Origin of the sequence: Stenotrophomonas sp. (assembly GCF_050737575.1) — a bacterium.
Lineage (GTDB): Bacteria > Pseudomonadota > Gammaproteobacteria > Xanthomonadales > Xanthomonadaceae > Stenotrophomonas.
On sequence record NZ_JBOHXW010000006.1, the window covers coordinates 56,422 to 171,764 of the forward strand.

The window sequence follows — 115,343 nt, forward strand, 5'->3', positions numbered from 1 at the left end:
CTCCTACGAGAAGCGCATGCTCCCACCATGCCTAACGGCCCGTGCCGTCGATGCCGCAGCGGCGCATCATGGGCCTCTCTGAAAACTACGAGGTTGGTGATGCATGTACTCCGTCCTGCAGTGCTGGGCTTTGCACTGATGAGCGCCATGGGCATGGCGAACGCGGCGCCGGATGTGCCGACCGTGGACGCGCGCGGCGTCAGCATCAGTGAAGCGGCGTATCCGGGCACCATCGTGCTGGATGTGGACGCCACCGATCTGGGCCAGCGCGTGTTCAAGGTGCGACAGACCGTGCCGGTGCGCGGCGGCGTGCAGCGTTTCCATTACCCGGCGTGGTTGCCGGGCAGCCATTCGCCCACCGGTCAAATCGAAAAACTGGCCGGCTTGGTCATCACCGCCAACGGCCAGCGACTGGAGTGGATGCGCGACCCGCTCGACGTTTACACCTTCAACGTGCAAGTGCCCGAAGGCGCAACCGAACTGCGCATGGAGTACCAGTTCCTCAGTCCCACCGATCCGGCGCAGGGCCGCACGGTGATGACGCCAAACATGCTCAACCTGCAGTGGAACGCGATGGTGCTGTATCCGGCCGGACATGCCGCGCACGCCATCACCTACCAGGCCAGTGCGCGCTACCCGCAGGGCTGGGAAGCGGCCAGTGCGTTGACCGTGACGCGTCGCGACGGCGACACCGTGCATTACGCGCCCACCAATCTGGAAATCCTGGTGGACTCCCCGGTATTCGCCGGGCGTTATCACCGCACGATTGATCTTGCCGCTGCCGGCACGCGCCCGGTGCGCCTGAATGTATTCGCCGACCGTGCAAAAGACTTGGAGGCCAAGCCCGAGCACCTCGAACAACATCGCGCGCTGGTGACGCAGGCGCGCAAGCTGTTCGGTGCCGAGCATTACGATCACTACGACTTCCTGTTCGCGGTGACCAACCAACTCGGTGGCATCGGTCTGGAGCATCAGCGTTCCAGCGAAAACAGCGAAGACCGTGATTACTTCAGCGGCTGGGATGCCAAGGTCGGCAGCAGCGATCTGCTCGGCCATGAGTACACGCATTCGTGGGATGGCAAGTACCGTCGCCCGGCGGATCTGGCCACGCGCAATTACAACGTACCGATGCAGGGCAGCCTGCTGTGGGTGTACGAAGGGCAGACCCAGTATTGGGGCAACGTGCTGACCGCGCGTTCGGGCATTCGCCCGCTGGATGCCTCGCGTGATGCGTTGGCGCTGGTGGCCGCGACGTACGCCGATAACCGTCCGGGTCTGGAATGGCGTTCGCTCGGTGACACCACCAACGACCCGGTGATCGCACGTCGCAAACCCAAGCCGTACCGCGGCTACCAGATGAGCGAGGACTACTACCAGGGCGGGCAGATGCTGTGGCTGGAAGCAGACGTACGCATCCGCAAACTCAGCGGTGGCAAGCGCAGCCTGGATGATTTCGCCAAGGCGTTCTTCGGCCAGAACGACGGCCAATGGGAGCGCCCGGACACCTACACGTTCGAGGATGTCGCCGCGACGTTGGAGCAGGTGCAGCCCAGCGGTGACTGGGCGCAGTTCCTGGGGGATCGCGTGGAGCGCCGGCAGGGCCTGACCGGCGGCATCGAAGCGGCGGGCTGGAAGCTGGTCTACAACGACAAACCCAGCGCCTATTACAAGGCGATGATGAAAGGCCGTGGCGCCAGCTTCATCTACTCGATGGGCATGGCGTTGGACAGCAGCGGCCGGGTAAGCGAAGTGCGTTGGGATAGCGCGGCGTTCAATGCAGGCATCGGCAGTGGCATGCAGGTACTGGCGGTCAACGACTTGCAGTACAGCGCCGAGGAACTGGAAGAAGCGGTGCGCGCAGCCAAAACCGGCACGCAGCCGATCCGCCTGCTGGTGAAGCAGATGGACGTGTACCGCACGCTCAGCATCGACTACCACGACGGTCTGCGTTACCCGGCGCTGGAGCGCATCGAAGGCAGCACGGATTACCTGACGCCGATTCTTAGTGCGAAGAAATGATGCCGTGTAGTGCCGAGCCATGCTCGGCATTGGGGTTGCATTGGTAATGCCGCAGCGGAGCGTGGCTCCGCTCTACAGGGATCTACGGGCCCGCACTCTCTTCCCCCGCGCGCGGGGGACAGTTCGGCAGGAGCCGAACTGCACGGCGAAGCCGCCCGAAGGGTGAGGCACAGGGATGTGCCGAATGCAGGTGCCCGTAGGGCGGAAGGGGGGGCTTTTGAATTTGGCTCGGCCACTTTCACTAAATGGCGCAGATCAAAACCAACAGCACCCCCTCCCCAACCCTCCCCTTGGCCTTCGGCCAAAGGGAGGGGATGGATCGTGATCGCTTCACTTCATCGATCGCGACACTCCATCCATCAGTTCTTTATCTGCACATCATCGATGTAGACGTTGAGGTCGTAGGCGGTGTTGGCGTGATACAGCCAGATCGCATCGAGCTTGACGCTGGTGGCGGTGATGCTGCCATTGCCGTTCACCCAGGCATTCCATTGCGCGGCATCTGCCAACGACCACGACACGTATGTCCAGGTGTTGGCGGCAATCGCCTTGTTGACCGAGCGCTCGGTGCCGTCGCTGTCGTCGATGCCAACGCCCACGCTGGTGCCGCTGCCGCCGCTCCATACCCAGAAACCGAGCACACCGTTGCTGCGGGTCAGCGCGGTGTTGCTGGCCGGCGTTCCGCCGCTGGACAGCAGCCGCACGTTCCAGTCGCCACTGCTGGCGGTGTTGTCCTTCAGCAGCACCCGCAGCGAACAGCTGCCGTTCTTGCGCGTGGTGCAGTCGCGCGTCGCCGTTGAGGCAGTGCTGATGCCGGTGGTGCTGCCCGAATAGCTCGGGCTGGTGTCGAAATGCCCGACGCTGGTCTCGAAGCGATCCAGATAGCTGATCGTGCCGGTGCCACCGCCACTGCCGGGGTTGATCAGGGCGTAATACTTGGCCCAGTTCCAGTTGATGCCGGGATCGGTGTGGGTCTGCCCACTGTAGTGCTGGTGGCCCTTGATCTTGACGCTGGTGGACAGCACGTTGATCCCGCTGCTGGCGGCACCGCTGTACGCGCTGGCGCAGCTGATGGCGCTGTACTTGGTGCAGAAGTTGCGCACCAGCGCCGCCGACGCTTCGTACATCGCGTTGGTGTACCACGAGCTGTTATCAACGAAGCCTTCGTGCTCGATGCCCAGTGTGTAGCCGTTCTGGCTGCCCACATGCCAAGCGGTATGCGCGTCACGCACCATCTGCGTCACCTGGCCATCGGAAGAGCGGATCACGTAGTGCGCACTCACCTGCGCGCTGGCGTTCCTGAACCAGGAAATGGTGCCGGCGTAACTGCCCTGTGTGGTGTGGATGGTCACCGCGCTGATCGCTGCCGAACGTGAGGTCGAGTAGTTGGAGCTGGACGCTGCGCTCCATATCGCTGGGCCGTAGTCGGTGCTCTGGATCGTGGCATCGAGCAGCGGACTGACCTGCGTGCCTGCGCGCGTCTGCAAGGTTTCACTGAGCGGGTCGATACGGAACGCATCGGTCTCGACGCGATCATTGGCCACATCCAGCCGCACCATCGGTGCGCGCAGCATGACCAGGCGCGGCGCATCGAAGGCGTCTTCCCAGGCGATGGCGCGCTCGGGCACCACGATGCCGCGATCATTCACGCCACGGTCCTGGGAGAGCAGCACGTCGTAGGCAAAGCTGGTGCGCGCGTAGTCGTCGATGCTGCCGGCCTTGAGCGTGGCCAGAGTCGAAACCGGCGCAAAGCCGGCATAGCGCATCAACGCGGGGCGGATGCTTTCAGCCGATGGCGTGGTGCTGCGTGCGGCAGCGGGAAAGTCCTGGCGGATCTGCGCATCCAGCAAGGCCGCCGCCGCGAGGATGTTGGTCGCCGGTTGCCTGCGCACCGCCTCCGCGCTCACCCCGAGCAGGCGCGCGCCGTCTTCCACCTGGTTGGCGAAACCGCCACCGGCATACAGGCCCATCACGCCCCAGCTGGGCGGCATGCGCAGATGGGCGGTGTCCTGTGTTGCAGCCGGTTGCAGATTCGACCAACGGCTCTGCACATGGGCGATGGCTTCCAGCGTGCCGGCCGGAATGGACGGATATTGTCGGTACGCCTGTTGGAAATAGCGCAGGTACAACGCACGTTGTGGAGCGAGCCGTGCTTCCTCGGCATTCAATTGCGCTTCAAGCGTGGTGCCCGGGTTGAAACTGGACTGGGCGAAGGCGGGTGCGGTCAAAAGACTGCTGATGACGGCAGACAGCAGCACTGCGGCATGGCGATGCATCATCGTGTGGACCCCTAGGTTGTGATGTCCCCTGTGGCCGCCGTTCTACTGGAGCCGCAACCTCCGGAAGTGAAGGTTTCCACCTGCAATGCCGACAGTGCAGAGCGGTGTGCATATCCCGGGTGATGCCGGTCACAACCTGCACCGGAAATCAGGTGAAAGCCGCGTGGTAATGCGGCAGGTGCAAAAAAGCACCTGGGCCCTGCGTGTCACAGCACTCGTTACAAGGGATTCACTGCTGACGCGGGCCGGCGCCGTTCCAGCCACCACAGCAGGGCGGCGACCAGCACGAAGGCGAGTAGCCACGGCCAGCGTGGGCCGGGGGTGGGAATGCGGTTGGCGTGCTGCGGATTGGAGTTGCCACGCAACGCCAGCGTTGCATCGCGCATCTGTTGCGAATGCAGCGCACGCGCATCGGCGGGGTTCAGTACCAGCAGCGTTGCCTGCGCATCGGCGGTGCTGATCGTGTGCCAGCCCGGTTGCGTCGGCCACCAGCCGCTGCAGTTGTTGGCTTGGGGATCGGGTAGCAATGCGTTGCGGGTTCCATCGGGTGCCTGCGCCTGCGCACCGGCAAGCAGGCCGCACAAGGCCGTGCGTTCGCCCGCCCAGGCCCATGCGGGCAGCTGCGACAGCGGCGATTCGGGGAGCGGCCGAGCCAAGGTTGCCAACACGCGATTCCACAGCTCGGCGTGATGCGGTGCGTGGCCAGCGAGCACCAGCGTGTAGCTGTCGCTGACCGGCAGCACGCCCAACCGGCCCTGGCCGATGGCACGCCAGCTGCCAACCGCGCTGCCGTCGGCGGCGTGCAGCAGCGGCACGTCATCGTTGCCGGGCGTGCTCAGGTTGAAGCGTTCGAGGGCGGGAACGGCGGTGTTGGGTTCGCTGGGCTGGCCCGCATCGGCAACCAGTTTCAACGGCGCGGTCTGTTCGCCGCCGCGCGCCTCCATGCCCCAGTCGCGCAGGGCGCGGCGGGCATTGCCGTCCAGCGGCCCGGTCATGCGTACCAGCACGCCGAGTCCCGCGCGCATCGCGTTGCCGATGCTGCTGCGTTGTGCCGAGGACAAGGCCGCAAGCCGACGTTCGTCGAGCAGCAGCAGATCGAGCTTGGCCAGGCTGGAGGTGTCCAGTGCTGCCGGCGCATCGCCCAACTGCACGCCGCCGCCGACCTGGATGCCGGTCTGCAAGGTCGCGCCGCTATCGGCGGCCCAACGTTGCAGGTATTTCAACTCCGGCCCTGGCGCGGCGGCCAACAAGCGCAACGCCGGTGCAGCGACGGCACGCACGCGCACCGGCACCGGCAATTGGTCGAGCACTTTTCCATCGGCATCAAGCACGCGCAGGGCGAACTGCACATCGCCGGCATCGCGCGCGCTGGCGGCAAGGCGCACGCGGCCGTTCTTGTCCGGTGCGGCGATATCGACGCGGTGCGCGGACGGATCAAGCAGTTCCACGCGTACGTTCTGCAAACCCTGCACGCGCGTGCTCACCTCAAAGCGTGCGCCCGGAACGAGCAGTGGCGGCGCATGCAGCTCCACCAGACCGGTGGGCGCCGGGCCTGCGATATAGCGCAGCGCACCTGGCAATGCGGTGTCGCGATCACGCGCCGGCAGACCTTCACCGACGATGACCAGCTCGCGCGTGCCCGGATGCTGACGCAAGGCCGTGGCCAGATCCGGAACCAAGGCAACGCCGCTAATTTCGGCAGCTTCCGGCAACCGCAGCCGCGTTGCTGCAGGCAGCTTTGCGACATCGGCAGCGGTGGCGCCGCGCGTGGCGATGACCAGCGAGCCGGCTTGTGTTGGTTGTGATGGCGGATACAACGTCAGGTACAGCAACACCGCGGCGGCGGCCTGCAGCAGCAACAACAGCAGCAGACGCATACGCGGCGGGCGCGGAGCAAGACAGCGCCGCACGCTGGCGACAAGCACGGCGACGGCGAGGATGACGAGGGGAAGCCAGCTCATCATGTGCGCTCCTGCGGTGCGGCCAATGCATCCAGATAGCGGCGGCCGGCGGCATCCGGTGCGCTGCGTCGCGCCGGTGGCCCGAGCGGACGTTGCAATGCCGGCCACAGTTGTTCGCGCAGCCGCAAACGGCACGGCTGGCAATCCGGTTGCTGGCGCACCTCATCGATGGCGGCGATCACATCCAGCGGGTCGGGCCACGCATTCGGGTGCGCGTCGAGCCAACGCGAAAGCGCGTCCAGATCCACCTTGCCGTCGGCCTGCGCCAGCGCCTGCCAAGCATCGGCGACGATGCGGTCGCTTGCCGGCCGTGTGGCCAATTGCAGACCACGACTGCCCAATCCATCGCGCTTGCCGGTCATGCGTCGGGCCATGTCGATCGGCGGCAAGGCACTGCCGACACGCGCCAGATAGATGCGCTCGGCCTGCTGCACCTGCTTGATGAACCCCAGCGCTTTGTACGCATACGGCAACGCGAGATCGGGATGTCCCTGGCGCAGATGGCCTTCGGATTGCCACATCTGATCGAGCGCGGCCTTGAGGATGGCGCGCGTCTGCGGATCAAGCAGCGTGGCCGCTTCGGCGTGGTCGTGGGTGTGGCCGTACTCGGACAGCACATCGGTGGCGCTGCCGAACACCGGCGCGCTTTCCGTCGAGGTGCTGCCGCCGTGATCGTGGCCGTCATCCTGCGCGTGCGTGTCGCCATGATCGTCGTCGTGCGCATCGGCAGTGGGTGCATCGCTGGTCGGCAGGTCGCCGGTGGGCGGTGCCTTCGCGCCGCCTTCGGCTTCCTCACCGAGGAACTGGCCGTAGCGCAGGCGCAGGATGCGTTGATCCACACCGATGGCGTCAGCACGCTTGATGAAGGTGTCGCTGTCCAGCGTGCCACGCTGCTTCTGCAGCGCCTCGGCGTCGATGATGATCTGCCGTTGGCTGCGGAAGTAGGCCGGCAATACTTTCTTGATCGCACCTTCCAGCTCGCTGGTCTGCACTTCCTGCGCGCTGGGCAGGCGCAGGATCAGGCTGGCACTGCGCGCTTCCTGCGGCTGCGGATTGCGGTTGTCGCGCACGCTCAGTCGAGCGACCACTTCATCACCGGGGCCGACGCCGAGCGCGCTGAGGTCTGCGCGGTAGGCAAAGCGTCGCGCGGTAGCCGGGCCGCTGCCTCCCAGGGTGACTTGTCGTTGCTGGAATTCGATGTTCTCGCCGCTGCCCTTGGCGGTGGTGATGTCCAGCGTCGCGTTGGGATTGATGCCGAAATCATCGGTCGCCTCGAAACGCAGCTGCCAGTGGCGCTGATTGGGCGCGGCCTGGTTGAGTGTCTGCGCAGGCTCCAGCACCTTCACCTGCGGTGGCCGATCCGCGATGACGTCGAGACGATAGGCGCGTCCCGCTTCAGCAAGTGCGGGCTCGCTGACGATGCGATACAGGCCCGGGCGCTGCAGCGACTCCGCCGCACGCCAATGCGCGCCATCGCGCTGCAGCGGCAGGCGGCGGCCGTCGTGGAATTGCAGCCACGCGCGCTGCGGCTGCGGCGTGAATTGCAGCTGCCATTGCAGGCGACTGCCTTGCACCGCGCGCACGTCGAGCTTCTCACCCGCGCTGGCGGCCTGCCCGGTATACGCCGGCGGCGTCACCTGCAGACGTGCGGCGCGCAAGGCGGGTGCATCGGGACTGTCGGGCGCCGCGCTGCGTGCAGCGTCATTGCGGACGGAAGTGTCGGTCGCCTTGCGCGGCCAGCCCAACGCGCCTGCCGCGATCATTGCGGCGATGGTGAAACACAACAACAGCTGCTTCCACGGCCACGGTTGACGCAATTCCGGCGGGGCGTCGCGCAGCCGCTGTTCGACATGCCGGCGCTGACGTTGCTGCAGTGGATTCAGTGTGTCGTTGGCGCTGAACAACAAGTCCGCGCTGTCTTCAAAGCGACGGTGCTCGTTGATCCGGGCGATCAGCCACGGCGTGTCCAGTCGCCGCGCGCGCCACATCGCCACGCCGGCAACGATCAACAGCGTAATGGTGAGCGTCAGCGTCGCGACGTCAAACGTGCTGATGCGAAAAGCCAGCAGCGCAAACGCGATTGCGATGGGAATTCCGGCAATCAACGTGATTGCCAACACGCGCCGACGCGCACGCTGCAACAGCGGATGCGCGCTCATGCGACGCCCCGGCGGCGACGTGCCGTCGCCATCCAGCGTTCAAGCAGGAACAGCAAGGCGATGGCGGCGATCAACCACGGCGCAAGTTCACGCGCGGGTTGTGGATAGGTTGCTGCCACTTGAAGCGGCGCCATTGTTGTCGCGGTGGCGCGACCTGGCGACGGCGCTGTCTGCAGCTGTGCCAGCAACTGCTGCGGGAAGCGGGCATCCAGCAGCGCCGGCATCGACGCGGCATCCAGTGCGCTGCTCCAACGCAGCCAGCGCGTAGTGGCGACGCTGATCTGTTCCAGCAACACGTTGCCGGCGTCGTCCTGCCACAGCGGCGTGCGCTGCGCGTCGGCCGGAACCGGCGTGCGCGCATCCACCAGCAGCGTGCCGCCGGTGCTGGCCCACGCCAATGTCGTCGCTGGAATTTCGCTTGCCGAGAGCCACACACGCACGGCGGCACCGTCGTTGAAGGCGCGGCTGTGTTCGGCGCTGTCCAACGTCGCGTCCGGGTGCCAGGTCTGGTTCACCGCGCGTAGATAGCGCAGCGCGCTTTTGCCTGCTTCATCGTGGCGAACCTGCAGTTGCGGTGCCGTGATCCTTGCATTGGATGCGGCGGATACAGGCGTTTCAATAATCTGCCATTGCACCGCACGCGAAAGCTGCGGGCGCTGCGCATCCAGACCGTTCAATACCGAAGGAACGATCACCGTCAGCGGTGCTTCCGGCGGCAGCGTGGCATCCAGTTCGCGCAGCAGGCTGGCGATGGGCTGATCTGTTGCAGGTGTGGACGTGCGGTCGTCGATGCGCGGAAAATCCGTGGCCAGCCAAAGCCAGTTGGCATCGGCCACATCGACCACACCGCGCGCTTTGCTGATCTCCACGCCGGGCGCTACGGCGACACGCGGGGTTGCATCGAGCACGCCATTCAACGCCGGCCGCGCCAACAGCACTGCCAACAGCGCGAGCAGCAACAAGCGCAGCAGCAACAGCGGCCATTCGTCGAAGCGGATGTGACGACGCGGGCGTGGCTTGGCCGACAACCAACGCAAGGCCGCAAAGTCGATCAACTGCTGCTGGTCGCGCCGCGCAAGGTGAATCAACAGCGGCAGCAGCAATGCGGCCAGCGCGAACAGTCCAGCCGGGAACAACCACAGCAGGCTCATGCGCCGCTCCCGCGCCGGCCGAACAGGCGTTGCAGCGGTGCGTCGATGGGTTCGTCGAGAAAGGCGGTGTCATGGCGGATGCCGGCCGACTGCAGGCGGGCATCCAGAATGCGACGTGCCTCGCTGAAGCGGGTTAGATAATCAGCGCGGACGCTGGCGCCATCGCTCAGGAGTTCTTCACCGGTTTCCGGATCGCGGAAGCGGTGGCCGTCGCGGAAGGGGAAATCGCGTTCCTCAACGGTGAGCAGCTGCAGATGCACGACATCGCGGCCAGCCTTGGCCAGTCGCTCGGCCAGCGCGATGGCCGCTTCATCAAAGCCATCGCCGATCATCACCACCAGGTCGTGCGCGCCGATGCGTTCCCATACCGGCGCCAGACGTTCCTGCACCGGCCATTGCCCTTGTGCGCGGAGGCCGTGCAACTGCAGATGCAGCCGGTCGCGTTGACGCAGACCGTTGCCAGCGGGCACCAATTGCAGGCCGTCGCCGCTGATGTGCATCAGGCCGAAGGCATCGCCTTGCTGCAGGGCCAGTTCGACCACGCAGCCCGCCAAGGCCTTGGCTGCGTGCAGCCGCGTCCACTCACGCCGCGCTTGATCGGCCTGCTGCATCGACGCGGTGGCGTCGAGGATCAGCCACACCGTGAGCGGGCTTTCGCGTTCGGATTCGCGTACGAAGAAACGGTCCGAGCGCGCGTACAACTTCCAGTCGATCTGGCGCAGCTCATCGCCGGGTTCATAGGCGCGGTATTGCGCGAACTCCAGCCCGGCGCCGCGACTGCGGCTGGCGTGCATGCCGATGCCACGGCTGCCGCTGGCCCGCTGCGGCACCAGTCGCAGCGCACGCAGGCGGCTGCGCACGTCGGCGGGAATCAGCGGTGGCGTGGAAGGCGACATCGTGCGTGCCCGAATCAGGCCGGGAACGGCACCGCGCGCAACAAGGCGGCGATCACGTCGTCGGCACTCTTCTGCTCGGCCTCGGCGGAGAACGACAGCAGCAGGCGATGACGCATCACCGGTGCGGCCAGTGCAAGCACATCCTCGCGGGTGGCGGCGAAACGGCCATGCAGCAACGCACGCGCCTTGGATGCCAGCACCAGCGATTGCCCGGCGCGCGGGCCAGCGCCCCACTTGATCCAGCTGTTCACTTCATGCGGCGCGCCTTCGCCCGGACGGCTGGCGCGCACCAGGCGGGTGATCCAACTCAGCAGGTCGGGGCTGACATGTACGTCGCGCACGGCGGCCTGCAAGGCCTGCACCGAATCGGCGTCCATCACCTTCGGCACCACGCCGCTGTGGCTGCCGGTGGTCTGCGCAAGGATGTCGCGCTCTTCGGCTTCGCTGGGATAGTCCACGCGCACATGCAGCAGGAAGCGGTCCAGCTGCGCTTCGGGCAGCGGATAGGTGCCGGCCTGTTCGATCGGGTTCTGTGTGGCCAGCACGAAGAACGGCGAGGGCAGGGTGTAGGTGGTGCCGGCGTAACTGACGGTGCGTTCCTGCATCGCCTCAAGCAATGCGGCCTGCGTTTTCGGCGGCGTGCGGTTGAGCTCGTCGGCCAGCAGCAGGTTGGTGAAGATCGGGCCCTGCTGAAAGCGGAATGCCCGCTTGCCGGTGCCGTGGTCTTCTTCCAGCAACTCGGTGCCGAGGATGTCGCTGGGCATCAGGTCCGGGGTGAACTGCACGCGCCGGAACTGCAGCTCCAGCGCTTGGCCGAGCGAACGCACCAGCAAGGTCTTGCCGAGACCGGGCGCACCTTCCAGCAGGCAGTGGCCGCCGGCCAGCAGGCCGATCAGCAGTTGTTCGACAACGTCGTGCTGGCCCACCACGGCCTGCGCGAGCGCGCTGCGCAGCTCGGTCAGGCGCGGCAGCAGGGAATCGACATCGTGGCTGGGATCGGGGGCGGTCATGCGGTCACCTGTGGGGTCAATGCGTCAGTGCGTACATCACGATGTTCACGCCGAACTTGGTGTTGTCTTCGGCCAGGAAGCGTTTGTTGCGCCAGTCGTAGTCCCATTCGCAGCCGTAATCCTTGTTGCTGTAGAGCACGCCCAGGCGGCCATCGATGTCGATGCCCTTGAGGTAGTCGTGCACCAGGTCATCGCCCCAGCCATTGAGCTCGAAGCCGGTGGCGGGCGGGCCTTCGGGGAATTTGAAGAAGCTGTTGTACAGCGCGTGGTTGTTGGGCAGCTTCTTCAGGCCATTGGCGCCGAAGATGCTGCGCATCTGCGCCTCGAACGAGGTAGCGAACAGGCCGTCGATGTCGTGGTTGCAGTCATCGACGAAGACGAAGCCGCCGTTGCGCACGTAGCGCTCGAAGTTGCGGCGTTCATCGGGATTGAACTCGACCAGCTTGTGCCCGGCCAGATAGCAGAACGGCGCGCGCAGCATTTTGGGATCGGACAAGGCGATGACGTGTTCGTTCGGGTCCACGCGCAGGGTGGTGTAATCCACCAGCGAGGTGATCAGGTTGGACGGCATGCGCGCGTCCACATCCCAATCACCGGAGTCGTACTTCAGCCGGGTGAACCAGAAGTCGTAACGGCTGGCCTGTGCCCGCGCCACGCCCGGCAACGCGGCCGTCACCGCGCCGCCCAGCAGCAGGTGAAGGAATTGCGCTCGCGTTAGAGGGGACTGGAACAAAGGTGGGAAATCTCAGGAGAACCAAAAGCCCCTCTCCCGCGTGCGGGAGAGGGGTTGGGGTGAGGGCGCTTTTAGAGCACGTAGAGCAGAAGCTCTCCCCTCATCCGCCCTTCGGGCACCTTCTCCCGCAAGCGGGAGAAGGGATAAAGCAACAGCTAAAAGCAACAGCTAGAAGCCAAAGCCAAAAGCCAAAGCCAAAAGCCAAAGCCAAAAACCAAAGCCAAAAACCAAAGCCAAAAACCAAAGCCAAAAACCAAAGCCAAAAACCAAAGCCAAAAACCCTTACACCGCATCCGACAACGACGTAAACGTGAAGTCACGCAGCTTCATCGGCGGGATCATCATCACGAAGCTGGATTCGTCACCGGCCACGCGCACCGGCTTGCCCAGCTCGTCGATGTTGTTGAGCATGATCACCGGCGATTCGTTGAAGCGGAAATTCTTCACCGGGTGCTTGATCTGCCCGTTCTCGATGTAGAACGTGCCGTCGCGGGTCAGGCCGGTCAGCAGCACGGTCTGCGGGTCCACCATGCGGATGTACCAGGTGCGGGTGACCAGGATGCCCTTCTCGGTGCCGCGCACCAGCTCGGCGATGGACTTGGTGCCGCCGCTCATCAGCAGGTTGCCCGGCTGCGCGTTGGCGGTCTTGCCCTGCTTCTGCGCCCAATAGCGCGAGTAGTTGAGGTTGGCGACCTTGCCGTTTTCGATGATGGCCATGCGCTCGCGCGGCATGCCTTCGCCGTCCCACGGCAGCACGGCGGCGTCCGGGTGCCACGGGTCGGCGAACAGGTTCACCTGCGGGTCGTACACCTGCTCGCCCTGCTTGTTGCCGCCGCCCTTCTTGGACAGGAAGCTGCGGCCTTCATCGGCGGTGCGGGCGCTGAAGAAATTCATCATGAAGCTGACCAGGCCCGCCGCTGCGGCCGGCTCCAGGATCACCGTGTACTTGCCCGGCTCCAGTGCCTTGGCTTCGGCCGATTCGGTGGCCTTGCGCTTGGCGATCTCGATGTCCTGGTCGGCCCGGAAGTCCGCCGCGTTCGCCAGGTTGCGGCCCACCCAGCCCGAGCCGCGACCGTCTTCGGTGCGCACGGTGCAGGTGTAATTGAAGTTGGTGCTCTTCTGGTAGCCGAAGTTGCCGTTGCTGTTGGCGATGGCGACAAAGCCGTTGCCGTCTTCCAGGAAGCCGGCGGCGATCAGCCCGTGGCCACGGCAGGGCGTGATCGAATCGGCCGCGACCTTGGCGCGGAAATCCGGATCGATCGCGGCGGTCGATTCGCTGAAGGTCGGGCTGGAACGGTAGGCCTGCTTGGCGATGGCCGGCATGAACTCCGGATTCTCCGGCGCCAGCTTGGCCAGGTCTTCGGCGCGACGCACCACGCGTTCCAGCGAGGCGTCGTCGAACTCGTTGATCGAGGCGGTGCCCACGCGCTTGCCGTAGGCGACCTGCACGGCCAGCTCGGCATTGCTGACGATGCCGCTGGTGGAGACGTTGTTCAACGCGAAACGGATGTTGCCGTCGACCGAGCCGGCCAGCGTGGCGGTGCATTCATCGGCCTTGGACAGCGCGATGACCTTGTCCAGGATGGCCTTGGCTTCCTGTTCGGTGAAGATGCTCATGGTTCAAAAGCTCCTTGACGATCAGCCGAGGCTGCGCGCGGTATTGATGACGTTGATGCCGTCGAAACGGGCGGTGGACGAGCCGTGCGACACGGCCGAGACCTGGCCCGGCTGGCCCTTGCCGTCGAAGAACGAACCGCCCAGGCGGTAGTCGCGCTCGTCGGCCACGGCGCTGCAGGCGTTCCAGAATTCCGGCGTGCGGATCTGGTAGGCCACGTCTTCGAGCATGTGGGTGATCTGGCCATTCTTGATTTCGTAGAACAGCTGCCCACCGAACTGCGCGTTGTAGCGCTGCTGGTCGATGGAGAACGAACCGTCGCCGATGATGTAGATGCCGTTCTCCACGTCCTTGACCAGGTCGGCCACCGACAACGGCGCCTTGCCCGGCGCCATCGACACGTTGGCCATGCGCTGGAACTGCACGCTGGACCACGAGTCGGCATAGCAGCAGCCGTCGGACTCTGTTTTGCCGAGGATGTGTGCCTGATCGCGGATGGTCTGGTAGTCCACCAGCTTGCCGTCGGTGATCAGATCCCAACGCTTGGTCTTGACGCCTTCGTCGTCGTAGGCGACCGCACCGAGCGAGCCGGGCTGGGTCTTGTCGGCAAACATGGTGACCTTGTCACTGCCGTACTGGAAGCGCTGCTCGCGCTTGTCCAGCGTGGCGAAGCTGGTGCCGGCGTAGTTGGCTTCGTAGCCGAGCACGCGGTCCAGTTCCAGCGGGTGACCGACCGCTTCGTGGATGGTCAGCCAGGTGTGCGAGGGATCCAGCACCAGGTCGTACTTGCCCGGCTTGACCGATGGCGCTTTCAACTTTTCCTGCGCGTGCTTGGCCGCAGCGATGGCGTCTTCGCGCATGTCGTAGGACTGGCCGTAGACGGTTACGCCGTTGGGCAGCACGGTCTTGGCGGAGGCATCGCCGTCCAGGTATTCAAAGCCCAGGCCCATCGGCGAGGACAACCCGCCACGGGTGCGGAACTTGCCGCTGGTCTTGTCGATGGCGGTGACCGTCATCGGCGCCCAGATGCGGTGCACGTCCTGGTCGATGTAGGAGCCATCGGTGGAGGCGAAATACTTCTGCTCGTTGACCAGGAACAACATGGAATTGACGAAGCTGGCACCGGCGCCCATGGCCGCGGCGTTCACGCCCAGCAGCAGGTCGGCCTTGTCCTTGATCGGTACTTCCATCGCGTTCTTCTTGATCGGGGTGCGCCAGCTCACCTCGCCGTAGCCCGGCGCCTTGGCGAACTGCACCGGCGCGGTCTGCACCTTGGCGTTGGCCTTGGCGATGGCGGCGGCCTGCTGCGCGGCCTTGACCACGCCGGCCGGGCTGAGGTCGTTGGTGGCGGCAAAGCCCCAGGCACCGTTGACGATCACGCGGATGCCGGTGCCGGTGGACTCGGTGTTCACCACGTTCTGCACCTTGTCCTCGCGGGTGATGACGAACTGGCGCAGGTAGCGGCCAATGCGCACGTCGCAGTAGGTGGCACCAGCGGCGCGGGCCGCATTCAGCGCGTCATCGGCCAAACGCTTTTTCAGCGCCGGGTCGAGCACGGTGAGTAGTTGTTCGGCGGCGATGGCCTTGCCGAAGAATGCGGGCACCATCAGCCCGCCAGCGGTGAGCCCGGTCAGGGCGAGGAAGTCACGTCTTTGCAAGGCTGCTCTCCAAGGGACACGGCCCGCGCGGCGGGCGATACGGCAACGAACGACGATGGCTTCGCGATGCATTGCGAACCGGACGATTCTTGCGGGCGCGTGATTGCAGCGGTAGTGACTTTAGGCACAGAGATGCGAACAATTTGTAGATCAAAGGCTGCCCTCATCCGCCCTTCGGGCACCTTCTCCCGCCCGCGGGAGAAGGGATTAAAGCAGCAGCGCGAGCAGACCCTCCCTTCTCCCGTTTACGGGAGAAGGTGCCCGAAGGGCGGATGAGGGGAAGCTCTTAAAGCCCTCAACCCAAAGACCGCGCCGTATTGATGATGCTCACCCCATCAAAGCGCGTCGTCGCCGAACCATGCGACACCGCCGACACCTGACCCGGCTGGCCTTTGCCGTCAAAGAACGAACCACCCAGACGGAAATCGCGCTCGTCGCAGATCGCGCTGCAGGCATTCCAGAACTCCGGCGTGCGGATCTGGTACGCCGCGTCTTCGACCATGCCGGTGATCTCACCGTTCTTGATCTGATAGCAAAGCTGCCCACCAAACTGCGCGTTGTAACGCTGCTGATCAATCGAGTACGAACCACGGCCGTGGATGTAGATGCCGTTCTCCACGTTCTTGACCATCTGCGCCGGGGTCAGCGGTGTCTTGCCCGGCGCCAGCGACACATTGGCCATGCGCTGGAACTGCACGCTCTTCCACGAGTCGGCATAACTGCAACCGTGCGACGCGTTCTCACCGAGGATATGCACTTCATCGCGGGTGGCCTGGTAGTTGACAAGGATGCCGTCCTTGACCAGATCCCAGCGCTTGCACTTCACGCCTTCGTCGTCATACCCCACCGCGCCCAGGCTGTAAGGCTCGGTCTTGTCGGCGGTGAAATTGACGATGTCACTGCCCCAGCGATAGCCCGCCTCGCGCTTGTCCAGCGTGGCGAAACTGGTGCCGGCGTAGTTGGCTTCGTAGCCGAGCACGCGGTCCAGTTCCAGCGGATGACCGACGTTCTCGTGGATGGTGAGGAACAGATTGGACGGGTCCAATACCAGGTCGTACTTGCCCGGCTTCACCGACGGTGCGGTGAGCTTCTCGCGCGCGTGCTTGGCCGCAGCGATGGCGTCTTCCACCGGGTCATAGGAATGGCCGTAGGCGACCACGCCGCCCGGCAGCTGATGCTTGTCGGCCGCGTTGCCGTCGAGGAATTCCCAGCCCATGCCGGCCGGCGCGGACAGCCCGGCGCGGGTGCGGAACTTGCCGCTGGCCTTGTCGATGGCGGTGGCGGTGAACGGCAGCCAGATGCGGTGCACGTCCTGGTCGATCCACGAGCCATCGCTGGAGGCAAAGTACTTCTGCTCGTTGACCAGGAACAGCTGCGAGTTGATGAAGTTGGCGCCGGCATTCATCGCCGCGGCGTTGATCGACAACAGCAACTCCACCTTGTCCTTGACCGGCACCGCCATCGCGTTCTGGCGGAGCGGCGTTTTCCACTGCACCTCGCCGACGCCGGGCGTTGGCGCCAGCTGCACGGCCTTGGTCTGGATCTTGGCGTTGGCCCGGGCAATGGCGATGGCCTGCGCCACGGCGGTCGCCACGCCCTGCGGATTGGTCTGGTTGCTGGCGGCAAAACCCCAGGCGCCATCCACGATCACGCGGATGCCAACACCGGCCGACTCGCTGTTGGTGACGTTCTGCACCTTGTCTTCGCGGGTGACGATGGCCTGGTTGAGATAGCGGCCGATGCGCACGTCGCAGTAACTGGCGCCGCCGCGCTTGGCCAGCGCCAGCACGGTGTCGGCCAACACCTTCTTCTTGCCGACGTCCGACGGCGCCAGCAGCTCCTCGGCGGCGATCAAACGGGCATTGGGCAGCATCATCCCGGCGAAACCGAGGCTGGAAAGCGTGAGGAACTGACGGCGTTGCATGGTGGGCGAGGCTCCAGAGCAGCGATGCCACGCATCGCACAAGACCCCCGAATCTCGGCGGCGACACGCCCTCGGCACAAGTGACCATGGTCATGCGTGGGGCAAAACCCCCGTTGCGGCACAATCAGCGCTGGTTTCCGTTGCCACCGTGATGACCCAAAAACCCTATTCCGAATCCTGCGAACGCAACCGCGCGCCGATCCTGTCGGTGCTGCAGCGCTATCTGGGTGACGCCCGCCATGTATTGGAGATTGGCAGCGGCACCGGCCAACACGCGGTGCATTTCGCCGCGGCCCTGCCGTGGCTGCGCTGGCAGGCCAGTGACCACGTCGACCATCTGCCAGGCATCCGCCAATGGCTGGAAGAGGCGGCATTGCCGAACACTCCAGCGCCCATCGAACTGCAGGCCGTGGCCGGTGCAACGCCAGGATTGCAGCCGACACCGGAAGCCGACGTGCGCTTCGATGCCATCTTCGCCGCCAACACGCTGCACATCATGGGCTGGGACAACGTGCAGGCATTGTTCGCGGGCCTGCCTGCGCTGATGGCGCCGCAGGCGTTGTTCATCGCGTACGGGCCGTTCAACTACAACGGTGCATTCACCAGCGACAGCAACCGCACCTTCGATGACTGGCTCAAGGCGCGCGATCCCCGCTCGGGCATCCGCGATTTCGAGGCCATCGATGCATTGGCCGCTGCGCAGGGACTTGCGTTGCGCGAGGACGTGGCGATGCCGGCCAATAATCGCCTGCTGGTCTGGCAGCGCCTGTGCGGCTGACGCCGGGCTAGGATGCACACACTTCTCGGGAGGGCGGCACGTGGTAAAGCACGGACGTAACTGGTTGTTGGCGATGGCGCTGGGCATGACCCCGTGGCTGGTACAAGCGCAGCAAGGCGACGCACGACAGGCCGCGATGCAGGTGCAGGCCAGCTATCCGGGTGTGATCGAACTGGAGGTGGACGCCAGCGACGTCACGCGCCGCATCCAGCGCGTACGCGAACGCATTCCGGTGACGCCCGGGCCGCTGACGCTGTGGTATCCGCAGTGGATTCCCGGCAATCACGCACCCACCGGGCCGATCAACCAGATGGCCGGCCTGGTCATTCGTGGCAATGGTCAAACGCTGCAATGGACGCGCGATTCCGGCGACATGTATGCGTTCACGCTGCAGGTGCCCGAAGGCGTGAGCACGCTGGATATCGAGTTCCAGTACCTGTCGCCGACCGCGTCCGATCAGGGCCGCGTAGCGATGACGCCGAACCTGCTCGACCTGCAATGGCACCGCGTGGTGTTGTACCCGGCCGATGTTGATGCGCGTGGCATCCAGGTCAAGCCGTCATTGCGGCTGCCCGACGGCTGGCAGAGCGGCAGCGCGCTGGACGTGGCGCGCCGTGAGGGTGGCACCGAGCACTATGCAGCCGTGCCACTGATGACCTTGATTGATTCGCCGGTATTTGCCGGTCGCCACTTCAAACGTTTTGCCTTGGATGAAGCCGCCAGACAGCCGGTGTGGCTGGACGTGGTCGCCGAAAATCCGCAGGCGTTGCAGGCCGATGCAAAGGTGCTCGACGCACACCGCGCGCTGGTGCGCGAAGCCGATGCGGTCTTCGGCTCGCGGCCGTACACGCGCTACAACTTCCTGCTGGCGGTGTCGGATGTGTTCAGCGGTATCGGGCTTGAGCATGCGCAGAGCAGCGAAAACGGCATGCACGACGGCTATCTGCGCGGAGAACGTCCGTTCCTCGACAACGACCTGCTGCCGCACGAATACGCGCATGCGTGGATAGGCAAGGCGTGGCGCCCGCGCCCGACCTGGGTGCCGCATTACAACGCGCCGATGCACAACGATGAGCTGTGGATGTACGAAGGCCAGACCCAGTATTGGGCGGTCGTGCTGGCTGCGCGTTCGGGTCTGTGGAAGCCGGACTACGCGATGGCGATGCTGGCGCAGCTGCAGGCCAATTACGCCAGTCAACCCGGCCGTCAATGGCGCGACCTGCACGACACCGTTCACCAGGGCATTCTCGATTTCAACGACAAGCCGCAGGCGTGGGCCGACTGGCAGCGTGCGTTTGATTTCTACAACGAAAGCACCTTGCTATGGCTGAGCGTGGACGCGCGCCTGCGCGCATTGTCCAAAGGCAAAGTGACGCTGGATGATTTCACCAAGCGCTTTCATCAAGGTGGCAAGCAGGGCGAGATCCGCCTGTACGACCGCGCCGATGTGATGCAGGGATTGGAAGCCGTGCAGCCTGGCGATTGGGACGCCTTTATCGGCAAGCGACTGGACGCGCGCGATGGCAGTGCGCCGGACGGTTTGAAAGCGGCAGGCTGGGAGCTGCACTTCAACGATCAACCCAACTTAGTGATCGTTGACGGTGAAGCCGATGGCGCGACCGACCTGCAGTATTCGTTGGGAATGAAGGTCGGCAGCGACGGCGTGCTGCAGGCCGTCGGTTGGGACAGCCCCGCGTTCAAGGCGGGGCTGGCAAAGGATGTGACGGTGTTGGCGGTGAATGGACTGGCTTACAGCGGTGCGCGTTTGAAGCAGGCCGTCATCGACGGAAAGCAGAACGTGACGCCGATTGAGTTGATCGTGCGACAGGCGGACAACTTCCGGACGGTGCGCATCGATTACCGCGAGGGATTGCGTTATCCGCATCTGCGACGGATTGAAGGAACGCCGGATCTGTTGACGAAGATTCTGGCGGCGCGGCGCTGACGAATCGCGCCCTTCTCCCTTCGGGAGAAGGTGCCCGAAGGGGCGGATGAGGGTACGGGCGAAGCCGCTTGAACCGTGTCTTGCGGGCTTCGCGCCAACCCTCACCCCAATCCCTCTCCCGGAGGAGAGGGGCTTAAAGCAACAGCCTTGGTAATACCCAAGCCCAAACGTCCGGCCCTCCGCGGACTCACGAAGCAGGCTTTCATACTCCTGGAACGCAAGGATGCCTTCAATGTCGATGCCCCCGCACTCACGTCTGATCAACGCTGCGGCAAAAGCAGCCCTTCGTCCTCTGGGCTGCGTGCAGAAGGGGCGCTCCAGAACCTGGCTGGACGACCATGGCTGGTGGGTCGGGGTAGTCGAGTTCCAGCCATCTTCATGGAGCAAAGGAAGCTATCTGAACGTTGGAGTGTGCTGGCTCTGGTACGAGAAGGACCACCTGTCATTCGATGACGGCTACCGGATCGAGACTTTCCAGGAGTTCCATAGTGAGGAACAGTACTTGCCGAAGGCGGAGTTCCTTGCCAAGCGTGCAGCCGAAGAAGTGATGGTGTTACGTCAGCGCTTTTCAACCACTTCGCATGTGCAGGCATGGCTTGCTCACAATCGCAGTACTTCGGTATGGAGCCTCTATCACAGAGCCGTTTCGGCGGGACTCTCTGGAGCACTCAACCAGAGCCGGCAGCTGTTTGGGCAGGTGATTGACGATCCACATGACGTGCCTTGGGCAATCACGCTCAAACAACGGTGCAAGGAGCTGCTGTGTCGCCTGGAAGAGGGCGCTGCATTTCAGGGGGAGGTTACGGATACCGTCAAGCGCACGAGATTGCGGTTGGGGCTCCCAGCGCTCGACGTTGGGATGGCGGAGCCTTTCAAGCTTGCATAGGCGCTTATCAGGTGCAGTGCGTGCTGCGTGACTATTGAGGAAACGGGGGCAGAGTGGAGTTTCAACCCTGAAGCAGCCAGTGCAGTCGTGCATCCTGCTCAGTGCCAAGCTTCCTCGTTTGTACTGGCAAGCCAATGCAAATGCCCATTGAAAAACAGAGGCCAATCTAGAGGCCGATTCTTATGAACCCCGACTCTGACCCCTGCTTTCTGCCCTGACGAACTGCACTGCACCAGCACAATCCTCGCCACGGCAATCTCGGAAAGAGGAGGGATTTCTGGGCAATAAAAAGTAAGCGTTCGTAGACATTTGATAGATGTCGCCGAACGCTTACTTTGAGCGCTGTCTCTTGGCGCAACGCAGGCACTTCTTTGCCGAGACGGACTCAGGCAACCGCTGATGCAACGCAGACATTGCTTTCCCGCAATGCACTGCATGCGTTGCTTTCAGCAGGCTCACGCCATCTGCACGATATGCAGTGCCTTCGGGTTGCGCCACGTTGCCAGCAGCGCCGCTTCGCGGGCCTTGGCTTCGTGCAGGTGCGCTTCCTTGACGTGGCCGTAGCCGCGGATGTGTTCGGGGATGCTGGCGATATCCACTGCCAGCGCCAAGCGACGTGCATCCAGCGAGTCGATCAGTTCCTGCAGGGTCTTCTCGTAATCCGTAATCAGCTGGCGCTCGCCACGGCGCTCTTCGGTGTAGCCGAAGAGGTCGAAGCGGCCGCCGCGCAGGCCCTTGAACTTGGCCAGCAGGCCGAAGGCCTTGAACATCCACGGGCCGTACTCCTTCTTCTGCAGCTGGCCCTGTTCGTCGCGCTTGGCGAACAGCGGCGGCGCGAGATGGAAACGTACCTGGTAGTTGCCTTCAAACTTCTCTGCCACGCGCTTGGCGAAGTCGCCGCTGGTGTACAGGCGGGCCACTTCGTACTCATCCTTGTACGCCATCAGCTTGAAGAAGTAGCGCGCCACCGATTCGGCCAATGCGGTGCTGCCCGGAATCGCCCGCTGCTCGGCGCTGCGCACCGCATCGACCAGCGTGCGGTAACGGTTGGCGTAGGCGGCGTCCTGGTAATCGGTGAGGAAGCTGCTGCGGCGGGCGATCAGTTCGTCCAGCGAGCGTGACAGGTGCGCGTCGTCCAGCGGTGCGAACGCGGCTTCGCCGTTGAGCACACTCGCTGCGGGCAGACCACGCACGTCCGGTTCGTTGTCCGGGTTGCGCGGTGCCGACGGCGCGCCGGCTTCGCTGCCTTCCCATTCGCCCGGCGGCAATTCCTGCAGCTTGCCCGGCGCACGCGCGGCGTCGGTGCTGGCATTGCGCACCAGACCGGCGGCCTGCTGCACCGCCTGCGGATCAATTGCAGCCAACCGGCCCCAGGCGAATGCGGTCTGGTTCATTGCCACGGCGGCGCCATTGAGTTCCACCGCACGCATCAGCGATTCCAGCGACAGCGGCACCAGCCCCTGCTGCCAGGCGAAGCCGAGGATGAAGAGGTTGGAGGCAATCGCATCGCCGAGCAGCGCGGTGGCCAGCTGGGTGGCGTCGAGCAGGATCGGGTCGCGGCCGCCGAGTGCCACTTTGACGCCGGCAATGATGTCGGCGGCCGGGAACTGCATGTCCGGGTGCGTGGTGAAGGTGCCGGGCATCGCTTCGTAGGTGTTGAGCACCACCTGCGTGCGCTCGCCGCGCACCTTGGACAGCGCCCAGTAGTCGTTGACCACCACCATGTCGCAGCCCAGCACCAGGTCGGCTTCACCGGCGGCGATACGCACCGCGTGGATGTCGGCCGGCGTGTTGGCGATGCGGATGTGCGTGGTGACTGCGCCACCCTTCTGCGCCAGACCGGTCTGGTCGAGCACGCTCGCGCCCTTGCCTTCCAGATGACCGGCCATGCCAAGCAACGCGCCGATGGTGACCACGCCGGTGCCACCGACGCCGGTGATCAGGATGTTCCAGGGCTGCGAGAAATCAGTGCGGAAGGTCGGCGCCGGCAGGTTATCGAGCAGGCTGGCGGCGTTGCTCTTCTGGCCCTTGCGCAGCTGGCCGCCGTGCACGGTGACGAAGCTCGGGCAGAAGCCCGTGGTGCAGGAGAAATCCTTGTTGCAGTTGGACTGGTCGATGTCGCGCTTGCGGCCGAACTCGGTTTCCTTCGGCAGCACCGACACGCAGAAACTCTTCTCGCCGCAATCGCCACAACCTTCACAGACCAGCGAGTTGATCATCGTGCGCTTGGGCGGATCGATCAGCTTGCCGCGCTTGCGGCGACGGCGTTTTTCGGTGGCGCAGGTTTGTTCGTAGATCAGGATGCTGGTGCCCTTCACCGTGCGCAGCTGCTTCTGCACGGCGTCCAGCTCGGCGCGGTCGTGGAACTCCACATCGCTGGGGAATTCATGGCGACGCGCCTTCCACTTGGCGATCTCGTCGGACAACACGACGATGGTGTACACGCCTTCCGAACGCATCTGGTGCGCGATCTGCGGCACCGTCAAGGTGCCGTCCACCGGCTGGCCGCCGGTCATCGCGACCGCATCGTTGTAAAGAATCTTGTAGGTGATGTTGACCCCGGCAGCGATGGCCTGGCGGATCGCCAAGGAGCCGCTGTGGAAGTAGGTGCCATCACCGAGGTTCTGGAACACATGCGCGGTGTCGGTGAACGACGCCTGGCCTGCCCAGGTGACACCTTCGCCGCCCATGTGGGTGAAGGTGTCGGTGTCGCGGTCCATCCACGTCACCATGTAATGGCAGCCGATGCCGGCCAGCGCACGCGAGCCTTCCGGCACATTGGTGGAGGTGTTGTGCGGGCAGCCGGAGCAGTAATGCGGCACGCGCGGGAACTGCGCGCGCGGCAAGGCCATTTCGGCTTCTTTTTCGTCCATCCAGCGCAGGCGCTGTTCGATGGATTCGGTATTGAAGAAGCGTTGGATGCGACGGCCAATCACGCCGGCAATGGTGGCGGGCGTGAGTTCGCCGGTGGACGGCAGAATCCATTCGCCCTGTTCGTCGTACTTGCCGACGATGGACGGACGCGCGCCCCAGTGGGTCGGCCAGTTGTAGAAGTATTCCTTCATCTGTCGCTCGATGAAGGCCTTCTTTTCCTCCACCACGACAATGTCTTCCAGGCCGCGCGCGAACGCGCCAATGCCCTGCGGCTCCAGAGGCCAGGTCATGCCGACCTTGTACACGCGGATGCCGATCTCGGCGCAGGCCTTTTCGTCCAGGCCCAGGTATTCCAGCGCCTGCAATACGTCCAGGTAACTCTTGCCGGTGGTGACGATGCCCAGCCGCGCGCGTGGCGAATCCATCACGACTTTGTCGATGCCGTTGGCGCGGGCAAACGCCTGCGCCGCCTTCACCGCGTAACGGTGCAGGCGCATTTCCTGCTCCATCGGCGGGTCCGGCCAACGGATGTTGAGACCGGCGGCCGGCATCTCGAAATCTTCCGGCAGGATGATCTGACGGGCGAATGGATTCACGTCCACCGACGCGGACGACTCCACTGTCTCGGCAATCGTCTTGAAGCCGATCCAGCGGCCGGTGTAGCGGCTCATCGCCCAGCCGACCAGACCCATGTCGAGGATGTCCTGCACGCCGGCCGGGTTCAGCACCGGCATCATCGCGCTGACGAATTCTTCTTCGCTGCCATGCGGCAGGGTCGAGCTGCGGCACGCGTGGTCATCGGCGGCCAGCGCCAATACGCCACCGTACTTCGAGGTGCCGGCGGCGTTGGCGTGTTTGAACACGTCGCCACAGCGGTCCACGCCCGGGCCCTTGCCGTACCACATGCCGAACACGCCATCGACGTTCGCGCCGGGGAACAGCGTGGTCTGCTGCGTGCCCCAGACCATGGTCGCGCCCAGGTCCTCGTTGAGGCCGGGCACGAACTTCACCTTGGCCGCTTCCAGATGCTTGCGCGCGCGCCACAGTTCCAGGTCAAAGCCACCCAGCGGTGAGCCGCGATAGCCGCTGACGAAGCCACCGGTGTTCAAGCCCGCTGCGATGTCGCGCTGCTGCTGCATCAACGGCAGCCGCACCAGCGCCTGCACGCCACTCAAATAAATGCGGCCATCGGTCCGCGTGTATTTGTGCTCCAGCGTGTAGTCGTGGTCGCGCACGCCGATCAGAGGCGTGTTGGCGGAAGCGGGCGAGGTGAGTTCGGCGGTACTGGTCATGGCTGGCCCATTACTGAAACGGCTGGCGGCAGGCACCGCACTGCGGCGCAGGCGGCGGTCGCGGATTGTACCAGCGCCGCTTTCATCACCCTGTAACGCAGTCGCGTCATGGGCTGGGAGCGGTTAGGATCAGCCACTTGGCTTGTCAACTGTTTCACGGGGATTGCAGTCATGGGGGTTATGAGGCGTGTGGCTGCCGGCACAGCGTTGCTGGTCGGTCTGGCTGTTTCGAATGTGCAGGCGCAAAGCCTGCCCAAGCTTGTCGAGTTCTACTTTGATGAAGACGCGGCTGCCAAGCCGATCCAAGCGGTGCCGCCGGAACAGGCGGACGCGGTGGATCAGCTGATGAAGCTGCGTGAGCGTGGCCGCAAGGGGGTTGAAGCCACGGCGCAGCTGGCGAGCATCGCCTACGGCGAAGGTCGCGATGAGCTGGGTGCCAAGCTGTACCAGGAGGCATTGGCGTCTGTGGTTGATACCTCGGCACAGGCGCGTGGCATCCGCTGGAACCAAGGCTGGGATCTGTATCGCCGGGGTGACGCCGAAGGCGCACTGGGCATGTGGCTGAAGGCGACCGAGAGCGTGCGTGGTAATCCGTCATGGATGCCGCAGACGCTGGCGCTGGCGTTGTGGAAGTTGGGCCGCAAGGACGAGGCCGTGAGCTGGTTCGCCGCTGCCGTGCGCACCGAGCCGGACCTGTGGCGCGATACGAGCCGCTTCGCGCAGTTGCTGCCGACATGGAAGGACGACGAGCGTGCCCAACTGGCCGAAGTACAGCAGGCATGGCTGGCCAATCCGCCAGCGTGGCCCTGAGTTGAAGGCCTGACGTCGCAGGGGTGCGGGTCAGGCCGGATGTTCTGCTTGGAACGGAATGAACGGAGAAGGGGTGTTGGTTCCTGCTCTTGCGTTGCTGTTGCTGCTTGGCTCGTCATTCCCGCCTGCGCGGGAATGATGAACGAAACTTCCAACGCCGCATCAGTACCGTCGTTCGACCGGACGGTCCCGCGTCCTCTCCCGAACCACATCGTCAGCACGCACCAGCATCCTTATCAGACTTAGGTCTGATGCCGATTCCATCGGCCCTTTCGGCAGTGCATGCTGGGGCCATGGCCTTCGACGCATTCGCATTGATATTAGCCATGCTCGCACTGGGCATGGTCTTCGCACGTTTCCGCACCTTCCCGGACAACGCCGCCGACACCCTCAACAAAGTGGTGCTCTACGTGTGCCTGCCGGCGGCGGTGCTCACCTACGTGCCCCGGCTGCAGTTGGACGTGTCGCTGGTCGGCATCATCGCCACGCCGTGGTTGTTGATGCTGCTCACGCTGGTACTGGTCAGCCTGGCCACCCGCATCTTTGGATTCGAGCGGCAGGTGCATGCGGTGCTGTTGCTGTGCGTGGCGCTCACCAATTCCAGCTTCATCGGCTACCCGATGGTGCGCGCGTTGCTCGGCGACCACGCCTTGCCCTACGCCGTGGTCTACGACCAGTTCGGCACTTTCGTGATGCTATCGACCTTTGGTTTGTACGTGCTGGCGCGTTACAGCGGCGACACGCCGCCGACCACCGCGCAGATCCTGCTGCGCATTCTCAAATTCCCACCGCTGTGGGCGCTGGTATTTGCGGTGACGTTGATGCCGGCCGCGCCGCCGTCGTGGATGGCATCGGCATTGAAAAACCTGGCCGATGCGATGTTGCCGCTGGTGATGCTGGCAGTCGGTTTGACCATCCAGCTGCGTTTGTCACGCGCGGAGTTGGCACCGCTGTCGGTTGGCCTGCTGCTCAAGCTGGTGCTGCTGCCGGCGGCGGCGATTCCGTTGTCGCTGGCCTTTGGGCTGCAGGGCGAAATGCTGCGGGTCAACGTGCTGGAAACCGCCATGCCGACCATGATCACCGCCGCCGCGCTGGCCATTTCGCACCGGCTGGCACCCCGTTTGGCTGCTGCGATGGTCGGCTACGGCATCGTGCTGTCGCTGGTCACCTTGCCGGCCTGGGTGTGGGTGCTGGGAACGCTGTCGTGATGGCATCCACGGCCTGACCGTGGCAGGGTCATTGCCCAGTCCAGGGAGGCGACGGCGATGAAGAACAGGCAGTGGATTGTCGGTTGCGTGGCCGCGATGGCGGCCGTGGGTTCCTTCAATGCGATTGCGGCAAGCGCGCCTGCGCCGGCCACGCAATCGGCAGTCGCCGGGGATGTTGATCTTTACGCGACGCTGTTGGAGCGGGCGCGAGCTGTGGCAGCCAGCGGCCAGCCACTGGATTTGCTGGTTGCATCGCGGTTGGCGCTTCCTTCAGAGCTGCCCGCGCAACCCGCCGCGTCAACTTCACCGGGCCAAAGCGATGCATGGCTGGACGAAGCAATACGCCTCGGCAGCGACCAGCCGACGATTGCCCGCGCCGCCGTGACCCGTTGCCTGGGTGGAGGCAGCTGCGATATTCCCGCTGCGATCCAGACCCTGCAGACGCGGGAGTCGGATGAAGTCGTTGCGCAGCTGTTGTTGTGGCGGCTGCATGTAGCCAAGGGCGATACCGAGGCCGCAGACAAGGCTTGGATACGCGCCACGCAGGCGACGCGCTATGTGGATGATTACGCGGAAGGCGTGGCGTTGATGGATCGCGCTACCCGTGGCGGGCAGTGGTCGGCACCTCCCGCCGGTTCCTTTCAAGGCAAGCCCGTCGACGGCGAGACGTCACGCAGCATCGCGGTGTTCGCATTGGCAGCAGCGACCTGGATGCCCGGGCTTGTGGATGCCCATCGGCAGTGCCCGGCCAACGCTGTGGCCGAACAGCGCCAGCAATGCCGTCAGCTGTTCACGACGATGGCCAACAGCAGCTCGACAGTTGCCGTCAGCCTCGGCATCGCGAGGATGATTGACCTCAGCGATGGGCCGGCAGAACGCCAGAACTGGGAAGCTCGTAAACGCGAACTGGCATGGCTGTCCACGCGCTCGGTGGAACTGTTGTCGGGTGGACACAATGACGCGTCACGGGTGAGCCTGAGTGATTACCTGCAATGGGTCGGCGAAGCGGGGGAGTTGCCCGCGACGCGCCGACTGCTGGCCCGCAACGATGTCGCGGCACAACAGCCGGCCGGCTGGGAGCCCCCACGAATCACCCAGTGACTGCGTCGGGGTAGTGTGCGTTGCAGTTGTACAGGACAGGGAGTCGCATGCCGGCCTGAAGCCCACGGGCGTACGATTGCCTCCAAATCAACGTGGCTCTGGGGAGAGTTCGGATGATGCGTTGTCTGGGGATGCTGGGGCTGCTGTTCGTACTGACCGCATGCGGACCAAGGATAGACAAGGACTTCACCCAAGCCTTCGTGGATGCCAACCGGGGGTTGGAGGACGATGCGTGGTCGGCGGCTTATTCGCCGGAGATGAAGTTGCTCGCGGTCGGGCGTGAATCGGGTCGGCTGGAAGTGTGGGACACGCGCAAGAAAGATGCCCGCATCACGATGGACGCACATGAGCTGCGCGTGCAGGACATCACCTTCGGCGTTGACGACGGCATCGTGATCTCGCGCTCGGCCAGCGGCAATGTGGCCTTCGACGAGATCGTGCAGTTGGAGAATGGGCCGAAAGTGTGGGATGCCGGCAGTGGCGAACTGCTGGTCGCCTTCGGCCAGGAACATTGGGCGCCGGGTGCCATGTCGGCGACGCCGCTGCCGGGCCTGTACCTGTTCGCCAGTTATGACGAGTTGTACATCTACGACCACAGCAAGCGCGCGTTGGTTGGTCAGCCGCTGCAACTGGAGGGCGACGGCGGTATCCGCGCCATTGATTGGGACGCCACCTCCGGCAGGATCGTCGCCGGCACCGACAAGGGCGTGATTGTCCTGTTGGGGCTGCATCGCGATGAGCGTGGTGCACGCCTGGAAGTGCTGCAGCGGCACGCGCCGCATGGGGTGGGTCCGCGCAACGATATTCTGTCGGTGATGTTGCTCGACGAAGGCACCCGGCTGGTCACGGTGCAGTATTCGCCGGAGAAGGCACAGGCGATGGCGGAGACGGTTCCCCCGCTGTATCGCGGTCAGCAACACGAAACCGTGCGCTGGAATCTGGCCAACTGGCAGCGTGAGCATGTGTACTCGACGCAGTTGATCGGCGTGCATCAGGCCAGCTTTACCCGCGGCGAAGACTGGCTGGTGCTGGCCGGTGTCGCCGGCGGTACGGCGCGGGTGGAAGGCAAGGTGGAGTTGGTGGACCTGCGCAGCGGCGTGGCGTGGCGCTACAAGGCCAATACCACGCACGCCACGGCGGTACTGTTGCCGCAGACCCGCGAAGGCCTGGTGCTGCAGAACGGCCGGGCCACGCGCATCAAGTATCTGGACCAGAGCGAAAGCGTGCCGTGGTCCGCACCGCGCTGAGTGGGGTGACTTCACTCCGTTGAGATGATTGCCGCCTCGGCGGGAGACCTCCCGCCGAGGTGATGCCGGCTCAATCTGACGGCACCGTGCGCTCGCGTGCCCAGTCGCGCAGGCCTTTCGGCCATCAGCAGCGCGGTATCCAACGGTTTGTGTTCGGCCTCCTCGCGCAGCATCTTCAGCAATGCGTTGGCATCGGGCAGGCGCGGGTTGAAGTGCGCGGCCAACGCTTCCAGCTCCGGCGGCAGTTCGACCTTGGCGCCGACCAGCACCAGCACGTGCGGCTGGCTGTGGCGGCGCTGAAGGATGCCGCGCTGGTCGGCGTCCTGGATCATCTGCAGCACCGAGCTGGCATCGGGCGGGCCAACCGCAGCGCAGCGGCCACTTCCTCACTCGATGACTACCTTTGGCGATGCGCCGCGGTGTACGCTGCGGACAGGTTCAGCGGAAGCGAGGCGTGCATGAAGACGATCCTGGTAGCCGGCTCCAAAGGCGGTGTCGGCAAGACCACCATCGCCACCCATCTGGCTGCGCAATCGGCCTTGTCCGGCAAGGCCACGGTGATCGCCGACGCCGATCCTCAAGGCTCCAGCACGCGCTGGGCACAGCGGCGCTCCATGTTGGACAGCGCCGTGCTGCCGGTGGACGTGCACCGCAAGAAGAACTGGGAAAAGCTCATTCCCGATGGTGCCGAGCAGGTCATCATCGACGCCCCGGCCGGTGCTTACGGCGACGACCTGGAGCGTTTCCTGGACCTGGCCGACGCGGTGGTGGTGCCGGTGCTGCCTTCGGCGCTGGACATTGAAGCCATCGTCGGCTTCCTCAACAGTCTGTCCAAGATCAAGCGCGTGCATTCGCGTGCGTTGCCGGTGGGCCTGGTGCTCAACCGCACCAAACCATGGACGCAAACCTCGCAACAGGCCCAGCAGATGCTGGCGCAGTGGCCGTATGACGTTGTCGCGCAACTGCGTGACAGCCAGAGTTACGTGGTGATGGTCGGGCTGGGACGCAGTCTGTTCGACTATCACTCCGCCCAGGTACGCGAGCACCAGCAGGATTGGGACCCGCTACTCAAATGGTTGAACAAGGTCTGACAGGAGTACTACCCACCCATGCGCGAACTGATCTTGCTGCGGCATGCCCATGCCGAACCGGCCGACAATGGCCAAGCCGATATCGACCGACCGCTCTCCCCGCACGGGTTGGCCGAGGCCGAAGCCGCCGGCCGCTGGCTGCACGAGCAGCGGCTGGTCCCGGACCGGGTGCTGTGCTCACCGGCACGACGCGCCCGCGAAACGTTGGAAGCGGTGCTCAGCCTCACCGGCTATGTGGAGCAGCGCCTGGAGGAGCGTATCTACGACGCGGCGCCCGGCACCTTGGCGGCCCTGCTGGACGAACACCGCGAAGTCGAGCGGGTGTTGGTGGTAGGCCACAACCCTGGTCTGGAACAACTGGTGGCGCTGATGCACAGCGGCCAGTCCGGCGATTACCGTGGCATGCCGCCGGGTGCGGTGGCGGTGCTGTCACTGCCGATGGACGCGGCGATTGAGCCCGGGATTGCCCGTTTGGCAGCCTTCTGGTGGCCGTAAGCGCATGGCAGCAGTACGGGGGATGTTGCTGCTGATGGTGTGGGCATTGGCGGGGGAGGCGTTTGCCAAACCTCCGCCGGTGCCCCCCCAGATTGATACGGCGCGCTCGCACTTTGGCTTTGAGATACGCACCCGGTTCGGTCAAAAAATAGAAGGAAACTTCCCGCGCTTCGAGGCGTTGAGCACGCAGCTGCCCGATGGCCGCCACCAGGTGCGGCTGCGGATGTATGCGCAATACGTGGAAATTCCGAACAAGCCCCGCTACACCACATGGATGCGGGGCGAGGATTTCTTCGACGTGGCGCGTTACCCGCTTATCGAATTCCAGTCCGATCCGTACGCGCCGGAGGTGATCACACAGGGCGGAGCGGTCGAAGGCTGGCTGACCATTCGTGGCATCAGTCGCCGTGAAACACTGCGTCTGGCAGAACCTGAATGTGCAAGGCCCGGCTATGATTGCGACCTTGTCAGCCGAGGTACCGTCCTGCGCGGTCGTTACGGCATGGACAGCTGGCAGATGGCTTTAGGTGATCGAGTGACCTTTATCTTGCGTACGCGCCTTACCGGCGCACCTCATCCGTGAATCCGGCCGCGCGGCTTTTGCTGCTGCTTGCAGTGCTGTTGGCCGGTGGCTGCGCGTCGCTGTCGCCGCAGCAGCGTGCGCGCGCCGAAGGCATTGCGGTATCGGCCCGTTCGACCACGGTGGAGTGCACGCAGCCGGACCGCTGCGCGCTGGATTCGCCGTTGCGGGCGCTGGGCGGCCGTGCCATGGCCGAATCCACCGAACAGGTGCCGCGCCATTACGCCACCATCCTTGATGAGGGCGAGCTGTCGCTGGTGGCCCGGCTGAACCTGCTGCGCAGTGCCACCCGCAGCATCGACCTGCAGACCTACATTTTCGACACCGACGACAGTGCGCGCTTGGTGATCGACGAATTGCTGGCCGCCGCCCGGCGCGGGGTCAAGGTGCGGGTGCTGATCGACCAGTTGTCAGCGATCTCCGATGTGCAGATGCTCGGTGCCTTGTCCGGCGCGCACGCCAATTTCGAGTTGCGCGTTTACAACCCGACCTTCGGCAAGGCCAAGCTCAATTACCTGGACTATGTCGGCAGCGTGTTGTGCTGCTTCCGTCGTTTCAATCAGCGCATGCACAACAAGCTGCTGGTGATTGATGACGTGATTGGCGTGGTCGGTGGCCGCAACTATCAAGACGACTATTACGACTGGGATCGCGAGTACAACTTCCGCGACCGCGACGTGATCGTGGCCGGGCCGGAAGCGCGCGAGATGGCCACCAACTTCCAGGCGTTCTGGGAAGCGCGGCGCAGTGTGCCGGCCGAGCGCCTGAATGATGTCGGCAAGACATTGCTGCGCGGGGGCGTGCCGGCCATGCCCGACGCCGCGTTCCGCAACCCCGATCGTATTGAACGGGTGGAGGCCGAAGCCTCCGATGCCGAGTTCATCAGCCGCGAGTTTGTTGATACGGCGCTGCCTGTGAAGTCGGTGAGCTACGTCGCCGACCTGCCGCGCAAGCACCGCAATGAACCCGAAGACGAACCGTTGGATGGACAGCACCTCACCGAGCCGACGCTGGATGCCCTGATCGCCTCGGCGCAGAGTGAAGTGCTGCTGCAGACGCCGTACCTGGTGTTGTCCAAGCCGGCGCAGACGTTGTTCAAGGACCTGCGCAAGCGCGCCGCGCCGCCGCGCGTGGTGGTCTCCACCAACAGCCTGGCCGCGACCGACAACCCGGTGGTCTACGCGCTGTCGTACAAGTACAAGCGCCGCAATCTGCGCGAGCTGGGCTTCAACATCTACGAGTACAAACCATTCCCGCTGGATGCGCCGGTGGACTACCAGAAGCTGGTGTCGGCGCCGTTGGGCGACGTGGGCAAGGACACCTCGCGCAACCGCGTGATCGGCGGCAGCGCGGCCGGCAGCAACGTGCGCGGCAGTGGCTCGGGTCGCAGATCCACGCCGGGTGGCAGTGAGGTGGAGCGCGATGTGCTGCGTACCGAAACCCGGCCATCGTTCCTGAGCACGCGCCCGGCCAACCGACCGGTGCCGGTGACCCGCGCCGGTGCGCGTATGGGCCTGCATGCCAAGTCGCTGGTGGTGGACCGCCGCATTGGCGTGATCGGCACCCACAACTTCGACCCGCGCAGCGAGAACTACAACACCGAAGGCGCGGTGATCATCGACGACCCGGTGTTCGCCGAGCAGCTGGCGCAAAGCATCCTGCGCGATGTTCACCCCGACAACTCCTGGGTGGTGGCGCCACGGCAGAAAGCGATGGTGTTCTCCGGCCTCAATTACAGCCTGGGCAAGGCGTCCGAAGCACTGCCGGTGCTCGACTTCTGGCCCTGGCGCTATGCCACCGATTACGAATTCCAGCCGGGCCCGGACTGCCGAACGCCGCTGCGACGGCAGGATCCGCGCTTCCACGACTGCTACAGCGCCGTCGGCGATTTTCCTGAAGTGGATGTCGGCCCGAAATGGTTGCTGGTACGCATGCTGACCGCCTTCGGCGCCGGCCTCGTCCCCATTCTGTAAGCGCGTCTTTCATCCCCCGAACAGGTCATACGCATGTCCCGAGTATTCCGCGAACCGGTCGATCTGCAGCAGGTCAATGCACTCAGCCGTGGCACGTTGATCGACCACCTTGGCATTGTTTTCACCGCTGCCGGTGACGACTGGATCCAAGCCACGATGCCGGTGGACGAACGCACCCGCCAACCGTATGGCCTGCTGCACGGCGGCGCCTCGGTGGTGCTGGCCGAAACCCTGGGCAGCAGCGCCGGCAATCTGTGCGTGGACCCGGCAAGCCAGGTCTGCGTGGGCTTGGAGATCAACGCCAATCACCTGCGTGCCGCCCGCGAAGGCGTGGTCACCGGCACCGCCCGCGCGCTGCATGTGGGCCGCACCACGCAGGTGTGGGAGATCCGCATCGAGAACGAAGCCGGCAAGCCGGTGTGCATTTCGCGGTTGACGTTGGCGGTCGTGGCGATGGCGTGAGGGCAGGGCGGTGTGGGTTGAGGCAATGCGCCTCAGCGCGTCGTTGGGGTAATCGCGATCAGTGGCGACACCGCTCCGGGGATTGCTCCCGCGCTTTCGCACGTATCACCCATGACGACGTACGTGCTGCTTCCCTCTGCGCTCAGCTCACCCGCACTTTTCCCTCACTCCTGGCCTTTACCCAGCGCGCCAATGCCGCCGCTGGCAACGCCGGAGTGAAGTGAAAGCCCTGTGCGATGTGGTAACCCTGCGCGCCCAACAGCTGCAGTTGTTCAGCGTTTTCCACGCCCTCGGCCACCACTTTCAGGCGCAGGCTGTGGCCAATGTGGGCAATGGCCTGGGTCAAGGTGCTGGTGACGCTGTCGTGGGCCATGTCGTGGACGAAGCTGCGGTCGAGCTTGAGTTCACTGATCGGCAATTGGCGCAGGTAGCTCAGGCTGGAATAGCCGGTGCCGAAGTCGTCCATCGACAGCCGCACGCCCAGTGCGTGTACCTCGCGCAGCGTGCGCAAGGTGTTTGGGTCGGCGTCGAGCAATACGTTCTCGGTGATCTCCAAGGTCAGGTCTGCGGCGGCGAGTGATTCCTCGCGCAGGATCCGTTCGATGGTGTCCGGCAAGGCCGGGTTGTGGAAGTTGGTCGGCGAAAGATTGACCGAAATCGACGGCACGACCAGGCCTTGCCGACGCCAGTTGCTGAGCTGGTGGCAGGCTTCCTTCAACGCCCACAAACCCAGTTGCCCGATCAATCCGCTTTCCTCGGCCAACGGGATGAAACGCACCGGCGATACATCGCCCAGCCGGGCGTGGGTCCAGCGGGCGAGGGCTTCGACGCTGTGCACGCGGCCGCTGGCGATGTCGATCTGCGGCTGGTAATGCAGTTGCAGCTGGTCCTGATCCAGCGCTTCGCGCAGAGCGGTTTCCATGCCCAGGCGTTCCTGCGCGCTGCGGTCCATTTCGCTGCTGTAAAAACGCGCGTGGCTGCGGCCGCTGTGCTTGGCCTGGTACATGGCCATGTCGGCGTGATGCAACAGGCTTTCCATGTCGCAACCGTCATCGGGAAACACGCTGATGCCGATGCTGGCCGACGGCCGTATTTCCACGTCGCCCAACTGCAGGGGTTGCCCCAGTGCGCGCAGGATGTGTTCGCTGCGCTCGCCGGCGGTTTGGCCGTCACAGGAGGTGAGCACCGCCACGAATTCGTCGCCGGACAAGCGCCCAACGATATCCATCGGCCCGGTTTCCTGCTGCAGCCGCCGCGCCACGGTGCGCAGCAGTTCGTCGCCGCCGGGATGGCCGAAGGAATCGTTGACTTGTTTGAAGCGGTCCAGGTCGATGAACAACATCGCCAGCGAGTCGCTGCGATGGGCGGCGGCGGTAATCGCGTTGTCGGCCTGTGCATGCAGCAGGCTGCGGTTGGGTAGCCCGGTGAGGTCGTCGTAGAACGCTAGCCGGCGGATGCGGTTGCGCGCTTCCTCGCGCTCCAGCGCCAGCGCGCACAGGTGCACGATCACTTCGACCAAGCGGCGATGGAACGTGTCCGGGTCGTGCGGTTGCCGGTAGTAGAACGCGAACGTGCCCAGCACGCGGCCATCGCTGGCCTTGATCGGCGTGGACCAGCACGCGGCCAGACCATGCTGCAGGGCGAAATGGCTGATGCCTTCCCAGTTCGGGTCGTTGGCGATGTCGCGCGACAGCACCGGCTCGCCGCTGTAGGCAGCACTGCCACAGCTGCCGCAACGCGGGCCGATCACCAAACCATCGACCCGCTTGCTGTAGGCGTCGGGCAGGCTGGGCGCGGCCAGCGTGCGCAGCTTGCCGTCCTCCAGCCGCAGCACCGAGCACAACACCTGTGGCGCGATGCGTTCCACTTCCAGACACATCTGCTGCATCAGCTCGACGGTGGGCACCTCGCGCACCATCGCGTCGAGCATCTTGTGCTGCAGCACCTCGTGCACCTTGGTGCGGGTGATGTCCATCAGCACGATGACCAGGTTCGACAGCGCGCCGTAGTCGTCGAAGATCGGGTTGGTGCTGACCGAGCACCACAGCGGTTGGCCATTCTTGCGGTACACGCGTTCGTCGGCCTGGATGGGGCGGCCGGCGCTCAGGCGCGAGGCATAGGACGCCACATGGGCCGACGAATAGCCGTCCGGCGCCAACAAGGCCGGCACGTAGTGGCCCAGCGCTTCGGCATCGACAAAGCCGAACAAGCGGCGGAAGCCCTTGTTCAAATGCACGATGCGGCCCTTGGCATCGGTGATCAGCACCGCGCTCTGGGTTTCGTCGAAGCCCAGCGACAGCAGCCGTTCGCGGGCCTGGGTCATGCGCCGCGCGGTGACATCGGTGACCAGCGCCATGCGGATGTCGCGGCCCGCGCTGTGGATCTGCGACAGGGTCACGCTGATCCAACAATGGCCGCCGTCCTTGCGGATCAACTGGATGTCGTGCGGTGACTGCACCAGCTCCTGTACCCGGTTGCTGTCACCGGGATAGATGCGGGTGTCGTAGCGCTCGCGCATGGACATCGGTGCCAGCACGCCCAAGTTCTGTCCCAGCACATCCTTGCGCTGCCAACCGGAGATCGCCTCCATGGCGTGGTTGAAGTACAGGATGCTGTTGCTTTCGTCGAACAGGATCACCCCGTTGCCGATCTGCTCCAACGCTGTGGAAAAGAACTGCAGCATGTCTTCTGTCGACGACAACAGCTGCCGGTCCATCGTTCGCCCCCTTGGCTTAGACGTTCACTTTTACACCTTATTGCGTCCCTGCGGTGTGTAGCTGGTGTCAGCGCACAGGGGTCACTGCCTGCCAACAGCGTGCGCAGCCGTACGTTTCCGGGTCGGTGCCGTGGCGGCGGGTGGCTGCGATATCGCGCTGGCGGAAGCCTGACCGCATCCGGTATCGTGCGCGCATGAATTCCCCCCGTCCCGCCCGCCAGGGCGGTGTGGCTCGCGTGTTTCGTTACCTGTACCGCGTCCCGCTGTTGCTGGTGCACATCGTCCTGTTCTTGCCGCTGATCCTGCTGCTGATGCTGCCGCCGTTCGGGCGCATGGGCGGGCCTGCCGACCCCCTGGAACACCGGGTGGTGCGCTGGTGGTCGAGTGGTTTGATGTGGCTGTTTGGTTTCCGTCTGCACCGCTACGGCCAGCCGTTGCGTGGGCCAGTGCTGTTTGTGGCCAATCACGTGGGCTGGGTGGACATCTGCATGGTCCACAGCCAGCAGATGGTCGGCTTCGTGGCCAAGCGCGAGATCGCTGAATGGCCGGTTGTGGGTTGGGTCGCCAGCCGTGGCCACACCATCTATCACCAGCGCGGCAACACCGAGTCGCTGGGCGGGGTGATGGAGGAAATGGTCAAGCGCCTGCAGGAGCAGCGCCCGGTGGCGGTGTTCCCGGAAGGCCGCACCCGTGGGGGTCAGGAAGTGGGACCGTTCCACGCACGCATCTTCCAGGCGGCGGTAGAAACCAACGTGCCGGTGCAGCCCATCGCGTTGCGCTACGGCGAGCGCGGCAACGCGCAGACGCTGGTTGCGTTTGCGCCGGGAGAGAGCTTCTTCGGCAACTTCCTGCGGCTGCTCGGCGAAGCGCCGCGTCGCGCGGAAGTGCATTTCCTGGAGCCGATCAGCGGCTCGGATATGGAAGGCCGCCGCCGCATCGCGGAAACCGCGCGTGCGCGTATCGTGGCGGTGATGGAAGGGCCATAAGGGCATGGCGATGGTCAACGTCGCACCGCACCGCAAGGGCGCAGCATGCACGCCGTGTTGAACGCCGCCGATTACCTGCCGCCCAAGTGGCTGCGCAACCGACACCTGCAGTCGATGCTCGCCTCCAGCCGGGTGCGGCTGCGCCGTGGGCAGCAGCTGCTGGCCGCGACTGGCGCGGTCACCACCGAGCTGCTGCTGGATGGCGGCGACGGTGTGCGTCTGCAGGCCTGGCACAGCCGCCTGCCGGGCGCGTCGCCGGTCGGCATGGCGTTGCTGCTGCATGGCTGGGAAGGCAGCGCCGAGTCCAGCTACATGCGGATGACCGCCGCGCGCATGTTGCAGAACGGCTTTGACGTGGTGCGGCTGAACTTCCGCGATCACGGCAATACCCATCACCTGAACCCCGGCATTTTCCATTCCTGCCGCATCGAGGAAGTGGTCAACGCCGCCGGTGATATCGCCGCGCGCTTCCCGCAGTTGCCGCTGGTGGCCGCCGGTTATTCGCTGGGCGGCAATTTCGTCCTGCGGCTGGCCTTGCATGCGCCCGCTGCCGGAGTGCCGTTGCGGCACGTCGCATCGGTGTGCCCGGTGCTGGACCCGGCAGTGACGATGGACAGCATCGAAAACGGGCCGGTGATGTACGACTGGTATTTCCGCCGCAAATGGACCAGTTCACTGCGCCGCAAGCGCACCTTGTTCCCCGAATTGGCCGACTGCGATGACACCGTGCTCAAGCTGGATATCCGCGCGCTGACCCGCTGGCTGGTCGACCGGCATACCGATTTCGCCTCATTGCAGGATTACTTCGACGGCTATTCCATTGCCGGGCAGAAACTGGCCGCGCTGCAGGTGCCGGCCGACATCCTGATGGCGCAGGACGACCCGGTGATTCCGTTCGCCACGTTCGACCAATGGCAGCTGCCCACGCATGCGCACCTGCAGATCGCGCGCTGGGGCGGGCACTGCGGTTTCATCGAAAACGTGCGTGGCGATGGCTTTTCCGAACGCTGGGTTGCACAGCAACTGGTGGCGGCGATCCGCGGCTGAACCGTAGTGCGGTGGGCATGGCCGCTACAATGCATTTTTTGTGCTCACGCTGGACCGCCATCGCCATGCAAGACAAGATCATTGAAGCCCTGCGCCGCAACGCCACCGATGAGGGGGTGTCCCTGGCCCGCGAATGGGTCGCTGCCGAACCGCAGCAGGCACCGGCCCACCGCTGGTTGGCGTTGGCACTGCAGCAGCAAGGCCAGTTGGCCGACGCCCAGGCCAGCCTGGAGCAGGCCCTGGCGCTGGCGCCGGATGACGCCGCCCTGCATCTGCAGCAAGCCGGCCTGTTGCTGGCTCTGCGCCAGATCGAGGCCGCCGGTGAAGCGCTGGAGCGCAGCACCACGCTCAATCCCAATGAATTTTCCGCCTACCTGATGCAGGCGCATCTGGCGTTGGCCCGCGATGACGCGGATGAAGCCGATCGTCTGGCCCGGATGGCGGCGCGCGTGGAACCGGACAGCCCCGAGCTGGCCGGCATCCAAGGCATGGTCGCGCTGCGCCGTGGCGACGTGGACCGCGCGCTGAGCGTGCTGTCGGCGGCCAGCCAGCAGTTGCCCAACGATCCGCGCCTGCTGCACGCATTGGGCTTTGCCTATCTGGGCAAGGACATGCTGGCCTTCGCCGAACAGGCGTTCCGCCGCGTGCTTGAACTGAGCCCCGGCACCCACGCGCTGCGTGGCCTGCTGGTGCAGCTGGCCTTGCGCCAGGGTCACGTCGACCGCGCCGCTGAAGTGATGCGCGACGTCCTCGCCAACGACGGCGACAGCCCCGGCATGCGTCGCTTGGCCGGTGAACTGGAACTGGCTTCGGGCCAGCCACTGCAGGCGCTGGAACACCTGCGCCCGCTGCTGGCCCAGTTGCCGGGCGACCGCGCCACGCTGCAGATGCTGTTGGTGGCGTGGCAGCGTCTGGGCCGCGACGAGGAAGCGCGCACCGATCTGGAAGCCGCGCTGCAGGACAACACCCAGTTGCATGACCTGTGGCTGGCCCGTTTGGCGGTCGCGCCGGTTGGCAGCGACGAAGCGGTGGACGTGGTTGACCGCTGGTTGGTGGCGATGCCGGAACACCTGCCGGCGCTGGAAGCCCGCATGAGCCTGCACGACATGAGCGAGCAGGCCGATGCCGCCGAAGCCATCGCGCGTCGCATCATCGCGCTGGAGCCGGGCCGGGTCAGCGGCGAACAACGCATCGTCGAAGCCCTGCTGGTACGCGAACCCGCCGCGGCGATCGCGCACGTGCAGGCATTGTTGGACAACGGCCCGGAAAGCGCGCAGCCGGCGTTGCGCACCTGGCTGGGCAGCGTGCAGGACCGCGCCGGTGATCCGGCCGCCGCAATTGCCACCTGGGTGAGCCTGCACGAAACCCTGGCGCCGACGCGCCTGCCGCTGCCGCCGCAGGCCAAGGCCCCCGTCGAGTGGCCGGCACTGGGTGAAGTGAGCGAAGACAACGCAACCCGTCCGATATTTGTCTGGGGCGCGCCGGGTTCGGGCGTGGAGCGCGTGGTGGCGGTGATGGAGGCCGGCAGCCGCGTGTTGCGCGGCGACCGCTTCGGCGCGACCCCGCCCAACGATGGCTTCCAGAGTTTCCTCACCCTGCAGCGTCTGGCCACCGATGCACTGAGCCCCGAGCAGCTCGTGCAGCAGTGGCGCGAACAGCTGCCGGCGCGCGGCATCGAAGACGGCAACGTCATCGACTGGCTGCTGTGGTGGGACAACGCACTGCTGTGGGCGCTGCGCCCGCAATTGCCGGAAGGCCGCCTGATCATCGCCCTGCGCGACCCGCGCGACATGCTGGTCGAATGGCTGGCGCTGGGCGCACCGGCACCGCTGGCGGTCACTTCGTCCAGCGAAGCCGCGCAATGGCTGGCCCGTTCGCTGGAGCAGGTGGCCGAGCTGCACGAGCAGGATCTGTACACCCACCTGCTGCTGCGCACCGATGACGCCGTCAACGATCCGGCCGCGATGGGGGCGTTGATGGAACAGGCCTTCGGCCTGCGCTTCCCGCCGGTACGCAGCCTCGGCCCGGGCACGATCGCCGCCGGCCATTGGCGCAAGTACGCCAAGGTGCTGTCGTCTGAGTTCTCGCGCCTGACCCCGGTTGCGGTGCGTCTGGGCTACCCCGAAGTCTGATCCGAGGAACGACGATGAAACTGGACAGCCAAAGCTTCCACAACACCCAGCCGATTCCGGCCGAGTTCGCCGCCGGTGATGCCAATGGCTTTGCCGGCAACCGCAACCCGCAGCTGGCCTGGAGCGAGGTGCCCGAAGGCACCCGCTCGTTCGCGCTGCTGTGCGTGGACCCGGACGTGCCGACCGTGCCGGAGCTGGTCGGTCGCGACGACGTGACCATTCCGCTGGACCAGGTGCGCAGTGATTTCGTGCATTGGGTGATGGTGGATATCCCGGCCGACGTGCGCGCGCTGGCGGCAGGCAGCTGCAGCGATGGCTTCACCGTGCAGGGCAAGGCGCAACCGGCTGGCCCGGCTGGCGCGCGGCAGGGCATCAACGACTACACCGGCTGGTTTGCCGGCAACGCGCAGATGGCCGGCACCTATTTCGGCTACGACGGCCCGTACCCGCCGTTCAACGACGAGCGCCTGCACCGCTACTTCTTCCGCGTGTTCGCGCTGGACGTGGCGACGCTGCCGGTGGAAGGCGCGTTCACGGCGGCCGATGTGTACCGCGCCATGCAGGGCCATGTGCTGGCCGAAGCGGCCATCCACGGCACGTATACGCTCAATCCGGCGTTGGCGTAACGGTGGGTGGTTTGGGTGGGTGGTTTTTTCCCCTCTCCCAACCTCCGAACAACACCCCTCTCCCCAACCCCTCTCCCGCAAGGGGAGAGGGGCTTTGAAGCTGCAATTGCACATGACGCTGCAACTTGCCTTGGACGTAGCCCCTCTCCCCTTGCGGGAGAGGGGTTGGGGAGAGGGGGGCGCTTCCAACGCACCACAGTCTGAAAACAAAAAAAGGGCGCCTTACGGCGCCCTTTTTCGCATCACCTCGCAACGATGAATTACTTCACCAGTTCCGAGCCGACCACCATGTCCAGCACGTAGGCCTGCGACGGCGCATCCGCCGGCGGGTTCTTGATCTCGTAGCGCTTCAGACGCAGCACATTGCGCACGCCCGGCTCGTGGGTGTAACCCTCGATGTTGCCGTAGAAGTTTTCATACGCGCCGCGCTTGCCCTGTTCCAGGCCCTTGTCGTCGTACTTCACTTCACGCACCTGCAGGCAGGTGGCGTCCTTCATCAGCGGGTGCGGGCACGGCTTGGTCTGCGCGTCCACTTCCATGAACACCTGCTCGCCGGCGCCGCCGTAGCGGGTTTCAGCGGTCGGGTTGGCGCGGAAAGTCAGCACGTCGCCGGTGGCGGTGGTCAGGGTCAGGGTGGAGGCGTCCAGCGAGCGCACCGTCAGCGTGCCCTCCAGGCGCTCGCCAACCAGCTTGTCCAGTTCCATCACGCCCGGTTCGGCGCAGGCCTTCATGGTGGAGGCCAGGCTGCCCACGGTCAGGGCGTCACCTTCCAGGGTGTAGCTGCCGCCGATGTTGTTGCAGGTGTTGCTGGCGCTGAGGCGGCCGTCCTTGAAGTCCAGGGTGACCGGCTTGTCAGCACGCACGAACAGGCCATCGATGCGCTTGCCGCTGGCGTCCACGGCGTTGTCGAGCAACCAGTGGTTCGCGCCCAGCTGGGTGGCGTCGATGCTGGCCGCTGCCGGAGCGGCGGTTGCGGCGGCAGCGGTGCTGTCTGCCGGCGTAGCGTCGGTCTTGGGCGTGTTGGTCGGGTTGCTGCAGGCGACCATCATGGCCACGGGCAGGGACAACAGCAGGATGCGCTTCATCATGTTCAACTCCTTTGGAGCATGGGTAGGTTCGGGACGATAAACGGCCCGGGAAGAGTACCGGGGTTGCGTTTATCGTGACGCATTCAGTTTCCAGCGGGCAAGAACAGCAACAGGCCAACGCCCAGCGCGATGCGGTATAGCGCAAAGCCTGTGAAGGGGCGGCGTTTGATATAGCCCAGCAGCCACTTCACCACCACAAAGCCGGTGACCACGGCGGCGGCAAAGGCCACGCCAACGTCGGCCCAGTTCTCGCTGCCCAGCTTCCCGTCCTTGGCAAGTTCCAGGAACGCGTAGCCACTGGCCGCGAACATGGTCGGAATGCCGACCAGGAACACAAACTCCGCAGCCGCCGAACGGCGCGTCAGGCCCAGCAGCATGGCCAGAAAAATGGCCGCCGCCGAGCGCGAGGTGCCGGGGAACACGCCGGCCACCACTTGAGCCAGGCCCACGGCGATGGCGATCTTCCAGGTGACGGTGTCGCGGTCGGGCATGCGCGAGGCGAAATGCTCGGCGACCAACATCCACACGCCGCCGATGACCAGCGCCCAGGCCACCGGGGTGACGGTTTCCGGCAGCTCCCAGCCGGCCAGGCGCACCGGCAGGCCGACCAGCGCGGTGACCAGAAAGGCCACGCCGAGCTTCATCACGTAGTCGCGGTTCTCGCGCTCGCCCAGCCCGGTGGCCAGCGACCATAGCCGCTGCCGCAGCGCCAGGGTCACGGCGAGGATGGCGCCGGCCTGGATGACGATGTTGAAGAAATCCGAACGTTCACCCAGCCAGTGCTGCGCGATCAGCAGGTGGCCGGTGCTGGAGATGGGGAGGAATTCGGTGAGGCCTTCGAGGATGCCCAGCAACAGGGCGGAGAGCAGGTCGGACATGGAAAAGGGGGAGTAGAAAGGCCGGCACAGCATAGTCCATTCGCTGTGGTGCACTATTTTGGTGCTTGTCGATCATTCTGCACCACAAAAGTGCATCGGCCTGATGCCAGCGCAACTGGGTATTCAATAAAAACAACCACTTGGCCGAATTTGAAAGTTGGCACACAAGTTGCTCAAGTACAGGCACATCATCCATCCACCCGAGGTTCCACCCGATGTCCCTGGAAAACGTTGAGAAGCTGATCAAGGACAACCAGATCGAGTTCATCGACCTGCGTTTCGTCGACATGCGTGGTATCGAGCAGCACCTGACCTTCCCGACCTCGATCGTCGAGCCGGCGTTGTTCGAGGAAGGCAAGATGTTCGACGGCAGCTCGATCGCTGGCTGGAAGGGCATTGCCGAGTCGGACATGGTGCTGCTGCCGGACGCCGACAGCGCGTACGTGGACCCGTTCTACGCCGACCCGACCCTGGTGCTGATCTGCGACGTGCTCGACCCGGCCACCATGCAGGGCTACGGCCGCTGCCCGCGCGGCATCGCCAAGCGCGCCGAGTCGTACCTGAAGTCTTCGGGCATCGCCGACCTGGCGTTCTTCGGCCCGGAGCCGGAATTCTTCATCTTCGATTCGATCCAGTTCGCCAACGACATGGGCCACACCTTCTTCAAGATCAACTCTGAAGAAGGCGCCTGGAATACCGGCAAGAGCTACGAAGGCACCAACACCGGCTACCGCCCGACCGTGAAGGGCGGCTACTTCCCGGTGCCGCCGACCGATTCGCTGCACGATATCCGCGCCGAGATGTGCAAGGTGCTGGAAAAGGTCGGTATCGAAGTCGAAGTGCACCATCACGAAGTGGCCAATGCCGGCCAGTGCGAGATCGGCGCCAAGTTCAACACGCTGGTGACCAAGGCCGACGAACTGCAGCGCATGAAGCACGTCATCAAGAACGTCGCGCATCGCAACGGCAAGACCGTCACCTTCATGCCCAAGCCGCTGGTCGGCGACAACGGCAGCGGCATGCACGTGCATCAGTCGCTGGCCAAGGGTGGCAACAACCTGTTCTCCGGTGACGGTTACGGCGGCCTGAGCCAGATGGCGCTGTGGTACATCGGCGGCATCTTCAAGCACGCCCGTGCGATCAACGCGTTCACCAACTCGGGCACCAACAGCTACAAGCGTCTGGTGCCGGGTTTTGAAGCGCCGGTGATGCTGGCGTATTCGGCGCGCAACCGTTCGGCGTCGTGCCGCATTCCGTGGGTGTCCAACCCGAAGGCACGCCGCATCGAAATGCGTTTCCCCGATCCGATCCAGTCCGGCTACCTGACCTTCACCGCGCTGATGATGGCCGGCCTGGACGGCATCAAGAACCAGATCGACCCGGGCGCACCGAGCGACAAGGATCTGTACGACCTGCCGCCGGAAGAAGAGAAGCTGATCCCGCAGGTCTGTTCCTCGCTGGACCAGGCGCTGGAAGCACTGGACAAGGACCGCGAGTTCCTCAAGGCCGGTGGCGTGATGAGCGACGACTTCATCGATGCCTACATCACCTTGAAGATGAAGGAAGTCACCGCGTTCCGCGCAGCGACGCATCCGCTGGAATACCAGCTGTATTACGCAAGCTGAGTTCAGGTGGCGATGACGAAGGGCACCCCTCCCACCTTCGTCATCGCCGCTGCTTTCGTGGCTGGGGAGCCACGGAAGCGGTCTGAAGTACTACGCAAGGCAACACCAGGGGCAAGAGAAACCGTACGCGCGTCATGGGCCATTCCTCCCTCCCGCGTCACTGCTGCCGCCGCCGTCAAGGGCGGTGACAACAGTTCGGCTCGTGACACGTTCGGCGCAACAACCAGCGGCTGCATTGCAGCCGGTGGAAGACACGATTCCGGCCCGCAGGTTGGGGCCGGCCTTCTCCACATCGGGACATGCGCATGAAATTGATCTCCGCCATCATTCGGCCGTTCAAGTTGGACGAAGTACGTGAAGCACTGGGCGCCGTCGGCGTGTCGGGCATCACCGTGACTGAAGTAAAAGGGTTCGGGCGCCAGAAGGGCCACACCGAGCTGTATCGCGGCGCCGAATACGTCGTCGATTTCCTGCCCAAGATCCGCATTGAAACCGCCGTCACCGACGACCGCGTGGACGCGGTGATCGAATCGTTGCAGGCCGCTGCCGGCACCGGAAAAATCGGCGACGGCAAGATCTTCGTTACCCCACTTGAGCAGGTGGTGCGCATTCGCACCGGTGAAACAGGCGCTGACGCGCTCTAAGCATCCGCACACGTTCCTGCTGCGTTCGACAGTTGGTCCGCACGCGGTGCAGGGAATGCTCGCGTATCACGCATACGTTGCAGCCCTGCCCACCGACGGCATGACTGGAGTCGCACGCCACAGCGCGTGATCGGGTTCTAACCCCCTACAGTCGGAGTCGAAAATGCGAACGGAAATTTTCACCGGGTTGAAAGCCCGGCTCGGTGGTCTGTGCCTGTCATTCATGCTCGCGGTGGTTGCAGCGGGTGTGTTTTCCTCGGTGGCCATCGCACAGGAGGCTGCGCACACGCAGCCATTGGCCACCGAAAGTGTCGCGGTGGAACCGCTGCACACCGCAGCGGTGGATGCACCGGCAAGTGATGCGGCGACTGCTGAAGCGGCGCCCAGTTTCGACAAGGGCGATGTGGCGTGGATGCTCACCGCCACCCTGCTGGTGTTGATGATGGTGGTGCCGGGGCTTGCCCTGTTCTACGGCGGCTTGGTGCGCGCCAAGAACGTGTTGTCGGTACTGAGCCAGGTGCTGGTGGTGTTCTCGCTGGTACTGATGCTGTGGGTGGCGTACGGCTACAGCGCGGTGTTCAGTGCGGGCAATCAGTTCTTTGGTTCGTTCACGCAGTTTGCTTTCCTCAAGGGCTTCACCCCCGATTCGGTCGGCAACACGCCGATTGCCGGCTTGCCTGATTTTCTGTTCGTTGCGTTTCAGTCCACGTTTGCCGGCATCACCACCGCGCTGATCGTTGGCGCCTTCGCCGAGCGCATCAAGTTCCGCGCGGTGCTGTTGTTCTCGGCGCTGTGGTTCACCCTGAGCTATATCCCGATGGCGCACATCGTCTGGGGCGGCGGCTATCTCGGCGAGATGGGCGCGATCGATTTCGCAGGCGGCACCGTGGTGCACATCAACGCCGGCGTCGCCGGTCTGGTCGCGGCCTGGTTTGTCGGCAAGCGTCTGGGCTACGGCCAGAGCGCATTGAAGCCACACAACCTGCCGCTGACCTGGATCGGCGCGATGCTGTTGTGGGTGGGCTGGTTCGGCTTCAACGCCGGCTCGGCGGCCGCCGCGGATACCGTGGCGTCGCTGGCCTTCATCAACACCGTGCTGGCCACCGCCGCTGCGGTGCTTGGCTGGACGCTGGTGGAAGCGATCACCAAGGGCCATCCGTCGGCATTGGGCGCGGCGTCCGGTGCCGTGGCGGGCCTGGTCGGCGTGACCCCGGCCTGCGGCACGGTTGGGCCATTGGGCGCGATCGTCATTGGTTTTGTCACCGGCATCGTCTGCGTGTGGGGCGTCACCGGCCTGAAGCGCGTGTTGAAGGCGGACGACACCGCCGACGTGTTCGGCGTGCATGGCGTGGGCGGTATCGTCGGCGCGATCCTCACCGGCGTGTTCAGCGCGCAATCGCTGGGCGGCACCAAGGTGGATCTGGATATCGGTCACCAGCTGTGGGTGCAGGTGGTCAGCGTTGGCTTCACCGTGTTGTGGAGCGCGGCGGTGACCGCGGTGATCCTGTTGGCGGTACGCGCGCTGGTCGGCCTGCGCGTCAGCGAAGAAGCCGAACGCACCGGCCTGGACGTCACCACGCACGGCGAGTCGGCGTACGAGGTTTAAGCTTTTGCTCAACGCCCCTCTCCCGTTTGCGGGAGAGGGGTTGGGGTGAGGGCGCTTCTGCAGTACGCAGTGCGTTACCCCTTCGCCAACACCAACGCCTTCACCTTTTCCGCCTTCTCAAAATGATCCAGACGATGGGTCTGAATCCACCACGTCGCCGCTTCCATCAACAACGCCGGATCATCATTGCGGTTCGCGAAAAACGCATAGAACGACAACCCAACCGTCGGCCCTTTCGTTGCGATTTTCCGGTCGCAGGTTTCAATGATTTTCTGTTTGAGTGAATCGCGCATTGCTTGTCCGCCAGACCGCCGAAACATGAGTCTGCACAGACTAAACACAACGCGCAGCCATCACAGCGGAACGTGTTTTGAACAAGCCACGCATGTTCCTCCAGCAGCACACCGGAAACCCCAATTCCCCGAGCAGGCCTCTCGATGCATGCACTCGACATCGCTGCCGTTGCCGGTCAATTACCGGCCGCATGCCTGAGCGCACTTGCAAAGCCGCGCGCGGCAACGTGCAATGCCCCGCATGACTCCCAAACTCCTGTTGCCGCTGGCGCTGGTCGCCGCACTCACCGCCTGTTCCTCCGCACCGGTGCGCAATCCGCTGGCGCAATGGGTGCCGTCGCCCAACCACAATGCGCGCAGCCCGGTGATCATCGTGCTGCACCACACCGAGCAGGATTCGGTGCAGGAGAGCCTGGACACGCTGCGCTCGGCCAACAGTGGCGGCAAGGTCAGCTCGCACTATCTGGTGGGCCGTGACGGTGATCTCTACCAGCTCGTGGCCGACAGCGAACGCGCCTGGCATGCCGGCGGCGGGCGCTGGGGATCGATCACCGATCTCAACTCGGCGTCGCTCGGCATCGAGATCGACAACAACGGCGACAGCCCGTTCACCCAGCCACAGATCGCCACCTTGCTGCGCCTGCTGGACGACCTGTGCACCCGCTACAACATCCCGCGCAACCAGATCATCGGTCACGCTGACCTGGCGCCCACCCGCAAGGCCGATCCCAGCCGCTTCTTCCCGTGGCAGCAGTTGGCCGACGCCGGTTTCGGCATCTGGCCGAACCCGGCACACGGCCCGGCCCCGGAAGGCTTCGACCGCTGGATGGCGCTGCAGGCGTTGGGTTACGCGCTGGAAGACCGCGCTGCTGCCGCCAAGGCCTTCCATCGCCGCTTCCGTGGCAGCGACACCTTGCCGGCCGAGCTGGACGTCGAGGACGCACGCATCCTGCATTCGTTACTCCTGCAGAAGCAGTGAGTCGCGGTCTTTGCACTATATTGGTGCAATGATCGATCCCGCCGCCGCGCCTTCCCCTGAAATGATGGCCACACCGCTCGTCTGGAGCGGTGCCGATGGCCGCATTCTCGGTGCCAATCCGGCGTTCTGCCGCTGGTTGGGCGTGAGCGTGCGGCGCCTGTTGGGCCAGCCGCTGGCGTCGCTGGAAACCCAGGGCGAGGTGCTGGCCAGTCGTCTCGCCGCAACGGCCATGCTCGATACCGTGCGTCTGCCGCGACTGGCGCTGGCGCTGCCGGGCGACGCCCCGCGTTTCGCCGATGGCTGGTTGAGCGCCTTCGACGGCGACGGCTGGCTGCTGGAGGCGCACCCGGTGGACGAATTCCAGACCGCCGACCCGGCGCAGGTGCTGCCCGGTGCGTTCAGTGCCGCACTCAAGGGGTTGGCGCACGAACTGCGCAATCCGCTGGCCGGGCTCAAGGGCGCCGCGCAATTGTTGGCGCGGCGTGCGGTGGGCCGTGATGCCAGCGAGATGGAGTTGATCGAACTGATCGGCTCGGAGATCGAGCGCCTCAACACGCTGCTCGAACAACTGCTGTCGCCGGCACCGCCGCGCCCGCACGCACCGCTGAACATCCACGTCGCGCTGGAACGCGTGCTGCGCCTGGTCGAAAGCGAAGCCGGCTGGTCGGTGCGCCTGTTGCGTGATTACGACCCCAGCATTCCCGAGTTCCCCGGCGATACCGATCGCCTCACCCAGGCGTTGCTCAATCTGGTGCGCAACGCGATCCAGGCCGGCGCCACCAGCATCACCTTGCGTACCCGCGTCGAACACGGCCAGCGCATCGCCGAACAACCGCACCCGCTGGCGTTGCGGCTGGAAGTGGCCGATGACGGTCGTGGCGTGCCCGAAGAACTGGCCGAACACCTGTTCCTGCCGCTGGTCAGTGGCCGCGCCGAAGGCACCGGCCTGGGCCTGGCATTGGCCCAGCAAGTGGCGCGCGAACACCGAGGCACGCTGAGCTACCGCTCGCGTCCGGGCCACACCGTGTTCACCGTGCTGCTGCCGCTGCCCCTCGTCGAAGAAACCACGGAGGTGGGCGATGCGTGATTCCCCGCAACGGCCGGCAACGGTGTGGGTGGTCGATGACGACCGCTCGGTACGCTTCGTGCTGACCACAGCATTGCGCGATGCCGGCTATACCGTCGAAGGCTTCGACAGCGCCGCCGCCGCGCTCGAGGCAATGACGCAACAGCCGGTGCCGGATCTGCTGTTCACCGACGTGCGCATGCCCGGCGATGACGGGTTGGTGCTGCTGGACAAGCTTAAGGCCGCGCATCCGCAGCTGCCGGTGATCGTGATGTCGGCCTATACCGATGTGGCGAGCACGGCCGGCGCGTTCCGTGGCGGCGCACATGAATTTCTGTCCAAACCGTTTGATCTGGACGACGCGGTGGAGCTGGCGCGTCGCGCCTTGCCTGAAGTGGATGCAACGCCCGCGCCGGTCACGCCGCCGCCAACAGCCAACGCTGCAGAACGCAGCCCGCAGTTGATCGGCGACACCCCGGCGATGCGCGCGCTGTTCCGTGGCATCGGGCGTCTTGCGCAGGCGCCGTTGTCGGTGCTCATCAACGGCGAAACCGGCACCGGCAAGGAGTTGGTGGCCAACGCACTGCACCGCGAATCGCCGCGCGCCAAGGGGCCGTTCGTTGCGCTCAACACGGCCGCCATTCCGGCCGAATTGCTGGAGAGCGAGTTGTTCGGCCACGAAGCGGGTGCGTTCACCGGCGCCAGCAAACGTCACATCGGCCGCTTTGAACAAGCCGATGGCGGCACCTTGTTTCTCGATGAAATTGGCGACATGCCGCTGGCCTTGCAGACGCGCTTGCTGCGTGTGCTGGCCGAAGGCGAGTTCTTCCGTGTCGGTGGACGTGAGTTGATCCGCGTCGATGTGCGGGTGGTCGCCGCAACGCATCAGGATCTGGAAACACTGGTGGAGCAGGGCGGCTTCCGCGCCGATCTGTTGCACCGTTTGGACATGGTGCGGCTATGGCTGCCGCCGCTGCGCGAACGCCTGGGCGACGTGCCGCAACTGGCCGACACCTTCCTGGCCAACGCCGCACGACGGCTCGACATGCCGGCCAAGCGCCTGTCCGCCCCTGCCGTGCAGGCACTGCGCGAGCATGCGTGGCCGGGCAATGTGCGTGAGCTCGAAAACGTCTGCTGGCGTCTTGCCGCACTGGCCGTGGCCGACACCATTTCCGCCGACGACGTGCGCGAAGCCCTGGCGCGCGGCGGACGTGGCCCGCGCCCGGGCACCGCAACCGCGCCGGATCAATGGGACCGCGCACTCGCGGCCTGGGCACATCAACGTCTGGCCGAAGGTGCACACGGCCTGCATGCACAAGCGCGCGAACGGCTGGACGCGGTGCTGCTGGAAGCCGCGCTGGCCTTCACCGACGGCCATCGTGCCGACGCCGCTGCTCGATTGGGTTTGGGCCGCAACACCATCACCCGCAAGCTCGGCCCAGGTCGCCGTCGCTGAGTGGCTGCATGTGCTTCGCGCTGCAAGGTACGCGACACCAGCGCTCGACCGCGTGCCGGCAAACAGGCATCGTTACGCCGACATCTCTGCAACAACGCACTGCCGGGCCGGGCATTCACCGCCGCCGGCACGCACTTCAAAGGAGTTCCCCATGCGTCAGCGCCTCTTTCTGATGACCGCCGCCAGCACGGTGTTGCTGGCCGCCTGCGGTTCCGGCCCAGCTCCCAAACAGGCGCCGCCCGTTGAACCGGCAACCGTCAGCACCGCACGCATGGCCGAAGCCAACCTCGCGCCGGCATCGGCCAGCCTGGTCAGTGGCCGCCTGGCCTTGGTGCCCGAAGTGGGCGGCGTGCATATCACCGGCGTGATCGGCGGCTTGCCGCGCGGCCAGCAAGCCGCCTTCCATGTGCATGAAAAAGGCGATTGCAGCGCGATGGATGCCAGCAGTGCCGGTGGCCATTTCAATCCGACCATGCAGGCGCACGGCCGCGCCGGTGCCACGGCACACCATGCCGGTGACATGGACAACCTGGTCGCCAATGCCGAAGGCGTCGCACATGTGGACGTTCATCTGCGCGGTGTCACGCTCGGCGGTGGTGCAGCCAACGACATTGCCGGGCGCGCACTGGTGGTGCACGCTGCGGCAGATGACTACCGCAGCCAGCCAGCCGGCAACGCCGGCGCCCGCGTTGCCTGTGCCGTGATCCGCGTCGTGCGCTGAATGCGCTCTTTGTCCTGATTCACCCATTCAAGGGAGCAAGACCATGCGATTGATCCACACCACGTTGTTCCTCGCCAGCGCGCTGGCGCTGACCGCCTGCAAGCAGGGCGCCGAGCCCGATGCTGCGCCGGCTGATCCCGCCGCCGGCAGCCCCGCAGCGACGGCGTCTGTCGAAGCCCCCGCCGCCGATCCGGCCGCACCGCCTGCGATGGACAAGCCCGTTGCCACCGCACAGCTGCAGCCGACCAAGGACAGCAGCGTCGCCGGCACCATCACCTTCAGCGTTGTCGACGGCATGCTGCGCGCCAGTGGCGACATCAGCGGCCTGAAGCCGGACAGTGAGCACGGCTTCCACATCCACGAGAAGGGCGATTGCAGCGCGCCGGACGCCACCAGCGCCGGCGGTCACTTCAACCCCATGCATGCCAAGCACGGCATGATCGTGATGGCTTTCCACCATGGCGGCGACATGCCCAACATCAAGGCCGATGCGCAGGGCAACGCGCATGTCGATGGCCCGGTGCCCAGCAGCGTCAACGCCGGCAAGGGCGATGCGTTCGACATCATCGGCCGCGGCCTGATCGTCCACGCCGACCCGGACGACTACAAAACCCAGCCGACCGGCAATGCCGGCGCACGCCTGGCGTGTGCGGTGATCAACAAGGCGGAGTAAGCGGCTTTTGGGTTGGGTGTGCGTGCGGTTTCTGTTCGCAGATACGCGGAAAGCACTCCTCCCCAACCCTCTCCTTCGCCAATGCGAAAGGGAGGGGGTAAACGCACAAAGAAAAAGGCCGCTTTCGCGGCCTCTTCTCAATCCATCAGCGCAGTTCAATGCGCCAGGATCGCCTTCGCATCCTGCCCGTCGTGCACATGCACATACAGCACGTCGACGCCGTGGGCTTCCAGCACCGCGGCCATCTGCCGCTGGCGCATCAGGTATTGCTCGTAGACCCGCTGCAGTCGGTCGCAGTCGTTGTTGTCATGCGCGTAATGCGAGCACCAACCGGCCGGGTCGAACAGCGCCATGCGCACTTCACCGCCGACGTAACGCAGCAGTGGCTCGGGCGGCGCTTCCAGCCATTGCTCCTCGCCGGGCGCGAACATGGCCGTTTCCAGCAGCGGCCACAGCGCAGCCAAGCCCTGGTTGTCGTATTGCATGGCCATCATCGCGGCCAGATCGTTGAGCGTGAAATACCGCGCGTGCTCGATCTGTGCGCCGAACGCGTTCTGCGCCAGCATCGCGGTGTCTGGCTGCGCCATGCCATTGGCCAGCAACACGTCTTCCAGTGCGTCGCGGGCTTCCTGCAGCAGGCCGGTATCGCTGCCGGTCAGCACGAAGGGCACCACCCGCAAGCCGCCGCCCGTCAAGGCTGAGTCGGCCTGCAATGGCAGTGGCACGTCGCCATTCACATCGGTGCCAAAGGCGAGCAGGCGCGGGCCCTGATTGCGGCCAGGCGCGCGCATCTGCAGTTCTTCCAGGCGGCGGTGAATTGGCCAGCCCGGGCGCAATACTTCGGCCGGATCAAAATGCGCAGCCGCCAGCACCAGGTCAAGACCGCTGACCTGCGGCACCAGTTTGGCCAGATCGCGGCCAACCAAGGCGGTCAGTTCACCGGCCTGATCGGAAGGCAGCGCGGCCTTGTTCGGTTGCTGGCCACCGGCCAGTTCCAGAGCCATCAGGCCCAAAGCGTTCATGTCGGGGTTGGAATTGCTCATGGTTCGCGGTTGGCCCATCACGGCCTCGAAGCTACACTCAACGCCATTATGCCTGCTATCTCCTGCAGGCCACATCGCACTCAACTTCCATGTCAGGTACCCCCATGCCCAGCGCTCGTCCCGTCGCCATCCTCGGTGGTGTACGCATTCCGTTCTGCCGCCAGAACACCGCCTACTCGGATGTTGGCAATCTCGGCATGTCGGTACGTACGCTGGGCGCGCTGGTTGAACGGTTCGGCCTGCACGGCCAGCAGCTGGGCGAAGTGGCGATGGGTGCGGTGATCAAGCATCCCAGCGACTGGAACCTGGGCCGCGAAGCCGCGCTGTCGTCGGGGTTGTCGCCGCTGACCCCGGGCATCACCCTGCAACGTGCCTGTGGTACGTCGCTGGACAGCATCATCACCGTGGCCAACAAGATCGCGCTGGGCCAGATTGAATCCGGCATCGGCGGCGGTTCGGATACCACCTCCGATGTGCCGATTGTCTATGGCAAAAAGCTGCGCGCGCGCCTGTTGGCGGCCAACCGCGCCAAGAGCACCGGCGACAAGCTGCGTGCGCTGACCAAGGGCTTCAAGTTCTCCGAACTCAAGCCGGAGTTCCCCGGCGTGGCCGAGCCGCGTACCGGCAAGAGCATGGGCGACCACTGCGAGGACATGGCCAAGGAATGGAATATCTCGCGTGATTCGCAGGACGAGTGGGCAGTGTCTTCGCACAAGAAGCTGGCCGCTGCCTACGAGCGCGGTTTCTTCAACGACCTGATCGCGCCGTTCCGTGGCGTGGAGCGCGACAACATCCTGCGCCCGGATACCTCGCTGGAGAAGCTGGCCACATTGAAGCCGGCGTTCGACAAAGTGTCCGGCCGTGGCACGCTGACCGCCGCAAACTCCACACCGCTGACCGACGGCGCCGCTGCGGTGCTGCTGGCCAGCGAAGAATGGGCACGCGCGCATGGTCATGAGCCGCTGGCGTACCTGCGCGATTCGCAGGTGGCAGCCGTAGACTTCGTGCATGGCGAAGGCCTGCTGATGGCGCCGACCATCGCCGTGCCGGAAATGCTCAAGCGCAATGGCCTGACGTTGCAGGATTTCGACATCTACGAAATCCACGAAGCCTTCGCCGCGCAGGTGCTGTGCACGCTGCGTGCGTGGGAGAGCGAGGATTACTGCCGCAATCGTCTGGGGCTGGATGCCGCGTTGGGCAGCATCGATCCGCAGAAGATCAACCCGCTGGGTTCGTCGCTGGCCACCGGCCATCCGTTCGCCGCGACGGGCGCACGCATCATCGGCACCGTGGCCAAGGAACTGGCCGCACGCGGCGGCGGCCGCGCCCTGGTGTCGATCTGCACCGCCGGTGGCATGGGCGTTGTGGCGATCGTCGAGCGCTGATTTGGTTTTGTGGACGCTGCGCCAGTCGTCAGGCTGGCGTGGTGTTCTGGTGTGACGGCGGTGATCCTTGCTTGCCGCTGCAGATTGTTGAACGTGAGTGCTGGGATTTCATCCCAGCCTACGGTTGCGCCGCCAACGGCTTGTTGGGCGCCTGTCTATTTCAAAGACGATAGTCGTATCAGTCTTCATCCGCCGCTTCGGCGTGATCCAACAAGAACTGATTGATGAGCGCACGCAGCGGCGCGTCATCCGTGCTGCTGGCAAATGCGGCGGCCTGCTGTGCGTAGTCACGCGCGGCATCGAATGCATCGAGGTTTGAATGGCGCTCGGCCACGGCAAGGCAGATCGACGCGGCGTAGTCGGCTGCATTCGCGCTGATGGCCAGCGGCAGGGCGCGCAGATAGAGGCCGATGGCATCGTGGTCGTCGTCGGTGAAATCACCCAGCGTTTCCCACAGGAATGGATGATCGCGGCCGTCCGCGGCGACGGCGTCGCAATAGTCGCTCAGTTCCTGATAGCGCGATTCACCGGCTTCCGCATCACCGGATTGGCCGGCATGGATGATGGCGTTGGTGAGTTCCACGACGCGCTCGTGGATGTCGGCGGGAATATTCATGGTGCGGTGACAGCCATTCGGGAGCGGGGGTTGCTGCGTCACTCTTTCAAGCGCGGGAAGCCATGTTCGTCGCGGTCTTCGGCTACCGCCTGATCCTGGATCTGCTGGCGCAGGTCGCGGCGGTTGAGCGGCAGTGGTGCGTGGTTGCGACGTTGGCGCACGGCGTTGAGCAGGCATTGCCGTGCCAATGCGTCATCGCCCTGCGTGGCAAACCCTTCGCCCAGCATTTCCCAGGCGTCCGGGCCGGCGCCCTGGGCGATGGCGCGATGCAGGAATTCCTCGCTCTGCGTCCATTGGCCTTGACCGTTGGCCAGTCGTGCCAAGGTCAGCAGCAATGCCGGGCTGGACGGATGTGACTGCAGCCAGCGTTGCGCGCTGGCGCGGCGCGAGTCGAGTTTCTCCACCGGCAGTTCGCCATACAGCGTGACCAGCGCTTCGTCCCACTGGCTGTCCAGCGTCTGCTCGATGACACGCAGCGCGACATCGTTCCAGTTCAAGGCGACCGCGCGCTGTGCATAACGCGCCACCGCGTCGGGGCTGACCCGCAGGGTTTTTGGCAGCACTTCCCAACGTGCCGCCAGTACGTTCACATCGCTGGCTTCGTCCAGCATCTGCAACGCAAGGCGGGTTTCGAGCGCGGCAATCGCATTCGGTGGCAGCGCCTGTTGCTGGCGCAGTGCGCCGAGCTGACCGTAGGCTTCTTCAGCGCGTCCGGCGCGGGCCAGCGCATCGGTGCGCAGCGACACGCCGCGCGGTGGCAGCGGCTGAATGCCGGGGACGTCCAAGGCGGTGATCGCTTCCAGCGGCTTGTCCTGCTGCAGCCAGCGCTCGGCGCTGTGCAGTGCATGCAAGGTGGGTTCGGCGGTGCCAAGTTGTTGCAAATGCTGGCCGGCCGCGGCGCTGTCGTCCCGCGATTCGGCGGCGCGCATGGCCGCGACCAGCGCGATTGGGCGCGCTTCCTTCTCCGTGGCGGCGCTTTGCAGCAGCTTTTCCGCACGCAGCCATTGGCCGCCATCCAGCGCCTGCAGGCCATCAATCAGACGCGCGCGGCCTTGCTTGCGGCGGTAACGTGCCCAGGTGCGGAACGGCGCACTGACCAGCGTCCACAACAGCCACAGCAACAACGCGGCGATCAGCAGTGCGAGCACCGCTTGCGGCAGCGTGGCGATGTAATCGTGACCGCCGGCGCGGACGATCACTTCACCCAGCGAACGCACCGATTCCTGACCCAGCCATTGCGCCCCGAAGATGCCGAGGGCCGCGACCAGCAGGATGATCAACATGGAACGGAACGCCTTCATGGGCTCTCCTTTGCGGCGCGCATCGCGCGCAGTTGCTGCAGGGTGCTGCCAAGTTCGGGAATGACCGGACGAAGCGCCGTGTCGCGCATGGCGCGCAGCTGGTTGCGGTGTTGTGTGCGCTGCGGCGATTCAGGCCACAACCGCAACAACCAACCATCGGCGCGGTCCAGCGCCTGCTGCCAACCTTGCTCGTCACCACGTTCAAGGGCGGCGCGGGCCAGGCTCAATTCGATCTGCAATGCATCGTTGGCGGCCATGCGCTCGGAGCGCGCCACCAGCACGCGGCTGTCGGAGGGATGGATCTGCACCAACGGTGACAGCAGTTGCTGCCACCACGGCTGCTCCGCATCGGCGGCGTGCGCGACCTGGTCGGGCAGGGTCTCCAGCGACGTGGTCCAGGTGCTCAGTTGCTCGGCGGTGCTGGCGCGGATGCCCGGGCCGAGCGCGTCGATTGCGTTGCGTTCCTGGATCAGCGCCTGGCGCAGGTTGAGATAGTCGGCGCTGTCGGTGTTCTGCAGCACCTCGGCTGCCAATGCATACAGGCGGCGCGCGCCGTCGATGTCACCGGCATAGACCAGACGTTGTTGCGCCTGGCTGAGCAGCAGTTCGGCTTCTTCGCGGCGCACGGCCTGCGCGCCCTGGTGCGAGCTGTCGGCGAGTTTGGCCAGGTTGTCTTCCAGCAAAGCGCTGCGTTGGCCGAGGCCGAGCACTTCATCGCGCAGCACGCGGTTGGTGGCGGCGGCGTCCTGCAGGCTGCGGGCATTGTTGCGCTGGTCGCTGCGCAGGGCATCCATGCTGTCGCGCAATGCGCTCAGTTCCTGACTGGCATTGCTGCGGGCCAGCGTGTTCTGCTGTTGCCAGGTTTGCCAGGCACGCCAGCCGAACCAACCCGCCGCGCAGAGCGCGCCGAGCACGACCAGTGGCAGCACCCAGCGCAGTCGGCTGCGGTGCGTTGGAGTGGGGGAAACGTCGTTCATGGAAGCACAGCATCCTTGGCAGGCAGACGCATAACAGGGGATGTGTGACGCGGGTCTGCTGACAAAGCATCGCCCGTGCCGCGGCTTGCCTGCAAGCTGCGCGCGGTTGCCGAGTCAGCTGGGCGACGGGTGCAGCGCGGCGCTGGCAGCGTCCACCAACTGCGCCGGCAACGGCCCGGCAGCGGTACTCACCTGCTGGAAGCCCAGCGCCTGCACCAGCGCGGTAAGCCGCGCGCTGGCGGTCACCACCGGCGCCTGTTGCCAGCGCTGCAGCAGGGCAGGTGGCAGGTACGGCAATACGGTTTCCAGTGCCTCACCGCTGCTGACGGCCAACACCGTCGGTTCGGGCAGTGCCTGCAGGCGCGCAATGATGGCTGCGCTGACCGGCAGCGGGATGCGTTCGTAGACATCCACTCGCATCAGTTCAGCGCCGCGTTCAACAATCTGCGCGGCGATCATGCCGCGTCCGCCGGGCGCGGTGATCAGTGCCACACGCAGGCCCTGCAACGACTGCATGCAGGGCAATGCGAGCAGGCCTTCGCTGTCCATCCGCGTCGGTGCCTGCACATCGACGGCGCCGTGCTTGCGCAGGACGCGCGCGGTGCCTTCACCCACGGCGACAACCGTACCTGCGCGTAGGGTGTTCAGCGGCAGCATGCGCGCGGTGGCATCGGCGGCGGCGGGGCTGGTGAAGATCAAACGATCACAACGCGCCGCGTTGGCCAGTTGTTCGCGGGTAAGGGGATCATTGCGGAGCGCAAGCCGCCACGGTGACAACGCCACGGTGCGCGCGCCCACACGGGCAGCGGCACTGCGCAGGGTGTCGTGTTGCCCCTGCGGGCGTAGCGAGATCAGATGCCAAGCTGTGTCGGCTGGCACATAGGCGCGGCGGTTCATTCGATGCATTATGCGTGCGCTTTCCGTTTCAGTGCTTTCTTCCATGTCCGAACACGTCGATACCACCGCTTTGCTTGCGCAGCTGCAGGCAACCTTGTCCGCAATGCCACCGGTGGCGGCGATGGATATCCGCATTGTTGGTTACGACAACGGTGTATTGCGGATGCAGGCGCCGCTGTTGGCCAACGTCAACGACAAGGGCAATGCCTTCGGTGGCAGCTTGGCATCGGTGATGACCTTGTCCGGCTGGGCCTTGGTCAGCCTTCAGTTGGCAATGGCCGGCAAAGAGGCCGAGGTGTACGTGGCTGACAGCAGCATCCGCTACCGGGCACCGGTCTATGGCGAACTGATGGCGTCGGCCAAGGCGGCGCCGGACCAGAACTGGGACAGCTTTCTGGCGGTGTTCAACAAGCGCGGCCGTGCACGGGTGACCGTCCGTGCTGAGATCGTGGGCGGTGCGGCGGAGCTGGAAGGCCGTTTCGTTGCCATCAGCAAAGGCTAGGATGGGCGACTGCCCGGGGGGATTCCATGTACAGGTACCTGCTTCAGTTCGTCACCGCATTGATGTTGCTTGCTGCCGCAGTTGCCCATGCCGGTGACGGCCCCAGCCGCAGCCAGCGCGCCAAACTCACCCAGACGCAGGAGGCCTATGTGGCCCTCGTGCGCTGGAGCGACTTCGAGGGCGCCGAGCGCTTCATCGACCCGGAATACCTGAAGCTGCAGCCGTTCACCGACCTGCAGCGCGAGCGCTACCGGCAGGTGCAGGTGTCCGCGTACCGCGAGCGCTCCAGCAATGCCGGTGCCGACGGCAGCATCGAGCGCCGTATCGAAATGAGCGTGATCAACCGCAACACCCAGGCCGAGCGCACCGTGGTGGTGAACGAGCGCTGGCGCTGGGATCCGGAGAACAAGCGCTGGTGGCAGGCCGCCGGTTTGCCGGACCTGTGGCAGGGCCGCTGAGGCCCCCGGCCGCCTTGGCGCCGGCTGTGCGACAATCCCCGCCCGCTTAATCGACCCGTGACCTGAGTGAATTACGAAGAGTTGCTGGCCTTCGCCGGCCGAAATCCGATGCTGTCGCTGGCCCTGGTCGGCCTCACCGTGGCCATCATCGCCACCGAAATCGCGCGCCTGTTCCGCGGTTACAAATCGCTCAAGCCTGCTGAGCTGACCCACTTGATCAACAGCGGCAACGCGGTGGTGATCGATCTGTCGGCCAGCAGCGAGTTCGAGAAAGGCCACATTGTGGGCAGTCGCAACGTGCAGCCGGCCCAGCTGACCCCCGCGCACAAGCTGTTGGTCTCGGCCAAACAGTCGCCGGTGGTGCTGGTGTGCCGCACTGGCAATGCCTCGGCGACCGCCGCCAAAGTGCTGAAGAAGGCCGGTTTCGAGCAGGTATCCGTGCTCGACGGTGGCATCCCGGCATGGCAGGCGGCTGATCTGCCGCTGGTCAAGGGCCGCGGTTGAGCAGTTAATTTGCGTTAAGGCCTTGTGCACGGCGGGCGCCGCCCCCATCGCTGGTCTTGTACTAATCCCATTAATTGAACAAACAGTTCTGGAGTCTTGAGAAATGTCCGAAGAGAACACCAACGGCGTCGTCCCGGCTGACGAAACCGCCAACGGCCCGGCTTTCACCATCGAGAAGATCTACGTCAAGGACGTCTCTTTCGAATCCCCGAACTCGCCGAACATCTTCAACGAGAACGTGCAGCCGGACCTGCAGCTGAACCTGAACCAGAAGGTGCAGCGCCTGTCCGACACCGCTTTTGAAGTGGTGCTGGGCGTGACCCTGACCTGCAAGGCCGGCGACAAGAATGCCTACGTTGCCGAAGTGCAGCAGGCGGGCGTGTTCGGCCTGATCGGCCTGGAGCCGCAGGCCATCGACGTGCTGCTCGGCACCCAGTGCCCGAACATCCTGTTCCCGTACGTGCGTTCGATGATCAGCGACCTGATCCAGGCCGGCGGCTTCCCGCCGTTCTACCTGCAGCCGATCAACTTTGAAGGCCTGTACGCCGAGACCCTGCGTCAGCGTCAGAGCCAGGGTGAAGGCACCTCGCTGGCCGATTCCGAGCCGGCTGGCAACGCCTGATCGGCGTTTGCACATCGCATGAGTACACCTGACGCGAACAAAATCGCCGTCCTCGGCGCGGGCTCCTGGGGCACCGCGCTGGCCACCTTGTTGGCCCGGCACGGTCACCCGACCGTGTTGTGGGGGCGTGATGCAGCCATGGTCGAGGCGATCGATCAGCGTCACGAGAATCCCCGGTATCTGCCGGGGATTCCCTTGCCTGAATCCCTGCGCGCCAGCACCGACCTTGCCGCCACCGTTGCCGGTGCCAGCTGGATATTGGTGGTGGTGCCTTCGCATGCCTTTGCCGAAACCGTCCGCGTGCTGGCGCCGTTGTTGCCGGCCGGCGCCGGTGTGGCCTGGGCGACCAAGGGCTTTGAGCCCGGCTCGGGCCGCTTCCTGCATGAAGTGGCGCGCGAAGTGCTGGGCCCGGACGTGCCGTTGGCCGTGGTCACTGGCCCGTCCTTCGCCAAGGAAGTCACGCTGGGCCTGCCCACCGCGATCACCGTTCACGGTGACGACGAAGCATTTGCCCAGGAAGTGGCCGATGCCATGCACGGCCCGGCGTTCCGCGCTTACACAGGCGACGACATGGTCGGTGCCGAGTTGGGCGGGGCGATGAAGAACGTGCTGGCTGTCGCCACCGGCGTGGCCGATGGCATGCAGTTGGGCCTGAATGCCCGTGCCGGCCTGATTACCCGTGGTCTGAACGAAATGCTGCGTCTGGCCGCCGCCATTGGTGGCAAGCCGGAAACCCTGATGGGCCTGGCGGGATTGGGCGACTTGGTGCTGACCAGCACCGGCGACCTGTCACGCAACCGCCGTCTGGGTTTGGCCTTGGGCCGCGGGCAGAGCCTGACCGATGCGGTGAAGGAGATTGGCCAAGTGGTGGAATCGGTGCAGACCGCCGATGAAGTCATGCGCCAAGCCAACCGTCACGGCATCGACCTGCCGATTTCCAAGGCGGTGCAGTCGGTCTTGCACGGCGAACTCAGCCCGTCCGAAGGCCTGCAGCAGCTGCTGGCCCGTGAGCAGAAGCCGGAGTATCCGGACACGCTGTTCAAGTAAGGATTGACGACGTTTCAAGAAAAAGCCCGGCGATGCCGGGCTTTTTTGTGGGTTTGTTTGGCGAAAAGCGGAAAGCTACCTCCCAGCCCTCCCCTTGGCCTACGGCCAAAGGGAGAGGGTGAAAGCGGCGGCGCTGCGAACTGCCAGACCTGCGCGAACCGCCCCCGGCCTTGCGCCGAAGGCGGAGGGGAGGGCTGGGGGTAACGCTTCCAGCCAATAAATCCCAGGCAATAAAGAAGCCCGGTCTGGGGGAGACCGGGCTTCCGGGGCGCGTGGGAGAGAGATCACGCGCCTTTGCTGCTCTGTACTGCTAACCGCTTACCAGGTGAAGCGCGGACCGACGAACCACTCACGGTCGCCAGCCTTGGCCAGCTTCACTTCGCCGGTCAGGCCCCAGTTCGCGTTGAACTTGCCGGTGGCACCGACGCGGCCGTAGAACTCGCCGTCCGGGTTGTAGCCGTTCTTCTTGCTGTAGTCCTCGTAACCGGCCAGGACGTAGGCTTCAAAGTTCGGGGTGAAGGCGGTGCGGGCACCCACTTCGGCGCTGTAACCGTTGAACTTCGGGCCGTGCTGCAGATCGAACTTCTGGTACGCGGCGCGGGCCAGCAGGTCGGTGTTGGGGGCCACGGTGTAGTTGTAGCCCACGCCCAGACGCCACTGGTCGACGTCAACGTTGCCCTTGTCGGTTTCCTGGGCGTTGTATTCACCGAAGATGCTGAAGTTCGGGTGCACAGCAACCGAGCCCTTCACTGCCCAACCATCCGCATCGCCACCCTTGGCGTCGGTGTTGACGTAACCACCTTCCACATAGTTGTAAGACAAGCCATCGGCAGCCGAGGCAGCGAACGGCAGAGCGGCCAGCAGGCCCAGAGCGATCAGGGAAGTCTTCATATTCGGGATTACCTTTTTTATTGGTTTGGTCGACGCTGCGTGGAAACGTTTGCAGCTGACAGGTGTGAATTATCCGTTAGCCAACGGAATCAACCCTGAATATCAAACTGACCAGTACATAAATTAAGCATGCCCACGGGGAACTTATTTAGCAGTGGATATGCCAGCGCAACTGAGGATCCAGCATCAAGGCAGCCATGGTTGTGGCAGGCCGGCACCGCGCCGCGCTCCACCTGCCGTTGAGTTGCGAGCAAAGGCCAGACGTTGGGGGCGGACAGACTCCATCACCACCATGGGCGATGGAGGCGACCCGCCAAGCGGCCATGCGCTCCAGATCGGAAGCAGAGGCCTTGAAGGTATCCGCAGGCGCTTCCGTGAGGTCGGAGAGCACCGCCACCAGATGTAGACGCAAGCCGATATCGATGCCGACTACCCGGCCGTGAATGGACGGCAGGAAACGACGCTCCGAACGGACCTCCTACGTCTGCTAGTCGAGGTGCGGCAGCTGTAAACCAGAGCCAGGCCGCATTTCAAAGGAAATAAGCCTTGTCCTACAGAAAAGACCCGCGAGCTAGAGCGTTCTCCCGACAATCTTCGCGCTGCAAATGGACTGGGTAGTGGTCAATCTACCTGCGTCCAAGCACTCAGGCTGCTTTCGAAGTCCGCATGGTCCGGTTTGCTGGGGCACGCATATCTGTCCGCTTGGCAGGACGAAAACCCATCAATGCGGATAGCCGAATGAGTCGCTCACACAGACGAATCCCCCAGCGATCGACCAATCGCCCAACAGGCATTGTCGAGGCAACGTACGCACAAGAGCTTGCCCTCTACCAACGGAATCAGCTGAGCCAGGCGCTGGAGCTTTGCCACAGCAAGCTACTGAAACTATCGCCGGAGCATCCGGGCGGCGTGGTCTGCGCGGGCGTAATTTGCTATCTCAACAAGCCAGATCGGCAAGCGGGAGCGATGGAATGCTATCGCCAGGCGATCAAGGCGGATCGAACGTATGCCAACGCTTACAACAATCTCGGCCATGCACTCGACGCAGTCGATGGAGACAAGACCGCAGCGGCGGAAAATTTTCGTTCGGCCATTGCCTGCGATCCAAGCTACCTCCAGCCATGTCTGAATCTCGCAGGCATTCTTGAAAAAACGGGAGAGGAAGCGGAAGCCCTTGGCTGCTTGCAGAAGGCACTGGAACTTCAACCGGGCAATGTCGAAATCGTTGGGCATCCGCTCTTGCGACAGCTCCGCTGGTGTCGTCGATTGCCCATGCGCAGGATGGACGTTTGCGTATCGGCTATCTGTCAGCTGATTTCCGTAACCATCCGGTCGCGCATCTGATCACTCAGGTCATTGCTGCCCATGACCGCAAGCAGTTTGAAGCGCATCTCTATGCTTATGGCCCGGAAATCGACGATGAAGAACGACGCAGACTGATTGAAGCCGCCGATCACTTCACCGGCATCAGCCGAATGGACGACGTGGAGGCCGCGCAGCGGATCCGCGATGACCAGATCGATATCCTGATTGATCTCACCGGTTACACAGCGCATGCCCGTCTTGGCATTTGCGCGCTGCGACCAACACCCGTCATAGCCTCTTGGATTGGCTACATTGGCACCTTGGGGGGAGGCGCGGCTGGCCGACTACATCACGCCAAACGCCAAACGCCAAACGCCAAACGCCAATCACTCGCCGATCACCGTGCCCGTATTGCGCTTACCGATATTGCGCTGGACACCTTCCCCTACAACTCAGGCGCAACCGCGAGTGATGTATTGCGCGCAGGTGTTCCTCTGGTTACCTGCATGGGCGAAACCTTCGTCAGTCGCATGGCGGGTAGTTTGTTACACACATTGGGGATGGATGAACTCTGCACCTCGTCTCGACCTGACTACGTGTCCCTAGTCATCGAACTGGCCAGGAATGCCTCGAAGCGGGAAGCAATCCGCCGCAAGCTTGGTGAGCAACTGAGCACTTCGGTTCTCTACCAGCCCGACAAATTTGCTTCGCAGCTCGAGCAGTTGCTGCGTGCCATGCACGAACAGGCAAAGGGCGGACGGAGATCGATCTGACGCGTCGTGGCGCCGTCGCGGAATAATGCCTGCAACAAAGTGCGTCCCAGTGGCTGGTAGCACTGGGGCGCAAGACGTTTCTTCATGCGCTGACGCCGATATCGCTCACTGTTAGCAAGAGCGAAGGCGCTTTAGGGAGAACGGAGCTGGTCTGGTCGAGTGCAGGCCGATGCGGAAGTTTGATGCGCTCAACCCAACAATCCCACCTGTTCGCCGGCCGGGCCGCGCAGGCTGCGTCGCCTGCCGACAGCGGTGACCTTATTCCATGCATGCCTGTGAATCGAACGTTTTCCCGGGTACGTAATGCTTACCCGGGCTACGGAAAATTACAGGTTGCCGAGGATGGTTTGGGACGTTTCTATAGCGGCTGTGACGTGCCGGATGTAGTGCTTACCGGTCACCGCCTTTCACCTTGAATTTCCACCGTGTTGGGCACTATTGGAAGCTCGGTCGCCGGCTGTTGTGGGGCTGCCTCGTACGAACCACCAACCGTGTTGCATAAATCAATCAGGAGCACGCTGCCCATGAATCTTCCGTCGCAATTTGATCTCACTGGCAAGGTGGCCATCGTCACCGGTGGCGGCAATGGTATCGGTCGCGCCAGTGCGTTGATGCTGGCTGCTTACGGTGCAGCGGTGGTGATTGCGGACTTGAAGCTGGCCGATGCGCAGCGGGTGGCCGAGGAGATCACCGCACACGGCGGCCGTGCATTGGGGCTGGAGTGCAATGTGCTCAAGGATGAAGCGCTGGTGCAGTTGGTGGAGCGTACTGCTGCCGAATTGGGCGGTATCCACATTCTGGTCAACAACGCCGGTGGCGGTGGTGGCGGGCGCGAAAGTCCGTTCCAGATCACGCTGGAGCAGTTCGAGTGGCCGTTCAAGATCAACGTGTTCAGCGCATGGCGTTTGTCGCAGTTATGCGCGCCGCATATGGCCAAGGCGGGTTACGGCTCGATCATCAACATGTCGTCGATGAGTTCCATCAACAAGAGCCCGGCAATCAGCGCCTATGCCGCATCCAAGGCGGCGATCAATCACATGACCGCCAATCTGGCGCATGACTACGGCCCGGACAACATCCGCATCAATGCCGTCGGCCCGGGGGCGGTGCGCACTGCGGCGCTGGCGTCGGTGCTGACGCCGGAAATTGAAGAACGGATGTTGTCGCACACACCGATCAAGCGGCTGGGCGAGGCCGATGATATCGCCGGCGCAGTGCTGTATTTCGCCGCGCCGATTTCCAGCTGGGTCAGCGGGCAGACCTTGTTCGTCAACGGTGGCGGTGTGCAGACGCTGGATTGACGCCGGCTTACTCGGGCAGCGTGGACAGGTATTCGATCACCGCCTGACGCCGTGCCGGGTCGGCGGTGGCATTGATCATCTTGCTGCCGGGCACTTGCTTGGTCGGCGATTTGAGAAAGGCATCGAGGGTCTGTGCATCCCAGGTGATGCCACTGGCTTTCATCGCCGCGGAGTAGTGATAGCCGGGCGCAGTGCCCGCCTTGCGGCCGATCACACCGTGCAGGTTCGGGCCGACGCGGTGGCCAAGATCGGCGCGGGTGTCATGGCAACCGGCGCAGATGGCGAAGGCGCGTTCCAGTTCGCGCTGGTGCGGATCGGCACTGGCCGAGTGGTTGAAGGCATCACGCTGACCGCAGGCGCTGAGTACGAGGCTGGCAAGAGCGATCAGTGGCAGGCGGAGCATTGCTTTCTCATTGCGACGGCGGGCGCGGGTGTGTGGCTCCGGCAATGATGGCCGGTGTCGGGATTGGAAAGCAAAAGGTTGAGTCAGAAAGGGACCTGCGGAAGTCATCCCCTCTCCCGCTTGCGGGGTGAGAGGGGTAGCTTACGAACCATTGGTTCGTTGCCCATCGAACGCACTTGCGCCAGCGCAGGGCGCGGGCAGGGGGAGGCCGCATTCAAGAGCACGCATACAACGCTTTTGCTTGGTCATCAAATCCCAGGCAACACGCGCATCCATGGCGGATTGCGGTGTCCAGGTTCACCGCTGTCTTGTCCGTCATGCGGAACAAGACAGCGGGAAAACTCACATCGCCGGGTAATTCGGTCCGCCGCCACCTTGTGGGGTCACCCACACGATGTTCTGGGTCGGGTCCTTGATGTCGCAGGTCTTGCAGTGCACGCAGTTCTGCGCGTTGATCTGCAGACGCGTGTCGCTGCCTTCGCCGACGAATTCGTACACGCCCGCCGGGCAGTAACGCGCTTCCGGGCCGCCGTAGGTAGCCAGGTTCACGCTCACCGGGATGCTCGCGTCCTTCAGCGTCAGATGGCTGGGCTGGTCTTCTTCATGGTTGGTCGAAGACAGGAACACCGAGCTCAAACGGTCGAAGGTCAGCACGTTGTCCGGCTTGGGGTAGACGATCTTCGGCTGCGTGGCGGCCGGCTGCAGGCACTCGTGGTCGGCCTGGGTGCGGTGCAGCGTCCACGGCGCGGTGCGGAAGCCCAGCATCGGCAGCACCAGCTGTTCGATACCGGTCATCAACGTGGCCACGGTGCGGCCCTTCTTGAACCACTGTTTGAAATTCTTGGCCTGCATCAGCTCGGCCTTCAGCCAGCTGTTCTCGAACGCCTGCGGATACGCGCTCAGTTCATCGCGCGAACGGCCGGCCACCAGCGCATCGAACGCGGCGTCGGCGGCGAGCATGCCGGTCTTGATCGCGGCGTGGCTGCCCTTGATGCGGCTGACGTTGAGGTAGCCGGCTTCGCAGCCGACCAGCGCGCCGCCCGGGAACACCGTCTTGGGCAGCGACAGAATGCCGCCAGCGGTGATCGCGCGTGCGCCGTAGGCGATGCGCTTGCCGCCTTCCAGGTGCTTGCGGATGGCCGGATGCGTCTTGAAGCGCTGGAATTCCTCGAACGGGCTCAGCCACGGATTCTTGTAGTCCAGCCCGACCACATAACCGATCGACACCTTGCCGCCGTCTGCGTGATACAGGAACGCGCCGCCGTAGGTGTCGTTGTCCAGCGGCCAGCCAGCGGCGTGCACCACCAGGCCCGGCTCATGCTTGGCCGGGTCGATCTGCCACAGCTCCTTGATGCCGATGCCGTAGGCCTGCGGATCCTTGCCGGCGTCGAGCTGGAACTTGCTGATCAGCTGGCGGCCGAGATGGCCGCGCGAGCCTTCGGCGAACACGGTGTACTTGGCATGCAGTTCCATGCCGCGCTCGTAGTTCGGGCCGGGCGTGCCGTCCTTGTGGATGCCCATGTCGCCAGTGGCCACGCCCATCACCGCGCCGGTGTCGTCATACAGCACTTCGGCCGCAGCGAAGCCCGGGAAGATGGACACTTCCAGCGCCTCGGCCTGCTGTGCGAGCCAGCGGCTCACTTCACCCAGCGAGACGATGTAGCTGCCTTCGTTGTGGAAGCACTTGGGCAGCAGCGCGTTGGGCGTAGTCTTGGCGCCGGTCTCGTTGAGGAACAGGAATTCGTCGCGGGTGACGGCCTGCTTCAGCGGCGCACCACGCTCGGCCCAATCCGGGAACAGCTCGGTGAGCGCGCGCGGGTCCATCACCGCACCGGAGAGGATGTGCGCGCCCGGCTCGGAGCCTTTTTCCAACACGCAGACCGACAGGTCCTGTCCCTTCTCCACGGCCAGCTGGCGCAGACGGATGGCGGTGGCCAGACCGGCGGGGCCGGCACCAACGATGACGACGTCAAACTCCATCGCTTCGCGCGGCGGCAGTGCGGAGGTGGCTTCAGTGTTCATGCAAGGGCTCTTGGGTAAAGGCCGGCGCGTTGGCGACGACGGTTGCCTGGAACCGCCGCCTCAACGTGAGGCGGCGATGATCTCCGAAGGTGCAGCGTTCCAGATCAGCCCAGCGCGGTCGGCCAAGTGGGCGAACACGCGTTCCAGGTGCTTGATGCGGTGCGGCTGGCCCATCACCCACGGGTGGATGTTGAGCGCGAGCAGGCGTCCCTGTCCGGTGTGCTGCGCTTCCTCAAGCAGGAAATCGCAGGCATCGACCATCTGGTCCGCATACTCGGCCTCGGCGTGCAGATTTTCGCCGACCACGAAGCGATCTTCCAATTCCAGTGACAGCGGCAGTGCGGTGAGCGGGCCATTGGCGGTCTGGAACGGGTAGGGCAACTCGTCGTTGACCCAGTCGCCAAACCACTGCAAACCGGCCTGCTGCAACAGTTCCGGGGTGTTGTGCGACTGCGACCGGGCCGGCGACAACCAGCCCGTGATCGGGCCATCGGCATACGGGGCCAATGCCTGCAAAGTGCGCTGGATGTAGTCCGCTTCGCGCGCTTCGGCCAGGCCGCCGTGGTGAATGCGTCATTGGTGGAGTGGACCTTGTTCCTGCATGACATCGATGTCTGCTGGGCACCAGTGAAACCCCTCACCGAAGCCTTCAATGACCTGCCCGCGCCCGCGAAATGGTCTGGACCGACGACAAGGGCGGCACCCACCTCCGGCATTCCAACCAAGTTCGCTGTGGCTCCTGCTGTTGCTCCTGCTCAAGCCCCTCGCCCGCTTGCGGGAGAGAGGTTGGGGAGAGGACAGCCGTTGCCGTGTTGCTCCTGCGCCTGCTTAAGCCCCTCTCCCCACGCGGGAGAGGGGTTGGGGAGAGGGGGGAAGCTTCTGCTTCTACTCCCGCTCCAACATCAACGCCCCAAGCCCCTCAATGCACCACCCCACCTACCGGAATGGGCGCCACACCAGACCAGCTCAATCAACGGGCATCGCGTGCGACGGGCCTTTCAATTCAATCGCGTTGCCATCCGGGTCGGCGAAGTAAAGCGACAACCCGTCACCTTCCGCGCCGAAGTTGATCGCGGCCACTGTTGGCGTGATGCCAAATGCACGCAGATGCGCTGCGATGGCTGCCTCATCGAAGGGCTCAACGCGCAGACAAAGGTGATCGGCATTCCGGCCTTCCGCTGCAGCGGCCGCACCACCGCGCGCGCCCAATGGGCCGCCCACGCTGATCAGGTCGATCATGGAAGCTCCGGCGCGCAGATGCACCAAGCCAAGAGGGTCACGCCTTCGTACGATCTCGCATCCAAGCACGGCGTGATAGAAATCAATGCTGGTTTCCAGGTCGCGCACGCGGAACACGATATGGTCGATACGCTGCACGGCAAAGGGCTGCGTCATCTCCGTTTCCCTGTAGGTTGGTGGTGTCTTTTCAGCCGGTGATCATGGATTCGGCACGCGTGCCGCGGATGCGCCGGCACGCCTCAATCGTCAGACTTCCGACGAAAGATGCCTTGCTTTCAGGCAACGCCACTGTTCAAGAATGGCGTGCCGTTTGTTGAGATCATGCTCGTTCTTGAGCGCGGAGTATGTGGAGATAAAGCCATCGCGCAGGGCCGTGAACGGCGGCATGTCCATCGCCTCGCTGATCCAATGCCGCTCCGCTTCAGTGGGTTCATCCAGAAATTCGGCGATGGCCTGGAGATAGTCTTCCTGGTGCCAGTTGCTCGGAAGCCAGACATCGCCGACATCGATCGTTCGGCCGGTCAGGTGCGGCAGGAGAAATGGGTTGCTCAACTGGGTTGCCAGCAGCCGGTCGCTGGCCTTGTTGAGCTCTTCGCATCGGTAGGCGGCCAGTGCGCTGTACAAGTGGAAAACAGGCTCGCCGGTGTCATCGGGAAATTCGTCATGGAACGCATCGAACGCGTCGGCCGACTTCTGCAGCTCACCGGCCATCAGGAAGTAGACGCCGATGCGATAGCGCTTTCCGCTGCCGTCGTCGATGTAGCCAAAGGTGGATTTCTCTCTCTTGAGTGCACGCGCAGCACGTGTAGCGCGATCCCGGAGTTTGCGCTTATCAATGGGCATCACTACGTCTTCATCTCAGGACCAGATTGGGATGTCAGTGGCGGTAGGGAGCGAATCAATTCATGCCATGCATCGGCTTGCGTGTTTGGTCCGTAATCGCAGAATCACGCATCCACTGGCGGCTCCCACAACTCCACCTTGTTGCCTTCCGGGTCAAGCACCCAGCCGAACTTCCCTTGCTCCGAGGTCTCGGTCTTGTCGAGCACATTGCAGCCTTCGCTGCGTAGCGCCGCAAGCAGTGCATCAAGGTCATCCACCCGGAAGTTGATCATGAAAGGTGCCGTACTCGGCTGCATGTAATCGGTGTCCTGCGCGAACGGACTCCAGATGGTCATCCCGGCTGGGCTGTCAGTACCGCCCCACTGGAACACCGCGCCGCCCCAGTCGGAAACCTCCAGCCCAAGATGATCCCGATACCACGCCCCCAGCGTTTTTGGATCAGCCGATTTGAAGAAAATTCCACCGATGCCGGTTACACGTTTCATTGAAGTTCTCCAAGCGTCGCGGTGAGTTGTACTCGCATTTCATACGCCGGTCCACGCCGCGCCAAGCAGTCGTTGGATCAACGCCTTGTTCACGCGACGGGCAGCAAGAAAGCCAAGAATCAATCCCGGAACTGCCGTCAGTAACGGGAGCCAGAGACTGCCAAACAGATACGGAACTCCAAACCAGATGCCGATGCTGACAACCAGAAACGTCAGCACGCCCGCAGTGGTCGTACACAAGCCAAACCACAACGCTCGCAACCAGCCCAGCGTGCGCCCGTGTTGCCGTGATCTGCTGCGTAACGTCTGCGCCTCAAACGGGGACATCAACGCGATGATCGACGCGCCGATGACCATGAGTGCTTCCAGTGTGGTGCTGTCCATGAATGATGTTGCACCCGGAAAAAGGGAGTAACCCGTTCAGTGCGTGCGAGTGCCAGACGTATGTGGCGCCCTTGCCGGCATTGCGCATGAAGACCTGTGCCACGCGCCGATCCTACAGGTGCTTGACCAGAAGCTTTGTCAATGAAAGTTGAATCTCGCGCGCCGTAACAAACGCATCCCAGATCGTGTCCTGCGCCAGGATGGAATAGCGGCCGTCCTTGATATGGGGCCGAAGTGCTTCATGGTCTGAGTCCGTTAGTTGCTTGTCGTCATGAAGTCGCAGCCAGTCTTTGTCGTAGAACGCTTCGAGTCGCTTGATATCGTGGTTGAGCGTGTCGACCGTCTCCAGCATTGGCGCAAGCGCTTCAGTCTGATCCAAGACTTTGTCACACAAGGCCTGCATCTCTATCAACAGCTGAAGATCATTTTTTTGAAGCGCCATGCGGCCTCCGTGCAAACGAAAGTTGGAATCATGCCGAACATTGAGGCGGCTTCGGCTTGCGCCAACGGTCAGGTGTCGCTTTTGCGACGCTGGCCGAACAGTGGATTGAAGGAAAGTAGCAGTGAAAGCGCCATGGCGATATCCAATAGCCGCTGCAGCAACCCCCGCCAAGGCGACACGTCCGGTTGAACCATCAGTACGAACATCACAGGGAAGGCGATGCCTGTCAGCAGCAGGAAGGTGCGCCGCCAGGGAAATGGTTTGAAATTGGGCGCAAAAGACATCAAGAAAATACTGGCCCCCATACCGACGTACGCGAGAATGGCGAACAGATTGTGCAGCAGTTGGCTGGTGGAGCCTTCAAAGGGGCAGCCAGCGTCGCACGGGGCGAGCGCACCGAGGAGAAATGACGCAGGAAGCGACCACAAGAGCCAGAACCCCAGTCGGCTGCCGCCAGAAACATGCGCAAGTGGCCGGGCACAGATCAGGAATGCTGAAAGAAGAACGGCAGTGGCAAGAAAGCCACCGTAGGTGAGTGTCCCAGCCCAGGCAGTGCCGGTTGCGTTGTACTCACTCACGAAATTGGAAAGCTGCGAGTAGCCAGGCTTCAACGCGCTCCCGACAAAATAGAAGGCGACCACATACAAGATGGACGCGATGAGCAACGTGCGAGTCAGCGTGATTCTATCCATGGGCTGTGACAACTTCTCCGTAGGGTTCAACGCATGAACCAGGCCGTGCCGTGATGCCGGTTCGGTCTGATTGAGTGGTCAGGTGCCATATCGTGAAACCTCAACTAGCCAGTAGGCAAGGCTGGCAATCACCATCAGAGCAAAGGCAATAGCGGTGGTCGCCGCAAAGAATCCCGCAGAGATAGCCAGTGCGCGGCCGCAGGAAAGATTGCTGAGGCCGCCATGCCGGAGTTCCGGAAAAACAATCCAACCGACGGGTATCAACCAGCAAGCCAACAGAAAGAACGTCATGCCGAGCGCGGGTATCTCATGACTAATGAGAACAATGCCTGCAGCTGGAACAAGGACGCTGCAGATGAGACAGGTAGGCCAGAATCGCAGAATGGGGCGGCGAACTGTCCGAGCAGGAACATGGGTTTTGGGTGCGGCGTAAATTGGCTCGTCAATTTCGCTCATGGCAGCTGACGCTTGAAAGAGTTGTTAGGCAGTGAGTGGCCAGAACGGTTTGGTACTGCAACCGTGCTCCCCAGCACTGCCGCCTTTGCCGAGCTTGCCACAGACTGCGGGATTGGGCGCGCCCGTTGAACCGTGATGCGAAGTATTTGCCGAAGCCGTGACCAGGCGATACCGGAAGCCTACCGAAGCGACAACCACCTAGAAGCTTTGCTCCACCACGGCCAAACGCCGGAACTAAGCCGAGCAGCGAAGTGGCTTCGCCTTGAATGAATTGTTAGGTGCTTAGCCCATTGCTAGCGAGCAGACGGGCCAGCACGTAATGACCGAAGTTTGCCAGCTCTTCCTCTGGGAGTGCAGCCAAGTCCTCAAGGGTGCCAGGTGAATAGTCCTTGAAGGTAACCAAGCTTTCGTATGCCCAAGCGCCCGGTTCTTGGCCCTTACGAGCGTCATCGAGCATCACTCTCAATGAGCCATCCGGGAGTAGCGCCAAGCTGCACAAGACAGCCATATTCTTTGTTGGGAACGTATGAGAACTATCCATTGCACCTAACGCCTGAGTTAAGCCGCATTGCGGAAGCAACGTCGGCTTGAATGAACTGATAGGCAGGGCATGTTGCGCATGCCTGCGGCCAAAACAATTACTTAACCGCGTCTTCCTTACTTTGATGTACTAGCGATCTCAGTTGTGAGCCTTGCGGCTGCTTGTGAGGCGGGATGGCTGGTATGCGCATACACGCACCCACCACTGAATGGAACTTGACATGCTGAAGTCTGCCGCAACTATTTCGCTGTTCGCTGCTTTAGGGGTAACCGCTTCAGCTATCGCTGGTGCTCAGAATTCACCTCAATCGGAGCCAAGGACCCTGGATACGGTGGTTGTAACTGGCACGCTGCCCGGGCCGGGTCTTTGGAAAGTAACTGATGGCGATAGGGCCTTGTGGTTGCTAGGCACAGTTAGTCCGCTCCCGAAAGACATGATATGGGACACAGCTGAAGTCGCGGAAATCATTTCCCAAGCCGATGAAATTATCGCGCCTGCTGGGGCCGAAGCTGACATTGGTGCTGCAGATGTATTCAAAATGGCGCTGTTGGCCCGCTCCGCAATCGCCGCCACGAAGATTGCCAACGGAGGTGAGCTGAAGGACGTGCTGCCCGAGCCTGTCTATGCGCGGTGGGCCGCGATGAAGACGAAGTACATGGATGACAACCATAAGGCTGAGCGCTCACGCCCGATGTTTGCCTCGCAGGATTTGTACTTCAGTGCGATTTCCGCAGCGGGCATGACTCAGGAAAGCATTGTTTGGAACAGGGTTGTTGAAATTGCCGAAGCCAACGATATCTCAATTACCCAAACTCGGATCCAGTACCCTTTGGACATTGATAGGAAAGCCTATAGGGCAGGAATAGCTGCCTTGACAGAGTCGCGAATCAACGATCAGGAATGCTTTACTAGAACAGTTGACACACTTGAGGCCGACTTGGATGTAATGAAACGTGGCGCGAATGCTTGGGCCACCGGCGACTTGGGCATGCTGCGTCAGTTGAAGTACAACGAAATACAACCTGCATGCAGGCGCACCTATGATGCGGTTATGGGCTTCCAAAAGAAGCCGGGGTTGGCTGAGCAGGCTTCCCTGGTCTGGCTCGTCGCTGTGGAGCGTGCGCTACAGCGGAATGCGGTTACATTCGCAGTGTTGCCGATTAGCGAAATGGTTGGTGCGGACGGCTTGCTTGGGCGATTGAAGGCTCTCGGCTACGTGGTGGTTGAGCCGGACGAGGCTTAACGCCTGAGTTAAGAGATGCCGCCGCGAAGCGGCTCCGGCTTGAATGAATTGTTAGGACTCAGACCCAACGGCGCACTGCCCTTTTGTACGCAGCGTACTCCGCTGGGAATCGGATCGACAGATGGCGTTCCTCTGGCAAGATCTGGAAGACCGTTACGTAGCCGACGAAAAAGGCAACCATCACAACGCCAAGAGGTTGTCCTTGGCAGATCGCCCAGCCCAACAGGGCCAAGGCATAACCTAGATACATTGGATTGCGGGAATAACGATACAGTCCCGGCGTGACCAAGACTGAGGACCGCTCCGGATGCAGAGGATTGACGCTCGTACCGACATGCCGGAATAGAGCCTTGGGCCAGGCGTTGAGCGAAAGGCCCAGCATGACGAGAGGTAGGCCAAGCGCGATGTGCACAAGCGAATAGGTTGACCCTGGGGATGCCCAAACGATTGCGGCCAGCGCCAGCAGCAGGACTGGTGGTAGAACCCTCGTCTCCAAAATCGAGAACATGTCTACTGTGAGCCCTAACTCTGGAATTAAGCCGAGCCGCGAAGCGGGTTCGGCTTGAATGAATTGTTAGGTATCATTGCTTGGAAGCACTGAGTGCACACAGATACTTCCTGGCCATTGCCCTAGATGACCACGCATCTTGGTCGTGTAGACACCACGTAATGTAACTCGACGCTCGCTACTTACATTACGGTTAGTACTAATTAATGTCCAAATCCCATCAGAGGAATTAGTCGAGAAAGGCTCTTGCCGAGTTGGATAAATAGCTGAGTGCTCAAACAAGCTAATGTGATAGCCAGAAATCTCGATAGCTTTGCCGTCGAAGGGCGCAGGGTTTGCGATAAGCTCGGGAATAGCTACGGGTGCGTATGTCCCGGACGCACCTGGGCAGTTGAACATGGACAGAAAGTCCGATGTCTCAGCGTCGACATGCACCCTGTCAGGATTGCAGCCGACGAGTAGAGCCGCACAGGCAGTAATCGCAATCGCTCTCATAAGGCCTAACTCTGGAATTAAGCCGCGCCGCGAAGCGGCGTCGGCTTGAATGAATTGTTAGGCGGCAACTGGAAGTCCGTCCAATCGCTCGCCGTCGTAGTCAAAAATAGTGCCGTGGATGAATAGCAAGCCATTCAATCGGGACACCAAATCGCGCAGAAACCGCTCAATGACACCGTCTTGGTCAAAATCTGGCGTAATGACGCAGCCGCCAACGAGTTGGACGTGATAGATGCGGGAGAGTGCATAGAGCATCTTGTCTCTGTCAGTGATGGTTTGCTGGGCGAACCCGGTGAGTCCTTCAAGGTGGCGCTGAATCTGCTCTCCGGGCATGAAGTTGATCGTTACCCTCCCGGGAGGGAGATGAAACACCACGCCAGTAGCGGTCTCACCATCCGATAAGCTCTCGTAAGAAGAAACATTTGTGAGACTGTTAAATACTTTAGATCCGATCATTCCTGGGTCGGCAATGTATATTGCTGCGTTTCCTGCCATTTCTACCAATCTCCGATAATGTTTCTTTGCCGCCTAACGCCAGAATTAAGCCGCGCCGCGAAGCGGCGTCGGCTTGAATGAATTGTTAGGCAACATTTTGCGCGACCCATCGGTTGAACTGGTCTTTTGAGCCCGCGTCGCCCATGTCGTCAGGGTGCTTCACGATCTCCAAGCCGATTTGCGGAATGACGCCCGGAAAAGTTGCTTGAACCCATTGTCTATACTCTATGTTTGGATGAACTACAAACGATCCATCCAAAGGTGGAGGGGCAGCGAAGTCGCTGCCCCAGCATATTTCGTCGTATCCAATGGCAAGCAGCCGAACAAAATCGACGGGGTCGTCCGCAAGAATGCAGGTCATCACAGAGCCAGACCCAGAACCAAGGTGGACGAACTTTTGATCGCCGTTCGGGGCAAGCCAGAGTGCTGCCATTGAACCTTCAGCTCCGGTCTTGGCAAAAACGCAAAGCCGGTCCAAGACCTCAGGACGCTCATGGCCAAACCAGTACTTGAGATTGGCGTTGCCCTCGGCAAAGAACTCGATGTTGGTTCCCCCTTTCCGCTCCGTTTCCGTCCAGCTGTCACGAAGCTCAGCTTCCGGGAACAAGAAGCCTATGCGTTCACCGGTTGGACGGTCGATATAAAGGCCGTTCCCCTCAATCCAGTTGAACAGCGCTTGAAGCGGGTGTGGTAGATGCATGCCTGGTAACAATTTGCCATTGACCTGCTCTTCTAGTTTGCTCACGAGAAACTTTCCTTGTTGCCTAACTCTGGAATTAAGCCGCGCCGCGAAGCGGCGTCGGCTTGAATGAATTGTTAGGCAGCGGCTTAGTAGCCATCTGCCTGCAAACGAAGGACCATCTCTCCGGGCTCCTTGTCCGGTAAAACATCGAGACTTACCAATGCGCCACGATCTTGTGAGCCGAATGTAGCTGAGAAAGTTCCGCTATGGATGTCCAAGTCTTGGCCTATTCCTGGAGCAAAGGCTAGGCAGTTCAAAATGCGCTTGGCGTTGAAACCTGCGAACTCCGTGGAACTGTGCTCCATCAGGTAGGCACATAGCTTTTCGCCCGGCTCATAGTTGTGGTGTTCACAGGTTTTTGAGCCCATCACGATGTGGTCCCCTTCTACCCTGGCGCCCCAGAAAGTGCGCAACGTGAGGCTGCGTGTTTCATCCGGCTTCACCGAGGTCAAGAAGCTCCCAAGCTCAGAGCAAAGTTCGTCCGCTTGTTCGTGAGCGTAGGCGGCGACGCTAGAAGTGGCTAGAAGTAGGGCGAGTGTCAGATTGGGGATGATCTTCATCTGTTGCCTAACGCCCGAATTAAGCCGCGCCGCGAAGCGACTTCGGCTTGAATGAATAGTTAGGCCGCAAATCTGCGAAGTGGCCTTGGCATCACTACGTGTGCCTCTGGATACGGTCCTGATACGCCTAGTAGAAACATGGCTAGTGAGAACGCTCTGTGGAGTGCTGGCTGGAGAATTGCTCGATAAAACGACGAAGCCAGCGGCTGCACGAACGTGAAAATCTGTGAGCCTAATAAGAGAATAAAGAGATCTAATCCAAGGGCATCAACGAGCGGTAGCAATAACCGCAACTCTGGATGAGAGGCTAAGACAGTTATCGCAAGGATCGTAGCGACAACTACTAAACACCGATACCAACGCTCTTTACGCCACTCGAACATCTGCATTTTTCAGCCTCATGGTTGAATTCAGCGGCCGTGGTAGACAGGCCGCTGGAATGATGGGTTAGCCGGTATAGCGCACGCCAGAGCTTGCCTGAAATCCCCTCGGGTCAAAGGTTGACCAGGCTACGCCCCAACTGAACGTGCTCCCGTGATCGGCAATTGTGGTGCGTAGCTGTGCGCTGAGTTCCTTTCTGACGAACGCAATCTCGTCATCGATGGCGCCCTTAGTTGGCCAACCACTTTCAATTTCAGTGTTGGGAAGCATGACACTGAAGTGAAGCTGGGTCATTGATCCATGGAAAAAGCACAGAGCAAATCCACACGGATGACCGCCGAACGTGACCCCATGAAATGACAGCCACTCGTACCCGTTGCCATGATTCAGAGTTGAGCGATAGAAAGAAACCAGTGCCGACGGCACTGCTTCACGCGACAGGCCGCCGCGCAACCGAATGGGTATGCCGGAGATAGAGGCAGAGCCATCGGATGGATCGAAGGTAAGCGACGGATTCATGAGTGCCGGCTAACGCCTGAATTAAGCCGAACCGCGAAGCGGTTTCGGCTTGAATGAATTGTTAGGCGCGAATTGCCTGCGGAACTCGAAAACGATCACGCCGTAGACGAGAAGGAAGGCAAGCCGGCCCTCAATAAAGCTAGCGTCCCGTATGATCTCCATTGGACTTGCAAATGGCAGCGAGCCAAAGAACGGAAGCAGCCAAAGGGCAAGAAAGCTGATGGGCCCAGACCAGCGAAGGCGCCAGAGCTGAACAGCAGAAGCGATGCATGCGAGGCCAGCTAGCAATGCGACAGGCATGATCCACGCCGGTATCTCGTCGATTCCAACGAAGCCTTCAGTGGCTAGCCAGTAGGCCATAGCACCAGCAACAACCAGCCCCAGGATGGTCTGGACGAGCGAGAGTGCTGCAATGGGAAATGGGGGTGCTTTCATTGCGCCTAACTCTGGAATTAAGCCGACCCGCGCAGCGGGTTCGGCTTGAATGAATTGTTAGGCGGCTGTGGCCACTTACCGACCCCTGGACCAATGCCGCCTTGCTTATGCAGCCAAACGCAAGTCGATCATGCCACAGCTTGCGGGATGGAGCTTGCTCAACAAACCTAGCCGAGCGTCGCCGCCGAAGTGCGATGGAATGATTGCGGCAGGGCAATGAAGCGTAATGCGAAGCGGTGAATTTGACGGTGCCACGAATAGTTGGAGCTGCTAGCTGGAACCGACCAGTGACTGCCGATGCTGCTGTGGGAAAAATACCGGCCAGCCAACCCAGCCCATCGCGGCCTTGCACAAGGGTTAATCCGCGCCGAAGGGCTAGTTAGGCGACTCATCGGCGCGGCGGACTGTGAACACGACGCAATCCCCGCTGCCAAGATATTTTTTAGTCAACGCGATTCGAGCAGAATTGTAGTCGCTGAAGTCTCTATTGCCTGGTGACCAACAGGAGCCGTATGTGTAGAGACCTCGTTCGGAGCGCCAGACATCAAAGCCAAGAAGCAGCACGGCATTTGATTCAAGTAAATCGATGAAGTAGTTTGCGTCATCGAAGCTCAGTCCATGGCTAGAAACGAGCTCAGCCAGTATTTCGTCATGGATGGTCCGCCCGTGGTGATCAAGAAATGCGCTTACTACCTCTAGAACATCAGTGGATTTTTCAGTCATGACAGCCTAACGCCAGAATTAAGCCGACGCTGCGAAGCAGCGATCGGCTTGAATGAATTGTTAGGCAACGTTGGCCAGGGATGTGTAACCGTTGACCAAACCGCCCGCTTGTACAACCCAACGCAGGCCGATCTTGCCACAGCCCGCAGGATCGTGGTTTGCCCCGTAAACCGTGAAGCGCGGTGCTGCCGAAGCCAAGCGAAGTGAGCACGACGCGGCAATGAAACATAAGGCGAAGTGGCGAACCACCCGACGGCAGAAGCGCTTGTAACCGCTCCCCGGAGCCGATTGCCAAAGGGCCAGTGCTGCACCTGAAGACAGAACCACCAACCCACTTTTACCAACGCGGCCTAACGTCAGAATTAAGCCGACGCTGCGAAGCAGCGGTCGGCTTGAATGAATTGTTAGGCAGCGTTGGCCAGAGATGTGTAGCCGCCGACCAAACCACCCCCTTGTACAACCCAACGCAGACCGATCTTGCCACAGCCCGCAAGATCCGTGGCTTGCCCCGTAAACCGTGAAGCGCGGTGCCGCCGAAGCCAAACGAAGTGAGTGCGACGTGGCAATGAAACAAAAGGCAAAGCGGCGAACCAACCGACAGCAGAAGCGCTTGTAACCGCTCCCCGGAGCCGACCGCCAAAGGGCCAATGCTGCACCCGAAGACAGAACCACCAACGCACTTTTACCAACGCGGCCTAACGTCTGAGTTAAGCCGACCCGCGAAGCGGGTTCGGCTTGAATGAATTGTTAGAGAGCACCGAGTGCCGTAGCGATGCGTGCTGCGGAATTTCTTGATGCCTCGACATTAACGGCCCGTCCGTACTTGGACGCCAAGCCACTTAGCACATCCTCCACTGATGCGGAGGAAGCTTCGTTCTTAAGGCGCTCGATGATGGTAGTTGCCTCATAGCCGTAGATCTGATCATCGAAGCGATCTCCACCATACTTGGCCATGAGCCCGTGGGGGTCGTGCTCTTGAAGCAGAGCCCGAACCGCTAAGAAGGTCTCACGATACTTGGACGTCGCTGACATTGCCGTGCTCTCTAACGCCTGAATTAAGCCGACCCGCGAAGCGGGTTCGGCTTGAATGAATTGTTAGCTGCGTCCATGCATAGCCTCTTCTGCGATCTTCTGAGCTTCTTGAGCGCTCAGGCCATGATGATAGTGGACGGCTAGTGGATGGTCGCTCGGTTGCAACTCAAGATATGGTCTTGCGCTGCCATTTCTGGGCCGCACATTTGTCTTTAGGTTGATTGTGTCAGGGTAGTACGGAAGGCGATTGCTGAACCAGCCGAAGTAGCTGTCGGATTCATCATGCTCGCCCCAGGTTGACGTGTACTTGTCAAAGCTCTCTTTGCTAAGCGAAACCCAGACACCCCAAAGGAACGGCTCTTCAGTCCCGTGAATGGGAAGCTCCAAAACAACCCGAGCAAAGTAGTCGGTGCCCTCCGGGTGATCGATCTTGCAAAGGTCGTCGTTGATCTGCGCGATTGATTGCTTGTCGTGCTCTGACAAGTGGTCAAAGGGCATTGGAGTCTTATACCCGAAGCTGGGCGAGCCCTCATGAAGCTCCCCACAGCATGAGCAGGTGAATAAAAAGATCGCGGCCATGTCTGTTTGCAGCTAACGCCGGAATTAAGCCGCGCCGCGAAGCGGCGTCGGCTTGAATGAATTGTTAGGCATCAAGCCGACACCAGAATGCCAGCGAGTACCTGCCCATGTCGATTGACTCCCAATCAGAGGACTCATGAATTGGCATCTTAAGGACGATTGTGTTGAGGTCAACATGAGTTGGGAACTCTGAAAGAACAATATCCGCCGCTTCTTGCCCGAGCTTGTGAGTGATTTTGAACAGCGGGGAAAAGCTTGAGAGCTCGGCAGCACCTACGCGAAAGCTGTCGCGGGTCAGCAGTTCGTCACCTTCAAAGAGGGCTAAGTCAACGCGCACAGATCCGTCCTTTGATGCCTAACGCCGGAATTAAGCCGAGCCGCGAAGCGGCTTCGGCTTGAATGAATTGTTAGGCCGCAGAGCTACGCTCTATCCGCTTCCCTTGAACTCTCTCAAGAACGGCCAACGATACAACGGGCGAAACAACAAAAACTAGAGTATTCAATAGGAGTGGAAAGCCACCGGCCTGAGCTAAGGCGAGTGCCGATACAGATCCACCGACGGGAACCGCAAGCCAATGGTAGGTGAAGGTGATAGATGCATATATGACAAGTGCTAGTCCCGCCGACACGGAAAGGATGCCACGTTTGGACAGCGCACCGCTACGAAGCGCCATGAATACAGAGACGAGTGCGGCGATTGGACTAACGCAGTCAAATGCCGGACTTAACTCTAAGCTAGCTTGCAACCAAACAAGCGCCGCCGAAATGGCGATGTAAGCGACACAGAACAGAGCATAGGGAGTTAATCTGATCATGAGCGATCCTTGCGGCCTAACGCCTGAATTAAGCCGACTTGGCCGCGCCAGCGGACAAGTTCGGCTTGAATGAATTGTTAGGGCCCACACCGAGGATGTCTAGAAGCTGACAGAGCCTTCCGTGGATCTTGGTGTGTGCGCTTACAGGCAATGCGGACAGGTACGCAGATTGCCACCGCTCCAATAGTGAATCAAAGTCTTGAAGGTGAGCAAAGTGCGCAGAGGCTATTGCCCGATACATCCTTGGCTCTAGGTTGTTACACAAGTGATGTGACCGACTTGTTGGCTCTGTGTTGAGACCAACGGCACACTCTTGGAGTGAGGCGTAACGTGCGCAGAAACCCGACAAATCAGTTGTCACTGACTTTTCGATGCAACTAGCTACAGCATGAAGATCGTGCTCTGGCAAGAAGTACGAATATTGCCTCTCGGGTGAGAGCGGGAATATTTCAAGTGGAGTGTCAACAGTCGTAGTGGCACTTTGATTGTCACTGCCATAGATGAGGCCGAGCTGGTTGACCACGTCCTCCACGATATTGTGGCGAACGCCAACTATTAACGAATAGTGTTGTCCGGCAATACCCCTAATTACAGTGGGGTATGTGGCAAACACGAACTCACTGAAGCCATGAGACTCCTTGCGGACAAAGGCGTTTCGCTTCCTGATGTAGCGATACCCCTGGATCTCGCCGATGGCTTTGTAAAGTCTCAATCCGAGTGACATTTCTTGTGGGCCCTAACGCCAGAATTAAGCCGACGCTGCGAAGCAGCGGTCGGCTTGAATGAATTGTTAGGCAGCATTGGCCAGGGATGTGTAACCACTGACCAACCAGCCCGCTTGTACAACCCAACGCAGATCGATCTTGCCACAGCGCACAGGATCGCGGCTTGCCCCGTAAACCATGAAGCGCGGTGCCGCCGAAGCCAAACGAAGTGAGTGCGGCGCGGCAATGAAACATAAGGCGAAGTGGCGAACCAACCGAGAGCAGAAACGGTTGTAACCGCTGTCCGGAGCCGACCGCCAAAGGGCCAATGCTGCACCCGAAGACAGAACCACCAACCCACGTTTACCAATGCCGCCTAACGCCTGAGTTAAGCCGGACCGCAGCCGGCGAGTGAGACTCGCGCGAGACCGAGAAGCGGTCTCGGCTTGAACGAATTGTTAGGCTGCACTTGCCATCAACTCTTTGGTGAGTGACCGCCAATTTTCCGGGCTAAATTTTGAGCGTGTTGCCGCCACAACATACAGATCAGACCCGCGCTGAACAATGCGGAAGCTACTGAGGAAGTTGGATGGTTCCTGGTCCTCGATAACTCTGCTCAAGCCTTCAATTTCTTGATGCCATACGGCGAGTTGATCTGAGAGGAAGTAGATCTTCTTAGCGAAGCGGGGAACGAGGTAGCGCGTAACGGCTGAAACCACATTTTGGGCCTCAGATTCGTCAAGAGCGATGGTCAGATTTGACGAGGTCACGCGAAATTGCATGGTGTGCAGCCTAACGCCAGAATTAAGCCGACGCTGCGAAGCAGCGGTCGGCTTGAATGAATTGTTAGACAAGGTTAGCGGTAGGCGCCAAGCAATCCGACCTTATAGCCTGCGCCGCGTAAGAATGCGGTAGCCTTGGCACTAAGTACGAGTACTGTGATCGTGCTGATTAGCGGAACAAACAAAAGTAAGAACACGAATGCCTTCGTTAAAAAGGACCATCCAAGCCCGTTGCTGATCTTAATCATCCCGTACACGCTCATGATGCTCGCAACAAGCAGAAGTGCCCATGCACCGAGCACTACATAGGCTCCGGCTTGCTCGGAGATGCCAAGAGTAGGTGCGATCATCATTGCGACTACAACAGTCGCAGTGATCAGAACGGCGCGAATCGCAGACTTTTGACCTATTGCTACTTCCTTTGCAGAAGCTTCCGTCCTATCCGCAGGCGCGTTGCCAGGCAGATAGGACTCTCCGAAGCGACGTTGCATAGATGTCTCTCCTTGTCTAACGCCAGAATTAAGCCGACGCTGCGAAGCAGCGGTCGGCTTGAATGAATTGTTAGGCAGCATTGGCCAGAGATGTGTAACCGCTGACCAAGCTGCCCGCTTGTACAACCCAACGCAGGCCGATCTTGCCACAGCCCGCAGGATCGTGGCTTGCCCCGTAAACCGTGAAGCGCGGTCCTGCCGAAGCCAAGCGAAGTGAGTGCGACGCGGCAATGAAACATAAGGCGAAGCGGCAAACCAACCGATGGCAGAAGCGGTTGTAACCGCTCACCGGAGCCGACCGCTAAAAGGCCGATGCTGTACCCGAAGACAGAACCACCAACCCACTTTTACCAATGCTGCCTAACTCTGGAATTAAGCCGACCCGCGAAGCGGGTTCGGCTTGAATGAACTGTTAGGCGGCTGTGGCCACTTACCGCCCCCCGGGCCAATGCTGCCTTGCGTGTGCAGCCCAATGCGAGCTGATCATGCCACAGCTTGCGGGATGGAGCTTGCCCCGGAAACCTTGCCGAGCATTGCTGCCGAAGTGCGATGAAATGATTGCGGTAGGGCAGTGAAGCGTAAGACGAAGTGGCGAACTTGCCGATGCCAGGAACAGTTGGAACTGCTACCCGGAGCCGACCAGTGACTTGCCGATGTTGCTGCCGAAAGAAGAAGGGCCAGCCAACCAAACACACCGACGCCTAACTCTGGAATTAAGCCGCGCCGCGTAGCGGCGTCGGCTTGAATGAACCGTTAGGCGGCTGCAGCCAATTGCATAACCCATGGCCAACGCTGCCCTGCTTGTACAACCCAACGCGAGCCGATCATGCCACAGCTAGCGGGACGGAGCCTGCCCGGGAAACCTTGTAGAGCGTTGCCACCGAAGTGCGATGAAATGATTGCGGTGGGGCAGTGAAGCGTAAGACGAAGTGGCGAGCTTGCCGCTGCCAGGAACAGTTGGAACTGCTACCCGGAGCCGACCAGTGACTTGCCAATGTTGCTGCTGAAAGATGAAGGGCCAGCCAACCCAGAACACTGCCGCCTAACGCCTGAATTAAGCCGCGCCGCGAAGCGGCGTCGGCTTGAATGAATTGTTAGGGCTCACAGCCGCATGCCCAGCCAGATAACTGCTTCAGTTGAGGCAGACACAATGGGCGTGAGAACCCTAGGCCAGAATGTACCAGCTTGGATGTGCCCCGAGGATTGATCGTGGTGCTCCTGCTCATCGGCAACGATAGATGAGATTGCTGACACGGCGGCTGGGTCACGGCCATGCAGTACTACAAGCTGATGCTGTAGATGCTTAAGTACGACGCTCTCAACAGCCGTGGTAGTTGCAGCAATAGCACTGCTGCCGAGCAGGCCAGTTATGGCCCCGAGTACGAAGCCACCAATGGCACAGAGCCAGTAACTACGGCAGCGACGCCGGCCACGCCGCTCCAACTCAGCGCCAAAAATGGCGCGGTGCCGTCTTTCGTGTGAGCGGAACTCACGAAGCTCTGCGAGCATGCTTGGGGCGGTGAGCCGGGCCATAAGGATCTGGCCTGTGTAGATGCCTATGGCGCCATTCTCACCGGCGTGATTGACCTTGATGATGCGGTCACCCAGATCAGTGGCTACAGGTTGCATGACTACTTCCATGTGAGCCCTAACTCCGGAATTAAGCCGACCCGCGAAGCGGGTTCGGCTTGAATGAACTGTTAGGCGGCAACTGCGCGCCACCTGCCTTGTAAAACACCGAACTGCATCTGCGCTTGGGCGAACGCGTCAGCGACTGATATGTGCCACGTATCTCCGTTGAAGGAATCGCCCCCAAAGGGCGCAGAGCTAACAAGGAAATACCCTGACGAGTCTTTGAAAATCCCCAAATGAACGGGAACGGTCACGTCGTTGACGATGGCAGAAAAGTCATCTATCTCAAAGGTGAGGATTTGCTCCATTGCCGCCTAACGCTCGAGTTAAGCCGAGCCGCGAAGCGGGTTCGGCTTGAATAAATTGTTAGAGTGCAGGCTAGCCGAAGCTGCGCTCATGTGCATTTGCGACCCAATCACGATCTACTGAGCCGTCGAAGCCCACAACCGCATCTACGGTGCAATGGGGACAAAGTGCCGTCTGTCCTATGCCTTCGGTGTCCTCATCTATCCAATCGACTACTGCGGTGGGCGGGAACTCAGTGCAACAGTAGTAGCAGACAGCAAATTGACTGCGAAGTAGCCGATTTCGATGCCCGGAGGATTCGCAAGTCCTTCCCATGCGCTCTAACGCCAGAATTAAGCCGACGCTGCGAAGCAGCGGTCGGCTTGAATGAATTGTTAGGCAGCATTGGCCAGGGATGTGTAACCACTGACCAAACAGCCCGCTTGTACAACCCAACGCAGACCGATCTTGCCACAGCGCACAGGATCGTGGCTTGCCCCGTAAACCGTGAAGCGCGGTGTTGCCGAAGCCAAACGAAGTGAGTGCGGTGCGGCAATGAAGCATAAGACGAAGCGACGAACCAACCGACAGCGGAAACAGTTGTGACTGCTATCCGGAGCCGACCGCCAAAGGGCCGTTGTTGCACCCGAAGACAGAACCATCAACCCACTTTTACCAACGCGGCCTAACTCTGGAATTAAGCCGACCCGCGAAGCGGGTTCGGCTTGAATGAATTGTTAGGCCCCAGGCAGCGAACTGGCGCCAGTGGCCCATGTGGCGACGAATTTACCGTGGCACTCACTGCAAAGCCAGACATGCCGATGAGAGCCTGTGACATAGCCTTGCCCAACGCTGGGGTCGTCCGAAATAGCTAGGGTCCACCAACATATGAAGCAGTGATTGTGGTCTTTGGTGTTGGTGTACTGCGAGCGGAGCCAGGGCCGCTCTTTGCACCAAGCGATGTTGTCGGCTATATCAACGAGTTTCCAAGTTTCACCGTGAATAACGACGGAGCTTTCCATGGGGCCTAACTCTAAGTGGACCGCCCAACAGCGGTGTGGCGCCGAGTATGTACATTTCTCGACAGCATTGAAACCGGATAATCTCACCCGCAAACATCAACTTGGCCGGTTCCAGTCCGCACAGGTGCAAGTCAATCTCCCTTGCATATGCCGCCTGGGAGCCGTGCCATGGAATACACCCCCGAACCGTCCGGTGTAACGCCTACAAAAACGCCGCGATTGCTGGACTTGGTGCGGCAGCAGATTCGGGTCCGGCACTACAGTTTGCGCACCGAGCAGGCGTACGTTGCGTGGATCCGGCGCTTCGTTCTGGCCAATGGCAAGCGCCACCCCAGCACGATGGGCGCGGAGGAGGTTGGGGCGTTTCTCACGCAGCTTGCGGTGGTGGGCAATGTGGCGGCGGCAACCCAGAATCAGGCCTTGTCTGCGTTGTTGTTTCTCTACCGCATTGTGCTGGGCGTGGAGTTGCCCTGGATGGAGGACGTGGTGCGCGCCAAGCGGCCGCGCCGGTTACCGGTAGTGCTTTCGCCGGATGAAGTGGCGCGTTTGTTTGCGGCCATGCCGGAGGCCATCACCGCGACGATGGTGCAGTTGCTGTACGGCACCGGCATGCGGTTGATGGAATGCCTGCGGCTGCGCATCAAAGATGTGGATTTTGCCCGCACTGAAATCTGCGTGCGTAGCGGCAAGGGCAATAAGGACCGACGCGTGCCATTGCCAATTTCATTGCGTGAACGTTTGTTGCGGCAACGCGAATGGGCGCTGTTGCAGCATGCCTCCGATCTGGCCAAAGACATGGGCCATGTCTATCTGCCGCATGCACTGGCGCGCAAATATCCCAACGCAGATACCGAGCCGGGATGGCAGTACTTGTTTCCATCCACCAGAGTTTCCACCGATCCGCGAACGCGGCGCATCGGTCGTCACCATGTGAGCGAGGAGATGCTGCAGCGTGCGATCAAAACCGCGCGTGCCGGCGCAGGCATTACCAAGCCGGCCACCTGCCATACGCTGCGTCATTCTTTCGCCACGCACCTGCTGGAGGCCGGCCACGATATCCGCACCGTGCAGGAGTTGCTTGGGCACAAGGATGTCGCCACCACGCAGATTTACACGCATGTGCTGGGGCGAGGTGCGGGTGGTTTGTTGAGCCCGCTGGATCGGTTGCCGGGGACGTCACCGTCCCCGTTCTGAGATTACCGATCAGCCGTCGAGCAGGGCTTTGTCGCGCACCGCGCCCTTGTCGGCACTGGTGGCCAGCAGTGCGTAAGCCTTGAGCGCGGTGGTTACCTTGCGTGGACGCACGTCAGCAGGCTTCCAGCCCTTTGCGTCCTGCTCCGCACGGCGGCGTGCCAGCTCGGCGTCATCCAGCAACAGGTTGATACCGCGCTGTGGAATGTCGATGCGGATGCGATCGCCATCGCGGACCAGGCCGATGGTGCCGCCTGCCGCCGCTTCCGGTGAACAGTGGCCGATGCTCAGGCCGGACGTGCCACCAGAGAAACGACCATCGGTGAGCAGCGCGCAGGCTTTGCCCATGCCTTTGGATTTCAGGTAGCTGGTGGGGTACAGCATTTCCTGCATGCCGGGCCCGCCCTTCGGGCCTTCGTAGCGGATCACCACCACGTCACCGGCCTGCACTTCGTTGCCGAGAATACCTTTCACGGCTGCGTCCTGGCTTTCGTAGACGCGCGCATTGCCCTCGAACACATGGATGGATTCATCCACGCCCGCCGTCTTCACCACGCAACCGTCTGCCGCAAGATTGCCGTACAGCACAGCCAATCCGCCTTCGTGCGAGAACGCATGGGCAACATCGCGGATGCAGCCTTCGGCACGGTCGGTGTCCAGTGATGGCCAGCGTGTGGATTGGCTGAAAGCCACCTGGGTCGGAATGCCGGCCGGGCCCGCCTTGTAGAACTGGTGGACGGCCTGGTCCTGCGTCTGGGTGATATCCCACTGCGCGATGGCGGCTGCCAGTGTGCGGCTGTGCACGGTGGACGTATTGGTATGCAACAGCCCGCCGCGTGCCAACTCGCCGAGGATGGCCATGATGCCGCCAGCGCGATGCACGTCTTCGATGTGGTACTTCTGCGAGTTCGGCGCCACCTTGCACAACTGCGGAACACGCCGCGACAGACGGTCGATGTCGCGCTGGTCGAAAGCCACTTCGGCCTCCTGCGCCGCAGCGAGCAGATGCAGGATGGTGTTGGTGGAACCGCCCATGGCGATATCCAGCGTCATCGCATTCTCGAACGCTTCAAACGTGGCGATGCCGCGCGGCAACACGTTGGCTTCTTCGCCGCCGTACCAGCGGTGGCAGAGTTCGACGATCAAACGCCCGGCGCGCTTGAACAACACTTCGCGGTCGCTGTGCGTGGCCAGCACGGTGCCGTTGCCCGGCAGCGACAGGCCCAGCGCTTCGGTCAGGCAGTTCATCGAATTGGCGGTGAACATGCCCGAGCACGAGCCGCAGGTAGGGCAGGCGCTGCGTTCGATGACGGCGACTTCTTCATCGCTGACGGCTTCATTGCCGGCGGCCACCATCGCGTCGATCAGGTCGAGCTTGTGGTCGGCGAGCTTGGTCTTGCCCGCTTCCATCGGCCCGCCGGAGACAAACACCGCTGGGATGTTCAACCGCAGCGCGGCCATCAACATGCCGGGCGTGATCTTGTCGCAGTTGGAGATGCACACCAGCGCATCGGCACAGTGCGCGTTGGCCATGTACTCGACCGAGTCGGCGATGATTTCGCGGCTGGGCAGCGAATACAGCATGCCGTCGTGGCCCATGGCGATGCCGTCATCCACCGCGATGGTGTTGAACTCCTTGGCCACGCCGCCGGCCGCTTCGATCTCGCGCGCCACAAGCTGGCCGAGGTCTTTCAGGTGCACGTGGCCGGGCACGAACTGGGTGAAGGAATTGACCACCGCGACGATGGGCTTGTGGAAGTCGCCATCGGTCATGCCGGTGGCGCGCCACAGTGCGCGGGCACCGGCCATGTTGCGGCCGGCGGTGGAGGTTTTCGAGCGATATTCAGGCATGGAGGCAAGCAGGAGCGGGCTAGCAAAAGCGCAGTGGGATCGATTCTGCATGAAGATCCCGGTTGCTGTTGCAACCATCCGGGGGTGGGAGATTGCGTGATGCGCGGTGGCTCAGAGCGACTCCTCCCCAACCCTGCCCTTGCCTGCGGCAAAGGGAGGGGGCCGGTCATGTGGGCTGAAGGAATTGCAGCCAAGCCGCCTTTAGCCCCCTCACTTTCGCGCAGCGAAGGGGAGGGGTGCTTTTCAGTCAGTAAAAAAGCAAACACCTGAAACCCGGTTCAGTTTCAAGACCATTCTCATTGACGCCTCGCCGACCGGATCAGGCATTATTCGGAAACAACTTTCACGGGGAATCGACGATGAAGCGATCCAGGACTACCGCGCTGCTGCTGATGAGCGCTGCGCCGCTGCTGTTCACCGCCTGCCAGAAGGAAGAAACGGTGCAGGTGAAGGAAGGGCTGTACACCTCGGTGGAAGCCTGCAGCGAAGCCACGGGCGATCCGTCCAGCTGCCGCCAGGCCTTTGCCACCGCGCAGCAGCAGTCGGCCGACGCGGCGCCCAAGTACGCCAGCAAGGAAGAGTGCGCCAAGGAATACCCGGCCGAGCAGTGCGTGCCGCAGCAGACCAGCGCCGGCACCTCGTTCATCGGCCCGATGATGATGGGCTTCTTCATGTCGCAGATGCTCAACAGCGGCCGTGGCGCCGTGGCCGCACCGCCGGCCTCGCAGCCGGCGTTCAAGGACAAGGCCAAGGGCTGGGCCAAGGCCGCACCGGGCGGCAGCGGTGGCATGAACACCGGCAGCGCCATTGGCGCGGGCAAGGCCGGCCTGGCGCCGGTGACCAGCCAGCCCAACCGTGCCGTGACCGCAAGCCGTGGCGGCTTTGGCGCGCGCAGCGGTGGCCGTACCAGCGTCGGCGGTTGATGCAGTGAAACGTGTTGCGATTGCCGAACGCGGCAACTGGCGTGCCCGTGCCGCTGAAGCTGGCTTCCGTTTCCACACCATCGACGGGGCGCCGTATTGGGATGAAAGCGCGTATTACGCCTTCACCCTGCGCCAGATCGAAAACGACCTGGAAGATCCCAGCGCCGAGCTGCATGCGATGGCGCTGGACCTGGTGGGCGAGGTGGTGGCCAGCGAGGCGTTGATGACGCAGCTGGCCATTCCCGAACCGTTCCGCGACTGGATTGCCGAGAGCTGGCGCCGCCGCGACCCACACCTGTACGGCCGCCTGGACTTTGCCTATGACGGCACCGGCCCGGCCAAGCTGTACGAGCTGAACTACGACACGCCGACGTCGCTGTATGAAGCGTCGTTCTTCCAGTGGCAATGGCTGGAAGACCAGCGCAACCGTGGCGCGTTGCCGCAGCACGCCGATCAGTTCAACTCCCTCCATGAAACGCTGGTGGAGCGCTTCGCCGAACTGACCGCGCGCTTGCCGCCGCCGCTGTATTTCAGCGCGGTGGGCGAATCGACCGAAGACCAGGGCACGGTGGATTACCTGCGTGATTGCGCGGCGCAAGCCGGGTTGCACGGCGCAGCCATCGCCATCGAGGACATCGGCCTTTCTGCTGACGGGCGTTTCACCGATCTGGACGATGTGGTGATCGGCAGCCTGTTCAAGCTGTATCCGCTGGAAGATCTGATGCGCGAAGAATTCGGCGCGGCCTTGCCGCGTTCGGGCGTGCAGTTGCTGGAGCCGGCGTGGAAGGCGGTGCTGAGCAACAAGGGCATTTTGCCGTTGCTGTGGCAGCGTCATCGCGGCCATCCGAATCTGCTGGAATCGCACTTCGATGACGGCAGCGCGCTGCCGGCTGGCTGGGTGCGCAAGCCACTGCATTCGCGCGAAGGCGCCAACGTGGCCATGCACATGGCCGACGGCAGCTGGCAAGAGAGCGAAGGCCCGTACAACGGCCCGAGCATCCGCCAGGTATTCCATGCGTTGCCGGTGTTTGACGGCAACTATCCGCTGGTGGGCAGTTGGGTGGTCGGCGACCGCGCCTGCGGTATTGGCGTGCGCGAAGACAACAGCCGCATCACCCGCGACAGTGCGCGCTTCCTGCCGCACGCCATCGTTGATGATGCGCCGCAGGGAAGTACGCGCATCTACCTGTAAACAATTGTTGTGGTGTTGCAGGAGCGGCGTAAGCCGCGAAGCCGATGATGTCCGGAATGCCAATGTAGTGCCGAGCCATGCTCGGCACTACATGGCTCGCCTTCTTTTCTGGGAAGCGGCGTTAGCCGCGAAGCCGGTTACAACAGGCCGTCGCGTTTGACCGCCAGGTAGCGTTCCACCAGCGCGGCCGGCAGTTCTTCAGCGGTGACATCCAGCACCATCACGCGGTGGCTGCGCAGGGCTTCGTGGGCGTCGGCGCGCTGCTGCAGGTAGCGGGCGAGTGCGCCGGCCTGCACGGCGTCGGGCAGGGTTTCCACGTCGCGTACCAGGGCTTGGTCGAGTTCGCGTTCGCGCAGGCTGGCCACGCAGACCAGGTGCCGCTTCTGCAGCAGGCGTACGGCGGCGAGCAGGTCTTCGATATCCTCGTCGCGTACGTTGGTCACCAGCATCACCAAGGTGCGGCGCGAATGCAGCAGCGACAACTCGGTCGCCGCTGCCAGATAGTCGGTGGCCACCGGCTTCGGTTGCAGGTCGTAGCTTGCCCGCAACAGCGTGTCGATGGCGCCGAGTCCACGCTTGGGCGCGACCCAGCGGCTATCACCACCGCTGGCGAACAAACCCACGCCGTCGCCCTGACGCAGCGCAAGGTAGGACACCACCAGCGATGCGTTGAGCACATGATCGAAGTGCGACAGCCCGCCTTCGTTGGCCATCATCCGGCGGCCGGTGTCGATCATCATCACCAGCTGTTGGTTCTTCTCGTCCTGGTATTCGCGCGAGATCAACTTGCGTGCGCGTGCGGTGGCTTTCCAGTCGATCTGGCGCAGGCTGTCACCGACGCGGTATTCGCGCATCTGGTGGAAGTCGGTGCCTTCGCCACGGCGGCGTTTGAGGTGCGCGCCGACCAGCCGTGAGGCCATTTCCGCACTGAGCAGGGCCAAGCGGGTGAGCGGGGCGAAGTTGGGGTAGACGCGCACCGTCTGCGCTGCGCCGGCGATGCGTTGTTGCCGCCACAAACGCAGTGGCGAATGCAGGCGCAGTTGCACGCCGTCGAAAACAAAGGTGCCGCGGTTGGCCGGGGTGAAGCGGTAGCTGAAGCGGCTTTCGCTGGCCGCTGCCAAGGTGAGCCGGCGCGGCAGGCCGTGGGTTTCCCAGCCATCGGGCACCAGGTCGAACACGTCCACGCGCTGGCGACCGAATGCCTCCAGTTGCAGCCAGCATTCGCGCTCAATGCCGAGTGCGAGGGAGTCGGGCAGTTCGCGACGAAGCTGCGGGCTGGGGCGGCGATGGAGCAGCACGCCATCGAGCACGGCGAACAGCACGATCACGCCGATTGCGGCATTCCAGACCTGCTGCGGCAGGTAATGCAGCGCGACCGGAATGCCGAGCAGGCCCCACAACACCAGCAGCGCGATCAGCAGGGGGGACGGCCTCACGGTGTCTGCTCCGGGGTTTGTGTGCTGAGAGCACCCCTCCCCAACCTTCCCCTTTGTGCTTTGCACGAAAGGGAGGGAGCAGAGTGCAGGCCTCCGCTTCGTGTTGTGCACGTCGGGGAAAGCGCAGTGCGGGCTTGCGCTTGGCTCACTTGCGCGGCGCCTCGACCTTGGCCAGCAATGCGGTCAGAACGTCGTCGGCCGACTGGCCTTCGATCTGCAGTTCCGGCGCCAGTGCGATGCGGTGACGCAATGCCGGCTTGGCGATTTCGCGCACATCGTCGGGGGTGACGAAATCGCGCCCGGACAACACGGCCTGCGCGCGTGCGGCACGTACCAGCGCAATGCTGCCGCGCGGGCCAGCGCCAAGGGCGATGCCCGGCCACTTGCGGGTGGCGGCAACGATACGCACGGCGTAGTCGATCACCTGCGGATCCACCGTGATCGCCGCCACGGCTTTCTGCAGGGCGACCACGTCGGCACCGCTGAGCACGCGCGGCACCTGCGACAGATTGAAGTCACTGGCCGCGCGGCCGGTGGTGATGGCTTCGACCATGCGCTTCTCGTCTTCCAGCTGCGGGTAGTCGATCAACACCTTGAGCAGGAAGCGGTCCAGCTGCGCTTCCGGCAGCGGATAGGTGCCTTCCTGTTCGACCGGATTCTGCGTGGCCAGCGTGAGGAACGGCGGGGTGAGCGGGAACGCCTTGCCTTCGATGGTGACCTGGCCTTCCTGCATCACTTCCAGCAACGCCGACTGGGTTTTAGCGGGCGCGCGGTTGATTTCATCGGCCAGCAGCAGGTTGGTGAACACCGGGCCGCGACGGATCTTGAAGCTCTCGGTCTTCGGGTCGTAGACGGCGTGGCCGCTGACGTCGCTGGGCATCAGGTCCGGAGTGAACTGCACGCGTGCGTAGTCCAGCTCCAGCGCCTGCGCCAAGGCGCGGACCAGCAGCGTTTTGCCGAGGCCGGGAACGCCTTCGATCAACACATGGCCGCCGGCCAGCAGTGCGATCAGAATTTGATCCAGCACATCGGCTTGGCCGATGAAGGCGTGGCCCACCGCGTCGCGGATGCGCTCGACACGTTCAATCAATTCGGCGTTGCCCGCAGCAGGCGCCGACACGGGAGCATCGCCGGGAAGGGCGGGCGGGAAGGGCGTATCAGTCATAGCTGGTTTCTCATCTGGATGAGCAAGCGGATGCGTTCGCGCAGTGCGGTGTCGTCCCGCGACGGCGGAACCTGCAGGGCGGTCTGCACGCGGGAAATGGGCCATTGCAGGTGCTCGGCGATGGCATGTGCCTGGGCATCACCGCTGAGTGCGGCGGCCACCGGCGCGCGCCGGCGCAGACGCGCAAGGAAGGATTGGCGCACCGCGTCGTACAGCAGCGGCGCCTTGCCGTAACGGTGCAGCAGTTCGCCACTGGCGCGGACGTGTTCCAGCAGCGAGCGGCGCTCCTCGCGCGGTGACGGCAGCAGCGCGCCGAAGCGTTGGCTGCGTGCCCACAGCCACGCCAGCAGGGCCAACAGCAGCGGCAGCCAGATCGGCCAACCGCGTTTGATCACGGTTTTCCACAGCGATGGCATCTCCATCGCGTAGATCAAATGGACGGTGCCCTTGCCGTAGTTGGGCGCGAGCACCAGTCGTGCCAAGTCACGATGCGGCAGGTCGCGCAGGCCGGTGTCACCGTCGTTCTCACCGTTGAGCAGGAAGTCCATTTCACCCAGCACATCGACGCGGCCGGCGCCGTAACGCAGGCGTGCCCATGCCACGGTCTGATCGTCGTTGCCATCGCCCCAGCGGCGTTCGACGCGGGTACTGCCGTCCAGTGCAAAGCGATGGCCGGTGCAGAACTCCTGGTGGCTTTCCTGCCCGGGCACCTGCCATTTCTGGCAGCGCGCCAGCGCGTCATGGGTGACAACCCCCAAGCGCTGCAGCAGGTTGTTTGTGTCGCCATCCAGGGCTTCGTCGGTATCGGGAGCCCGCAGCAGCAAATGGCCGCCGAACTGCACCCATTCCAACAAATCATCGACCTGCGTGGGCGTGAGCAGGCGTGGGTCGTCCAGCATCAACACGGTGTCACCGGGATGCAGGCGCATGCTCGGCAGGTCGAGTTGGCGCCGCGACTCCGCCTTGCCGCCGTCGCGGCGGATGGTTTCGCGCAACGCGAACAGCGGGTTGTAGGTGGGCTCGCCGTAAGCGGGCAGCGTGATGTCTTCGCTGCCGCGTTCGTAGTTGTGCAGGAACACCGCCGCCGCCACGCCGCACAGCAACAGCGCGACCAAGCCGATCAAGCTGTAACGCCAGCGCGGGCTCATGCCGGCCACCCGTATTGACGGTGGAGGTCGCCCAGCAACGCTTGGAATTCATCCTCACTTGGCAGCTGGCCTGCGTACGCGGCGTACTGCCAGGTGCGCACCATCTGTGCGAACAGCAGGCGGTCGGCGTCTTGTGGCATGCGCCGTGAGGCACGCAGGCACTGCGCTTCGGTAGCGCCGGGCGGCAGCACCACATCGGCGCGTTGCGACAGCACTTCCACCGATGCGCGATACAGCAGTGCCAGCGCGTGTCGCGGCTTGCCTTGCTGCCAGAGCTGGCGTGCGCTGCCCAGAATGTCCGGCGGCAGCACGTCGGGCAGCAACAGCGCTTCCTGTTGCAGCGGACTTTCGCTCTCGCGCGTGCGGCGACCGCTGCCACGCAACCACGGCAACCACCAACGCGCGGTGAGTGCCAGGGCGATCAACAGCACGCCCACCACAATCCACAGGATGCTTTCGCTGATCAGCGCCAGCAGCTTGGCGAATGTGCCGAACGGCAAATCCGGCAGATCATCGCGTTGCTTGCGCTCGGCTTCGCTGGGCTTCTTCACCCAACGATTGACGGTACGTTTGGCGCCCAGCTGCGGGTCTTCATACACGCGCGCAGCCGCCTGCCGGAAGCCGGCGGTGTCCACCGGTGCGTTGCCGAACACGCTTTGCGGTGTGGCGGTGCTGGCATCCGCGCCGGGGGCGGTTTTGTGGTTGTCGTGCAGCGCCGGCGCAGCGGTGTCGGTGTGCTGCGCATGTGCGGGCAACATCGGCAGGGTGAGTACCGCCAGCATCAGCGCCAATAACGGTGTCGCACGCAGCAGGCGTTCGCGCAGGCGACGGAAAGCGATCTCCACATCCCATGCTTCCAGCGCGGTGCGCCGGTTGAGATACAAGCCAAAACCGGCGCCGCTGAAGAATGGGCTGATCAGCGTCATCGCGGCCCAGGCCAGCAGGTTGAAGCCGACCAATACCCACGCAGGCGTGCCGTTGCCGATCAACTCCCAGGTTTCACGCAATGATTCGGACAGCCATTCCACCGGCACGAACATGAAGATCAATGCCACGCCGGCTAACTTCAACATCGTCTCGAAGTGCCAGCATGTCCAGGTCAGCAGCGCGGCATGGCCATAGCTGCCGCCGCCCAAGGTGTTGCGCCGGTTGCGACGTTGGCCGGCATCACCGCCTTCGAGCAGATCCACCGGCATCAACAGCGAACGGGCCGGGCTCAAACGCCGCCAGGTGAGGTAGGCCAGCGTGCCGCGCCAGCCCCAGTTCCACTGTGCTCGCAGCGTTTCCGCAGTGCCGGGCTCGGCACCGAATGCGCCGCGCGAAATCACGTACAGCGGAATGCGCTCGAACGCGGGCTTCAGCCACCACAGTGCGAACGCCGACAGCCACAGGTTGTCCAGCCACCAGCCGGCGAGGTTGAGCAGCGCGAACACTGGCAACGTCAGCAGCAGCCACGGTTTCCAGATGGCGCCGGCATGGCGCCGCACCAAGGCGGTGCCCAGCTCCATCGCCTCCCATTGCGAGCGTGCACGCAACACCACGTTGAGCTGGTCAATGCGCATTGCCGGCTCCACCGCGTCCGCCGCGCCACAGCCACACGATCACCAGCGTCCACAGCACGCCGGAGGCGGTGAGCTTGCCCCACATCGGCACCCAGACAATGGCCGACCAGAAGGCTTCAATGAACGCCGCCACCAGCAGCATGAAAGCCACGCCCAGGCACAGCCGCGCGCCGATCACGCCGCCCTCCACCAGCGCATCGATGCGCCGCTTGCGGCCCGGTGCCAGCAAGCGCAGGCCCAACTGCAGGCCGGCGCCACCGGCAATCACGATGGCGGTGAGTTCAAACGGCGCATGGCCAACCACGAAGCGCCAGAACGGCTCGCCGAAGCCGGCGTTCTGCAGGTGCCCAGCGACTGCGCCGATGGTGATGCCGTTGAATACCAACACCAGGATCGTGCCCACGCCGGCCAGCAGGCCGCTGGCAAAGGTGCGCAGGCCGATGCTGATGTTGTTCATGATGTAGTGGCCGAACATCGCCCAGTTGGTGCCGCTGTCGCGGCCCAGGTGATCGGCGGCCGGGTCGTACATTTTTTCCATCTGCGCGACCTGACGTGGATCGAGCAGCAGGTGGATCAATTCCGGCTGGAACTGCAGCAGCACGAAGATGCCGATCAGCGGCACCGCGAACAGCGCGCAGGCCACCCACATCGCGCCGGCCTGGCCGCGCACCAGTTGCGGGAAATCGGCGATCAGGAATTCCACCGCACGCTGCCAGCGGGGTGCCGGCGTGCGGTACAGCAGGTTGTGACCGCGCTGCATCAGCTGCTGCAGGCGCTCGACCAGTTGTGGGCTGTAGCCACGGCGGCGCGCCAATGCCAGCTGCTGGCACAAGCGGCGATACCGCTGCGGAATGGTTTCATCGCCGGGTAAGTCGGGATCGAGCGCGCTGCGGCCCTTGCGCGCTTTTTCACCACGGCGTTGCAGCCAGTCCTCGAACTGCTGCCATTCGTGTTGATAGCGAGTGACGAACTGCTCCTGTCTCATCGCCGCCCCAGCAACCAGTTGGCCATCGCGTACAGACGCAGCACGCCGGTCTGGCCGTCGGCCTGGCTCAGCGGCGCGACGATGTTGGCCAGCTCGCGCTGGCGCGGCACCGACAAGGCCGGGGCGCGTTCGGCAAAGGCGATCAACGCGGCCTGCTCGCTCGGCTGCAAGGGTTGCGGCGGCGCAAGTACGGTGTCGATGCGTGGCGGAGCATCGGCAGTGCGCGGCGGGCTGTGCACCACCAGCGAACCGGCCACCAGATCACCCAGGCGCCGGCCATGCGCATCGCACAGGCAGCTGATCAGGCCCAGCGCATAGCCGAATGGCAGGATGTCCACGGTGCGCAGCAGGTTGCGCACGATCGCCGGCATCCAGCCCAGCGGCGCGCCATCGCGTGCGACCACGCGCAGTCCCAGCACGCGTTTGCCGAGGGTCTGGCCCAGCCACACTTCCAGCACGATGGGGTAGACCCAGAACACCAGGAACATCAGGCCCAGATAGATGCCCTTGCCCATCTCGCCGAGCATCAGCAGCAACGGGCTCATCACCAGCAACGTGCCGAAGCGGATCACCAGGTCGATCAACCAGGCCAATGCGCGTGGCACTGGGCCGGCCGCCGGCAATTGCAGCGGCACGCCTTCGGGCGTGATGACTTCCAGATAGGTATCGAGCATCGGCAACGCGGTGCTCATCGCGACACCGTCGGCGACGGCTGCGAGGCATGCGTGCGACGAAGGTAAGTCCGGTTTCCGGCCCGGACGGATGCCTGGGGCATTCGGGTCTCTGCTGCGTCCTGTCAGGACGCCGACTTTAACCGCCGCCAAGCCGAAAACCCAGCCTGCGGTGAGCGTGGGCTGGGCAGGCTCAGTCCTGCATGCCGCGGTACTGGTCTTTGACCTTGACGTAGTGGTCGGCCGAATAGCGCAGGCCTTCGATGTCCTTCTCGCTGAGCGGACGCATCAACCGCGCCGGATTGCCGGCCCACAACTCGCCACTGCGGACGACCTTGCCGGGGCCGATCACCGCACCGGCAGCAATGAAGGCGTTGGGCTCGATCACCGCGCCATCAAGGATGCAGGCGCCCATGCCGATCAGGCAGTAATCGCCAATCGTGCAGGCGTGGATGATGCAGCCGTGGCCGACGGTAACGCCTTCACCGATCAGCGTCGGATAGCCGCCCTTGTTGTACGGGCTGTCGTGGCTGACGTGGATGACCGTGCCGTCCTGCACATTGGTGCGCGCGCCGATGCGGATGTAGTTCACATCACCACGGATCACCGTGCCCGGCCAGATCGAGGCGTCATCGCCAATCACGACATCGCCGATCACCGTACAGGCCGGATCCACATAAACGCGCTCGCCTACGACGGGCATCTTGTCCAGGAAGGGGCGCAGTGCGGTCATGGGTGGAGTTCACCGGACAAATGGGAGCCCAATGATAGGGCTCATCATTCTTTTCTTCTATTGGGTTCTGGCAACTGGGCGCATCCTGTACGGACCTGTCTGAAGTTGTGTGGGGGTTTAGGGGAAGTGTTTGAGTGCCTACTCGGTAGCGATCGAGAGTAGCTGACGTTCTCAGGCTATCCATGATTTCTGGGCTGCCTACTCGGCAGCGAACTCTGCGCTCAGGCGTTCGCTACCGGTGCCGTATTTCTGAGCTGCCTACTCGGCAGCGAACTGGGCCATCAGTAGCTGCCACTCATCATGGTATTTCTGAGCTGCCTACTCGGCAGCGAACCTCAGTGAGGCGCCCCCGGGCATGCTTCCACTTTTCTGAGCTGCCTACTCGGCAGCGAACAGGCCCTCCCCAGGGACTCAAAAGCCCCTTCATTTCTGAGCTGCCTACTCGGCAGCGAACGCTGGATCGGCGCCGGGTACTGATGGAGGAATTTTCTGAGCTGCCTACTCGGCAGCGAACCTGTTCAGGCACAACAACAGCAGCGTGAAGGTTTTCTGAGCTGCCTACTCGGCAGCGAACGCCTCGAAGGAGGAACACTGCCGTTTGATCAGTTTCTGAGCTGCCTACTCGGCAGCGAACGCCCAGCCCGGCACCGACTCTCCCGCCAATTCTTTCTGAGCTGCCTACTCGGCAGCGAACAGGATCTCGATACCACGCGGATCGACCCAAGTTTTCTGAGCTGCCTACTCGGCAGCGAACTGCTTTGCCGGGGCGGCTGCAATGGACGAGAATTTCTGAGCTGCCTACTCGGCAGCGAACGTTGGCGCGCGTCTCAATCCGTGAACCGGGTCTTTCTGAGCTGCCTACTCGGCAGCGAACCCGAGAACCTTCAGCACCGAACGGGGCCCAACTTTCTGAGCTGCCTACTCGGCAGCGAACGCTGGTCCGAAACTGAGAGTTCATCCAAATCGTTTCTGAGCTGCCTACTCGGCAGCGAACTCCGTCCGGATCGAGGGCTTCTATCGTTTCAATTTCTGAGCTGCCTACTCGGCAGCGAACACGTTGCCAAGTGTCCGGGGCTTCTGCAGTGGTTTCTGAGCTGCCTACTCGGCAGCGAACAAGGCGGGCAGGCGGCACCGCATGCGGCTGATTTTCTGAGCTGCCTACTCGGCAGCGAACGCATCGACCGGCGCGTTCTGGCTGATCACGATTTTCTGAGCTGCCTACTCGGCAGCGAACTAAAGAAGTCGCTGTTTGATGACGGCCTGAAATTTCTGAGCTGCCTACTCGGCAGCGAACCACCACCGGCAAGGTCATCTGGCATACGGAGTTTTCTGAGCTGCCTACTCGGCAGCGAACTGCGTACAGATCCGCCAGCAGGCCCTTGATCTTTTCTGAGCTGCCTACTCGACAGCGAACCCTGGCTGGTGCACCTGGGCGTGCATCCAGAGTTTCTGAGCTGCCTACTCGGCAGCGAACCCTTCTTGCCGTGCTCGGCGAACCTGTAACCATTTCTGAGCTGCCTACTCGGCAGCGAACAGCTGATGGATGGGTCAGGAGGTTCCGGAATGTTTCTGAGCTGCCTACTCGGCAGCGAACGTCACGTCGCTTTGCAGAGGCCTGTCGTATGGTTTCTGAGCTGCCTACTCGGCAGCGAACTCAGGGCCAAGTTCGGGTTGGCGGATGTAGGTTTTCTGAGCTGCCTACTCGGAAGCGAACCAGAACGTCACCTGGTCGTGCGTGACGTGCATTTTCTGAGCTGCCTACTCGGCAGCGAACGCATTTAAGGACAAGAAATCTAGTGACTACGTTTTCTGAGCTGCCTACTCGGCAGCGAACGGCAGGGGGCCATTGGGGAGGTTGATGGCGGCTTTCTGAGCTGCCTACTCGGCAGCGAACGAAGTCGCAGTCGGCCAGATACAGATGGCCGTTTTCTGAGCTGCCTACTCGGCAGCGAACACACGCGGTGTGTGTTGCTCTTGGTTGCTTTTTTTCTGAGCTGCCTACTCGGCAGCGAACGCCCACTATGCCCGGCAGGCTACGCCCGAGTTTTTCTGAGCTGCCTACTCGGCAGCGAACCGCTGCACCGATCAGGAGCTGCGCGATGAGTTTTTCTGAGCTGCCTACTCGGCAGCGAACTACCGGGAGCTGACGAACCTGCGCAAGCGCTGTTTCTGAGCTGCCTACTCGGCAGCGAACCAATGTACCAGCAGGCCCCCTTGGGCTCGCTCTTTCTGAGCTGCCTACTCGGCAGCGAACTGCCATCAGCAGTTCGAGGACTTTGCCCTCGTTTTCTGAGCTGCCTACTCGGCAGCGAACAGGATCTCGATACCACGCGGATCAACCCAGGTTTTCTGAGCTGCCTACTCGGCAGCGAACTTCGCGGCAATGTGGCTGCGGGACGCGGGGAATTTCTGAGCTGCCTACTCGGCAGCGAACCCGTCTTCCAGCATCGGCAGCAATGATTGGATTTTCTGAGCTGCCTACTCGGCAGCGAACGTCCAGCGATTTGATTGAAGCCTCGTTGAACCTTTTCTGAGCTGCCTACTCGGCAGCGAACTATGTCACGACGGCGCTGGGCGACAAGCTTCTTTTCTGAGCTGCCTACTCGGCAGCGAACACGCAGCTGGTACTGCACAGCGCGTTCACTCTTTTCTGAGCTGCCTACTCGGCAGCGAACCGAACCAGCGTGTCCAACCGTTGGCGTCGGTATTTCTGAGCTGCCTACTCGGCAGCGAACGTCCGCGGCTAATCGACAGGAGCTACAGTCATTTTCTGAGCTGCCTACTCGGCAGCGAACTCTGGGGATTTCACCTTCAGCGGGCCCATACGTTTTCTGAGCTGCCTACTCGGCAGCGAACTGGTACGGCCGTGGGCAATACAACGCCATTGTTTTCTGAGCTGCCTACTCGGCAGCGAACGTCAGCAGCTCCAGCAGTTTTTTGCGTGCAATTTTCTGAGCTGCCTACTCGGCAGCGAACCGAAGAACCTTGCAGCACAAGGTTGGCCCATTTTTCTGAGCTGCCTACTCGGCAGCGAACCGTGGCTATCTGGTTCGAGGCGGACGGTGCGTTTTCTGAGCTGCCTACTCGGCAGCGAACGTGATGGCCGATGACTTCGCCAGTGGCGGGAATTTCTGAGCTGCCTACTCGGCAGCGAACTCAGTGAGTGAGGCGGCAAAGCCCGGGGTCGTTTTCTGAGCTGCCTACTCGGCAGCGAACACCGACTGGAACGATCTGCACCTGCGCGCACTTTTCTGAGCTGCCTACTCGGCAGCGAACCGTGGCGCTACATGGCGCGCAGAACTCTATAATTTCTGAGCTGCCTACTCGGCAGCGAACCCTGCCTGTGGTCACACTGGACTGACCCGAAAGTTTCTGAGCTGCCTACTCGGCAGCGAACTCACAGCGCTGCCATCGCTGCACCGGAACTGCTTTCTGAGCTGCCTACTCGGCAGCGAACTAGACGTAATCTGCGTCAAGCAATTGATAAATATTCAAAATCCCCCTAATACGCGCATGCCCCCTAAACTCCGGGGGCATGCATAACTCCTTGATTTTGAAAGAGCGGTTTGTGGTGCTTGGAAAAGGGTCAGAACCAGGGAATGGTGCTGGCGCTGCTCAGTCCGTGGCTGTTGAATGGCCCGGGCACCGCGGTTGGGGTCAGTGGTCCCAATGAGATGAACAGGCAATAGCTTTGGCCGCTGCTACTGCTGCGCATTTGTGCGTAGGGAAGGTCGGGGTGACGCTCAACGGTGCTGGGAATCGCCTGACGCGATTGCTCCTCCGTCTCGCCCTTGCGGCGCATGCGCCGCCGCCGCATGCGTTCGACATTGGTCTTGAACTGCCGGCGTTGCACGGTGCGGTGGGGGGCGCCTTCGGGGGCGGCGGCGATTTCGGTCAGGCGCACGTGATCACGCAGGCCTTTGAGCCAGTCGGCCTGCAGGAACTGACGCAATGCCTGGTCGCTGCCATGCAGCCTGAGTACGTGGCCGAGGTTGCGCGGTGCCGTGCTGTAGCTCGGGAAGCTCACGCCAATGTCATCCCGGCGCTGTTGCACCAAGGCCAGATGCAGGCGGTCGTACAGTGCGCCCAGCAGATGCGCTGCGCTGATTTCCGGGTCGGGCATCAGGGTGATGTCGAGATGGTGGCTGGTCATGGCGCTCAGCCTGCTTCGCCGAACACGCCACCGCGTACCAACGTGGCGATGACGAAGTGCTGCTGTTCGGGGGCTGGTGCCTTGTCCTTCAATACCCAGGCATCGAGCAGGTTGTAGAAGTCCTGCTTCTCCTTGGGCTGGCGATAGGCCTTGCCCTGCGTGGTGACCGAGCCATACGGCTCGATGGCGATGGGGCCGTTTTCACCGGCTTCCGGATACCAGGTGTCCACGGTGCGCAGGGCATTGCCGATCTTCTGCGAGTGAATCGCGGCGACATCTTCAACCTGATAAAGCGTCTTGCTCTTCTTGCTGGCCGCCTTGTCCAGGATCAGCTCCTGCGAGGGAAACACTTCCTGTCCAGCGCCCACACGGACGAAGGCGGTGACCTGCAGCAGCACATGGCCATTGCCGGACAAGCCCGTGGCGATACATTCGCCCAGTGCGATCAGTTGCTCGGCTTCGGCGGCGGGCGCGGCAAGCTCGCGCAGTGAATGTGCCAATGCGTCGAAGGTCCACTCCGCCGCTGCCTTGCCGTCGCGCAGGTGTGCCACGGTCACTTCGATCTGTTCGGCGCCAATGCGGTTGCGCCACAGGAAGCGGCCATTGGCCAGGTTGGCGGCGTAGCGCCGTGCCAATTCGTTGAAGCCGTGCTGCTGCACATAGCCCTCCACGGTGGCCAGCAGCTTGTGCCGATAAGCGGCATCGTTGCAGGCAGACGGCTGGCCGGTGCCGCCCAATACGCGCAGCGTGAACTGCACTTTCAGCGTGTCGGCGTCGGCCGGCAAGGCGGCGACATCGACCGTCTGCAGGTTGGGGTTCTGGATGGCGGCGTCCAGTTTGGCGGGGTCTTGCCCAGCGGTCTTCAGGCGGTTGGAGATGGTGCCGCGCACGGATTTCTCGCGCAGTTTCACCGGCGCCCAATTGCTTGATGCGTCGCGCGTTGCCCAGTTGCCGCTGCTGAACACGGCATCGGAAGGATCCAGCTTGCGTTCAAAAGCCAGGACGGAGGCGGTCTTGAGTTCCTTGGACATGTCGGTATTCCTTTCTGTGTGATCAGTAAGAGGTATCGAGGTCGAACGTGACATCCAACTCGGCGTCGTCGAGCGTCGTGGCATGGTCGTTGCGGCAGCGGTACACGCCGGCGTTGGTGGGGCGTTCCGCGTACCAAAGCAGGCTTTCAACGCAGTGCAGGCGATGGGGGCTGATCCACTGGCCGACCGAGTACAGGCTTTCGACGAAGCGGAAGGGCGTGTGGGCATCGCGCGTATTGGCAACGCTACCGGCGCTGTGCAGTTCGCCCAGGGCGCCGTATCCGACGGGAATGGGCACTATCCAACCGTTGCCAGCGCGGTCATGGGACCAAGCGCCTTTGCCGTCGGGTTCGTCTGTTGCCCAGCGCCAGTTGATGCGGGCCAATGACAACCAGGCGTCCAGTGGATTGGCATCGCCGCTGGCTTCGCGTTGTTGCTGGCGCTGTGCCAGCAGGTCATCACGGCCCACCAATGAAAAACCTGGCAGCAGCCGCATGCGGGCTTTGGCGAACAAGGCCTGGCGGTCCTTGCCGGTGCCGGTGAGGTCAAGCGCCCACGGTTGATACCGGCGCCGCCACGGCTGTGCTGGCGGCATCACGCTGCCACCGGCGATGCGCATGCCGGCCAGTAGTTCGGCCAGTGTTGCAAGGTCCGCATCGCGTGCGGCCGGTTCCAGCGCCCAGCGCGGGCTGTCGGCAGCCAACAGCAGACTCAGTTGCAGGTGGATGCGGCCTTCTTCGACGATGGCTGCGCTGCCACCGTCCTTGCCCACCGGGTTGCGGGTGAGGTGAAAGCTGCCGATGAAGCCGCCCTCGGTCGCTTGTTCCTGATGCTGGTGGCAAACCACGCCCACAGCACTGAACTGGATATCCAATCCCGCAGCGTTGGCTTTGCGTTGCAGGGCCCACATCAGGCCAAGGAAGGCCGTCATCGAGGGAAAGCCGTGGGTCAACGGGCTGGAGATGGCATTGGCGTTTTGCACGCGCAGGTGCGGGAACACCAACACATGGCTGAACGCAGGACAGGCACTCATGCCGGGTCTCCTTTCGGTACGCGCCGTTGCTGAGGAACCGGCCATGCGGCATCGACGATGGCCTGGCGTGCCCAATGCCGGTATTCGGTATCGCTGACCGTTACCAGCCCGGCCGCGCGCAGGCGGGCGTTCAACCAATTGGCAAAGTCGCCCGCCACCTGGTCGGGCCAATCATCGAAATCGACGGCGGCGCGGAAGGCCTCGTCCTCGGTGGCAGCCAGTTCGGGTTCCTTGCGCGGTTCCAGTTCAATGCGGTCCGGGTCCAGCCAGATCTGCTGATGCAGGGGCAGGATGCAGGTGGCATCACGGGTCCAGCCGGGGCTGAAGCGTGCGTGGGTTTCAGCGGCGTAGATGGCCAACTGCGCGCCCAGTTCACGCGCCAGCGTGCCGCGTTTTTGCCGCGTGGCAGCCGTGGGCGGCGGATCGGACAACAGAAAGTCGGAGAGGTCTTCCAGCGTGTTGCGCACATCGCGCAATCCTGTCAATCGCTCCATGGCCGACTCCAGATTGAGCAGCGTCTTGGGTTGCTGTGTCTCCCACGTTGGCGGCAGCGAGGCGAGCAGGTAGTTGATGCCGCCGCGTTCACTGTTGAGCTGGGACACATTCTGCGGTTTGGTGCCGCCGAGTTTGCGGGCCACCAGGTTGCGATAGTCGCGGTACGGTGCATCGTGCGCTTGCTTGGCGCGGAAGGCCTGCCGCGCCGCCTTGTTGTCGTCACCAAAGCGCGCGTCCTGGATGTCGGCATGTACCGCATGGGCCAGGCTGCTGGAGAACAAGGGTTGCAGCAGGTGGTAGCCGGTATCGTCGTCGGCCGGTCCGTGGGCCAGCCAGTACAACTGTTTGGCCGCTTCGTGCGAGGCAGGGGCGCTATCGCTGCGGACCAGCCCACTGAAGGCCTTCATCCATGCGTGTGCGGTGTCGGCATTGGCGCTCAGTGCGCTGCACAGGTCGCTGTCGCCGTCCTGCATCCAATCCAGCAGACGGCGTCCCTCCACGTCCAGTTTGAGGAACTTGAACACGTCCAGCGCGGCGGCATTGCCCACCACATCCTCGGCAAAGTCGCTGCCCAGCACATGGCTACCGATCTCGCTGCGCGGGGGCAGGGTGGCCGGCCGCACATGCAGGCTGGTGCCGCGCGCATCCGGGTGGGTTGCCTTCAGTACATGGGTGACCGCCTGGATCTGGCCGACCCGCCGTGCGGCATCTGCCAGCCAGGTGTCGTAGTCGTACTTGGCGGCGGTGTCGCCTTCTTCATCCTTGCCTTTCAGCTTGGCCTCGCGCCGGGCGTCGATGAAACCTGCGATGGCGGCGCGGAAACGGCCGGGGCGTGTGAGGCCTTCCGTTGTTTCGTTCATGGGAATCCTTTCATTCGCCCCTTACAGGGCGTGCCTGTAGAATCCCCACGGCAGTCATCACTGACTGCCGTGGGGAGTGAACGAGGGCTTGGCCCTCAGCCAGTTCTTCTTATGAAGCGTTGGAACACTTCCTGTATCCCCCGATGCACGCCTAAACCCCGTGCCTGGGTCCGGAGACCAACCGGTTTGAAGTAACGCCCGGGTGCCGTTGGCGCGGCATCCGGGCATCTTCATCGTAGGGGGCGAATTTGAATTTTACAAGTCCACTGTATGATCAGTTGTATTACCACTGTCTGATCGGTTTTAATCCCCTTGCCGGTTCTGCTGAAGAAGCAGCTCAGAAAACTGTTTGACCGGTTGTTAACCCCAATTGCTGCCGAACAGGCAGCGGGGGCATGGATGCCCCTCTTACAGCTTCCCTCCAAACCCTAGCAACGGGTGCCAGCGCCAGCCACGATCGCTGTCGGGGACCTCCACGGTAGTGAAACGTTGCGCGCAGTAGTCCAGCGAATCCCCGGTGTGTGCGGCCTGTTCTTCCAGCAAGCTCATCAGGTCGAACTGGCCCCATGCATTGATGCGTGGCCCCATCGTCAAATGCACGGTATGGCGCTGGCTTTGATCGATCAGGATGCGCTGGGGTTGGGCATGGCGTGCGGCGGCTTCTTCGACCCGGTGCAGCAGCAAGTGCTCGCCGTCGTCATCGGGTAGAAAGACCAGCGTGGTGGTGCGCAGTGTGTTTTCGCGGAAGGGCTGCTGCTGCGGCAGTACGCCGGTGAGTGCGGCCTGCGGGTATTTCCATGCGGCATAGGCGCCCTCCCGTTCCAGCGCAGCTAGTTCCGCGCCTTCCTTTGCAGGAGGCGGCAGCATGCTGGCCCAGGTGCGGTATTGCTCCAGGTCAACAAGGTTGCGCTGTGTTTCCCATTGCTGGGGCGGCCTTGGCTGGATGCGAGGCAGGGCGGTGAGGGTTTGGTAGTGCGTTTCCTGCAGCAGTTCGGTGAGCTGGTGACTGGTGAGTTGCAGGCGCTTTTCTTTCGGGCCTGCGCCTTCCTTCTCGTAGCCAGGGTGCAGGAACGCGGGATGCCCGTGTTTTCCCTCTGCGAAATGACGCAGGTTGGTATCGAACACCAGGACATTTGGCGCGCAGGGGACGCGACCACGATGGCGTTGCACGCGGCCCGCCAGCTGGATCAACGAACGCATCGACGAGGGTTCGGCGACGGCCCAGTCCGCATCCCAATCGCGCCCCACTTCGCACACTGGCGAGGCCAGTACCACGAACAACTGGTGACGTTCCGGATGTGCGTCCAATGCATTGCGGATGGCGGGCAACTGGAACACGGCGTTGCTGTCGCCGCGTCGATTGAAGTTGGTGTCCAACAGGTTCTCGATGGCCGAGCGTTGCAGCAGCGGGAAACGGGCGTGGTACACGCACAGGTGGATGCGCGTGTCCTCTGGCGCGCCGTGCGTAAACAGCGCCTGCGCCACGTCGAACAGCGGACTGATGTTGGCCATGCGCACCAAGCCAAAGCTGACCTGCTTGTTGCTGGAGGGATCGGACTGGCAGTGTGCGTGATGCAATTTCAGGCAGGCATCGCGAAGGTGCGGCGCAAACTCCGCATGCTGTTGTTCCTTCTTCGGTGCCTTGAGCAACAGCGGCAGCAAACCTGCCTGCCGCAATGGTGGGGCTTTGCGTAGTTGGGTAGCGCGTTTTTCGACAAACTGCAGGTGCTGCTGCATGAAGCCGCGTTCGCCGGCATCAGCAACCAGCACGCCGAACTCGTCGGCCCAAAGGCAGGGAATATCGGCGTCCAGATTGGCCGCACCGGGCTCACCGCGATTGCGTCGATACAAGCGACGCCCTGCGCGGTAGGCCTGGTACATGCCGGTCACCAGCGATGGCGGCAAGGTGGCGGAAGACAGCACCACGCGGCTGCCGAGCATGCCGGCCCAATGCACCAGGCGGGTGAGGGCGGGCATGTCATCCAGGTCGTAGTCGTCCAGTTCGTCCAGGACAAGATCGGCACTCATCAAGCGCAGCATCGGTGCGATCTGCCGGCCGGCGCGCAGGGACTCAGTGGCCGGCACCATGTGGTCCACCGTGCAGACCAGCATCGGCGCGGCTATCAGGTTGCGGATGTCCGGGTCGTGCAGTGCGCGTGACAGCAGCGGATGGTCGCTGGTGTTGCCTTCGTAGAGGATATGGCTGTCTTCTTCGATCAAGTCCTGGATGGATGCAGAACCCCGCACCTCGGCTTGTTGTTCGTAATAGTCGAACAGTTGGCGGCTGGCTGAACCGCCGACACGGATCGCCAGTTCGTCGTCGTCCAGATGCAAGTCATTGCGATAGCTGCGCCCGGTTTGCAGGGTGAGCGTGCGCAGGCCCAGCGCATAAGTGGCGCGCATGCCGCGCTGCGGGTCGGACATGGCATACAGAATGCGTGCGTTGGCCAAGGTCTTGCCGCAGCCCGTGGAGGCCATGTTGACGATGAAGCCGCCGCGGTTTTGGCTGTCCTCGCGCATGGCAACGGCGGCGTCGGCAGCTTTGTCCTGCCAGCTGAATTTTGGATTGGCGCTGCGCTTGCGCAAACCCCGGTGGTTGGCCAGGCGCGGCAGGTGGCGCTCAAAGCCGGGCAGTGCGTGGGCGATCATGCCGGCATCGCGGGCGACGCCAAGCAGGTGTTCCAGCAGCGTCTGTTTGAGCGCACCGTCTTTATGCGTGTTGGCATAAAGAGGACTGTCGGTGGCGACCTTGAGGCGCTGCACGGCATCGGGCGACAGACTGGAATAGTGGTGGTCAGCCAGCATCAAGCTCAGGCGCGCAAGGTGCATCACATAGGCGTTGTCCAGCCAATGCGTGGTGTCACGTTGCTGCAGCTCAAGCAGGGCCTTGGCCGCGCGCGCTGCCTGATTGCGCCACTCCTTGTCGATGACGGGAAGGGCGGCATCGGGCTGCCAGTACGGATGCGCTTCAGCGTCGTTGTGTGGCTGACGCTTCTCGTTCCAGTCGTGCGCGACCAAGGCCAGCGGTTGTTCCAGCCATAGCGCCCGCCAATGCGTGGCGCGCTTTCCAAGCCACTCCTGGGTGCCGTCACTGTCCTTGTGCACGGGGACAACCGGCAGGCGGTGATGGGTGACAACCAGCCACGCGACGGCCGCCGCCAACGGTGGCAGTTTCTGAAATGGATAGGCATGCGCCGCATCCAATCCGTCGCGTTGATAGCGGTCAGGTGCGATCCAGTCCTGTGCATTGCATTGCTCGGTATCGGCCAACCGGCGTAGCCACGTTGCGTCATCGTCATCACCGACGAAGGCCTGGAACAAGCGCAGTGACACCCATTCGTGGCGATAGAGATTCTTCCCCATGCGCTTCCCGCGTAAACGCTCCTGGAACGCGATGCTGGCTTTGCCAAGGTCATGCAGCAACGCCGCCAGCTGCGCCAGCAGCCGGATGGGCTGCGCGGTATGCCAATCATTTTCGTCGTGCGCGCGCAGCACGTTGCGCGTGGTGGTGTTGGTGGGTGTCGCGCCGTCGGCATTGAAGCGACGCGCATCACCGACGACCCACAACAGCTCGCTGTGATCGCGCGCGCGTATCCAATGGCAGGCGACGGCGGTGTTCTTGCGCGCGGTCTTGCGCAGCAGCCGGCGCAGGGTACTCAAGCCTTCCTGGGTGATGGCGGTTTGCCACGTGCGCTCACCCCGGCGCTCGGCGAACTGATCGAGAATGCGGCGGGTTTCAGTGAGGCCGCGCTTGCCGCATTGCGACACCAGCAGGATGTTCACGCGTTCACCTGTGCAGCCGTCGTGGTTGCGATGTCTTTCAGACTGTCGATGATGAAGTCCAGTGATTCGCTGCGGGTAAGTGTTTCTATGCAATGGCGGCGGAAGCTTTGTTCATCATCGCCGCGCATTGCCGACAGAAACGCATGAGGCAGGATGCTGGCGTCCTTGATCAAATCCGCAGCGTCAAACACCAGCCCGCCGCGCCGGGTTTTTCCATGGAGCACGGCAAGGCCATGCGGCAGGCCCAGCACCCAACACGCGCTGGCGCCAAGGCCATAGGCCAGATAGTTGCCGTGATCGAGAAAGCGATTGGCGGGGTCGGTGCCGGTGCCGCGCTTGGCCCGACTGAAATCGCCGTAGCCCACCGTGTCCACCGCCAGTTTGAACAGCGCTTTGCTCAGCCGTGCCTCTTCGGTGAGCAGCGCCGTGGTGTCCTGTGCCCGCTCGATGTTGCCGCTGATGGGCTGGAGTAGTTTTTCCAGCCGCGCCACATCGACGTTGAAACCCGCATCGCGCAATGTGCGGTGCTGCCATTGCTGCGGGAGGCGTTGAAGCCGTAGTTGCTGCAGTTTTTTAGCGGCCAACAGGCGTAGATCGTCGTCGAACCAGAATTTGACCCAGGCCTGCAGGTACTCGGTTGGCCGGTACTCGCTTTGTGGAGAGAACCAGGCGACTTCAATATCCACCTCGTTGGCACTGAACAAGGGAGTGCCGCCACCACCGCAGAAACCCACCAGTACACCGGCCTTGGCCAATTCGCGCATCGCTGCCTGGGTGACGGATGTCCCGGTTCCCAGCAGCACCGTCGTGGTGTTGGCGATGGGAATGTTCCAGTACAGCGATTGCTTTCCGGCGTCGGTGACATATTCAACGCGACCGCCGTTGACCAACACCCTGCAGTGCTGCAGGTAGTAAATGTTGGCCCGCTTCGAGTGCAGGATTGTCTTCATGTCTGAAGACGAGAACGGTTCCATGTCTTGCCCCCGTGACGTATCGCCATGCATCGCATGGCCCGATTGTCACGGGATGGAACTGTAGCGCTTATCGGAAGGGCAGGGGCCCTCAAGCCACCTTGCCGCGACGCGCCCGTTCCAGGTGCACCAGCAACAGCGAGATCGCCGCGGGCGTCATGCCGGGAATGCGTTGTGCTTGACCAATCGTCTGCGGGCGAACGCGCTCCAGTTTCTGCAGTGCTTCGGCGGAGAGACCATGCACCGAGGCGAAGTCGAAACCTTCCGCGATCGGCGTGCTTTCATGCCGCTGCTGGCGTTCGATTTCCTCGCGCTGGCGATCCAGATAACCGGCGTACTTGATGCTGATTTCCACCTGCTCGGCCACGCGTGCGTCATCCACGCCGGGGCCGAGTGAGGCCACCTGCATCAACTTGGCGTAATCCAGTTCCGGGCGTTTGATCAGGTCGAGCACATTGGTTTCGCGGCTCACCGACACGCCGGTGGCGTCGGCCACTTCGCGACCCAGCGCATTGCCCGGCGTCGCCCACAAACCACGCAGCCGCGCGCTTTCGCTGGCTACCGCCGCCTGCTTGGTTTCAAACGCCGACCAGCGACGGTCATCCACCAGGCCGAGTTCGCGGCCGGTCGGCGTCAGTCGCGTATCGGCATTGTCTTCGCGCAGCTGCAGCCGGTATTCGGCGCGGCTGGTGAACATGCGATACGGCTCGGTGGTGCCGTGGGTGATCAGGTCATCGACCAACACGCCGATGTACGCCTCATCGCGACGCGGGCACCAGCCGTCCTTGCCCTGCACGAACAACGCGGCGTTGATGCCGGCCAGCAGACCCTGCGCGCCGGCTTCTTCATAACCGGTGGTGCCGTTGATCTGCCCGGCGAAAAACAGGCCGTTGACCTGGCGGGTTTCCAGCGTGTTCTTCAAGCCACGCGGATCGAAGAAGTCGTATTCGATGGCGTAACCGGGGCGGGTGATGTTTGCATGCTCGAAACCACGAATGCTGCGCACCAATTCCAACTGCACGTCGAACGGCAGCGACGTGGAAATGCCGTTGGGGTAGATCTCCACCACGTCCAGGCCTTCGGGCTCGACGAAAATCTGGTGGCTGTTCTTCTCGGCGAAGCGCACCACTTTGTCTTCAATGGACGGGCAGTAACGCGGACCGATGCCTTCAATCTGGCCGCTGTACAACGGCGAGCGATGCAGCGCGCCACGGATGATGTCGTGGGTGCGCTCGCTGGTGTGGGTGATCCAGCAACTGACCTGCTGCGGATGCTCGCTGACGTTGCCCAGGTAGGACATCACCGGCATCGGATCGTCGCCGGGTTGTTCGTCCATCACGCTGTAATCCAGCGAGCGGCCATCGATGCGCGGCGGCGTGCCGGTCTTCAAGCGGTCGATGACGAACGGACGCTCACGCAGCCGCGCAGCCAGTGTCGTTGCCGGCGGGTCGCCCATGCGGCCGGCGGTGTATTGGGTTTCGCCGATGTGGATCTTGCCGGCCAGGAACGTACCGGCGGTAAGCACCACGGCCGGTGCATGGAAGGTCAGCCCGGTCTGGGTGATGGCGCCACGCACCGCGTCGCCTTCAATCACCAGGTCATCGACCGCTGCCTGGAACACCGTCAGGTTGGGTTGCGATTCGACGATGCCGCGGATCGCCATGCGGTACAGATTGCGGTCCGCCTGACAGCGCGTGGCACGCACCGCCGGACCCTTGGAGGCGTTGAGCGTGCGCCATTGAATGCCGGCGCGGTCGGCGGCATGCGCCATGGCCCCGCCCAGCGCGTCGATCTCCTTGACCAGATGGCCCTTGCCGATGCCGCCAATGGCCGGGTTGCAGCTCATCGCGCCGACGGTTTCGACGTTGTGGGTCAGCAGCAAAGTGCGGGCGCCGCCACGTGCGGCAGCCAACGCGGCCTCGGTGCCAGCGTGGCCGCCGCCAATGACGATGACGTCGTAACGGTAGAAGGTGTCGCTCATGCGCGTGGGATCGAAGAGAAGTGTGAAGTCCGTCAGCGGGGTAGTCCCGCACGGCGACGGCGTGTTTGGTGATTTTACCGCCAATGCCAGCCAGACATGCTTTGCGCCCTAAAGTTGGCACGCAACCTGCAGCTATTACTTTGCACCCAGCGTGGCATGCGACTTGAGCGCACATGGTCGGAATTGGAACAGGGGCCGACTGACGCGCACGTTGGGGGAGCATGGGGCCGGTAGTCGGGGGACTGCCGGCCCTGATTCTTTCTGGCTTTCCCGTCCCCCGACAACGTAGAAAAACAAAGCCCCGGCCATGGCCGGGGCTTTGTCGTTTTAGGCGCCGATGTCCGACAGGGCCGGAACAGGGGGGATCCAGATTTTCTGGCGGACATCGACATTGAAGCGGTTGAGTGACGCCGGTTTGGGTCAGATTGCGACGCAGCCGGTCACTCGTGACGCCAAGAATGCCTGCATTTACGCCAAATGCAACCCTTTAGCGTTCAAGTGTCCTGACCCGCTGGCCACTTCGGACTTGTGACGGCTGTCGGGAGGCTGCGGGGCGCTCCTGGATGGCCGGACGTGGTGCGGCCATGGCCTGCGGACGCTGCATGCTCTGCTGCATCGGCTGGGCGCTGGCACGCGGTTGCGGGCGCTGCAGGTTGTTCAGGTCACGCCACGGCGACTTGCCGCCACCTCCGTTGTTGGCCGGCGGTGGGCGCGGCGGACGGCCATCGCCGTTGCCGGGACGGGGCGGACGACCGTCACCATGGCCCGGACGCGGCGGCCTGCCGCCCTCATTGCCCGGGCGCGGCGGTCGGTTGCCGTTGTGGTTGTGACCATTGCCCGGCGGCCGATGACCGTTGCCGTGATGAGGCGGCTGCGGGCGGTAGTACGGCCGATAAACCGGATAGCCGTAGCTGCCGTAGCCGT

The 115,343-nt window shown here is 62.9% G+C and carries 98 protein-coding genes, 1 pseudogene and 1 CRISPR repeat array (1 of these 100 running past the window's edge); of the genes and pseudogenes, 38 read left to right on the plus strand and 61 right to left on the minus strand.

The features are described 5' to 3' along the window. The first annotated feature begins 99 nt into the window (after positions 1 to 99). Positions 100 to 2,019: a M61 family metallopeptidase gene (locus tag ACREP4_RS12545; protein WP_431596529.1), complete on the plus strand. Its 1,920-nt coding sequence runs from the start codon at positions 100 to 102 to the stop codon at positions 2,017 to 2,019. Positions 2,020 to 2,378: 359 nt separating this feature from the next. Here the strand turns inward: ACREP4_RS12545 and ACREP4_RS12550 are convergent, their stop codons facing one another. From ACREP4_RS12550 to ACREP4_RS12595, 10 genes are all read right to left on the minus strand, one after another. Beyond that, on the minus strand, positions 2,379 to 4,298 hold the full coding sequence (locus ACREP4_RS12550) for an N-acetylmuramoyl-L-alanine amidase (protein WP_431596530.1): 1,920 nt from the start codon (positions 4,296 to 4,298) through the stop codon (positions 2,379 to 2,381). A 218-nt stretch (positions 4,299 to 4,516) separates the two neighbouring features. Then, the gene (locus tag ACREP4_RS12555) at positions 4,517 to 6,259 is read right to left on the minus strand and encodes a carboxypeptidase regulatory-like domain-containing protein (RefSeq protein ID WP_431596531.1); all 1,743 of its coding nucleotides are present in this window, start codon (positions 6,257 to 6,259) and stop codon (positions 4,517 to 4,519) included. After that, the gene (locus ACREP4_RS12560; RefSeq protein ID WP_431596532.1) at positions 6,259 to 8,418 is read right to left on the minus strand and encodes a hypothetical protein; all 2,160 of its coding nucleotides are present in this window, start codon (positions 8,416 to 8,418) and stop codon (positions 6,259 to 6,261) included. The genes ACREP4_RS12555 and ACREP4_RS12560 overlap by 1 nt, the downstream gene beginning before the upstream one ends. Further along, positions 8,415 to 9,569, minus strand: a complete 1,155-nt coding sequence (locus tag ACREP4_RS12565) for a BatA domain-containing protein (RefSeq protein ID WP_431596533.1) — start codon at positions 9,567 to 9,569, stop codon at positions 8,415 to 8,417. The genes ACREP4_RS12560 and ACREP4_RS12565 overlap by 4 nt, the downstream gene beginning before the upstream one ends. Beyond that, the gene (locus tag ACREP4_RS12570; protein ID WP_431596534.1) at positions 9,566 to 10,465 is read right to left on the minus strand and encodes a DUF58 domain-containing protein; all 900 of its coding nucleotides are present in this window, start codon (positions 10,463 to 10,465) and stop codon (positions 9,566 to 9,568) included. The genes ACREP4_RS12565 and ACREP4_RS12570 overlap by 4 nt, the downstream gene beginning before the upstream one ends. Before the next feature lie 14 nt (positions 10,466 to 10,479). After that, positions 10,480 to 11,475, minus strand: coding sequence for an AAA family ATPase (locus ACREP4_RS12575; protein WP_431596535.1), 996 nt, complete (start codon positions 11,473 to 11,475; stop codon positions 10,480 to 10,482). A 16-nt stretch (positions 11,476 to 11,491) separates the two neighbouring features. Further along, on the minus strand, positions 11,492 to 12,208 hold the full coding sequence (locus ACREP4_RS12580; protein ID WP_431596536.1) for a DUF4159 domain-containing protein: 717 nt from the start codon (positions 12,206 to 12,208) through the stop codon (positions 11,492 to 11,494). 282 nt (positions 12,209 to 12,490) lie between these two features. Beyond that, entirely contained in the window at positions 12,491 to 13,825 is a 1,335-nt protein-coding gene (locus tag ACREP4_RS12585; protein ID WP_431596537.1) for a TldD/PmbA family protein, read from the minus strand. A 21-nt stretch (positions 13,826 to 13,846) separates the two neighbouring features. Next, on the minus strand, positions 13,847 to 15,481 hold the full coding sequence (locus tag ACREP4_RS12590) for a TldD/PmbA family protein (RefSeq protein WP_431596538.1): 1,635 nt from the start codon (positions 15,479 to 15,481) through the stop codon (positions 13,847 to 13,849). 295 nt (positions 15,482 to 15,776) lie between these two features. Continuing rightward, positions 15,777 to 17,405: a TldD/PmbA family protein gene (locus tag ACREP4_RS12595; protein ID WP_431596539.1), complete on the minus strand. Its 1,629-nt coding sequence runs from the start codon at positions 17,403 to 17,405 to the stop codon at positions 15,777 to 15,779. 151 nt (positions 17,406 to 17,556) lie between these two features. Here ACREP4_RS12595 and ACREP4_RS12600 point away from each other — a divergent pair, with 151 nt between their 5' ends. The 3 genes from ACREP4_RS12600 (at position 17,557) to ACREP4_RS12610 (ending at position 21,014) form a co-directional block, all read left to right on the plus strand. Next, positions 17,557 to 18,183, plus strand: a complete 627-nt coding sequence (locus ACREP4_RS12600) for a DUF938 domain-containing protein (protein WP_431596540.1) — start codon at positions 17,557 to 17,559, stop codon at positions 18,181 to 18,183. Positions 18,184 to 18,223: 40 nt separating this feature from the next. After that, positions 18,224 to 20,128, plus strand: a complete 1,905-nt coding sequence (locus tag ACREP4_RS12605; protein ID WP_431596541.1) for a peptidase M61 — start codon at positions 18,224 to 18,226, stop codon at positions 20,126 to 20,128. Positions 20,129 to 20,360: 232 nt separating this feature from the next. Further along, positions 20,361 to 21,014, plus strand: a complete 654-nt coding sequence (locus ACREP4_RS12610) for a DUF4304 domain-containing protein (protein ID WP_431596542.1) — start codon at positions 20,361 to 20,363, stop codon at positions 21,012 to 21,014. Positions 21,015 to 21,469: 455 nt separating this feature from the next. Here the strand turns inward: ACREP4_RS12610 and ACREP4_RS12615 are convergent, their stop codons facing one another. Continuing rightward, positions 21,470 to 25,180 (minus strand): indolepyruvate ferredoxin oxidoreductase family protein, encoded by a 3,711-nt coding sequence (locus ACREP4_RS12615; protein ID WP_431596543.1) that lies wholly within the window; start codon positions 25,178 to 25,180, stop codon positions 21,470 to 21,472. 180 nt (positions 25,181 to 25,360) lie between these two features. Here ACREP4_RS12615 and ACREP4_RS12620 point away from each other — a divergent pair, with 180 nt between their 5' ends. From ACREP4_RS12620 to ACREP4_RS12635, 4 genes are all read left to right on the plus strand, one after another. Next, entirely contained in the window at positions 25,361 to 25,990 is a 630-nt protein-coding gene (locus ACREP4_RS12620) for a tetratricopeptide repeat protein (RefSeq protein ID WP_431596697.1), read from the plus strand. Positions 25,991 to 26,283: 293 nt separating this feature from the next. Beyond that, a complete protein-coding gene (locus ACREP4_RS12625) occupies positions 26,284 to 27,198 on the plus strand; it encodes an AEC family transporter (RefSeq protein WP_431596544.1) in 915 nt (304 codons plus the stop codon). A gap of 57 nt (positions 27,199 to 27,255) precedes the next feature. After that, positions 27,256 to 28,299: a hypothetical protein gene (locus tag ACREP4_RS12630; protein WP_431596545.1), complete on the plus strand. Its 1,044-nt coding sequence runs from the start codon at positions 27,256 to 27,258 to the stop codon at positions 28,297 to 28,299. Positions 28,300 to 28,412: 113 nt separating this feature from the next. Then, positions 28,413 to 29,546 (plus strand): hypothetical protein, encoded by a 1,134-nt coding sequence (locus ACREP4_RS12635; RefSeq protein ID WP_431596546.1) that lies wholly within the window; start codon positions 28,413 to 28,415, stop codon positions 29,544 to 29,546. A 152-nt stretch (positions 29,547 to 29,698) separates the two neighbouring features. Here the strand turns inward: ACREP4_RS12635 and ACREP4_RS12640 are convergent. Further along, positions 29,699 to 29,908 (minus strand): annotated as a pseudogene (locus tag ACREP4_RS12640) (AAA family ATPase); the annotation flags it as partial. Between the two features lie 96 nt (positions 29,909 to 30,004). Between ACREP4_RS12640 and ACREP4_RS12645 the strand changes: the two are divergent. From ACREP4_RS12645 to ACREP4_RS12665, 5 genes are read left to right on the plus strand one after another with little or no spacing between them, the layout of a single operon-like run. Next, entirely contained in the window at positions 30,005 to 30,637 is a 633-nt protein-coding gene (locus ACREP4_RS12645) for an AAA family ATPase (protein ID WP_431596547.1), read from the plus strand. Positions 30,638 to 30,655: 18 nt separating this feature from the next. Then, a complete protein-coding gene (locus ACREP4_RS12650; RefSeq protein ID WP_431596548.1) occupies positions 30,656 to 31,132 on the plus strand; it encodes a SixA phosphatase family protein in 477 nt (158 codons plus the stop codon). Between the two features lie 34 nt (positions 31,133 to 31,166). Beyond that, positions 31,167 to 31,715 (plus strand): YceI family protein, encoded by a 549-nt coding sequence (locus ACREP4_RS12655; RefSeq protein WP_431596698.1) that lies wholly within the window; start codon positions 31,167 to 31,169, stop codon positions 31,713 to 31,715. After that, positions 31,712 to 33,685, plus strand: coding sequence for a phospholipase D family protein (locus ACREP4_RS12660; protein ID WP_431596549.1), 1,974 nt, complete (start codon positions 31,712 to 31,714; stop codon positions 33,683 to 33,685). The genes ACREP4_RS12655 and ACREP4_RS12660 overlap by 4 nt, the downstream gene beginning before the upstream one ends. A 33-nt stretch (positions 33,686 to 33,718) precedes the next feature. Continuing rightward, positions 33,719 to 34,147 carry a hotdog fold thioesterase gene (locus ACREP4_RS12665; RefSeq protein WP_431596550.1) on the plus strand — a complete coding sequence of 143 codons (429 nt, stop codon included), beginning with the start codon at positions 33,719 to 33,721 and terminating at the stop codon, positions 34,145 to 34,147. A 142-nt stretch (positions 34,148 to 34,289) separates the two neighbouring features. On the opposite strand, the gene ACREP4_RS12670 is transcribed toward ACREP4_RS12665, so the two are convergent. Continuing rightward, positions 34,290 to 36,863, minus strand: a complete 2,574-nt coding sequence (locus tag ACREP4_RS12670) for an EAL domain-containing protein (protein ID WP_431596551.1) — start codon at positions 36,861 to 36,863, stop codon at positions 34,290 to 34,292. A gap of 194 nt (positions 36,864 to 37,057) precedes the next feature. Between ACREP4_RS12670 and ACREP4_RS12675 the strand changes: the two genes are divergently transcribed. The 4 genes from ACREP4_RS12675 (at position 37,058) to ACREP4_RS12690 (ending at position 41,654) form a co-directional block, all read left to right on the plus strand. Continuing rightward, complete coding sequence (locus tag ACREP4_RS12675; RefSeq protein WP_431596552.1) at positions 37,058 to 37,849, plus strand: lysophospholipid acyltransferase family protein; 792 nt, start codon at positions 37,058 to 37,060, stop codon at positions 37,847 to 37,849. A gap of 57 nt (positions 37,850 to 37,906) precedes the next feature. Further along, on the plus strand, positions 37,907 to 38,896 hold the full coding sequence (locus ACREP4_RS12680) for a YheT family hydrolase (RefSeq protein WP_431596699.1): 990 nt from the start codon (positions 37,907 to 37,909) through the stop codon (positions 38,894 to 38,896). A gap of 65 nt (positions 38,897 to 38,961) precedes the next feature. Then, a complete protein-coding gene (locus ACREP4_RS12685; RefSeq protein ID WP_431596553.1) occupies positions 38,962 to 41,028 on the plus strand; it encodes a tetratricopeptide repeat protein in 2,067 nt (688 codons plus the stop codon). Positions 41,029 to 41,042: 14 nt separating this feature from the next. Next, a complete protein-coding gene (locus tag ACREP4_RS12690; RefSeq protein ID WP_431596554.1) occupies positions 41,043 to 41,654 on the plus strand; it encodes a YbhB/YbcL family Raf kinase inhibitor-like protein in 612 nt (203 codons plus the stop codon). Positions 41,655 to 41,914: 260 nt separating this feature from the next. Here ACREP4_RS12690 and ACREP4_RS12695 read toward each other — a convergent pair whose 3' ends face one another. Together ACREP4_RS12695 and ACREP4_RS12700 are read right to left on the minus strand one after the other, a co-directional pair. After that, the gene (locus ACREP4_RS12695; protein WP_431596700.1) at positions 41,915 to 42,739 is read right to left on the minus strand and encodes a DUF4377 domain-containing protein; all 825 of its coding nucleotides are present in this window, start codon (positions 42,737 to 42,739) and stop codon (positions 41,915 to 41,917) included. A gap of 86 nt (positions 42,740 to 42,825) precedes the next feature. Further along, a complete protein-coding gene (locus ACREP4_RS12700; protein WP_431596555.1) occupies positions 42,826 to 43,620 on the minus strand; it encodes an undecaprenyl-diphosphate phosphatase in 795 nt (264 codons plus the stop codon). A gap of 215 nt (positions 43,621 to 43,835) precedes the next feature. On the opposite strand from ACREP4_RS12700, the gene glnA reads away from it, so the two are divergent. The 3 genes from glnA to ACREP4_RS12715 all read left to right on the plus strand — a co-directional run bounded on the left by glnA (position 43,836) and on the right by ACREP4_RS12715 (position 47,495). After that, positions 43,836 to 45,245, plus strand: a complete 1,410-nt coding sequence (glnA, locus tag ACREP4_RS12705; protein WP_431596556.1) for a type I glutamate--ammonia ligase — start codon at positions 43,836 to 43,838, stop codon at positions 45,243 to 45,245. A 305-nt stretch (positions 45,246 to 45,550) separates the two neighbouring features. Then, entirely contained in the window at positions 45,551 to 45,889 is a 339-nt protein-coding gene (locus tag ACREP4_RS12710) for a P-II family nitrogen regulator (protein ID WP_431596557.1), read from the plus strand. A gap of 163 nt (positions 45,890 to 46,052) precedes the next feature. Then, entirely contained in the window at positions 46,053 to 47,495 is a 1,443-nt protein-coding gene (locus ACREP4_RS12715; protein ID WP_431596558.1) for an ammonium transporter, read from the plus strand. A 74-nt stretch (positions 47,496 to 47,569) separates the two neighbouring features. Here ACREP4_RS12715 and ACREP4_RS12720 read toward each other — a convergent pair whose 3' ends face one another. After that, positions 47,570 to 47,788: a DUF6500 family protein gene (locus tag ACREP4_RS12720; RefSeq protein WP_431596559.1), complete on the minus strand. Its 219-nt coding sequence runs from the start codon at positions 47,786 to 47,788 to the stop codon at positions 47,570 to 47,572. A gap of 241 nt (positions 47,789 to 48,029) precedes the next feature. Between ACREP4_RS12720 and ACREP4_RS12725 the strand changes: the two genes are divergently transcribed. The 5 genes from ACREP4_RS12725 to ACREP4_RS12745 all read left to right on the plus strand — a co-directional run bounded on the left by ACREP4_RS12725 (position 48,030) and on the right by ACREP4_RS12745 (position 52,683). Continuing rightward, positions 48,030 to 48,767: an N-acetylmuramoyl-L-alanine amidase gene (locus ACREP4_RS12725; RefSeq protein ID WP_431596560.1), complete on the plus strand. Its 738-nt coding sequence runs from the start codon at positions 48,030 to 48,032 to the stop codon at positions 48,765 to 48,767. 28 nt (positions 48,768 to 48,795) lie between these two features. Further along, on the plus strand, positions 48,796 to 49,854 hold the full coding sequence (locus tag ACREP4_RS12730; RefSeq protein WP_431596561.1) for a two-component system sensor histidine kinase NtrB: 1,059 nt from the start codon (positions 48,796 to 48,798) through the stop codon (positions 49,852 to 49,854). Further along, complete coding sequence (ntrC, locus tag ACREP4_RS12735; RefSeq protein WP_431596562.1) at positions 49,847 to 51,289, plus strand: nitrogen regulation protein NR(I); 1,443 nt, start codon at positions 49,847 to 49,849, stop codon at positions 51,287 to 51,289. Before ACREP4_RS12730 ends, ntrC begins: the two co-directional genes overlap by 8 nt. Before the next feature lie 151 nt (positions 51,290 to 51,440). Beyond that, positions 51,441 to 52,010, plus strand: a complete 570-nt coding sequence (locus ACREP4_RS12740) for a superoxide dismutase family protein (RefSeq protein ID WP_431596563.1) — start codon at positions 51,441 to 51,443, stop codon at positions 52,008 to 52,010. 43 nt (positions 52,011 to 52,053) lie between these two features. After that, on the plus strand, positions 52,054 to 52,683 hold the full coding sequence (locus tag ACREP4_RS12745; RefSeq protein WP_431596564.1) for a superoxide dismutase family protein: 630 nt from the start codon (positions 52,054 to 52,056) through the stop codon (positions 52,681 to 52,683). 155 nt (positions 52,684 to 52,838) lie between these two features. On the opposite strand, the gene ACREP4_RS12750 is transcribed toward ACREP4_RS12745, so the two are convergent. Further along, positions 52,839 to 53,726: a hypothetical protein gene (locus tag ACREP4_RS12750; RefSeq protein ID WP_431596565.1), complete on the minus strand. Its 888-nt coding sequence runs from the start codon at positions 53,724 to 53,726 to the stop codon at positions 52,839 to 52,841. Between the two features lie 89 nt (positions 53,727 to 53,815). On the opposite strand from ACREP4_RS12750, the gene ACREP4_RS12755 reads away from it, so the two are divergent. Next, entirely contained in the window at positions 53,816 to 55,111 is a 1,296-nt protein-coding gene (locus tag ACREP4_RS12755) for an acetyl-CoA C-acetyltransferase (protein WP_431596566.1), read from the plus strand. Positions 55,112 to 55,289: 178 nt separating this feature from the next. Here ACREP4_RS12755 and ACREP4_RS12760 read toward each other — a convergent pair whose 3' ends face one another. The 4 genes from ACREP4_RS12760 to ACREP4_RS12775 all read right to left on the minus strand — a co-directional run bounded on the left by ACREP4_RS12760 (position 55,290) and on the right by ACREP4_RS12775 (position 58,911). After that, entirely contained in the window at positions 55,290 to 55,727 is a 438-nt protein-coding gene (locus ACREP4_RS12760) for a hypothetical protein (protein ID WP_431596567.1), read from the minus strand. A 38-nt stretch (positions 55,728 to 55,765) separates the two neighbouring features. Then, positions 55,766 to 57,028: a heme biosynthesis protein HemY gene (locus tag ACREP4_RS12765; protein WP_431596568.1), complete on the minus strand. Its 1,263-nt coding sequence runs from the start codon at positions 57,026 to 57,028 to the stop codon at positions 55,766 to 55,768. Further along, positions 57,025 to 58,005 carry a uroporphyrinogen-III C-methyltransferase gene (locus ACREP4_RS12770; RefSeq protein WP_431596569.1) on the minus strand — a complete coding sequence of 327 codons (981 nt, stop codon included), beginning with the start codon at positions 58,003 to 58,005 and terminating at the stop codon, positions 57,025 to 57,027. The genes ACREP4_RS12765 and ACREP4_RS12770 overlap by 4 nt, the downstream gene beginning before the upstream one ends. 114 nt (positions 58,006 to 58,119) lie before the next feature. Then, positions 58,120 to 58,911, minus strand: a complete 792-nt coding sequence (locus tag ACREP4_RS12775) for a uroporphyrinogen-III synthase (protein ID WP_431596570.1) — start codon at positions 58,909 to 58,911, stop codon at positions 58,120 to 58,122. A 34-nt stretch (positions 58,912 to 58,945) separates the two neighbouring features. On the opposite strand from ACREP4_RS12775, the gene ACREP4_RS12780 reads away from it, so the two are divergent. From ACREP4_RS12780 to ACREP4_RS12800, 5 genes are all read left to right on the plus strand, one after another. Further along, entirely contained in the window at positions 58,946 to 59,404 is a 459-nt protein-coding gene (locus tag ACREP4_RS12780; protein ID WP_431596571.1) for a YiiD C-terminal domain-containing protein, read from the plus strand. A 26-nt stretch (positions 59,405 to 59,430) separates the two neighbouring features. Beyond that, a complete protein-coding gene (locus ACREP4_RS12785) occupies positions 59,431 to 59,862 on the plus strand; it encodes a hypothetical protein (protein ID WP_431596572.1) in 432 nt (143 codons plus the stop codon). A gap of 66 nt (positions 59,863 to 59,928) precedes the next feature. Beyond that, positions 59,929 to 60,366, plus strand: coding sequence for a rhodanese-like domain-containing protein (locus ACREP4_RS12790; RefSeq protein WP_431596573.1), 438 nt, complete (start codon positions 59,929 to 59,931; stop codon positions 60,364 to 60,366). Positions 60,367 to 60,469: 103 nt separating this feature from the next. Continuing rightward, positions 60,470 to 60,988, plus strand: coding sequence for a protein-export chaperone SecB (gene secB / locus ACREP4_RS12795; RefSeq protein ID WP_431596574.1), 519 nt, complete (start codon positions 60,470 to 60,472; stop codon positions 60,986 to 60,988). 18 nt (positions 60,989 to 61,006) lie between these two features. Beyond that, on the plus strand, positions 61,007 to 62,035 hold the full coding sequence (locus ACREP4_RS12800) for an NAD(P)H-dependent glycerol-3-phosphate dehydrogenase (protein WP_431596575.1): 1,029 nt from the start codon (positions 61,007 to 61,009) through the stop codon (positions 62,033 to 62,035). A gap of 318 nt (positions 62,036 to 62,353) precedes the next feature. On the opposite strand, the gene ACREP4_RS12805 is transcribed toward ACREP4_RS12800, so the two are convergent. After that, a complete protein-coding gene (locus ACREP4_RS12805; protein ID WP_431596576.1) occupies positions 62,354 to 62,926 on the minus strand; it encodes an Ax21 family protein in 573 nt (190 codons plus the stop codon). Between the two features lie 738 nt (positions 62,927 to 63,664). Here ACREP4_RS12805 and ACREP4_RS12810 point away from each other — a divergent pair. The 3 genes from ACREP4_RS12810 (at position 63,665) to ACREP4_RS12820 (ending at position 66,305) form a co-directional block, all read left to right on the plus strand. Continuing rightward, positions 63,665 to 64,270 (plus strand): tetratricopeptide repeat protein, encoded by a 606-nt coding sequence (locus tag ACREP4_RS12810; RefSeq protein ID WP_431596577.1) that lies wholly within the window; start codon positions 63,665 to 63,667, stop codon positions 64,268 to 64,270. After that, positions 64,216 to 65,004 carry a hypothetical protein gene (locus tag ACREP4_RS12815; protein ID WP_431596578.1) on the plus strand — a complete coding sequence of 263 codons (789 nt, stop codon included), beginning with the start codon at positions 64,216 to 64,218 and terminating at the stop codon, positions 65,002 to 65,004. The genes ACREP4_RS12810 and ACREP4_RS12815 overlap by 55 nt, the downstream gene beginning before the upstream one ends. Positions 65,005 to 65,528: 524 nt before the next feature. Then, entirely contained in the window at positions 65,529 to 66,305 is a 777-nt protein-coding gene (locus ACREP4_RS12820) for a glucose 1-dehydrogenase (protein WP_431596579.1), read from the plus strand. Positions 66,306 to 66,312: 7 nt separating this feature from the next. Here the strand turns inward: ACREP4_RS12820 and ACREP4_RS12825 are convergent, their stop codons facing one another. The 10 genes from ACREP4_RS12825 to ACREP4_RS12870 form a co-directional block, all read right to left on the minus strand. Further along, complete coding sequence (locus tag ACREP4_RS12825; protein ID WP_431596580.1) at positions 66,313 to 66,708, minus strand: c-type cytochrome; 396 nt, start codon at positions 66,706 to 66,708, stop codon at positions 66,313 to 66,315. 342 nt (positions 66,709 to 67,050) lie between these two features. Further along, a complete protein-coding gene (locus ACREP4_RS12830; protein WP_431596581.1) occupies positions 67,051 to 68,730 on the minus strand; it encodes an electron transfer flavoprotein-ubiquinone oxidoreductase in 1,680 nt (559 codons plus the stop codon). A gap of 60 nt (positions 68,731 to 68,790) precedes the next feature. Beyond that, positions 68,791 to 69,246, minus strand: a complete 456-nt coding sequence (locus ACREP4_RS12835) for a hypothetical protein (RefSeq protein WP_431596582.1) — start codon at positions 69,244 to 69,246, stop codon at positions 68,791 to 68,793. 450 nt (positions 69,247 to 69,696) lie between these two features. Further along, a complete protein-coding gene (locus ACREP4_RS12840) occupies positions 69,697 to 70,125 on the minus strand; it encodes a VOC family protein (RefSeq protein ID WP_431596583.1) in 429 nt (142 codons plus the stop codon). A 90-nt stretch (positions 70,126 to 70,215) separates the two neighbouring features. After that, positions 70,216 to 70,812 carry a hypothetical protein gene (locus ACREP4_RS12845; protein ID WP_431596584.1) on the minus strand — a complete coding sequence of 199 codons (597 nt, stop codon included), beginning with the start codon at positions 70,810 to 70,812 and terminating at the stop codon, positions 70,216 to 70,218. Positions 70,813 to 70,916: 104 nt separating this feature from the next. Then, positions 70,917 to 71,297 (minus strand): VOC family protein, encoded by a 381-nt coding sequence (locus tag ACREP4_RS12850; RefSeq protein ID WP_431596585.1) that lies wholly within the window; start codon positions 71,295 to 71,297, stop codon positions 70,917 to 70,919. 39 nt (positions 71,298 to 71,336) lie between these two features. After that, positions 71,337 to 71,681: a hypothetical protein gene (locus ACREP4_RS12855; protein ID WP_431596586.1), complete on the minus strand. Its 345-nt coding sequence runs from the start codon at positions 71,679 to 71,681 to the stop codon at positions 71,337 to 71,339. Between the two features lie 112 nt (positions 71,682 to 71,793). Beyond that, positions 71,794 to 72,123 carry a DUF4298 domain-containing protein gene (locus tag ACREP4_RS12860; protein ID WP_431596587.1) on the minus strand — a complete coding sequence of 110 codons (330 nt, stop codon included), beginning with the start codon at positions 72,121 to 72,123 and terminating at the stop codon, positions 71,794 to 71,796. 68 nt (positions 72,124 to 72,191) lie between these two features. Beyond that, entirely contained in the window at positions 72,192 to 72,815 is a 624-nt protein-coding gene (locus ACREP4_RS12865) for a DUF998 domain-containing protein (protein ID WP_431596588.1), read from the minus strand. 78 nt (positions 72,816 to 72,893) lie between these two features. After that, the gene (locus ACREP4_RS12870; RefSeq protein WP_431596589.1) at positions 72,894 to 73,271 is read right to left on the minus strand and encodes a hypothetical protein; all 378 of its coding nucleotides are present in this window, start codon (positions 73,269 to 73,271) and stop codon (positions 72,894 to 72,896) included. Between the two features lie 761 nt (positions 73,272 to 74,032). Between ACREP4_RS12870 and ACREP4_RS12875 the strand changes: the two genes are divergently transcribed. After that, a complete protein-coding gene (locus ACREP4_RS12875) occupies positions 74,033 to 75,055 on the plus strand; it encodes a TraB/GumN family protein (protein WP_431596590.1) in 1,023 nt (340 codons plus the stop codon). Between the two features lie 58 nt (positions 75,056 to 75,113). Here ACREP4_RS12875 and ACREP4_RS12880 read toward each other — a convergent pair whose 3' ends face one another. From ACREP4_RS12880 to ACREP4_RS12940, 13 genes are all read right to left on the minus strand, one after another. Further along, entirely contained in the window at positions 75,114 to 75,563 is a 450-nt protein-coding gene (locus tag ACREP4_RS12880) for a methyltransferase family protein (RefSeq protein WP_431596591.1), read from the minus strand. Positions 75,564 to 76,115: 552 nt separating this feature from the next. Continuing rightward, entirely contained in the window at positions 76,116 to 76,553 is a 438-nt protein-coding gene (locus tag ACREP4_RS12885; RefSeq protein WP_431596592.1) for a hypothetical protein, read from the minus strand. 85 nt (positions 76,554 to 76,638) lie between these two features. Beyond that, positions 76,639 to 77,298 carry a hypothetical protein gene (locus ACREP4_RS12890; RefSeq protein WP_431596593.1) on the minus strand — a complete coding sequence of 220 codons (660 nt, stop codon included), beginning with the start codon at positions 77,296 to 77,298 and terminating at the stop codon, positions 76,639 to 76,641. A gap of 83 nt (positions 77,299 to 77,381) precedes the next feature. Further along, entirely contained in the window at positions 77,382 to 77,855 is a 474-nt protein-coding gene (locus ACREP4_RS12895; protein ID WP_431596594.1) for a hypothetical protein, read from the minus strand. Between the two features lie 447 nt (positions 77,856 to 78,302). Continuing rightward, positions 78,303 to 78,755, minus strand: coding sequence for a hypothetical protein (locus tag ACREP4_RS12900; protein WP_431596595.1), 453 nt, complete (start codon positions 78,753 to 78,755; stop codon positions 78,303 to 78,305). Between the two features lie 21 nt (positions 78,756 to 78,776). After that, positions 78,777 to 79,190 (minus strand): hypothetical protein, encoded by a 414-nt coding sequence (locus tag ACREP4_RS12905; RefSeq protein ID WP_431596596.1) that lies wholly within the window; start codon positions 79,188 to 79,190, stop codon positions 78,777 to 78,779. Between the two features lie 375 nt (positions 79,191 to 79,565). Continuing rightward, the gene (locus tag ACREP4_RS12910) at positions 79,566 to 79,913 is read right to left on the minus strand and encodes a hypothetical protein (RefSeq protein ID WP_431596597.1); all 348 of its coding nucleotides are present in this window, start codon (positions 79,911 to 79,913) and stop codon (positions 79,566 to 79,568) included. Positions 79,914 to 81,008: 1,095 nt separating this feature from the next. Then, entirely contained in the window at positions 81,009 to 81,524 is a 516-nt protein-coding gene (locus ACREP4_RS12915) for a DUF2199 domain-containing protein (RefSeq protein WP_431596598.1), read from the minus strand. Positions 81,525 to 81,588: 64 nt separating this feature from the next. Next, positions 81,589 to 81,861, minus strand: a complete 273-nt coding sequence (locus tag ACREP4_RS12920) for a hypothetical protein (RefSeq protein WP_055764306.1) — start codon at positions 81,859 to 81,861, stop codon at positions 81,589 to 81,591. A gap of 70 nt (positions 81,862 to 81,931) precedes the next feature. Continuing rightward, positions 81,932 to 82,339: a hypothetical protein gene (locus tag ACREP4_RS12925; RefSeq protein ID WP_431596599.1), complete on the minus strand. Its 408-nt coding sequence runs from the start codon at positions 82,337 to 82,339 to the stop codon at positions 81,932 to 81,934. 1,162 nt (positions 82,340 to 83,501) lie between these two features. Further along, a complete protein-coding gene (locus ACREP4_RS12930; RefSeq protein WP_431596600.1) occupies positions 83,502 to 83,825 on the minus strand; it encodes a hypothetical protein in 324 nt (107 codons plus the stop codon). A 74-nt stretch (positions 83,826 to 83,899) separates the two neighbouring features. Next, a complete protein-coding gene (locus ACREP4_RS12935) occupies positions 83,900 to 84,316 on the minus strand; it encodes a hypothetical protein (RefSeq protein ID WP_431596601.1) in 417 nt (138 codons plus the stop codon). A 1,101-nt stretch (positions 84,317 to 85,417) separates the two neighbouring features. After that, positions 85,418 to 85,945: a demethoxyubiquinone hydroxylase family protein gene (locus ACREP4_RS12940; RefSeq protein WP_431596602.1), complete on the minus strand. Its 528-nt coding sequence runs from the start codon at positions 85,943 to 85,945 to the stop codon at positions 85,418 to 85,420. 1,478 nt (positions 85,946 to 87,423) lie between these two features. Here ACREP4_RS12940 and ACREP4_RS12945 point away from each other — a divergent pair. Further along, positions 87,424 to 88,449, plus strand: a complete 1,026-nt coding sequence (locus ACREP4_RS12945; RefSeq protein WP_431596603.1) for an integron integrase — start codon at positions 87,424 to 87,426, stop codon at positions 88,447 to 88,449. 9 nt (positions 88,450 to 88,458) lie between these two features. On the opposite strand, the gene ilvD is transcribed toward ACREP4_RS12945, so the two are convergent. Next, entirely contained in the window at positions 88,459 to 90,297 is a 1,839-nt protein-coding gene (gene ilvD, locus ACREP4_RS12950) for a dihydroxy-acid dehydratase (protein WP_431596604.1), read from the minus strand. 359 nt (positions 90,298 to 90,656) lie between these two features. Between ilvD and ACREP4_RS12955 the strand changes: the two genes are divergently transcribed. Both ACREP4_RS12955 and ACREP4_RS12960 read left to right on the plus strand, forming a co-directional pair. Continuing rightward, a complete protein-coding gene (locus ACREP4_RS12955) occupies positions 90,657 to 91,220 on the plus strand; it encodes a DUF1190 domain-containing protein (protein WP_431596605.1) in 564 nt (187 codons plus the stop codon). Positions 91,221 to 91,224: 4 nt separating this feature from the next. Beyond that, positions 91,225 to 92,412, plus strand: a complete 1,188-nt coding sequence (locus ACREP4_RS12960) for a glutathionylspermidine synthase family protein (protein WP_431596606.1) — start codon at positions 91,225 to 91,227, stop codon at positions 92,410 to 92,412. Positions 92,413 to 92,549: 137 nt separating this feature from the next. Here ACREP4_RS12960 and ACREP4_RS12965 read toward each other — a convergent pair whose 3' ends face one another. From ACREP4_RS12965 to ACREP4_RS13035, 15 genes are all read right to left on the minus strand, one after another. Further along, positions 92,550 to 93,848, minus strand: coding sequence for a DUF58 domain-containing protein (locus ACREP4_RS12965; protein WP_431596607.1), 1,299 nt, complete (start codon positions 93,846 to 93,848; stop codon positions 92,550 to 92,552). A 145-nt stretch (positions 93,849 to 93,993) separates the two neighbouring features. Next, positions 93,994 to 95,013, minus strand: a complete 1,020-nt coding sequence (locus ACREP4_RS12970) for an AAA family ATPase (protein ID WP_431596608.1) — start codon at positions 95,011 to 95,013, stop codon at positions 93,994 to 93,996. Further along, positions 95,010 to 96,161, minus strand: a complete 1,152-nt coding sequence (locus ACREP4_RS12975) for a DUF4350 domain-containing protein (RefSeq protein ID WP_431596609.1) — start codon at positions 96,159 to 96,161, stop codon at positions 95,010 to 95,012. Before ACREP4_RS12975 ends, ACREP4_RS12970 begins: the two co-directional genes overlap by 4 nt. Beyond that, a complete protein-coding gene (locus ACREP4_RS12980; RefSeq protein WP_431596610.1) occupies positions 96,158 to 97,723 on the minus strand; it encodes a DUF4129 domain-containing protein in 1,566 nt (521 codons plus the stop codon). The genes ACREP4_RS12975 and ACREP4_RS12980 overlap by 4 nt, the downstream gene beginning before the upstream one ends. Next, on the minus strand, positions 97,713 to 98,708 hold the full coding sequence (locus ACREP4_RS12985; protein ID WP_431596611.1) for a stage II sporulation protein M: 996 nt from the start codon (positions 98,706 to 98,708) through the stop codon (positions 97,713 to 97,715). The genes ACREP4_RS12980 and ACREP4_RS12985 overlap by 11 nt, the downstream gene beginning before the upstream one ends. Beyond that, positions 98,705 to 99,400 (minus strand): RDD family protein, encoded by a 696-nt coding sequence (locus ACREP4_RS12990; protein WP_431596612.1) that lies wholly within the window; start codon positions 99,398 to 99,400, stop codon positions 98,705 to 98,707. Before ACREP4_RS12990 ends, ACREP4_RS12985 begins: the two co-directional genes overlap by 4 nt. 172 nt (positions 99,401 to 99,572) lie before the next feature. Then, positions 99,573 to 100,112 (minus strand): gamma carbonic anhydrase family protein, encoded by a 540-nt coding sequence (locus ACREP4_RS12995; RefSeq protein ID WP_431596613.1) that lies wholly within the window; start codon positions 100,110 to 100,112, stop codon positions 99,573 to 99,575. Positions 100,113 to 100,298: 186 nt separating this feature from the next. Then, positions 100,299 to 103,569: a CRISPR direct-repeat array (repeat unit 28 nt; unit sequence TTTCTGAGCTGCCTACTCGGCAGCGAAC). A 129-nt stretch (positions 103,570 to 103,698) separates the two neighbouring features. Continuing rightward, a complete protein-coding gene (cas6f, locus tag ACREP4_RS13000; protein WP_431596614.1) occupies positions 103,699 to 104,265 on the minus strand; it encodes a type I-F CRISPR-associated endoribonuclease Cas6/Csy4 in 567 nt (188 codons plus the stop codon). 5 nt (positions 104,266 to 104,270) lie between these two features. Continuing rightward, positions 104,271 to 105,296 (minus strand): type I-F CRISPR-associated protein Csy3, encoded by a 1,026-nt coding sequence (gene csy3, locus ACREP4_RS13005; protein WP_431596615.1) that lies wholly within the window; start codon positions 105,294 to 105,296, stop codon positions 104,271 to 104,273. A gap of 22 nt (positions 105,297 to 105,318) precedes the next feature. After that, entirely contained in the window at positions 105,319 to 106,329 is a 1,011-nt protein-coding gene (gene csy2 / locus ACREP4_RS13010; protein WP_431596616.1) for a type I-F CRISPR-associated protein Csy2, read from the minus strand. Beyond that, the gene (gene csy1 / locus ACREP4_RS13015) at positions 106,326 to 107,684 is read right to left on the minus strand and encodes a type I-F CRISPR-associated protein Csy1 (RefSeq protein ID WP_431596617.1); all 1,359 of its coding nucleotides are present in this window, start codon (positions 107,682 to 107,684) and stop codon (positions 106,326 to 106,328) included. Before csy1 ends, csy2 begins: the two co-directional genes overlap by 4 nt. A 408-nt stretch (positions 107,685 to 108,092) precedes the next feature. Then, positions 108,093 to 111,467, minus strand: coding sequence for a type I-F CRISPR-associated helicase Cas3f (gene cas3f, locus ACREP4_RS13020; protein WP_431596618.1), 3,375 nt, complete (start codon positions 111,465 to 111,467; stop codon positions 108,093 to 108,095). Continuing rightward, the gene (cas1f, locus tag ACREP4_RS13025; protein WP_431596619.1) at positions 111,464 to 112,417 is read right to left on the minus strand and encodes a type I-F CRISPR-associated endonuclease Cas1f; all 954 of its coding nucleotides are present in this window, start codon (positions 112,415 to 112,417) and stop codon (positions 111,464 to 111,466) included. The genes cas3f and cas1f overlap by 4 nt, the downstream gene beginning before the upstream one ends. A 112-nt stretch (positions 112,418 to 112,529) precedes the next feature. Then, positions 112,530 to 114,419: a tRNA uridine-5-carboxymethylaminomethyl(34) synthesis enzyme MnmG gene (gene mnmG / locus ACREP4_RS13030; RefSeq protein ID WP_431596620.1), complete on the minus strand. Its 1,890-nt coding sequence runs from the start codon at positions 114,417 to 114,419 to the stop codon at positions 112,530 to 112,532. Positions 114,420 to 114,906: 487 nt separating this feature from the next. After that, positions 114,907 to 115,343 carry the 3' portion of a hypothetical protein gene (locus ACREP4_RS13035; protein WP_431596621.1) on the minus strand. 178 nt of this gene lie beyond the right edge of the window, so 437 of the gene's 615 nt are visible here — the last part of the coding sequence; its start codon lies beyond the right edge, outside the window; its stop codon occupies positions 114,907 to 114,909.

Bases quoted from the DNA above. Each gene is read 5' to 3' on its own strand.
- ACREP4_RS12690 (WP_431596554.1), top strand. From the start codon at position 41,043: ATGAAACTGGACAGCCAAAGCTTCCACAACACCCAGCCGATTCCGGCC.
- ACREP4_RS12980 (WP_431596610.1), bottom strand. From the start codon at position 97,723: ATGCGCATTGACCAGCTCAACGTGGTGTTGCGTGCACGCTCGCAATGG.
- ACREP4_RS12955 (WP_431596605.1), top strand. From the start codon at position 90,657: ATGAAGCGATCCAGGACTACCGCGCTGCTGCTGATGAGCGCTGCGCCG.
- ACREP4_RS12975 (WP_431596609.1), bottom strand. From the start codon at position 96,161: ATGAGCCCGCGCTGGCGTTACAGCTTGATCGGCTTGGTCGCGCTGTTG.
- ACREP4_RS12565 (WP_431596533.1), bottom strand. From the start codon at position 9,569: ATGAGCCTGCTGTGGTTGTTCCCGGCTGGACTGTTCGCGCTGGCCGCA.
- ACREP4_RS12550 (WP_431596530.1), bottom strand. From the start codon at position 4,298: ATGATGCATCGCCATGCCGCAGTGCTGCTGTCTGCCGTCATCAGCAGT.
- ACREP4_RS12915 (WP_431596598.1), bottom strand. From the start codon at position 81,524: ATGGCCGCGATCTTTTTATTCACCTGCTCATGCTGTGGGGAGCTTCAT.
- ACREP4_RS12840 (WP_431596583.1), bottom strand. From the start codon at position 70,125: ATGACGCAGCCCTTTGCCGTGCAGCGTATCGACCATATCGTGTTCCGC.
- ACREP4_RS12585 (WP_431596537.1), bottom strand. From the start codon at position 13,825: ATGAGCATCTTCACCGAACAGGAAGCCAAGGCCATCCTGGACAAGGTC.
- ACREP4_RS12910 (WP_431596597.1), bottom strand. From the start codon at position 79,913: ATGACTGAAAAATCCACTGATGTTCTAGAGGTAGTAAGCGCATTTCTT.
- ACREP4_RS12685 (WP_431596553.1), top strand. From the start codon at position 38,962: ATGCAAGACAAGATCATTGAAGCCCTGCGCCGCAACGCCACCGATGAG.
- ACREP4_RS12990 (WP_431596612.1), bottom strand. From the start codon at position 99,400: ATGAGCACCGCGTTGCCGATGCTCGATACCTATCTGGAAGTCATCACG.
- ACREP4_RS12930 (WP_431596600.1), bottom strand. From the start codon at position 83,825: ATGCAATTTCGCGTGACCTCGTCAAATCTGACCATCGCTCTTGACGAA.
- ACREP4_RS12805 (WP_431596576.1), bottom strand. From the start codon at position 62,926: ATGAAGACTTCCCTGATCGCTCTGGGCCTGCTGGCCGCTCTGCCGTTC.
- glnA (WP_431596556.1), top strand. From the start codon at position 43,836: ATGTCCCTGGAAAACGTTGAGAAGCTGATCAAGGACAACCAGATCGAG.
- ACREP4_RS12595 (WP_431596539.1), bottom strand. From the start codon at position 17,405: ATGCAACGCCGTCAGTTCCTCACGCTTTCCAGCCTCGGTTTCGCCGGG.
- ACREP4_RS12745 (WP_431596564.1), top strand. From the start codon at position 52,054: ATGCGATTGATCCACACCACGTTGTTCCTCGCCAGCGCGCTGGCGCTG.
- ACREP4_RS12830 (WP_431596581.1), bottom strand. From the start codon at position 68,730: ATGAACACTGAAGCCACCTCCGCACTGCCGCCGCGCGAAGCGATGGAG.
- ACREP4_RS12615 (WP_431596543.1), bottom strand. From the start codon at position 25,180: ATGACCAGTACCGCCGAACTCACCTCGCCCGCTTCCGCCAACACGCCT.
- ACREP4_RS12875 (WP_431596590.1), top strand. From the start codon at position 74,033: ATGCTGAAGTCTGCCGCAACTATTTCGCTGTTCGCTGCTTTAGGGGTA.
- ACREP4_RS12655 (WP_431596698.1), top strand. From the start codon at position 31,167: ATGGTGTGGGCATTGGCGGGGGAGGCGTTTGCCAAACCTCCGCCGGTG.
- ACREP4_RS12995 (WP_431596613.1), bottom strand. From the start codon at position 100,112: ATGACCGCACTGCGCCCCTTCCTGGACAAGATGCCCGTCGTAGGCGAG.
- cas1f (WP_431596619.1), bottom strand. From the start codon at position 112,417: ATGAAGACAATCCTGCACTCGAAGCGGGCCAACATTTACTACCTGCAG.
- ACREP4_RS12755 (WP_431596566.1), top strand. From the start codon at position 53,816: ATGTCAGGTACCCCCATGCCCAGCGCTCGTCCCGTCGCCATCCTCGGT.
- ACREP4_RS12865 (WP_431596588.1), bottom strand. From the start codon at position 72,815: ATGGATAGAATCACGCTGACTCGCACGTTGCTCATCGCGTCCATCTTG.
- ACREP4_RS12610 (WP_431596542.1), top strand. From the start codon at position 20,361: ATGTCGATGCCCCCGCACTCACGTCTGATCAACGCTGCGGCAAAAGCA.
- ACREP4_RS12775 (WP_431596570.1), bottom strand. From the start codon at position 58,911: ATGCATCGAATGAACCGCCGCGCCTATGTGCCAGCCGACACAGCTTGG.
- mnmG (WP_431596620.1), bottom strand. From the start codon at position 114,419: ATGAGCGACACCTTCTACCGTTACGACGTCATCGTCATTGGCGGCGGC.
- ACREP4_RS12710 (WP_431596557.1), top strand. From the start codon at position 45,551: ATGAAATTGATCTCCGCCATCATTCGGCCGTTCAAGTTGGACGAAGTA.
- ntrC (WP_431596562.1), top strand. From the start codon at position 49,847: ATGCGTGATTCCCCGCAACGGCCGGCAACGGTGTGGGTGGTCGATGAC.
- ACREP4_RS12970 (WP_431596608.1), bottom strand. From the start codon at position 95,013: ATGACTGATACGCCCTTCCCGCCCGCCCTTCCCGGCGATGCTCCCGTG.
- csy1 (WP_431596617.1), bottom strand. From the start codon at position 107,684: ATGAACGAAACAACGGAAGGCCTCACACGCCCCGGCCGTTTCCGCGCC.
- ACREP4_RS12845 (WP_431596584.1), bottom strand. From the start codon at position 70,812: ATGCCCATTGATAAGCGCAAACTCCGGGATCGCGCTACACGTGCTGCG.
- ACREP4_RS12765 (WP_431596568.1), bottom strand. From the start codon at position 57,028: ATGAAGGCGTTCCGTTCCATGTTGATCATCCTGCTGGTCGCGGCCCTC.
- ACREP4_RS12670 (WP_431596551.1), bottom strand. From the start codon at position 36,863: ATGGACCGGCAGCTGTTGTCGTCGACAGAAGACATGCTGCAGTTCTTT.
- ACREP4_RS12645 (WP_431596547.1), top strand. From the start codon at position 30,005: ATGAAGACGATCCTGGTAGCCGGCTCCAAAGGCGGTGTCGGCAAGACC.
- ACREP4_RS12855 (WP_431596586.1), bottom strand. From the start codon at position 71,681: ATGGACAGCACCACACTGGAAGCACTCATGGTCATCGGCGCGTCGATC.
- ACREP4_RS12885 (WP_431596592.1), bottom strand. From the start codon at position 76,553: ATGGCAGGAAACGCAGCAATATACATTGCCGACCCAGGAATGATCGGA.
- ACREP4_RS12785 (WP_431596572.1), top strand. From the start codon at position 59,431: ATGTACAGGTACCTGCTTCAGTTCGTCACCGCATTGATGTTGCTTGCT.
- ACREP4_RS12935 (WP_431596601.1), bottom strand. From the start codon at position 84,316: ATGCAACGTCGCTTCGGAGAGTCCTATCTGCCTGGCAACGCGCCTGCG.
- ACREP4_RS12985 (WP_431596611.1), bottom strand. From the start codon at position 98,708: ATGAGACAGGAGCAGTTCGTCACTCGCTATCAACACGAATGGCAGCAG.
- ACREP4_RS12625 (WP_431596544.1), top strand. From the start codon at position 26,284: ATGGCCTTCGACGCATTCGCATTGATATTAGCCATGCTCGCACTGGGC.
- ACREP4_RS12905 (WP_431596596.1), bottom strand. From the start codon at position 79,190: ATGAAAGCACCCCCATTTCCCATTGCAGCACTCTCGCTCGTCCAGACC.
- ACREP4_RS12545 (WP_431596529.1), top strand. From the start codon at position 100: ATGCATGTACTCCGTCCTGCAGTGCTGGGCTTTGCACTGATGAGCGCC.
- ACREP4_RS12740 (WP_431596563.1), top strand. From the start codon at position 51,441: ATGCGTCAGCGCCTCTTTCTGATGACCGCCGCCAGCACGGTGTTGCTG.
- ACREP4_RS12700 (WP_431596555.1), bottom strand. From the start codon at position 43,620: ATGTCCGACCTGCTCTCCGCCCTGTTGCTGGGCATCCTCGAAGGCCTC.
- ACREP4_RS12940 (WP_431596602.1), bottom strand. From the start codon at position 85,945: ATGCAACCTGTAGCCACTGATCTGGGTGACCGCATCATCAAGGTCAAT.
- ACREP4_RS12630 (WP_431596545.1), top strand. From the start codon at position 27,256: ATGAAGAACAGGCAGTGGATTGTCGGTTGCGTGGCCGCGATGGCGGCC.
- ACREP4_RS12560 (WP_431596532.1), bottom strand. From the start codon at position 8,418: ATGAGCGCGCATCCGCTGTTGCAGCGTGCGCGTCGGCGCGTGTTGGCA.
- ACREP4_RS12650 (WP_431596548.1), top strand. From the start codon at position 30,656: ATGCGCGAACTGATCTTGCTGCGGCATGCCCATGCCGAACCGGCCGAC.
- ACREP4_RS12780 (WP_431596571.1), top strand. From the start codon at position 58,946: ATGTCCGAACACGTCGATACCACCGCTTTGCTTGCGCAGCTGCAGGCA.
- ACREP4_RS12850 (WP_431596585.1), bottom strand. From the start codon at position 71,297: ATGAAACGTGTAACCGGCATCGGTGGAATTTTCTTCAAATCGGCTGAT.
- ACREP4_RS12925 (WP_431596599.1), bottom strand. From the start codon at position 82,339: ATGATCAGATTAACTCCCTATGCTCTGTTCTGTGTCGCTTACATCGCC.
- ACREP4_RS12635 (WP_431596546.1), top strand. From the start codon at position 28,413: ATGATGCGTTGTCTGGGGATGCTGGGGCTGCTGTTCGTACTGACCGCA.
- ACREP4_RS12695 (WP_431596700.1), bottom strand. From the start codon at position 42,739: ATGAAGCGCATCCTGCTGTTGTCCCTGCCCGTGGCCATGATGGTCGCC.
- csy3 (WP_431596615.1), bottom strand. From the start codon at position 105,296: ATGTCCAAGGAACTCAAGACCGCCTCCGTCCTGGCTTTTGAACGCAAG.
- ACREP4_RS12825 (WP_431596580.1), bottom strand. From the start codon at position 66,708: ATGCTCCGCCTGCCACTGATCGCTCTTGCCAGCCTCGTACTCAGCGCC.
- ACREP4_RS12895 (WP_431596594.1), bottom strand. From the start codon at position 77,855: ATGAAGATCATCCCCAATCTGACACTCGCCCTACTTCTAGCCACTTCT.
- csy2 (WP_431596616.1), bottom strand. From the start codon at position 106,329: ATGAGTGCCTGTCCTGCGTTCAGCCATGTGTTGGTGTTCCCGCACCTG.
- ACREP4_RS12600 (WP_431596540.1), top strand. From the start codon at position 17,557: ATGACCCAAAAACCCTATTCCGAATCCTGCGAACGCAACCGCGCGCCG.
- ACREP4_RS12720 (WP_431596559.1), bottom strand. From the start codon at position 47,788: ATGCGCGATTCACTCAAACAGAAAATCATTGAAACCTGCGACCGGAAA.
- ACREP4_RS12870 (WP_431596589.1), bottom strand. From the start codon at position 73,271: ATGAGCGAAATTGACGAGCCAATTTACGCCGCACCCAAAACCCATGTT.
- ACREP4_RS12730 (WP_431596561.1), top strand. From the start codon at position 48,796: ATGATCGATCCCGCCGCCGCGCCTTCCCCTGAAATGATGGCCACACCG.
- ACREP4_RS12575 (WP_431596535.1), bottom strand. From the start codon at position 11,475: ATGACCGCCCCCGATCCCAGCCACGATGTCGATTCCCTGCTGCCGCGC.
- ACREP4_RS12570 (WP_431596534.1), bottom strand. From the start codon at position 10,465: ATGTCGCCTTCCACGCCACCGCTGATTCCCGCCGACGTGCGCAGCCGC.
- ACREP4_RS12770 (WP_431596569.1), bottom strand. From the start codon at position 58,005: ATGAACGACGTTTCCCCCACTCCAACGCACCGCAGCCGACTGCGCTGG.
- ACREP4_RS12675 (WP_431596552.1), top strand. From the start codon at position 37,058: ATGAATTCCCCCCGTCCCGCCCGCCAGGGCGGTGTGGCTCGCGTGTTT.
- ACREP4_RS12760 (WP_431596567.1), bottom strand. From the start codon at position 55,727: ATGAATATTCCCGCCGACATCCACGAGCGCGTCGTGGAACTCACCAAC.
- secB (WP_431596574.1), top strand. From the start codon at position 60,470: ATGTCCGAAGAGAACACCAACGGCGTCGTCCCGGCTGACGAAACCGCC.
- ACREP4_RS12715 (WP_431596558.1), top strand. From the start codon at position 46,053: ATGCGAACGGAAATTTTCACCGGGTTGAAAGCCCGGCTCGGTGGTCTG.
- ilvD (WP_431596604.1), bottom strand. From the start codon at position 90,297: ATGCCTGAATATCGCTCGAAAACCTCCACCGCCGGCCGCAACATGGCC.
- ACREP4_RS12880 (WP_431596591.1), bottom strand. From the start codon at position 75,563: ATGTTCTCGATTTTGGAGACGAGGGTTCTACCACCAGTCCTGCTGCTG.
- ACREP4_RS12800 (WP_431596575.1), top strand. From the start codon at position 61,007: ATGAGTACACCTGACGCGAACAAAATCGCCGTCCTCGGCGCGGGCTCC.
- ACREP4_RS12820 (WP_431596579.1), top strand. From the start codon at position 65,529: ATGAATCTTCCGTCGCAATTTGATCTCACTGGCAAGGTGGCCATCGTC.
- ACREP4_RS12725 (WP_431596560.1), top strand. From the start codon at position 48,030: ATGACTCCCAAACTCCTGTTGCCGCTGGCGCTGGTCGCCGCACTCACC.
- ACREP4_RS12810 (WP_431596577.1), top strand. From the start codon at position 63,665: ATGAGTCGCTCACACAGACGAATCCCCCAGCGATCGACCAATCGCCCA.
- ACREP4_RS12860 (WP_431596587.1), bottom strand. From the start codon at position 72,123: ATGGCGCTTCAAAAAAATGATCTTCAGCTGTTGATAGAGATGCAGGCC.
- ACREP4_RS12945 (WP_431596603.1), top strand. From the start codon at position 87,424: ATGGAATACACCCCCGAACCGTCCGGTGTAACGCCTACAAAAACGCCG.
- cas6f (WP_431596614.1), bottom strand. From the start codon at position 104,265: ATGACCAGCCACCATCTCGACATCACCCTGATGCCCGACCCGGAAATC.
- ACREP4_RS12750 (WP_431596565.1), bottom strand. From the start codon at position 53,726: ATGAGCAATTCCAACCCCGACATGAACGCTTTGGGCCTGATGGCTCTG.
- ACREP4_RS12620 (WP_431596697.1), top strand. From the start codon at position 25,361: ATGAGGCGTGTGGCTGCCGGCACAGCGTTGCTGGTCGGTCTGGCTGTT.
- ACREP4_RS12665 (WP_431596550.1), top strand. From the start codon at position 33,719: ATGTCCCGAGTATTCCGCGAACCGGTCGATCTGCAGCAGGTCAATGCA.
- ACREP4_RS12555 (WP_431596531.1), bottom strand. From the start codon at position 6,259: ATGAGCTGGCTTCCCCTCGTCATCCTCGCCGTCGCCGTGCTTGTCGCC.
- ACREP4_RS12900 (WP_431596595.1), bottom strand. From the start codon at position 78,755: ATGAATCCGTCGCTTACCTTCGATCCATCCGATGGCTCTGCCTCTATC.